This window comes from Mycobacterium haemophilum DSM 44634, assembly GCF_000340435.2.
GTDB classification, from domain to species: Bacteria; Actinomycetota; Actinomycetes; order Mycobacteriales; family Mycobacteriaceae; genus Mycobacterium; species Mycobacterium haemophilum.
Genome location: NZ_CP011883.2, coordinates 2,247,234 through 2,362,576, shown reverse-complemented (window position 1 = coordinate 2,362,576; position 115,343 = coordinate 2,247,234). Strand labels below are relative to the sequence as shown.

The following is a 115,343-nucleotide window of genomic DNA, read 5'->3' as shown; positions in this document are numbered from 1 at the left end:
ATGACCACCATGCGAGGGTCGCAACCCGGAATTTGCGACGAATATCACAGTCGACCAGAGTGCCGACCCGCTCCCAGGTATTTCACAGGTTGCGTACTCCTATCAGACCTTTAGAATTGGCTCGACTAGAATTTGGTTCTATCGCCCAGCGAAGCTGGACTTCAAGTTCTCGGCGGTAAAGGCGCCGCAGTGCAGTGACCGTAGGGTGAGGTGGCGGTTCCAACGCACGTATTGTGACCGCTTACAAGTACACAGGAGCAGTACGCAAATGGAATCCATGTCACACGATCCGGCCGCCGGCGACATTGGCTCGCAACTAGTCGACATTGCTGGGCAGGGCCTGGCCTCCGGTGCGTCGGCGTTACCGTCATTGACCTCGCTAATACCGGCCGGCAGTGAAGAAGTTTCGATGCAGGCGGCGCTAGCTTTCATGCAAGATGCCACACAGATGTTGGCCTCTAACAGCTCGGCGCAACAAGAACTTATGCAGACCGGCACGGCGTTGATGAATATTTCGCGCACGTATTCGCAGGTTGACGACACCGCCGCGGATACTTTGGGGTTCGGTACGGCCGCCCGTGCGGTCTCGAATGAGTTGGCGGGTGGATCGGGCGTAAGCACGAGCGCGGGGGTGATGCGCGCGGAGGCGCTAGGTGCGGCCCGCACGCCGCTGATGAGCCAATTGGTCGATAACCCAGTTGTCGGCGGGACGACAGGAACGACTGCCCCAGCGGCCGCCAACGCTGCATCAGCGGCGCTTGGTACCGGCACTGCTCCACTGAGCTCGATGGGCCAGGGCGCGCAAGCCGGCGCTAGCTCCAAACCAGGGCTAGTGTCGGCGGTCGCCCACGATCAGGACGACTACGACGACGGCGACGGCGAAGAGCCCGACGACGAGGAAGCCGGTTACGGTCACACGGTGTGATCGAGGTTCTGGGCTGCGCCGAGCCCTAGTCGACAGCGGTAGCGGGGCTCCGGCTCACTGACACGTCTCCGCTCAAAGAAATAATGTCGTAGGTCATAGTCCCCGGACCCGAACGCGTCTCCTACGCTTGCGCTGATACTCGAATGGCGAAGGAGGTGTCGTGACCAACCCCGAACTGGCCACCGTGTTGCGAAACATGAAGGTCCCGGAGCGTATGACCGGTAGCCAAGCGCTCCGTGCCTTCTTACTTGAGCACGCAGAGGATGCGCCAAAGAGCCCAGAAGAACTCCAACAGTTGAACGGGTTGATCCTCATTTCTCACCTAGAGGTGGTTAATGCCCTCGGCGCGCTGGAAGAACGCTACGCCTTGATGCGAAACCGGAAGCGCAGAAGGTGGTTCTAGCTGTGGGTGCACAAGCTGACGAGCAATTCGAGCGCCCCTCCCCTATTCGAGACTGTCGGTGGTTTAACGACAGCTGTGTCGAGTTCGCGGAACTGCGCTACGTGCGGAGCGTGGCCAGCGCCGCTTCATAATCGGGCTCCTCGGCGATTTCCGGTACCAGCTGCGCGTGTGCGACCTTGCCGTCGGCGTCAATCACTACGACGGCCCGTGCCAGCAGTCCGGCCATCGGACCATCGGCGATGGTGACGCCGTAGTCCTCACCAAAACTGTCGCGGAATGCCGAAGCCGTTGTGACGTTATCGGTCGCCTCCGCGCCGCAGAATCGTTTCTGCGCGAACGGCAGATCTTTCGAGACGCACACCACGGTCAGACCAGTCGCGGCAGCGCGCTCGTCGAAGGTCCGCACGCTAGTCGCGCATACCGGGGTGTCCACGGACGGAAAGATGTTCAGCAACACGGACTTGCCGCGGAACTGCTCGCTGCTGACCGTGCTCAGGTCAGCGCCGGTCAGTTTGAACTCAGGAGCCTGAGATCCGACGGCGGGCAGCTCGCCGACTGTGTTGATCGGGTTTCCACGCAAGGTTATCTGTGCCATGTGCACAGTCTGCCAAGGCCGCCTGGGCAGCCTTGGGTCAGGTCCGCCCGAGTGGAGTTTTCTGACGGCTAGCTCGACCTCAGCTCTGGTAGGACCTGCCCGTAGCCGACACAGCAGAGCGTCATGAGGTAATGGACAAATGAATGTATTAGACATGTTCGATTTGCGCGGTAAGACCGCGTTGGTGACCGGGGCGTCCAGCGGCATCGGCAAGAAGGTGGCGCTGGCGTATGTCCAGGCCGGGGCCCACGTAGCGGTGGCGGCGCGGCATTCCGAAGCTTTGCGCAAGTTCGCTGCCGAGATCGCCCCGACTGGCGGCAAGGTCGTACCGATTTCCTGCGATGTGACCCATCCGGACCAGGTGACCAACATGGTGGACCAGGTGACCGCAGAGCTAGGTGGGATCGACATCGCGGTTTGCAACGCCGGGATCATCACAGTCGCCCCGATGCTGGACATGCCGCTCGAAGAATTCCAGACTATCCAGAACACCAATGTGACGGGTGTGTTCCTAACGGCCCAGGCAGCTGCCCGGGCTATGGTCCGGCAGGGACGGGGCGGGGTCATCATCAACACCGCTTCGATGTCCGGCCGCATCATCAACATCCCGCAGCAGGTAGGCCACTACTGCGCCTCCAAGGCGGCGGTCATCCACCTGACCAAGGCCATGGCCGTGGAGTTCGCGCCGCATAAGATCCGGGTCAACAGCGTCAGTCCGGGCTATATCCTCACCGAGCTCGTTGAGCCCTATACCGAACTTCACCCGCTGTGGGAACCGAAGATTCCGATGGGCCGATTGGGCCGACCTGAAGAACTCACCGGCCTCTACCTCTATTTGGCCAGCGAGGCTTCCAGCTATATGACCGGCTCCGACATTGTGATTGACGGTGGATACAGCTGCCCGTGAAATCACGGCCTATCGCTCTATCTGACCGGCGATCCCACGCTCGATGCTGGCCTGCGTCGCGGTTGGCAACACGATAAGGCCATCGAGTTCCTTACCTGCTAGGTCGTAAGCATTCTGGCGTTCCTGCGGCGCCGCAGCGGAATCCGACGCTACCCGCAACAGGCTTTGAGCGCGGGCAATCCGCTGCTGCTCGTCTCGTGAGAAATCGTTGCGGCGTCTGCGTATTGCCTCCGCCTCAGCGACATTGAAAGCCGTCACATAGTCCTCAACGGCGGCCTGATACTGCGCCGCGCCTTCGCGGTCATCGAGGAGATCTTCAGCTTTGACCGGATGTAAGAAATCTGCCCGGAGCTTGGCTTTGTGGAAACCGATCGTGAGCGGATCGCGCATATCGGTCATGAGTGGGAAGTCGAGAAGCTTGGCGACGTCGAGTTCATACTCCAGCCAGCGTGCGTCGGTACGGCGGTGTTCGTCTAGCACGCGTCTGAGCGACCGCCACTGCGCGGCTTGATTGTTGCCGGTGCGTCGGGGCGACGCAGTGGCAGTATCTCGCATTTCTGCCGGATCGGAATTTTGGGATTCCTCGGCTCGCCGCTGGTTGGCGGCGAATGCTCTCATCGCAGCGACGACCACACCTGCCAACGGCAGTATCACAATCAGCAACTCCGCTAACCGGAATAGCAAACCCACATGGCCAGGATGCCACCTCGGCGATCGCCGCCGTGGACGGTAGCCGATCGTGCAATGAGCCGGCTTGGAGCGGCCACTACATTGGCCGGTGTGGGTTTGTCACAGCGCTGGGACCGGTTAGCCGTATACGCGATAGCCGTCATGCCGCTGATCGGACTCATGCCAGTTGGGCCGAGCGCGGCAGATCCGGCGTGCGCTAACGGGCAGCCCGACGCCACGCCGGTAGGCAAGGGCCGGCATGTGATCGTTGACTACTTCAAGGCGGTCAACAACCAGGACTACGTCACCGCATGGGGCTATTTGGGGCCGACGATGCGCGCGATGTACGGGGCGACAACACCCGATCAGGACGCGGACGGCCTGTCGAGGTTCTCGTCGATCATGCGTCAACAGATAAAGTGTGTGCGAGTCACTGAGATCGCCAATGCGTTTCGTGTCGACCCGGATGTTTCGGCATCGCTCGGAATTCAGTGGTACCAGGTGACATTCGATGCGGAGTACATCACCCCATTCGGGTCGGGTGCAAACACGCTGCCGCCGTTCTACAAGACGCATGCCGACCCACATGAACCGGAGGCGCCCCCGCCACTCATTGTCGATCAGGCGACAAGGCCCTGAAGAGGGCCTGTCGTGAACGGTAGCTAGCGCACGCCCAATTCGCCGCTGAGGTATTGCGCGCGGCAAGCTCTGCGAGCCAGCTTGCCACTGGTGGTGCGCGGAATAGCGCCGGCCGGCAGCAAGCGTATGTCAGAGACGCACAACCCGTGGCGATGAAACACCGCTGCCACGATAGCCTCGATCGCTGGCTGCGGGTCGGCTCTGCTGGTGCCCGCTGCACGTTCGGCAATGATCACGAGTTGTGGACTCGTGTCGTCGCTAGTTGCTCGGGGAACTTCGTTGGGCGGCACGGAGAACGCCGTCACATATCCGCGCCGCACCAACGGCGATGCGTCCGCAGCGGTAGCCTCTATGTCCTGGGGATAATGGTTGTGACCATCGATGGTGATCAGATCCGCGATTCGGCCGGTGACGTAGAGCTCGCCGTCGAGATACACGCCGAGGTCTCCGGTACGTAGCCATGCGCCTTCGACGGCCGAGCCGTCAGCGTGACTTCCCTCCCTGAGCCGGGACCGCAGTTTGGCGCCGAAGGCCGCCCGAGTTTCGTCCGGCCGCCGCCAGTAGCCGTGGCCAATGTTGTTGCCCTGCAACCAGATTTCTCCGACCTCGCCGTCGGGTAGTTCTGTCTGGGATTCAGGGTCGACGATCACACCCCACTGGCTACGAGCTATCCGACCGCAAGACACCTGTGCCACCGCGTTAGCGGCATCGGCCGCGACGCGTACTGCCTTGCCAGCGCCCAATTGTTCTCGGTCCAAGTAGACAACCGTTGCCTGAGCGTTCGGCTCGATCGTCGCGACGAATAGGGTGGCCTCTGCGATACCGTAGGAGGGTTTGAACGCCGTACGCGGTAATCCGTACGGCCCGAACGCCTTAGTGAACGTCGTAACCGCCTCGATGCTGACTGGTTCGGACCCGATGATCAGCACGACGTTGCTGAGGTCGACATCGTCGCCCTGTGCGGGTAGCCCACGCTGCGCGGCCCACTCGTAGGCGAAGTTCGGTGCTGCGGTCACCACGCGGCCGTGCCGCGACCCGGCAGCTAACGCATCAATCCATCGCTGCGGCCTACGGACAAACGCAGTTGGCGCCATCAGCGTGGAGTGCCCGCCGTATACCGCCGGAAAACCGATCATCGACAGGCCCATGTCATGATAAAGCGGTAACCAACTGACGCCGTGGGTGTTCCGATTCAGCAGGTCGATCGACAGGATCATTTGCACCAGGTTGGTGCCGACCGCCCGATGGGTGATCTCCACTCCGACCGGGGGGCGGGTCGAGCCCGACGTATATTGCAGGTGGGAAATACCGTCAATGTCTACCTCGACAGGGGCGAAGTGTTCCCCCGCGGAATCGGGTATCTGATCGATGACAATGATTCGCGGTCTCCGCAGCTGCGGGAGGCTGATCAGAAAACTCTCAACCGCGTCTTTGGCTGCTGCTGTCGTGAGTACAGCGGTGGGCTCCGAATCGCGAAGCGCGGTATCGAGCCGTTCAGCATGGCCCGGCAGTTCAGGCGCGAACAACGGCACTGCTATGGTGCCCGCCTTAACCGCTGCGTAGAACCCGGCGACGTAATCGATGCCCTGCGGTGCAAGGATGGCAACTCGGTCACCATGACCGGCGAACTGTTGCACGTGTGCACCGATGGCTTGCAGTCGGGTACCGAATTGGGCCCAGGTCACTTCCATGGCCTGTCCCTCAGCGCGGGCGTAGTCCAGGTAACGATACGCTGTCGCGTCACCGACGTTTGCCACGTTGCGTTCGATGAGAGAGATCAGCGTGGTGTCAGGCGGCAATACGATGCTGCCGTCGGCAGCCAGGCAGTCCTCGATCACGAGCAGGCCTTTTGGAGCCACGGAGTCCTGCCGGGAACCGTAATCCATAGGCGCAGTCTATGCACCCGTCGATGAGGTGCTGACTGTGACGCGACGACGTGAAACTTGGCCGAGTTCGAGTCTGTTTTGACGTGAGCCCGGCGGGTCCTGACTCGCTGCTCGCCGCCGCCCAGGCGTGGGAACGCGTAGCTGCGGAGATGTCTTCCGAAGTTTTTGAGCCGTTTCATATTGACCTCCAAGAGCGGCTCGACGTGACCCGTAAAGAGATCAACTCCATCCGCGAGTCCTATTTGACTGCGCGTGCAGAGATGGTGTCCCCGCAGGAGATCGATAAAAACCGCAGTCGGCGGCGGTGGCTGCGGGCGACCAACGCATTCGGGCAAAATACTGCGAAGATCGCGGCCCTTGAGGCGCAATACGCGCAGTGGGTGTCGCCGCCGCCGCTCACCACTGCACCCGGATTGGCCAAGCCGGCTACCAGGGTCTAGCGCGCTGGCCCGGGTACTCGTGACGTGTCCGTGCGGCAATCCTGATCGGCATGCTCATGGCAGCCGCCGCACTCGTGTGGTTGATCGTCGACGAGTTCGTCTAATGTCGCGGGTCTGGTCCAAGCGCGAGAAATGCGGCAAAGGTAGGTCAATGACGACGAGACAGGCCCGACAGGACGCACGACGCGGCCTAATGCCGCACCTCACCAGGCTATGCGTCCGCTACGTCGAACGCTTTATGCCAGATCCGTACCTATTCGCCGTCATCCTTACCGTCATTGTGGTCGCGCTAGCCGCGCTGCTCGTCAAAGGCGCGACGGGCGCCGGCATGCTTAAGGCGTGGTACGGCGGAGTATGGGGATCGCAGAATATCTTCACCTTCGCGTTCCAGATGATGCTGATCCTCGTGACTGGCTACACGCTAGCCGAGGCACCTGTTCTGAAGAGGGCCATTGTCCATATCGCGAGTAAACCGAAGAATCAGGTTCAAGGAGCCCTCCTGTGTTTCGGCCTCAGCGCCGCCCTTTCCCTGCTGAACTGGGGACTCGGTCTCGTAGCGGGTGCGCTGGTCGCTCGCCAGGTCGCGAAGCGACTAGCGGACGCACATTTTGGCTATCTCATTGGGGCGGCTTTTATGGGCTTCATCGTCTGGACGCAGGGGCTGTCGTCGTCGATTGCGCTAGCCAACACCGACGCGAACAGTCCAATCAACGTGATACACAAGATGACTGGCAAGCTCGTGCCGCTAACGCTAACGATTTTCCAGCCCTACAGCTGGGTAGCTGCGATCGCGGTGCTTGTGCTACTTGCCATCGCGATCCGGCGGATGGAGCCGGCGCAGGCCCTCGAACCCGACCACGCGGTCTTCGAGGAAGAAAAGGAGCCGGTAGCGGTTGCGCCCGTTGACAAGCGGACGTTCGCTGAGCGGCTGGAAAACTTGTGGATTCTCAATGTTCTTGTCTTTATCGCGGGAATAACATACTTCTGGCTGAGCAGCTTTGCGCTGAACATCTCGTCGATGATCATGTTGTTCACTATCACGAGTGCGTTGCTGCACCGCACCCCGATTCGCTTCATCCGCGCATTCTCCGGCGCGGCGAAGGTTTCTGGTCCATTGCTGTTGCAATATCCGCTCTACGGCGGCCTGGTTGGTCTATTGGGTTATGTGCCTACCGAATCAGGCAAGCCGCTCCAGACTCTGCTCGCTGAGACACTCGTGACGGGCGCCAACGAGTACACCCTGCCGCTTCTCACCTTCGTCGGCTCGATCATCATCTCGCTGTTTGTGCCGTCCGGAGGCGGGCACTGGGCCGTGCAGGGGCCCATCGCGGTTGACTCTGCACTTGCTCTCGGTCAGCACTCACCGGCCTACCTCGGGCTAATCTCGATGTCGGTTGCGGTCGGTGAGGGCGTCGCTAACATGATTCAGCCGTTTTGGCTGTTGCCCCTGCTTGCAATTGCGAAGCTCAATGTCCGCCAAGTGATGGGCTTTACGATCATTGCTTTCCTGATCGGCTGTATGGTGTCCAGCGCCGCATTCCTTATCGCTCCCTATGCGCTGTGAAGTCATTGCGCCGAGATTTTGATGCCGATTCAGTTGCGCGACAAGCGGGTTTCCCGGGTAACGGGTGCCGCTCGAGTCGTGTACCTGGTAGTGCATCCGCAGCTCGCCTGGCCGTGTATGGGTGCCGCCGCCCACGGCGGTGGGCGTGACCACGATCCGATACTCGTCCACCAGGCCAGCCTGCACGATCGGTGCGGCCAGCGTCGCGCCGGCCACCTCCAGCCTGCCGTCGGTTTCAGCTTTCAGCTTCGTCACCACCTCGACCGGATCGCCGCGTTCCAGGCGGGAGTTCCAGTCGACGGACTTATGCGGACATCAGTTCGTAGAGCCGCCGCCCGTAGAACGACAGGGCGGTCTCCCGCTCGAAGTCGTTCCAGTACTGGTGCAGTTCTTCGCTCGGATCGGTCCAGTCGATGTTGCCTTGTGCGTCGGCGATATACCCGTCCACCGACACGTTGAAGCCATAGATGAGTTTGCCCATGGAGATCAGACTGCACCGGAGGGCAAAACTCATCGCGACGCCACACGAGATATTGTCAAATTCTTGTGGATGGGCGCTGAAGAAATTGCGCGCGCCGAAGCGGCGATGATGGATGTCGACATCACGAATCGACGGACATGAACCGGCAACCGAGAATCAGAAGTTCGCTCGGGTCAAAAATCGTTGCAGCGCAGCGAGGTCACCGTCCACTTGTACCTGATCGGGCGAGCAGCGGCCCCATAGCAGCAGTAGGAGGTCGGATGCCGTGGCGGTCACCGTGGCATCGGCCCGGACACAGGCTCGGGTCAGGTGAGATGAGCCGTCTCCGACGCGGATAGTCCAATTGTCTCCGCTGTCATTAGCGCGCAGGCAGATGGTTTGAACCAGGCCGCCTAAGTCTTGGCATAGACCAGGAAGCACCTCGTCGAGGAATTCATCGACTCCGTCGACTGCGAGCGCCTGTTCGACGGGCTCGTTGCATCCCATCGCGTTGAGGGCATCCCAGCAGTGCACGGCAGTTTCCTGGGCCACTCTGCGTTGAATGAAGTCCACCGTGTTGCGGCGTCCCCAAGTCCATGCTGTCGCATTAGGGGCAAGGCTTTCCAGGACGGTGGCGGTTAGTTCGGCACCCTCACAGAACCAAGGCACTAGGTCATCACCGCGGCGGCGGTGGGGCTCACTCCAAGTGTCGGGCCCAGCAATTGCATTGCTAGCGACCATCCTCCAGAACATGTGAACGATGCTGACATGCCATACCAAGTCAGCGACCTGCCATCCCGGACAGCTAGGCACCGCGCGGTCTAGCCGGTGTTGGACCGCATTAGCGATCCTGGCGGTGTCGCGGCGCAGGGCAGCGATGTGATCAGCCGGTTTCACAGCACGTCATAGTATCGCTGGCTCCGCGGCCTGCGCCTCTGGCAGCCATCGGTGAACTCGGCGATGAGATCGATCCCGCCGGTGCTCGAATCGCTTTCACGGCAACGTTACGGGAGAACCTTTGTGCGCCTTATCGAATGCCGGTTACATCCAGAGTTGCCCGAGGGCGTCAGCTAGGGCTTCCGGGTCCTGTTTGTCGGTATTGCAGCTGATGGCCAGCGATTTGAGCCGGTCCTTGCTGATGCGGAATGTCGTGACGAATCCGGCCCAGGTGCCGTCGTGCTCGAGCGTGCCGTTGGCCATCAAGTAGATCCCGGCGCCATAGCGGTCAGACCCACCCGGTTCGGTTTCCACCGAGCCGGACAGTTGTGCATCGAGTAGCTCTGGGCCGCCCACGATGCCGGTTCGGTAGTTGTCGGCCCAATAGACAAGCTGGCTAGGCGTGGTCTGAATGGCACCATCACCGATTTGCTCCCAGCTTGGTTTGGTCGCCTGGTACTCGTCGTCGCCCTTCTCATAGGAGACGGCCTTGTTGGAAATCTCCCCGACCGGATCCATAACCATGGTCAGACCAAGTGGATGGAAGATCTCTGCATCCAAGAACTGCGGCAGGGGTTCTGTCGATGCCCGATGGACGATCTCGCCAAGCAGCAGATAGTTAGAGTTGGAGTATTCGAATTTGGCGCCGGGCTGAAACTGCAGATTCGGGACCGCGGCCAACGCCTGCATGGCCTGGTCCTCAGTCGTGCGATCGCTATATTGAAATCCATCCGCTTGGAGCAGCCCGACATAGTCAGGGATGCCACTGGTTTGGTGCATCAGCTGTGCGAGAGTGACGGCGGCGGCCCATGGCGGCAGCTCAGGAACGTGTCGGGATAACGGGTCGTCGAGGGTTAGCTTGCCCCGCTCGGCCAACAGCAAGACCGCGGTGGCGGTGAACTGCTTGGACACCGAGGCAATGTCGAACACGGTGTTGGTGGTGATCGGGTCGCCGGTTGACATGTTGGCAATGCCGCGTACCCCAGTCCAAACGACTCTTCCTTTGAATCCGACCGCCGCCGAGCACCCAGGTGCGCCAACCTTGATGGCGTCGTCCAACACACGCTGGCTGCGGGCCCTGGTAACGGCGTCGTTTGTGGTAGTGGTGGCGGCGGGCGTCTTGCCTGAGCTGCCGCAGGAGCTGAGCAACAGTACAGCAGCGAGGAGCAGCAGCGGTCTTCGCATGCGCTTGGCCGCCGCGCTTCGACATTTCATAGTGAACCGTCCGGTATCGACGCAGATGCAGCGGCCGACACGGCCAACCCGTGAATCTGTGTACGGCTGAGGACAGACGGCTTCGCCATACCGTGAATGATTGCATCCGGGGTGCAGCTACCGCACGGCAGTGACGTTTGAGTTGTAGCAGGGTGCGCATACGATTTCCGGGGTAGGGGTACGCGGCAACGCCGTTCAGCTTTGTCACCAGGGAGTAAGGCATGTCGGATCGGAGATTTTCATTCGAGGTCACCCGGACTAGTAGTGCGTCGGCCGCAATCTTGTTCCGGCTTGTGACGGACGGAGCCAACTGGGCGAAGTGGGCCAAGCCGATCGTCCTGCAATCGAGTTGGGCACGCCTTGGTGATCCGGCGCCAGGCGGCATCGGGGCAGTCCGCAAGGTAGGGCTGTGGCCGATGCTAGTACGCGAGGAGACCGTCGAGTACGAGCAGGATCGTCGGCACCGCTACAAGCTGATCGGACCTCCGAGCCCAGCCAAGGACTACTTCGGCGAGGTGCTTCTAGCGCCGAATGCAGCAGGTGGTACCGACATCCGCTGGCGTGGTTGGTTTATCGAGAGAGTGCCTGGAACAGGTCCGGTGATGCGGGCAGCGCTTGAAGGGGCGGTTCGATATTTTTCGGGTCGGTTGGTCAAGGCAGCCGAACGTGAGTCCGGTGGCGGACGGTAACGTTTATCTTCAGGCCCAAGGGTTTTCGTTTCGTTATTAGTGGTGCGGCATTTGAGCAGTTACGTGGAGCCGACCTCGTCCTGGTATTTCTTGGTCATGTGCTCGATTGTCTGTAGCTGCGACTGCGCTAGGTCATCTCGTGCTTGGCTGGCTCGCGCGGCGGCATCGAGTGTCGGTTGCGCCTGGCCCGGAAAATGCGGCATCACTTCAGCGGCGAACAATTTCGGCAGAGCGTTTGGTCGCTGCGGGAATGCGGCTACCTTCTGGAAGTACCCGATGGACAGCAGACCGATGCTGTGCCTGCCCAGCTGGTTGGTTTCGAGAAGTTCACGCGTGTCAGTGAGAGTTATAGCCCGATCATCGCGAAATCGGTGGGCAGTTGGCCAGTCCGCTGCAGAAGACAAGTAACTGGTATGGGCACTTGCAGGTTGAGTCGTCCCCAACATCACCCGCGCCCCAGCACCGCTATCGCGAGTTTCAATACCACGCATTGCGCCTGGCCAGGCCAGGCGGTGGTCGTTTACCCTTCCTTGGTGATCAACCGCCGCAGCACGACGCGATCGGGGGTAAGCAGCTCAGCAATCCGCGGGTGGTTCACCTCGGCGACGATGATCTCGCCCACTTCCTGATAGACCTCGCTGAAGATGCCATGGGACTTCATCTTGGAGGTCTGATAGAGGTTGTCCTCGGTCGGTGTCACGTAAATCACCGCGTCGGCCTTGAAGCGGTGCACCAGCCAGAGGTGGATTAAGGTCATCAGTCGTTTCTGCCGAAGCTTCTCGGCGAAGGTGTTTTGGTCGCGCACCTGAAGGATGCTGCGACCGTGGCGATCTTTGATCGGATCGACGATGACGTTGGCCAGCTGCTCGTCACCGTTGCCGTAGATCCCGAGTTCGAGCACATCCGAGCCGGCGCGGCGAGGCCGCAATTGCACGCGGAGTTTCTCGCCGAGCTGGTAGTGCTCACTCCACAGCGCCAGCCATTCCTCGAGCAGTTTCTTCGGTACCTCGGTCTGCACGAGATGCTGGTGCTGGGTCGAGCCTTTGCCCATGGCCTTGGTTGTCGCCGTGCGTCCGGAGGACGCGGCCAGCGCGGCGTCGCTGCGCGGGCCGCCGACCAGGGTCTGCGGTGTGCGGTAGGGCGATTCGACAAGGCGCATCTTGCGCTGCAACCGAGCCAACGCCAGCATGCCGTCCTGCCGCAGCGCGGTGGCGAACTCCTCGGCGGCGACGCCGTCGATCTGATGCCCGCCGTAGGTAATGAAGTTGAAGACAAAGCCCATCTTGCCTAGCTCTTCGGGGAAGCGCTTCATCTCCTCGTCGGTCATGCCGGTGGTATCCCAGTTGAACGAAGGCGAGAGGTTGTAAGCCAGCATCTGGTCGGGGAACTCGGCGTGGATCGCCTCAGCGAACTGCCGGGCGTCGGCCAAATCCGCGGTCTTGGTCTCCATCCAAAGGATGTCGGCGAACGGCGCTACCGCCAGCGACTTGGCTATCGCATACGGGATGCCGCCGCGGATTTGGTAGTAGCCTTCCGGGGTCTTCGCCAGTTCGCAGTCCCAACCGGGGTCGGCGCCCAACTCCTTGGCTTTTTCGCGTGCGACGTACAGAGACGCCCGCCCGGCGAATCGCCGCCACTCCTCGGGGCTCATGCCGATCGGCTCGCCCTCGCTCTCGCCGAATTCGAGCACTTCTGCCACGGCTTCGCCGTAGGTCATCAGCCCGGCGTCGTCTTCCCAGGCGGCTACGAACTGCGATTCAACTTGGTCGAAGAGATCGTCGATCGATTGCTTTCCGTTCTCCTGCCACGCATTGACGGCGTCGGAGACCTGGCCCAGGATGCCTTGGCGGTCAAGCCATGCGCTCGCGGCAGCGTACTCGCCATCGGCTAGCGCGTAGAGGAGATGGCCATTGAGTTCCTTAACTCCCAGCTCGTAGAAACGCCGCACCAATGCCAGAAAGCACGACTTGTAAGAAGGAACCTTCAGGTTGGTGGCGCCCAGGAGGAACGGCTGGTCGCGTTCGTCGGCGCGGCTGTCAATTAGGTTGGCCGCCTCGGCATCTGTGCGCGCGACGATGATGCCGGGCACCCGCATGACGTCGAGCTGGAAGCGGGCGGCGTTGAGGCGCTTGATTTGTTCGTCCGAAGGCACCAGGACCTTGCCGCCCTGATGGCCACACTTCTTGGTACCTGGGCGCTGGTCCTCGATGTGGTATCCCGGAACGCCGACCTCAACAAATCGGCGGATCAGGTTGCGCACGTGCGGGTCACCGCCGTGTCCTGTGTCGGCGTCGGCGATGATGAATGGGCGGTAGTCAAACGCCGGGGTGGCGGCGCGCTGCTGTTCAGTCATGTGTAGCCGCAGATACTGCTGATTGCGGTCGGCGGCCAGCAGGGCACGCACCAGTACCGCGGCATCGTCTGGCACCTGGCTTAAGGGGTAGCTGGCGAGGTCAGGCCCGGGATCTTCGGTGGTGGAACCCTTAGCTGAAGTGGCCCAGCCGCCGAGGTAGATCGCCTCGATGCCCATCCGCTTGAGGCTGACTGCCTGCCCTGGCGAGTACGGGCCGAACGTCGTGACGCTCTTGCCGGCCGCGAATAGCTCGCGCAAGCGAACGTAGAAAGCCGCCGCGGCGTCTCGTGCCACGGTGTAGTCGGTGGGGATGGTGCCGCGCTGTTCTACGACCTGGCGGGCTGTATAGAGGCGAATGATCCCGGCAAAGCGTGGGTCGTCAAAGTATTGCTGCGCTGCGGCTATGTCTTTTTGAAAATCCTGCGCGAACGGCGTGTGGACTTCGGCGTCCGTTTCCATGATGGCCATGGGATTGCGCTCCTCCTTAGCCCGATTCCCCTAACGGACAGAGTGTATCCCCGGGTTGGTCAGTTACCTCACCGGCCGACCGCGACCGGTGGCGCCGGCCATCGCCGTGAGATGAATGAGAAAATTCCGAGGGCGTAGGGCGAGCGCTACGCTAACTCAGCGCAGTCTTCGTGGTTGATCGCCCGCAGTAGATCATCGCGAGCGCGTGCCACCCGGGAGCGAATGGTGCCGACGGGGCACCCACAGACCCCGGCCGCTTCGGCATAGGACAGCCCCAGCACCTGGGTGAGAATCAGCGCTTCGCGGCGCTCCCGCCCCAGCCCGTCAAGCAGAATGCGGATTTCCGCGGTGTCCTCGATCCGGCCGCCGCGACGACGCTGCCCAAGTGCGTCGTCGAGATCGGTCACGTGCGTGGTACGGGGCCTGCTTGCGTTGCGGCGGATCTGGTCGACGACTACGCGGCGCGCGATCGACAACAGCCACGTCCGAGCCGTCGATCGGCCGGCGAAGCGGGGCAGGGAACTGATTGCCCGCAGAAACGTTTCCTGAGTGAGGTCATCGGCGCTGTCGGAATCGGTGAGATAGGCGATCATCCGCCACACATCGCGCTGTGTGGCGGTGATGAACTGTGTCAATGCGGCCCGATCACCCTGTCCGGCGGATTTGGCGAGCTGAGTAATTTGGTCATCGTCGTCACTTATCGACACGCATAGCGAGCGTAGGCCACGATTCGCGGGAACTTGTGGCCAGGTCGTGACGACCCTCTCTAGGAATATGTTGTAGGAGGTGAAAGAGCCACATGTCGGCGACGTCCGCCGCGACCGAACAGCGTCCGTTGCCTGTGCAGCGGGTACAACTCGACATCACCGGGATGTCCTGTGTTGCGTGTGCCAAACGGGTGGAAAAGGTGCTCAACAAGCTGCCGGGCGTTTCGGCGTCCGTCAATTTCGCCACCCGAGTGGCGACCGTCGACGTCAGCGAGGACACCCAGACCACTGAGCTCTGTGAGGCGGTTCATCGAGCCGGCTATCGCGCCGCGCCGCGCGCAGACAGTGGGGAGGCCTTTCAGCGTGGGCAAGCGGATGCCGATGCCGATGACGCGCGATATCTACTGGTCCGGTTGGGGGTCGCCGCCGCGCTTTTCGTGCCGCTAGCCCACCTGTCGGTGATGTTCGCTGTGCTGCCCAACACCCGCTTCCCCGGCTGGGGATGGGTGCTGACGGCGCTGGCCATTCCGGTCGTGACTTGGGCGGCGTGGCCGTTTCATCGAGTCGCGATACGCAACGTGCGCTACCACGGCGCCTCCATGGAGACGCTCATCTCGATCGGTATCACCGCCGCCACAATCTGGTCGCTCTACACTGTGTTTGGCCATCATCAGTCCGCGGAGCACCGCGGCGTCTGGCAGGCGCTGCTGGGCAGCGACGCCATCTACTTCGAGGTCGCCGCAGGCGTCACGGTATTCGTGCTGGCAGGCAGGTACTTCGAGGCTCGCGCCAAATCACATGCCGGCGGCGCACTGCGGGCCCTGGCCGCGCTGAGCGCCAAGGACGTCGCTGTCGTGGCACCCGACGGTTCGGAAATGGTCATTCCGGCTGACGAACTCAATGAGCAGCAGCGCTTCGTGGTGCGCCCTGGGCAGATGATCGCCGCAGATGGGCTCGTCATCGACGGATCGGCCGTCGTCGACATGAGCCCGATGACCGGCGAAGCCAAGCCGGTCCGGGTGGACCCGGGTGCACAAGTCATCGGTGGCACCGTGGTGCTCAACGGGAGGCTGATCGTGGAGGCCGCCGCGGTGGGTGACGAGACGCAGCTCGCCGGCATGGTCCGTCTGGTCGAGCAGGCGCAGCAGCAGAATGCCAACGCCCAGCGACTGGCTGACCGCATCGCTTCGGTGTTTATCCCCTGCGTGTTCGCCGTCGCGGCCCTGACCGCCGTTGGATGGCTGATCGCCGGGGGCGGACCCGAGCGGGTGTTCTCGGCCGCAATTGCCGTTCTCGTCATCGCCTGCCCATGCGCGCTGGGACTAGCGACCCCTACCGCCATGATGGTGGCCTCCGGCCGCGGCGCCCAACTGGGGATCTTCCTCAAAGGCCATGAGTCGTTGGAGGCCACCCGCGCGGTGGATACTGTCGTCTTCGACAAGACCGGCACGCTGACGACGGGCCAGTTGAAGGTCAGTGCTGTGACGGCCGCGCCGGGCTGGCAGGCTAACGAGGTCCTCCAAATGGCGGCGACGGTGGAAGCGGCGTCCGAGCACGCCGTCGCGCTTGCGATCGCTGCGTCAACGACTCACCGAGAACCGGTCGCCGACTTTCGTGCAGTGCCCGGCCGCGGAGTCAGCGGCACCGTGGCCGAACGGGCGGTGCGGGTTGGCAAACCGTCATGGATCGCTTCCCGGTGCGACTCGGCCACGCTGGTTGCAGCCCGACGCAACGCCGAATCGCGCGGTGAGACAGCGGTCTTCGTCGAGATCGACGGTGAACCGTGTGGCGTCATCGCGGTAGCCGACGCTGTGAAGGCCTCGGCGGCCGATGCGGTCGCCGCACTCCACGATCGTGGTTTACGAACCGCGTTGTTGACCGGTGACAACCCTGCATCGGCGGCCGCTGTGGCGGCCCGTATCGGTATCGACGAGGTGATCGCCGACATCCTGCCCGAAGGCAAGGTCGACGTCATCGAGCAGCTGCGCGACCGCGGGCACGTGGTCGCCATGGTCGGTGACGGCATCAATGACGGGCCCGCACTCGCGCGCGCCGATCTCGGTATGGCGATCGGCCGTGGTACCGATGTCGCGATCGGCGCCGCCGACATCATCCTGGTCCGCGACAACCTCGATGTCGTACCCCTGGCACTCGACCTGGCCGCTGCAACGATGCGCACTATCAAGCTCAACATGGTATGGGCATTCGGGTACAACATCGCCGCCATCCCCATTGCCGCCGCTGGATTGCTCAACCCACTAGTAGCCGGTGCGGCCATGGCCTTCTCGTCATTCTTTGTCGTCTCAAACAGCCTGCGGTTGCGGAACTTCGGGGCCGCCCGCGGCGATACTGGATTGCGGCCGCTCCCCCATTGCGCCGTCGCACACAGGACGGTTAGGCCGCCGACCCATCGGTAGGCCATAGATGACCGCGTCGTCGCCCACGAGAGGCGTTCTGGGGCAACATGATATCGGGATCGGCGCCGACCGCATCATCGAGTGTCGGTCGCGGAGCCGAGCTGTGTCGCCACACCGCGATCGCAAGGACCGCGCCGACCGCCACCGGCAGATGCGTCAGAATTCGCAACGTGGTGGTGGCGCCGGCGAGTACATCCACGACGACATAGACCGTCAACAAACCGACGAACACCGTCAATACGCCCGCAAGCCCGGCAGCGGCGCCCGGCCACAGCGCCGCTGCCACCATGATCACACCGAGCGCAGCCGACCACGCAGTGGACTCGTTGAGCAGGTGGCTCCCGAAACTCAGCGCGCGATCGTGGGTCAGTCCGACGCTTATGCCGAGCCCCTGCACGGTTGCCAGGACGATCTGTGCGACGCCCACGCAAAGCAACGCCCAGCGCTGCCAAGTCATTAATGGACGTCGCCGCGGCCGTGCCGCCACGATCCCGAGGGCATCAACAGGTGTGGTAGCCGGCCGGGAATCGACCAGCTGACGCAGGTCGCGTGCTTGGTCAGCCACCTGATCAAACCAGGCACGGCATGCGGTGCACTCACCAAGGTGCTCATCGACACGTGCCGATGGCACGGCCTCTCGCTCGCCATCGAGTCGGGCCGACAACGCTTCGCGGGCCACCTCGCAATCCATGCCCCTATAGTCGCGCAACGCCGGCGGAATGTCCCGTCGGTGCCCGTGTTGATGCGCACGATTCTGCGACCGCTGAGTGGGTAACGTGGGCAACTATGTTCTTGGCGTCCGTCCAGTGGTCGGCGAGTTTGCCTAATTCTTGGGTTTCATCCAGTAGGTCCCTGGCCGCGGATTGTTGTGCGGCAAAATCGTTGGATGGGCTGCTGCCGGTGATTTTGGCTGACCACGCCGACGCGAGTCGAACCGCTTGTTGAAGCAGCGGTTTGTCGTCGGCGGCGCGGATTGCAGTTTCGTCTTGATGGCCGGCGTAACGGGACAGGATCAGGATGGAGTCGCGAATCTCGATGACGGTGCGATGCAGCAAATATCGGGACCGACTGCTCGCCAGGTTCCCGTGCGCCAGATACACAATCTCCGGACAGGCGGTCGTCAGATCACGCCAGAGCGGCAGCAATCTGCGGCGCTGACGGGAGAATCTATCGAGACGCAGTTGCTCAAGTAGCCGCGTGAACGCCGGTACCGCTATGATTCCCACCCCGGTGATGGAGTAGAACGCCATGCTGCATTGGTTGATAAATTCGACAGTGTCAACAAAAGTGTTGTGTCTTCCGGCTATTACAATCAAAGTAGCAACGGAAGCGGCTACGGTCTGCGTGCTAATTCCAATAGCGGCCATTGCCATGCTGACGATAATGGCAATGCCGCGCCTATTTGGTTTTCTCCGCAATTCCCGAATGCATGCGATGAGAAGCATTGCGGAAAATGAATACCAGATGAGCGAATTATAGACGATTATGGTTGCTGCAGCGGCTTCTGGCGAACTGGAATATGCAATGACGTCCCAGCTTGAATGGATAATGAGCTCAGCATTCTTTGACCACGCATCTATCCTCAACGCCAGATCGATGATCGCGCCCACGATCACAACGGCGTAGACAATGCTCGCCAGATAACGAGGCTCGGACTGGTTGATCCAGGTGTACGCTACGAGGAAAAAAGCGCCTAAAGCCGGAGCTGCCATGAGTTCGCCGAGTTCAAACAGTAATTCCGGTGATAGTCGTGACTGTGAGCAATTGGTGATTACCGTCTGCACTGTTCGGTCGCTAAGAGCGCAGCTTGCCGCCACGGAAGTCAGCGCGATATTGAGTCGCTTGTCCGTGACAGTCGAGTTCAACAGGGTAAGCCGCAGAATTAACGAAAGGAAGATGAACAGAAGTAGTGTCAACGATAGCGGAGCGGGAATCCCTGAATCCATGTTCTACCCGTTAGCCCTGTCTTGTCGTTGCCAGGACTTTTAATCGCGAAGAAATGTGCGCAGGAATTTCGATGCGGTGTAGGCCTTTCGTGATTCCGACATGATCAGAGATGCAAAAAGCTCCGCCTGGCTTTCCTGCTCAGTGTCATACGATGTGCGGTTCAGTACGTGGGTGACGGTCGCCGGATCGAGATCAGGTACCAACTCCTGGATCGAGGCGGTATCGCTGGAGTTCGGACCGCAATGGTGCTCGAGCAACAGGTGCCCAAGCTCGTGCAGAATGATTTGTTCCACGTGGTAGCCCGAGGTGGTGTCGTCATAGACGATGATGTCGTCGGTATGACGGCCGATCCAGACTCCGCAGGGTTGCCCCGGGCCGGATAACCCAGAATGAGGGATTAACCGTATCGGTTTGCCACGCGCCTGCGCGGTAGTGCTGATGAAGACGTCAAGATCCCAGGGCGATGGAACATCCAATGCTCCTACCAGCTGGCATACTCGCTCAGCTCCCGCATCCACTCTATCCCGCAGGCTCATCGCGGACCTGACTGCATCGTCGCATCATACTCACCAAAGTTTGCTCACCGGATTCAAGGCCAGTTCGTCGCCTCGCCGCGCAAGGCGATGCGTTTAACGCTGGCGTCGTGTGGCAGCGACCGGGCGTCATCAGCATCAGCCGCAGCCATGGGTCGATGGTGAGCGTCATCGCCACCTTAGACGACCGAGTGCCGCGCATCACATATCTCATTCCTGGGCGCGGGGGAACTTTCCGCGTGCTCTCGCCGACCAACACCGGAAGTGGCGGCGAAGCATGGAAGGAGGTGGAGCCCTGACAGGTCCGATGTGGATGGCTATACCTCCGGAGGTGCACTCGGTTCTGTTGAGTGCTGGACAGGGTGCGGGATCATTGCTTGCTGCCGCTGCACAGTGGCAGGAGCTTAGCAATCAATACACTTGCGCAGCTGCCGAGTTGACTCGGCTGCTGGCCGAGGTGCTGGCCACCAGCTGGCGGGGAGCCGGCGTTACACGGTATGTGGCGGCGCATGGCCCCTACCTGGTCTGGCTCGAGCAAGCCTCGATCGATAGCGCAGTCACCGCTACGCGGCATGAAACCGCAGCCACGGCCTACAGCAGCGCGCTAGCCGCCATGCCCACGCTGGCAGAACTGACCGCTAACCGCGCAACCCATGATGTCTTGGTTGCCACCAACTTCTTCGGCATCAACACCATTCCCATCGCTCTCAACGAAGCCAACTACGTCCGAATGTGGGTGCAAGCCGCCGAAACTATGGCCGCCTACCAGGCCATCAGTGCGACGGCGACGGCAACAATACTGCCGACCCAACCGGCACCGCCCATCCTTGCTCTGGGCGGTGCAGCCCAAGGTGTCCAGCAGTTCATACCGGGTTGGATTGTTCAACTCCTGACGGACATCCTGGATTTTATCGCCGATCCATACGCGCATTTTCTAGAGTTTTTCCAACGATTCGGATTCAGCCCCGCCGTTGCCGTCGTCCTTGCCGTTATTGCTTTGCAGTTGTATGACTTTCTTTGGTACCCCTACTACGCCTCGTATGGAATGCTCCTGCTTCCCTTTTTCGCGCCGGCGTTGAGTGTCCTGAGCGCCCTGGGTGCGCTGGCCGTGTTGCGGAACAGACAGCCTTCAGCCGGACTGCCTCCCGATCCGGCAGAGTCCGGCCCTAGCGATCACGTGGGCCCACACATCCGCGTTGGGGTCGCGCCACCGGCCTTGGCTACCCCCATCGGAAGCTCATACACGGGCCACTCGCCCAGCACGCCCGCCTCGGCTACGGCTGGCGGCCCTCCACCTTCACCCAGCGTCAGCTACGCCGTGCCCGGCCTGTCACCACCGGGAGTCAGCTCTGGCCCCAAGGCTGGCACAAAGTCGCCTGACACTGCCGCTAACACGATCGGGGCCACCGCCGCGGCCAGAACAAGCTCGCCTTCCGGCCGGGAGCACCGTAAACAACGGAACAAGACCAGAGGCGGCGCACGCGGTTACCGTGATGAATTCATTGAAGCAACCGCCACCATGGCCGGCGCCATCGATGCCCCGACCAATGCTGAACCCGCGTCACACGGAGCAAATAGCCAAGGCGCCGGCCCCCTCGGCTTTGCCGGCACCGCACCGACAACCACCAGCACTCCCGCTGGAATGGTTGCCAGTACCAGCAGCACCGTCCCTCTGCTCCCCACTACCTGGACAACTGGCACCGACGAAACGGCGGTGCACGAGTAGCTAACCTGCCCGAAGATGTGGACCGAAACAGCAAAGAAGTAAATGAGGAGAAAAAAGTCGATGACGCTCAATGTGAAAGGCGAGGGACTTGGTGCGGAGGTCACAGGGATCGACCCCAAAAATTTGGACAATATATCCACCGATGAAATCCGCGAAATAGTCTACGCCAATAAGCTTGTTGTTTTAAAAGATGTCCATCCATCTCCGGAGGAATTTATAAAACTCGGCAGGATAATCGGAGAAATCGTTCCCTATTACGAACCTATTTATCACCATAAAGATTATCCGGAAATTTTTGTGTCTTCCACCGAAGAAGGGCAAGGGGTTCCGAAAACCGGCGCCTTCTGGCATATCGACTATATGTTTATGCCGGAACCTTTTGCGTTTTCTATGGTTTTGCCCATTGCGGTGCCCGGATGCGACCGCGGGACTTATTTCATCGATCTCGGCAAGGTTTGGGAGTCGCTACCACGCGCCAGGAAAAATTCGGTGCGGGGAACGTACAGTACTCATTCTCCTCGGCGCTATGTCAAAATCCGCCCAAGCGATGTTTACCGGCCCATCGGGGAAGTGCTCGAAGAGATCAATCGGGTCACCCCACCGATCAAGTGGCCTACTGTGATTAGGCACCCTAATACTGGAAAAGAGATTCTTTACATTTGTGAGGCGTTCACAATTTCAATCGAGGACAAAGACGGGAATCTGCTTGACAGGACAGTGCTGCAAGAACTTATGGCTGTGGCGGGACAACTCGATCCCGAATATAAATCGCCATTCATACATACTCAACACTACGAAGTAGGTGATATCATTTTGTGGGACAATCGGGCTCTTGTGCACCGGGCAAAGCACGGCACCGCCATGGGCACTCTAGCGACCTTCCGGCTGACCATGCTGGATGGTCTTACTGCACCGGGCTTTGCCGCATGAGCGGCGCAGCTCGCACCCCTTCCGCGCAGACCGGGGTGGAATCCACGGATACGGTTCCAATCGCAGAGAATCTGCTCAGCAGAGTGCTCGAGCCCTACTCGTATAAAGGATGCCGCTATCTCGTCGACGCAGAATACGGAGCAACCGCCGATTCGGTCTCGGGGTATGCGAACTTTCAGATTAATGAGTCCGCCTACATTCGAAGCACGGGACATTTCAATGCTGCGGAATTCATACTGTGCTTCAATCAACTAATTTACAGCCTACTCGCCCAAGGGGTAATCAACAAAGATATTTCTCCACTCCGAAGCTGGTCGATTGCAGATTATTGGAGTAATCAGCTCTCTAACATATTTATCAAAACAGCATCATCGCGATTTATGAGGCCTATCAACCCTCGTAAATTCTCCGCGCGTATGGTGTCTCGCGATTTCGAGATCGTCGAACGAACGTGGCGTTATCTCCTGTTCTCGAACACCATAGAATTCTGGGATGAGAACGGCGGAGCGGCAACCGGAGATTTCGAAATATCGATCCTCAATATCCCATAAGCTATTAGTAGGAGCTGCACTTATAAAAATGTCGCATCTATCATTTACCGTGCTGGAGCGGATCTTCGAACAGGCGCGGCAGCGACCTAAAGAAATCGCCTTGCGTCGCTGTGATGGAACAAGCACGCTGCGGTACGGACAGCTCGTTGCCGAAGTCAATAGGCTTGCCGCGAATCTTCGTGCTCAGTCGATTTCTCAAAGATCCCGGGTGTTCGTTATTTCGGACAACGGACCCGAGACATACCTGTCGGTGTTGGCCTGCGCGAAGCTCGGGGCGATCGCCGTCATGGTGGACGGCAATCTTCCGCCCGCAACCATCGGTCGTTTCTATGAGATCAGCGACCCCGGTGCGATTCTTGTCGCGCCGGAGTCCAAGATCGGCTCTTCCCCACTGCCTGAAGCTCTCCACTCGATACCAGCGATCACGGTCAATATCGACGCTGGCGCAACGTATTCCGCTTGCTCCGTGGATGCGGATTGCCTCGTCGGGAACCTAGACCAGGGCGCTGATGACCCGCTGGCGATGATCTTCACCAGTGGTACGACCGGCGAGCCAAAAGCCGTGCTGCTGCCCAATCGCACCTTCTTTGCTATCCCAGACATTTTGCGGGAAGAGGGTATGACTTGGATCGATTGGGTCGTCGGCGAAACCACCTATTCGCCTCTGCCGGCGACGCATATTGGCGGACTTTGGTGGATACTCACCTGCTTGATGCACGGAGAGTTGTGTATCACTGGCGGTGAGGGCACGTCATCTTTGATCGAGCTTCTCAATGTGAATGCGGTCGCAACGACATTGCTAGTTCCTACTCTGCTGTCGAGACTGGTTTCCGAACTGAAGTCCACTGACACTCCGGTACCGTCGCTGCGACTAGTCGGGTACGGGGGTTCGCGGGCAATAGCAAGTGATGTGAGATTTATTGAGGCTGCCGGGGTGCGCACCGCGCAGGTTTACGGTTTGAGCGAAACGGGCTGCACCGCTTTGTGTTTGCCGACCGCTGATGGCTCAATCTCCAAAATCGAGGCGGGCGCTGTTGGACGTCCGTACCCTGGCGTGGAGGTTTATCTGGCAGATGCAGATGGCGGCGGACCCGCCGTCGCAGACGCTGCCTCTTCCGCCTCGTTCGGCACGCTGTGGATTAAATCACCGGCAAACATGTTGGGGTACTGGAATAATCCGAAGCGCACCCGAGAGGTTCTAGTTGACGGGTGGGTGAACACCGGGGACCTTGTGGAACGACGCGAGGACGGTTTCTTCTACATCAAGGGAAGATCCTCGGAGATGATCATCTCCGGTGGCGTCAACATTGTGCCCGACGAGGTCGATCGCATCGCCGAAAGCGTTTCTGGTGTTCGTGAGGCCGCATGCTACGAAATACCCGATGCGCATTTCGGCGCGCTGGTCGGTCTGGCCGTAGTCCCGGCGGCAAAGCTGGACGAGTCGCAAGCGCTGGAGCTTAAACGAAGGATTGCGGCGTGTTATCGGCGTGAGTCGGAATCGATGGCGCGTCCATCGAAGATTGTGATCGTCGCGGATATTCCACGAACGCAGTCCGGTAAGGTCATGCGCGCAACACTGGCAGCGGTGCTAAATGGAGAACAAGCCGGAATGGTCGTTCGTGACTGAGACGGTACGGGAAAGGGTTCTTGCGGCTGTCTGTGAGGTGTTGTACGTCGCAGAATCGGATCTAGTTGATGGCGACGAAACAGACCTCCGCGATCTCGGGCTGGACTCTGTTCGGTTCGCACTCTTAATGACGCAGCTTGGCCTGACCCCGGAGGTTGAGCTGCAATCCAGATTGGCGGACAACCTGTCGATTGCGGGCTGGGTTCGCCAGCTGGAGAATTCTACGTGACGGCGCCGAAAGAACGTTGCGTCGATCGTGTTCCCTTGAGTCGATCTCAGCAGAACATCTACAACGGGGTATTGCAGGACAACGATCCCGCTTTGTATTTGATCGGCAAAAGCTATCGGTTCCACCAGTTGGAGCTATCGGGATTCCTGGCGGCGCTGGAAGCAACGATCCTCAAAAACCCTGTGCAACTGTGCGTTCTCGAGGCGCCCTCGACAGAGGGTGACTATCCGGATCTCGTGCCGCGGTTGCAGTTCGGCGACATTGTGAGCGTGCGGTCCGACGAACAGTCTCAGACAGACCGTCGTGACTACGACCTGATGCGCACCTGGTCCCCTGACATCCTCGGCAAGCCACTCATGCGGTATACCGTGCGGACCGACCAGAGCGGCTTTGTGTCACACCTCGATGTCTTCACCCATCACATCCTGGTTGATGGCGGCGCGATGGGGATCATCGAGGCCGATCTGGCGCATTACCTTGACGCCAGTAATCGGGCCGAGATCCCTGGTCTCAGTCAAGGTCTGGCCAAGCTGGCGGAGGCGCACCGTCGTGAGGCGACCAGAGTGGAGGAATCGCTACAGCGTCTGGCCGATGTCGTGCAGCGTGAGCTGGCCGCCGAGGCGCGCCACGGCGGGTACGGTCAAATCTCAAACGACGCCCCCGGGAGCGCTGCCCTGGGAGTCCTTCACGAATCAGTGCGGGTCTGCGGCAACGCCTTTGACGCGATCCTCGCTCTGTCAGAGGCCAAGCAGGTCCCACTCAACGTATTGGTGGCCGCGGCGGCAGTAGCGGTGGACGCTAGCCTTAGGCAGAGCACCGAGAGCCTGCTGGTTCACGCTGTGGACAACCGGTTCGGAGATCCCGATCTGAACGTTGCTACATGCCTGGTTAATTCGGTTGCGCACTCGATCCGGTTTCCTCCATTTGCGTCGGTGCATGATGTCGTCCGAACGCTTGACCGGGCCTATGTCAAGGCAGTCAGACGCCGCTGGCTTCGCGAGGAGCAGTACCGCCGAATGTATTTGGCGATCAACCGGACATCTCACATTGAGGCGTTGACGCTTAATTTCATACGCGAGCCATGTGCGCCCGGCCTTCGCCCTTTCTTGTCGGAAGTACCGGTGGTGACGGATATCGGTCCGGTCGAGGGCATGACCGTGGCCTGCGTTCTGGACGAAGACGAGCGCACACTGAACCTGTCGATCTGGAGCAGAACAGATCTGCCCCAAAGAAAGTCGTACCCCCGGGTCGCAGAACGGATCGCGGCGGCGTTGGAATCGATGGCGGCGGCGTGGGATCAGCCGATCGCAATGATTGTCAACGAGTGGTTTGGGCTCAGCTCGGACGGTGCCTGCTGCCTCGGCGATGAGGCCGCCCAGACAGCGCGGCCGCTGGCGCCGGCGTGGTTTCTAGACCCCGCAGGAAGCGTCCACCATGCTGTTGACCGGCGTCGCTACGTCCACCCATGGGTCGCCTGGTTGGTGCGGGACGGCGTCGCGCCAGGTGGCGTCCTGGTGTTCACCGACGACAACACGGACAAGACCATCGATCTCTTGATCGCGTGCCATCTTGCGGGCTGCGGCTACAGTGTCTGCGACACCGTCGACGAGGTTCCCTTGCGGGCGAAGGCAATTGCCGATCATGGTGATGGTGTCTCGGCCTACGTGGTCGACGTGGCTGCTGTCCGGCTCGCGGTGGTTCTGGATGACGAGCAACGCAAGCTTGCTGACAAGCGTATTGAGCAGGCAGCACAAGATATTTCGCTCGCCGCTAAGACCGCGTACATCATGCCGACCTCGGGTTCAACCGGGCAGCCCAAGCTCGTCCGAGTTTCACACGGGTCGCTTGCGCTTTTTTGTGACGCGGTGAGGAACGCCTATGGGTGGGGACCACGCGACACCATCCTGCAGTGCGCGCCATTGACATCGGACATCAGCGTCGAGGAGATCTTTGGTGGCGCGATCTGTGGGTCGGAGCTGGTTCGATCCACCGCCATGAGAACGGGCGATCTAGCCGGGCTCGCACGAGATCTCGTCGCCCAGCGGGCAACAGTCGTCGATCTGCCGACTGCCGTATGGCATTTGTTGTGCGACGATGACGATGCGATTGACGCGATCCGCCGCTCTTGCCTTCGGCAGATCGTCATCGGTGGTGAAGCCGTCCGTCCAAGTGCGGTCGACAAATGGATCGATTCTGATGCTTCACAAGGGATTTCGCTTGTATCGACCTATGGACCGACAGAGGCTACGGTCGTCGCCGCGTATTTGCCAATCGTCTGCGCTCCGATGACCGTCGCGGGTGACGCTCGGCTCAGGCTGGGCCGGCCGATGGTGCCCAACACAGTGTTCATCGCCTTCGGTGAGGTAGTCGTCGTTGGTGATTTGGTCTCTGCTGGCTATCTGGGGATGGATAGCCGCAGCTTCGGCACGGTGACCACCACTGACGGTTCGCGCCGTCGCGCGTTTGCTACTGCTGACCGTGTGATCCTCGATGACGATGGTTTTCCGGTGTTCTCGGGACGCAAAGACGCCATCGTCAAGATCTCCGGCAGGCGTGTCGATACCGCCGAGGTCATTCGGCGCATGTCCGCGGACCCCGCCGTCTCCGATGTCGCCGTCGAGCTTTACCACGGTCGTCTCGGAGTGTGGTTGGAGACGCAGCGGACCCGCGAAGGCGCCGACGATGCTGCGGCAGCGGCACGGAGCAGGCACATTCTCGCGAGCTTGGGGGTGTCCTCGTTTTTCGTTGTCGGCGTGCCGTGTATTCCGCGGAAGCCGAACGGGAAAATTGACCGCGACAACCTGCTGACGATGCCGCAGCTTGTCGACGCCGTACAAAACCATGCCAGGTCAGGTGAGGGAGCGGCCGGTCTTGCGGAAATCTGGAGTCGACACCTAGGCAGGGCCATCCGGCCAGACTCATCGCTGCTCGACGAAGGGATCGGCTCAGTGGATCTCATCAGGATCCTTCCCGACACTCGCAGGCATCTGGGTCGACACCTCTCGCTTCTGGATCTGGTCAGCGCTGATAGCGCCGCCAACCTGACCGCCGCGCAGACAGCCGATGGATGGATGGACGTCGGCAGCAATGCCGAGATAGAACGCGATCTTGCGTCACTGTGCAGGCAACGGCACGCTACGGAGTTCAGCGTCAAACAGCCCCGGAATAGCCGCCAAGAGCAGGCGATCGTCGTGCTGGGCGCGTCGGGAATTTTGGGCACCGGCTTTGCCCAAGCGGTCCTCGACCTGAGACGGTCCGGAGTGTTGTGTCCCGAGGTGGTCTTCGCCACGAGGGCGAGACTCCCCGAAGGTGATCCATGGGCAGCGCTGGGGGGCGTTGACGGGGTACGGATCGAACGTATCTCTCCTGAGTTTGGCCCAGCAGAGCTGGCGGCGCTGATACGCGACACTGACGCCGGGACCCTGGTGAACGGTATCGGCAATACCAACATGCTGGTGCCATACCGTGAATTGCGGTCGGCCAACATCGAGTTGGTTTCCACGATCGTCGAGACATGCGCGAGCCGTAATACCAAGTTGGTGCATTTGTCGTCGTTCGTCGTCAATGCGGATGTCACTATGCCACGGGTCACCGACCCTCGTGACGCGCCTTATCCGTATGCGGCATCCAAGTCACTCGCGGAGCTAGTAGTGGCCGGGTCACCACCTGTACTCGATTTCACCATCGTGCGCCTGCCCCGGGTACTTGGCGAGGACTATCAATTGCGCGACTCCGCTGACATTCTGCTCTCGGTTGTTGATGCCTGTATTGCGTTGCGCGCCTACCCTTCCGTGACAGTGACGGAAGAGGTCACTACCGGCCGAGCCGCGGCGAAGGCGGTCTTGGGCGTGTTGCCAGCATTAGCCGGATCGGCTGAGCTGGGGCGCGGCATTTCCGTGGTACACGGTGCGGCGGTGGTATACGCGGACTTTCTTAGCGAATTCGCTAGCGACGAACTCGATATCGCGGAGTGGAAGTATCGACTGGATCAAAGCGACTGGGCGAAGAGAAATCCGCGAAGATGGTCGGTAATCGATGCATGGGTCACCTTGGGCATGAGGTTCGAGATGCGCTCCTACGCGCAATACCCGACCATGGCCCTCGGCGTCGAGTCCGTCGCCGAGCTTGTCACGCCACCACAGTCGATTCGGGCCTTGCTATCGCAGGGTGTTCACAGCCACTGAAACATGCTGGCATTACAGCAGTACTGCGGTCGTCGGCTATCTCGCCGAACTGGCAGCTTGCGGGGGTGAGTTGGTCGGGTCTTGTCGCGGCTGCGGCATGACACGCACGGCGCGACCGCGTGGACGAACGGGAACTGAATGCCGTCGCGAACCGACCACTGGAAGGGCCGCTCACTGCCGAGTAGCTCGGGAAGGTATTCGTTATGGTTGCTTTGCCCTGGGGTGCCGTGCCGCCAGAGGTCTGGTCAGCGTTACTCAACGATGGCCCGGGGCCGGGCCCTTTGCTGAAGGCTGCCGCGGCGTGGTGGTCGCTCAGCGCTGAATATGTCGCGGCGGCAGATACGCTCACTGCGGAGTTGGGCGCGGTGCAGGCGGGGACATGGGATGGCCCTAGTGCCGGACAGTATGTGGCCGCGCACGGACCCTATCTTGCCTGGCTCCTCGAGAGCGCTGCGAAGAGCAAGACCGCGGCGGCCCTGCACGAGGAGGCGGCCAGCGGCTACACCGCCGCCGAAGCCAGCATGCCCACGCTGGCCGAACTCAGCGCCAATCGCGCTCTTCACAAGGCACTGGTGGCGACAAACTTCTTTGGCATTAACACCCTGCCAATCACCGCGACCGAAGCCCGCTATGTGTCCATGTGGCTTCAGGCCGCCGCGGCGATGACCATGTACCACGCCGTCACCGTGGCTGCTCTCCTGGCCGTGCCCGCGACTCTGCCCGCTCCGCAGATCGTCGCGCCAGGACCACAGGCCAAGCCGGTCGACGTCTCCTCAAGATCAGAATCAGACACCGAGGGAGAAGACGAGGAAGAAGAATTCACATGTCCGCACTGCCGAGCCCGCGCCAATGCGCCTCAGGAAAGCGACCTGGAACGGCCGGCGTCAGAGGTGAATCGCGGCAGGTCCCCATTTGCCAACGCGCTCAGCTCTGCACTGATGCAAATCCTCGGACTGCCCCCTGCCCCAGATTGTCCAGTCTGTGCCGCCGTCGATGGGACGATGATGGTTGGGTCCGCCCTGCAACAGGCGATGCCGTTCGCCGCGTTGGTTGCCCCGGCCTTGGCCGCTGTGCCGGCGCTGGGTGTGGCGGTTGCCGCCGGCATTGCGGTTCCGTTGTCCGTTACGGTGCCGACGTTGACGTCAGCGCCGGCAGGTGCTGCTCCACCACCGGGTACGGCGGAAGTTATCCCCGCGGGAGTGGGTAACGCCGCGCTGCCGGTCGGCCCTGCCGCGCCGAGTGGAGCCACAACGATCGGCGCGGGACCGGTGGGTGGTGGTCCTGGCATTGGCTTCGGTCCGACCGTCAACAATGCGCTGGGAGGCGGTGCTCCGGGCATGGTCGACTCTTGGTACGCGGTGGGACTCACGGAATTGTCGTCGCCTAGCAGCATGAGGGGTCGCACACATCTCAAGACTCCCGAGCCGGTGCCAGACGACGCTGATGCCCCGGATGCCGCCGCAGCGGCGGCCCGCGAGCGTGCGCGGGGCCGTCAGCGCCGGAGGGCGAGGGCCAAAGATCACAGCCATCGGCACGAATTTATGGACCCGGACGCCGGCGAAGGGCCAGACGTTCCCCACGCCGAATCGGTGGGTGCTTCCGACCGTGGTGCGGGACCGCTTGGATTTGTTGGGGCCGCGGCGAAAGCTGGTGTTGCCTCGGCGGCAGGGTTGATCACATTGGGCGCCGATGAGTGGAGCGGCGGCCCTGCCGTGCCGATGTTGCCCAGCAGCTGGGACAGCGACTCGCCGAATGTGGGTCCCTGACAATGTGGTCGGCCACCCTGGGCGCCACGGTGTTTGCGGTGACTCCCTCAAACATCTGGCGGGCATCGCTAAACGTCTTGCCCTGCTTACCCGTCCGCATCGGCAAGAGATCTAAGAGGCGTCGGCGCCCCAGGTGGAGGTCCCGGACATGGTGCTGGACAAGATGATTGCTCACGTCACCGAGCGCGGCGACGTGGGCGACTTGAATTCCTGTCGTTGATTTACAACCAGCGGCGCGATGAAGTCGCCACTTGGTCCACGGTCACGGCTGGCGGGCGGAATGCGCCGAACTGCTGGATCTACTCGTCGCCAACAAGCGGTCGACACCGCCTATGGGTGGGCATGCCTGGTTCATGTTCAGCGCGCTAAGCGTGGGCGCCGCAGCGAAAATATAATCGCTGCTGCGGGAAGCTCTTTGGACTTTCCCCCTGCTCGCGTTGGTCTAGTTGGATACGCGCGGTGAGTCGACGGCTGCTAGACGTGAAACAGCAGGGCGCCGAAGGTAATAGCCATCCCGGTCGACATCACGGCCTGACTTGCGCGATGCAACGAGCGCCGACTGAGGGCTGCGCCGTTTCGCGGCGTCGTGAAAGAGCGGTACGCCCAGAAGACCGCCGCGACCCAGAAAAACGCGAACCAGAACCAGTTGAGGGCGCTGACCCATGCGGGGGGCCCGCTTGCCTGCACCACTTTCGTCGCCATATCAACACCCGGCATCGACGTATGGGGCGATGCGTGATGGTGGCCGCCGCAAGGACTCTGCAGGTGACTATCCATGACAGCGTACATCCACACCATCGCCACCATCATGACGGCCGGATATACATACACCACTCGTTCCCGTCGGGCCGAAATGGTGGCCAGGGTCACAAACCACACTCCAGCTAGCCCGAAGAACACTGCGGGGCCCACCGTCGGTAGCTGGGCACCCCGCGGCCAGGCCATCACTGCCATCGCGATTGCCATCGCAAAATGCAGCCCGTTGCTTAGGACCGACGTCCAAGGTCGGCGGCGGGCCAGACTCGTGAAGCCGCATTCGGCAGCGCTCAGCACGAACAGCCCGGTGACAACCCAACGCAGCAGCAGGGCATCAATCATGCGAGGCGTCGCCGTTCGGGGAAGGCATCCGGCTACTTTAGGTCGGTGCAATCAACCGACGCGTGCCGACCACCTATGCGGTCTGCGCCGCGCGTCCGTAAGCTCAAGCAATGCAGACTGACGGGCCGGCCGGAACGGCGACGTCGGTTGTGCCGGCTCCTCGGCCGATCTCCTTGGGGACCGCACTAATGGTGGCTGGCCTGCTGGGTAGCGCGGTCGCTGTTGCTATCTACGGGCTGTTCTCGCGAGCTGACCGCTACGGCGCTGCCGGCAATCCGGACCCGGGCAGCTTCGTCAGCGTTGCCGAACCCGTCGGGTACTTCGGTGCGTCGCTGTCGAGTGCGCTGTGTCTTGGGGCATTGGTGTACTTCGTGATGATGGTTTGGCCGCGGCCAGATGGCTTGATCGATGCTCAGGCGTTTCGGGTTCACCTTGCTGCAGAGCGTGTTTCCATCGCCTGGCTGGTGTTTGCCCTGGCGATGGTGGTGGTTCAGGCCGCTAACGACTCCGGTGTGACGCCGGCTGAGCTTCGAACTGGCGCAGCACTATTCAATGCCGTTGCCGCCTCGGAGACCTCACGGGCGTGGATCGTTGTGGCGATTTGTGCGTTGCTCGTTGCGTTGACGCTGCGCGTCATCATTCGATGGCCCGGCCACTTTGTGCTGTTGATTCCCGCAGTGATTGGTGTCATCGCGACCGCGGTGACCGGTAACGCGGGGCAGGGACCGGATCATGACTACGCCACCAGCGCTGTGATTGTCTTTGCGCTCGCCGTTGCCACATTGAGCGGGCTCAAGATCACCGCGGCGATGACGGGGGTGACGCCAAGCCGCGCTGTGCTGATAGCGCAGGTTGTGTGCGGAGTGCTCGCGCTAGCGTATGGAGCCGAGCTGGTCTATCTGCTTAGCCCGGGCGCGGCGATGATCAGCTCGGACTTCGGTCGCCTCGGCCTGGTGGCCGGAGTTTTGCTGACGCTGGTGTGCCTGTCGGACGGCTGGGCGTTGGTCATGGGCCGGCCGGAATCCGATCGCCGGACACGCCTTACCGCGCTGGCCATGACGGCCGTCACGGCAGCGACAGCGGCGATGGCCGTTCAGACTGCGCCGCGATTCCTCACCCACAGGTTCACGGCCTGGGACGTTTTTCTGGGTTACGAGCTGCCGCAGCCGCCTAACATTGTCAGGTTTGTCACCGTGTGGCGGTTCGACAGCCTCATCGGCGCTGCTGCCATCGCCCTCGGGATCGGATATCTAGCGGGCTTCGTCTGGGTGCGGCGTGCCGGCAACACCTGGCCGGTGGGCAGACTGGTGGCGTGGTTAACCGGGTGTGTCGCACTGGTATTCACCAGCGGCTCAGGCGTGCGAGCGTACGGTTCGGCGATGTTCAGCGTGCACATGGCCGAACATATGACGTTGAATATGTTCATCCCGGTCCTGCTTGTTCTGGGCGGACCGGTCACCTTGGCGCTTCGTGCTTTGCCCGCGGCCGGTGATGGACAGCGACCCGGACCGCGCGAATGGCTGACCTGGCTGATGCACTCCCCCATGACGGCCTTCCTTTCCCATCCGATCACGGCCTTCATCCTGTTCGTGGGGTCGCCGTACATCGTTTACTTCACACCGCTGTTCGATACCCTGGTGCGTTATCACTGGGGCCACGAGTTCATGGCCATTCACTTCTTGCTGGTCGGATATCTCTTCTACTGGGCAATCATTGGTATCGATCCGGGGCCGCGCCGACTCCCCTATCCGGCGCGGATTGGCCTGTTGTTTGCTGTGATGCCATTCCACGCCTTCTTCGGGATCGCGCTGATGACAATGACATCGGCAGTTGGTGCCGGGTTCTACCGCTCCGTCAATCTGCCGTGGCTGGCGAGCATTGATGCTGACCAGCATATGGGTGGCGCAATCGCCTGGGGCGCAACGGAATTACCTGTCGTCATCGTCATCGTGGCGCTGGTGGCCCAGTGGGCGCGCCAGGACCGCCGAGTCGCTGTCCGTGAGGACCGACATGCCGACAGCGGCTACGCCGATGACGACCTAGATGCATACAACGCGATGCTGCGCGAGCTGTCCCGCATGCGTCGATGACAAGACCGCTTGTCGTCGATGCGCCCCGCGCGCCCAGGTATGCGGTGACTCTGTCATGGGGTGTCGAGGACCTGGCTGTACTCGGTCAGATCCAAGGCAGCGGATTGAAACGTTGCGGGCGTGTTGCCCTCGACGAGGTGGTGGGCAAAGTTCTGCATAGTGGCGGCGTAGACGAGGGTAGCTGCCAGCGGATAGACCAACACTTTGACGCCGAGGTCAGCGAACTGGCGTGGCGTTAGCTCAGGTGTTTTGCTGGCAACTGCGTTAAACATGATGGGCACATCAATAACCTGAACGGCGGTTTCGATCTCTTTCGGTGTTTGGAGCATCTCGATCAAAATCAGGTCGGCACCAGCGTCGGCGTAGCAGCGGGCTCGGCGCAGAGCCTCGTCAAACCCGCTGTTCAGCCGGGAATCGGTGCGGCCAATTATCAAGAACTCCGCACTACTACGCGCAGCGGTCGCGGCCCGAATCTTGGCGGCATGATCCTCAGCAGAGATCAACTCGATACCACCCATTGCGCCGCACCGCTTAGGGAAGACCTGATCTTCCAAATGGATCGCGGCCACGCCACTGGCTTCATACTCCCGCACAGTGCGCGCGACATTGTCGCGGTTGCCGTAGCCGGTGTCAGCATCGGCGATCACTGGCACCTGCACCGCACGTACCATTGCGCGGGCATGCGCGGTCATTTCAGTCATCGTTAACAGCCCGACATCGGGAGCCGCCAGCAATGACGCCGACACACCGTTGCCGGTCATATACACCGCGCGAAAACCGGCCCGCTGAAAAATCCTGGCAGCCAACCCATCGTGGGCACCGGGTGCCACCAGCAGGTCCTCACACGCCAACAGCGACTTCAAACTTGTCACCGCATAACGATATCGGCAGACCCCGGCATTACCGCCTGCGGCGGGGAGGATCTGCGCTGCGGACGCGATCGCGCGGCCCCCTACAGCTACTCTGGCAGAATGCGTTTGTGTTGACGCCGGCTGAAAGATTCATGGGCGCCATGGTGCTGGTGGCGTCATTGGCGGTATCAGGCTGTGAGTCCAGACCGTCGGGAAGTCCAACGTCTGTGGTAGGGCCCCGGACCGGGCAGTGCGGCATTGTTGATCCATCGCTTGCCGAACTGGCTGCGGCTCGTGGGAAAGTGTTCGGTACCGCCTATCGCAGCACCTTCGCAGCGGGAGATCCGTGCTATCGCGAGGTGGCTACCACCGAGTTCGGTTCACTGACAACCGAAATCGGCACCATGATGAACACCATCGAGCCGGCCCCAGGAGTGTTCGACTTCCACGAGGCAGACTCGGTGGCCGCTGTCGCCGCAGACACTCATCGAGATTTCCAGATTCACGCCCTGATATGGGATCCCCTCGATCAGCCCCAGTGGCAGATTGTGCCTCAATCCATCAAAGGGCTGCCATCGGACCAACGCCACCAGCTGATGATCGATACGGTCACCACGATCATGAACCGCTATGCCGGCAAAGCCAGCACCGTCACCGTCGTTAACGAAGCTTTCGATCAGCTGGGCCAACTGCAACCCACCGTGTGGTGGGACACCACCCACAGCGACCAATACATTTTCGACGCGTTCCGTGCCGCGCGTCTGGCGGACCCGAAAGGCCTGCTGTTCTATAACGAACACAGCGCCGAAACGCACAGCGACAAATCCAACGCCGTCTACGACCTCGTCAAACGCCTGCACGACACCAAGATCAGTGTCCTCATCGATGGTGTGGCGGTCACAAAATCTCTCATCGATGGCATTGGATTCCAAGGCCACATGCTCGGTGGCAAAGACCAACAGCCCTCGACCTCCGACATGGCCTCCAACTTGCAACGCTTCGCCGATCTGGGATTACAGATCCGGTTCACCGAATTGGACGTGCGCATTCCGGTGGCTAACGGCGTAGCCGACCCAGCCGACCTGGACCGTCAACGCCAGGTCTACAAGACCATGACGCAACTGTGCCTCAACCAATCTCACTGTACCGGCATCACGCTATGGGGATTCACCGACAAACGGTCCTGGATCACAGACTACCCCGACACCTTCTCCGGATACGGAGCTGCTACCCCCACCACAACCACTTATGCCCGGAAGCCCGCCTGGACAGGGATCACCGACGCTCTCGCTTGACAATTACAGTAGCTATTGCCGTTGTATTTGGGAGGGCCCAAAGTTGCGTAGCCGCAAGCTGTTTGACACCACGAAAAACGACGAAAACGCCATGGCGGCACCGGCGATCAGAGGATTGAGCAGGCCACCGGCGGCGATGGGGATTGCCGCAACGTTGTAGCCGAACGCCCAGATCATGTTGGTCCGAATTGTCCGCATGGTGGCACGCGCCAGATCCAGTGCGCACGGAACGACATCGAGGCTGTCGCGGACCAGGATGATATCGGCGGCGCCGATCGCGACATCGGTGCCGCGCCCCATCGCCAAGCCCAAATCGGCACATGCCAAGGCGGGTCCGTCGTTGATGCCGTCTCCGATCATCGCGACTGTGTGCCCCTGATCACGCAGTCGTTGGATAACGTCGACCTTGGCTTCGGGCAGCACATCGGCGACGACGGTGTCGATATCTACTTGTGCTGCAACCGCACGCGCGGCGGCCTGATTATCACCGGTGAGCAGAATTGTGCGCAGCCCGCGGCTGCGCAGTGCTGCGACAGCGTCGGCAGCTGAATCCTTGACGGTGTCGGAGATCGCGACAGCTCCACAGGCAACACCATCGACCGACACGAAAACCACCGTCTCGCCGCGAGACTCGCCTTCGCGCCGTGCGGAGTCGAGGGTGGCGTCGCACGGCGCATTCCGGGTAACCCAGGACGGCTTGCCGACTTCGACATGGTGCTCAGCGACAACTCCCGATACGCCGCATCCGGCAAACGCGACGAAGTCGGCGACCGGACGCGGATCTGCAGACGCGGCCACGATAGCCGTTGCCACCGCATGCTCAGAGGCCGCTTCAACTGCGGAGGCGAGCGCCAGAACTTCACCGGAATCCCACCCGCCGGTTGACGTTACCGTGCTCACGCTCAGCTGTCCGAGTGTCAACGTGCCGGTCTTGTCGAATACCACGGTGTCGACCGCATGGATCGTCTCCAGCGCTCGGTAACCCTTGATGAAGATCCCCAATTGGGCGCCCCGGCCGGAAGCGACCATCATGGCGGTGGGGGTAGCGAGCCCGAGCGCGCAAGGACATGCGATCACCAAGACCCCGAGCACCACGGAGAAAGCGCGATCTGGGCTGGCTCCAGCCAACAGCCAAGCGGCACCCGCCAATCCGGCGATGACAAATACCGTCGGCACGAACACGGCCGCGATGCGGTCAGCGAGGCGCTGCGCGCGAGCCTTCTGCGCCTGTGCGTCCTCGACGAGACGGACCATCGCAGCAAATTGGGTATCGCCACCGACTGCGGTGGCCTCGATCACCAGGCGGCCGTCGAGCACCGTGGTGCCGCCCACCACGGTGGCCGCCGGCGACGCGCGTACCGGTCTGGCCTCACCAGTCATCGCGCTCATATCGATCGCCGCGGTGCCGTCGATAACCACACCGTCGGCGGCAATGGTCTCGCCGGGCCGTACCACAAAGTGCTGTTGCTGTTTGAGCTCTCCGGCCGGTATCACCAGCTCCGCCCCAGTGGGCAGCAGGACAGCTACATTTTTGGCACCCAAGGTAGCGAGCGCGCGTAGTGCACTGCCAGCCTTGGATTTGGCGCGAGCTTCGAAGAACCGACCCGCAAGAACAAAGACGGTGACTCCCGCGGCAACCTCCAGGTAGATCGAGTCGCTGTGCAGGATCGCCTGCCAAATTCCGTGGGTCTGCCGGGGCCGTGTGGCGACGAAGATCGTCGACAGCGACCAACCGGTGGCCGCCACGATGCCCACCGAAATCAACGTCTCCATGGATGCGGTCCGATGGCGCGCGTTGCGCAGCGCAACACGGTGGAACGGCCACGCGGCCCATGTCACGATCGGGGCTGCTAGCGCGGTAAGCAGGTATCCCCAGCCGGGGAATCTGTTGGTCGGCACGATCGCAAACATGGTCGATAGATCGGCCAGCGGCACGAACAACAGCGCCGCGACAAGGAGCCGTCGCAGCAGGTTGCGGGCATAATCGGCGTCAGGATCGGTTTCTTCGACGGCGGACTCCGCGTGCGCAGCCGCACGATATCCGGCCTGCTCAATTACCTGGCACAACTCATCGACCGCGATGTCGGCGGCATCGATGGTCGCAACTCGGGTAGCGAAGTTGACTGATGCGCGGACACCGGGAACCTTGTTCAGCTTCGTTTCGACCCGGCTCGCGCAGGCCGCGCACGACATGCCAGCAACATCCAGCTGGATACGTCGCACGGACTCACGGTTAGTGTCCTCCACAAGCGGAGCCGTCACGACCCTCCTCACATCGGCGTATTGCACCGTCAGCCTACAAGCGCAACCGCGGGCGCCTTAACAAAGCAGCCGCGGTTAGCTGGGCCCCCGGCCCGCATGCTTTCGCAACCACTCCCGCTGGCGACGGATAAATGCCGCATCGACGACATTCCCATGACCCGGGACGTAGATGGCGTCGGGGCCACCGATTGCGACGAGCCGTTCTAGCGTTGCCGGCCACGCGGCTACATCGGAATCGGCGTCGATGGCGGGGTCGGCTGACTCCTCGACCAGATCGCCGGTGAACACCACAACCACGCCGCCGTCGGTGTCCGTGCCAGGCGCCACCACCACTAGGTCCGAAGTGGTATGTCCACGGCCCAGATGGGCAATGGTCACACTCCGGTCGCCGAGATTGATGACAGCGTCGTAGACCCCGTGGTGTGGCGGGCGCAGCGCTGCGATCGCGCGGTCGATCTCGGTGGCGTCCGCACCGTGGTGCAGCGCATCGCCGCGGAGCTGATCGGTAGCCGACGACAAGTATTCGACAACCTCTGGTGCGCAGTATATTTCGGCTCCGGCGAACACCGAGGAGCCCAGGACATGGTCGAAGTGCTTGTGCGTCAACACAACATGGGTGATCGGGCTGCTGGCAAGCTGCCGAACGTCGGTGTCGATCGCAGCCGCTTCGGCGAGCGTGGTGCCGGTGTCGACGAGCACCGCACCGGCATGGCCCAGCACCAACCCGACTGTGACGTCGCAGAACGGCAACCGACAGCGATACACGCTTTCGGTCAGCTGCTCCCAGGCGAAATGCACAAAGAACAAGGTAGCCGCCGGCCATACAGCGCGACGGGTGTGCAACGATCACCAGGTAATCCTGCTAGCGGTATCCGGGGGAGGAAACGATGCGCGCAGTCGTCATCACCAAGCACGGCGACCCATCGGTCTTGCAGGTGCAGCAGCGGCCCGACCCGCCCCCGCCGGGCCCGGGCCAGCTGCAGGTGGCTGTACGTGCCGCCGGAGTGAACTTTGCTGACCATCTCGCCCGCGTCGGCCTATACCCAGACGCACCGAAACTGCCGGCAGTAGTCGGTTACGAAGTCGCCGGGTCGGTGGAGGCCGTCGGGGATGGCGTCGATGCGAACCGTGTCGGCGAACGAGTCTTGGCCGGTACACGATTCGGCGGATACGCGGAAATCGTCAACGTTGCGGCAGCCGACACGATAGCGCTCCCCGACGGGGTGAGCTTCGAACAGGGCGCCGCAGTCCCGGTCAACTACGCGACTGCATGGGCAGCGCTGCTGGGCTACGGGTCGCTGCGTGCCGGCGAACGGGTATTAATTCACGCAGCGGCGGGTGGCGTGGGCATCGCGGCCATTCAACTCGCAAAGGCGGCCGGCGCCGAAGTACACGGCACCGCATCGCCGGGAAAGCACCAGAAGCTTGCCGAGCTGGGTGTGGACCGCGCCATCGACTACCGCCGCGACGGCTGGTGGAAGGGCCTCGGCCGCTACGATCTTGTGCTCGACGCATTAGGCGGCACTTCGCTGCGACGTTCTTATGATCTGCTGCGCCCCGGCGGAAGGCTTGTCGGCTATGGGATTTCGGCAATGCAACAGGGTGAGAAGCGCTCGCTGCGCAGGGTAGCTCCACACGCGTTGTCGATGCTGCGTGGCTTTAACTTACTCACCCAACTCGAGGAATCGAAAGCCGTGATCGGCCTGAACATGCTGCGATTGTGGGACGATCGCGGCACGCTCGAGCCGTGGATTACGCCGCTGACCAAGGCGTTGCAGGACGGTACGATCTCGCCGGTCGTCCACGCGGCCGTACCTTTCGCGGAAGCGCCCAAGGCGCACCGAATCCTGGCGGCACGGGAGAACATCGGGAAGGTCGTGCTGATGCCGTAAGTGGTGATGCCGTGCGCCACAGGGCTACCTTCTCGAACAACGGTTAGCAACAATATCCAGTATGGAATCCGCTACGGCGAGCACGCTGCACCGAATCATGTCGGCCATCGCGGGCCTGGCACTCCTAGTGGTGGTGTCCGGCTGCGCTGGCGACCATGTCAGCCGAATGACGGCGCCAGCCGTGCCGAAAGTGACAACGGTCGGTCGAACTTTGGCAACCGCGCCGGGCGTTGGCCCATTGACGATCACAAGTCCCGCCTTCTCCGACGGTGCACCGATCCCAGTGCAATACACCTGCAAGGGCGCCAACATCGCGCCGCCGTTGACCTGGGTGGCGCCGTCGGAAGCGGCCCTCGTGGTGGACGACTCGGACGCCCCCGGCGGAACTTACGTCCACTGGATCGTAATCGGAATCGCCCCCGGCCCCGGAAGCACCGCGGATGGTCAGACTCCTGCCGGAGGCAGCGTCTTGCCCAACTCCACCGGACATCCCGCGTACAGCGGGCCGTGCCCGCCGGCGGGCACGGGGACACACCACTACCGGTTTACCCTTTATCAGCTTCCGGCCACCCTCCAACTTCCGTCCGGATTAGCAGGAGTGCAGGCGGTGCAGGCGATAACACGGGCCACAATCGGGCAGGCCCAGCTGACCGCAACATTCGGCGGCTAACGCAGCCCGCGGCAGTCGGCTTTCCCGCTGATCGCGATACTTCAGAGCAACATGTAGCTACCGGGCGCTCGGTGTGCGCCTCATAGTTGTTGGAGTAGTTAATCTTCTGCCACAGCATCGCTTCTCGATGATGAGCGCGGTCCGGGGAGATCGCCGGCCGTGGCGGCGTCGAAGATCGCGCCCGTGTTCATGGCCGCCCAGTACCCCTCAATAACCCCTTAATGCAGAGGTGACCACTCGGAGGTCCGCAGCAGCCGGGTGGTCCACTGATCACGCAGATCCAGGGCGTCGTGCAGCCAGGTTCCAGGGGCGCGGTACTCAGCGGGGATATGGGTCCGAAGCAGATCGAGCAACGCCTCTGGCCTACTAATGCGCTGCATTAGGATCACCTCACGGCGCACATGGCTGCCGAGGGCGGGCTGGAATGCAGCATGCATTGTCAGCATCGACATTGGCTGTTCGAGGCTCCTGGCGTACACGTCGCCGCATCTGACAATGTATTCCTCGAACTTGTCCTCGTAGGGCCACATGGTGTCTTCCATGTAGAGGCTCATCTCATGCTCTCGTCCATCGACTGGCACCTCATCGAACGACATCTCGAGCAGTGGCGACCACGGAAGCGCTACCAGCAGCTTCGCCTCGACCTCATGGCGAAGCGCGTCCAGGTTGCGCATCCACTCCCGCAGATCGCCCTTCTGGACCCGCCGGGTCAAGCGCTCCCATGCCGTTCCATCGCGAACCGCGGTTACCGTGATCACGGTGTAGGCGGGACCGCTGCCGTGCGCCTGGTTGGTGTACCACAGCAACCGGGCCTCGTCGGTCTCGGCGAGCATGGGCATCCAGCCCTCTCGAAATGCGGCCTCGAAGTCATCTTCCGCGCGCCCGCGCACCTTGTGTACCTCGTGCATGAACAGCACGCTGTGACCTCCCACCCCTGGTGCTGGAACCGGAGAACACCCTCGTTCAGACGGACGGTATGCCCCCACCGCGTTTGGCGTCGACGCTGGGTCTACATATGCACAATAGTGCACGGTAGGTGACCTAGACAGCTGTGTTGAGAATCTGGGCAAAGTGCGGCGGACAGCCTAGCCGTCACCGCTGCGCGCCGGTACGCAGCGACATCGTGGTCGGTGAAATTGTCAGACCCTACGTGCAAGGTGGCGTCAACACGATGACCGCCGCACGAAAGGGACAACGATGTGCTGGATATGCGATCGCCCGGGCAGCACCAAAGACGATTACCTCGACCACCTGCGGGCGACGATTCGCAGGCGCGGCTGGGCGGTGCAATACGTCGAAAGCGATCGAGTGCCCTACGCGTATACCCTCGGCCTGACCCGCCACGGGTTGCCCGAGTTCTTGATGACTGGCATCTCACCCCAGCAAGCCGCGCAACTGCTGGTTGGTGTTGCCCGATCAGCTCCAGGTTTGCGCCCGCCGAATCCCGGTGAGCGACTTAGCCTTAGCGCCAGCACCGTGGTGGAAGTCGTCGAGATCGAGCATCCCGATGCGCACATGGACTCCGCGATCGCGATTTACGGCAGCAAGGTGACGGCGCTGCAGCTGGTCTGGGCTGACAGACATGGTCGCTGGCCCTGGGCGCCGGGCTTCAACGATGGTCGAAGCGTTCAACCGGTGCTAGGTGCGCGGGCCTCGCCAAACTCTTGACCGATTCCAGAAAAGAGAGTCATATTGTCAGTGTGTCCCCGATGTCGGACTACGCGGAGCAATTGCGCGTGGCTGATTTACGTGTGACCCGTCCACGGATAGCCGTGCTCGAGGCGGTGGACGCGAACCCGCACGCCGACACCGAAACGATCTTTGGTGTCGTGCGTGCCGGACTGCCCGAAGTTTCCCGGCAGACCGTGTACGACGTACTGCATGCCCTGACCGACGTGGGTCTGGTGCGGCGAATCCAACCTTCGGGTTCGGTCGCTCGCTACGAGTCGCGGGTCGGCGACAACCACCATCACATTGTCTGTCGGTGCTGCGGGGCAATCGCAGACGTCGATTGTGCGGTCGGGGAGGCGCCGTGCCTGACCGCCTCCGACCATAACGGCTTCCTTCTCGAGGAGGCTGAAGTCATCTACTGGGGGCTATGCCCGGACTGCTCGACATCAGACACTCCGCGATCACACCCGTGATCACGGGCCGATACACCCACTCCCGGAAGGAATGCCGTGCCCGAGGAACACCCGCCCATTGCTGAAGCCACCACGGACGCCGCTGAGAGCGGCGGTTGCCCGGTCGTCGGTCACATCAAATACCCCGTCGAGGGCGGCGGGAACCAGGACTGGTGGCCGAACAAGCTCAACCTGAAGATTTTGCATCAAAACCCAGCCGTAGCCGACCCGATGGGTGAGGCGTACGACTACGCCGCGGAGGTCACGACCATCGACGTCGATGCCCTCAAACGAGACATCGACGACGTGATGACCACCTCGCAGCCGTGGTGGCCCGCCGACTACGGCCACTACGGCCCGTTGTTCATCCGGATGGCGTGGCACGCCGCAGGCACCTACCGCATTGAGGACGGCCGCGGCGGCGCCGGAGCCGGTATGCAGCGGTTCGCACCGCTCAATAGCTGGCCCGACAACGTTCTCCTGGACAAGGCCCGCCGGCTGCTGTGGCCGGTCAAGAAGAAGTATGGGAAGAAGCTCTCGTGGGCCGACCTAATCGTCTTCGCTGGCAATCGCGCGCTGGAATCCATGGGCTTCAAGACCTTTGGCTTCGGTTTCGGCCGGCAGGACTGGTGGGAGCCCGATAACGTCTACTGGGGCAAGGAGGCCACCTGGCTCGGCGACGAGCGCTACACCGGCGTCCGGGACCTCGACAAGCCCTTCGGCGCCGTGCAGATGGGTCTGATCTACGTGAACCCCGAAGGCCCCAATGGCAACCCGGACCCGATTGCCGCGGCGGTGGACATCCGCGAGACATTCGGCCGGATGGCGATGAACGACGTCGAGACGGCCGCGCTGATCGTTGGCGGCCACACCTTCGGCAAGACACATGGCGCCGGCAGGGCCGACCTCGTCGGCCCTGAGCCCGAGGCCGCACCGTTGGAGCAGATGGGCCTCGGTTGGAAGAGCTCCTTCGGCACCGGCATGGGCGGCGACGCGATGGGCAGCGGCCTCGAGGTGGTGTGGACGAACACCCCGACGAAGTGGGACAACAGCTTCCTCGAGATCCTGTACGGCTACGAATGGGAGCTGACTAAGAGCCCCGCTGGTGCCTGGCAGTACACCGCGAAGGACGGTGCTGGTGTGGGCACCATTCCCGACCCGTTCGACCCGTCGAAGAAGCGGGCCCCGACCATGCTGACGACCGACCTGTCGATGCGGTTTGACCCGATCTATGAGCAGATCACGCGCCGCTGGCTGGAGCACCCCGAGGAATTGGCCGACGAGTTCGCCAAGGCCTGGTACAAGCTGATCCACCGCGACATGGGGCCCGTCACCCGCTACCTCGGGCCGCTGGTTCCCAAGGAAGTCCTGCTGTGGCAGGACCCCATCCCTGGCGTAACGCATGACCTCATCGGTGCAGCCGACATCGCGGCCCTCAAGAGCCAGATCCTGTCATCGGGTTTGACTGTCTCGCAACTGGTTTCCACCGCATGGGCGGCGGCGTCGTCGTTCCGCGGTAGCGATAAGCGTGGCGGTGCCAACGGTGGTCGTATCCGTCTGCAGCCACAAGCCGGGTGGGAGGTCAATGAGCCCGACGAACTAGCACAGGTGGTACGCACACTGGAAGGGATTCAGGAGTCCTTTAACTCCTCGGCGAACGGTAATACCAAGGTGTCGTTCGCTGATCTGGTCGTGCTCGGCGGGTGCGCCGCGGTGGAGAAGGCGGCCTTAAACGCCGGACACCCCGTTATGGTGCCTTTCCGGCCGGGCCGCGCGGATGCGTCGCAGGAGCAGACCGATGTGGAGTCCTTCGCCGTGCTCGAGCCGAAGGCAGACGGCTTCCGTAACTATCTCGGAAAGGGCAACCCGTTGCCGGCAGAGTACATGCTGATCGACAAGGCGAATCTGTTGACGCTGAGCACTCCGGAGATGACGGTGTTGGTTGGTGGTTTGCGCGTGCTCGGCGCGAACTACAAGCAGTCGCCGTTAGGCGTGTTCACCTCGACACCCGGGTCGCTAACCAACGATTTCTTCGTGAACTTGCTCGACATGAACACGACGTGGTCGCCGTCGACGGCCGACGACGGGACTTACCAGGGTAAGGATGCCAACGGAAACGTGAAATGGACGGGCAGTCGCGTGGACTTGGTCTTCGGGTCGAATTCAGAGTTGCGCGCGGTTGCCGAGGTCTATGGAGCTGATGACGCGCAGCAGAAGTTTGTGCAGGACTTCGTCGCTGCGTGGAACAAGGTGATGAACGCTGACCGGTTCGATCTGGTCTGACGGCCACACGGCACCGCGCGAGCTGAGCCCGGCGCCTTAGCGGTTCGACATCGCTCGCCCACCCGGTACGCTGGTGTTCTATGTGGTCGAAGGCTGCACCGGCTGCCGCGAGATTTGTTCTTGCGGGCGTGATGGCGGCGGGTTGGGCTGCGTCGATGGGTGTTGCCGGCGCCGATCCGGAGCCGGCGCCGCCGCCCGCACTGAAGACGACCATCGACCACGACGGCACATATGCGGTGGGGACCGACATCGCGCCCGGCACGTACAGCTCCGCGGGACCTGTCGGCAACGGGACGTGTTATTGGAAGCGGATCGGCAACCCCGATGGCGCCCTCATCGATAACGCCCTGAGCAAAAAGCCGCAGGTGGTGCAGATTGAGGCGAGTGACAAAGCGTTCAAGACCACCGGCTGCCAGCCCTGGCAGCAGACGAGTGACGCCACCGCACCAACCGATCTCTCCGGGCCGGCAGCAGGGGCTCAACTGCAAAACAATCTCGGGATCCTCAATGGGCTGCTCGCCCCAAACGGACAGCAAGTGCCGCGGCCCTGATCGCCACCCGCCGCACGCAGACGGCTGAACCGGTTTCTCGGTTACGGTGCTGCCGTGGCAAGTAGCGGGCAACAGGTTGTCGTCATTGGTGCCGGCGTGAGTGGCTTAACATCGGCGGTCTGTCTGGCCGAAGCCGGGTGGCCGGTGCGGCTGTGGGCTGCCGCGATGCCGCAGCAGACGACCTCCGCGGTCGCGGGGGCCATCTGGGCGCCGCCACGGCCAGCGGACCGTGCCACTACATCGCTGGCCTGGACCCAACACTCGCTGCGGGTATTTCGTGAACTGGCCAACGACCCCAGCACTGGGGTGCGGATGGCGCCGGCGTTGACCGTCGGCGACTTGCCTGGGGCCGACGCGATGGGGCTGGCCGCCAAGCTGATCCCCGACCTGCGGCCGGCGGACTTGGCCGACCTCCCGGACGGCTTCGATGCCGGGTTTCTCGGCACCATGCCGATGATCGATATGCCCCAATACCTCGACTACCTGACAGCGCGGCTGGCTGCGGCCGGCTGCGAAATCGAAACTCGTTCGGTCCGGTCGCTGGCCGAGGTCGCAGACACTGCACCGATAGTGGTGAACTGCGCCGGTCTCGGCGCGGCAGCCCTCGCGGACGATGACACGATGCGGCCACTGTTTGGTCAACATGTAGTCCTCACCAATCCTGGTCTGCAGCAACTCTTTTTGGAAGTCAATAGCGGCTCGGAATGGACCTGCTACTTCCCCCATCCCCTGCGCGTGGTGTGCGGTGGCATCAGCATCCCCGGCCGCTGGGACACCACCCCAGACCCCGCGGTGACTGACCGGATCCTGCAGCGCTGCCGAAGGATCGAGCCGCGGCTCGGCGAGGCCGCAGTGATCGAGACGATTACCGGGCTGCGGCCCGACCGTTCGTCGCCCCGAGTGGAGGTCGAGCTCAGCGGGCCGGTGCGGTACATCCACAACTACGGCCACAGCAGCAGCGGTGTGACCTTATCGTGGGGGTGCGCACGCGACGTAGTACGCCTTGTCGGCGGTGATCGTCAGCCACCGGACGCAAAATGGCGGATGACGCGATGAGCATCATGACAGGCGACGTTCGCTGGACCCCGTCTGGTGTGCGGTTGCGCCGACGAGCCAGTCGTGGCGGGGATCTGAACTGGCTATTTCTTCCCGGCGGCCCAGGAATCGGCTCGCAGAGCCTGCATGAACTGGTCGACGCCGTCGCTGCGCCCGGCTGCTCGTGGATGGTCGATCTTCCCGGAGATGGCTCCAATATCAATGCTCCAGGCGCGCCCGTCGACCCCTACAGCCTATGGCCCCAGGTCCTCCTGGAAGCCGCACAGGCCGTTGCACATCCGGTGTTTGTCGGGCATTCCACCGGAGGCCACTACCTGCTGTCAGTTCCGGCGTTAGATGCATGTCTAGCAGGGCTGGTGCTTATCAGCTCCGCCCCTGATGCATCCTGGCTACCGGTGTTCGAGCAGATGACGCGTGACAATCCCCTACCGGGTGTCGAGCAAGCCAGCGCCCGTTACGAATCTGATCCCACTAACGAACGCCTACGCATCCTCGCTATCGAGTCTGCGCCGTGGAACTTCACCAGCCACAGCATGGTCCAGGGGGCAGAAATTCTAGCCCGAATGCCATATAACAGTCAGGCGGTGCAATGGTCAGCTGCTCATTTCGATCGCGGCTACCAATTGGCCTGGTGGCCAACGCAATTACCCACACTCATTGTGAGTGGCTCAGCGGACCGGATCGTGACGCAAACGTTGTGGCAGGATAAACGCTTCGGCACCCCGAACACGACCTGGTGCGTCATCGACGAAGCGGGCCACTTCCCCTGGATCGAACAACCAACTGCTGTACACGACGCCTTCGCGGCGTTGGCGGAACGGATCTGCATGCGCTGAGCTACGGAGGTTGGTGGGCTCTCAGCCGCGGGTGCGGCGCCCGGCACCTCGAATCAGCATCGACAACGCCCAGCTCACGATCGACAACACGATCGCAGCCCAGATTGCGGTCCACCAGAAGTGGTCGATTTGCAGTCCCCAGTGGGTGGTGTGCTCCGTGATTCGGGCCGTGATCCACAGCATCAACGCGTTGACGACGACGTGAAACAGGCCAAGGGTCAAGATATACAGCGGGATCGACAAAATCTGCACGATTGGCTTGATGATCGCGTTGACCAAACCGAAGATCACCGCCACCACGAAGATGATCCCTACTCTCTGCAAGGTCGTGTTGCCGCCGACAAAGCTCAGGCCGTGGACGAACTGGGTGACAACCCATAACGCCAAACCGGTCAACGCGGCGCGAACAAGAAAAGGGCCCATGCCGAGAGATCTTGCCATCGAGCGCCCTAATTGAGGGCATAGAAACGCTGCGCGTTCAACCCGCCAATTTGACGCGCGCCTCGTTGCTGATGTCGGTGCGGGTCCGCAGCGGCTTGGTGCTTTGCGGCCATTCGCCGTCCCAATGTGGGTAGTCGCTGGCGAACATGATGAAGTCGGTGCCGAGCACGTCGCGCCAGCCGCGCTCGACCCAGTTTCCCCGCTTCCGGTAATGCTCGTGCAGGCGATCGATGAAGAATGGGACCCAGCCGGCGCCGGCTTCCAGGAAGACGACCCGCAATTGCGGATGGCGGTCGAACACTCCGCCCGAGACGAATGCCGAGCGCCGGCGGGACCAGAGTCGCGACTAACCCCAGGCTGGGATACAACACCATCGTGTCGATGTGATCGCGGTCGGCGTCTCCCAGCACGCCCCGGGCTGACCTGCAATTGATATCGGGTGCCGTGGTAATCCCATGCTCGGGTGGGCAACCAGCGCCGGGACCTTGGTCTTCGGGGTAGTTGCGGCCTTCGAGGGTCAACCGCAGCCGCCTGTCGGTACTGGGTTTCACGCGATCAGGCCGGCGTTTGAGGTCTTCGATCGCCAGCGAAGAATTCTCGGCGACGTGTCCGTCGGCATCGATGATTCTCAGGTATTCGGAACTTACTCGGGCGGGTCGCGCGTGCGCCATCGCTTCGGGTACGCCACGATGCTTCCGTGACAACTCAACGGATCACCGGTGATCAACGGAACTCGTTCATTGCGGCAATGTTGGGCTGGACGATGGATGCCTTCGATTACTTCATCGTGGTGTTCGTCTATGCCGACATCGCAAAGGCTTTCCACCATAGCAAGGCTGAGGTCGCGTTCATTACCACGGCCACCCTGGTCATGCGCCCGGTGGGCGCATTGTTGTTTGGGCTATGGGCCGACCGGGTCGGTCGGCGACTCCCGCTGATGGTGGACGTCATGTTCTATTCGGTGGTGGGATTCTTATGCGCGTTCGCGCCGAACTTCACCGTGCTGGTGATCCTGCGGTTGCTCTATGGCATTGGTATGGGCGGCGAATGGGGGCTGGGTGCCGCGCTTGCGATGGAGAAGGTGCCCGTCGAACGTCGCGGCTTTTTCTCCGGGCTGCTGCAGGAGGGCTACGCGTTTGGCTATTTGCTGGCGAGTGTGGCATCGCTGGTGGTGATGGACTGGTTGCACTTGTCCTGGCGGTGGTTGTTCGGCCTGAGCATCATCCCGGCCCTGATCAGCCTGATCATCCGCTACCGGGTGCAGGAATCTGAGGTCTGGGAAGCCGCCCAAGACCGGATGAAGCTGACTAACACCAGAATCCGCGACGTGCTGCGTGACGGGGCGATCATCCGCCGCTTCGTCTATCTGGTGCTACTGATGACCGCCTTTAACTGGATGAGCCACGGCACCCAGGACGTCTACCCGACATTCTTGGGGGCCACTTCCAACCACGGTGCCGGGCTGGCCAGCTCGACCGTCAAGTGGATCGTGGTGGTCTACAACGTCGGAGCCATCATCGGCGGGCTGTACTTCGGCACGCTGTCACAGCGGTTCAGCCGACGCAACACCGTCGTGTTCTGCGCGCTGCTAGGGCTGCCGATCGTGCCGCTGTTCGCCTACTCACACGCCGCGGCGATGTTGTGCCTCGGCTCGTTCCTGATGCAGGTCTGCGTGCAGGGTGCGTGGGGTGTCATCCCCGCGCACCTGACCGAGATGTCGCCGGACGCCATCCGTGGCCTCTACCCCGGCGTCACCTACCAGCTCGGCAATTTGCTTGCGGCGTTCAATCTGCCCATCCAGGAGCACCTGGCCGAGTCCCACGGCTACCCCTTCGCGTTGACCGCCACGATAGTGCCGGTGTTACTCGCCGTCGCGATACTGACGCTGATCGGCAAGGACGCGACTGGAGTCCGCTTTGGTACTGCCGAAACCGCTTTTCTCCCAACAGAAGTGACGTGATCTAACCGGTATTGCTGAGCGCACGGCGCAGCAGGTGCATCGCCACAGTCGTCGAGCGCTCACGGATGTCGGATCGGTTCCCGGGCAGCCGCAGTGTCCGGGTGAGCGCCGGGCCTCTGTCGGCAAGCATCACGGTGAAGCAGACAGTTCCGACTGGTTTTTCCGCGGTCCCCCCGCCCGGACCAGCGATTCCGGTGATCGCGGCGGCCGTATCGGCGCCGAAGCGCTGCAGCGCGCCCGCCGCCATCGCTTCGGCCACCGGTTCGGAAACCGCCCCATGCGCCGCGATCAGCGTCGGGTCGACGCCCAGTAGCGCAGCTTTGGCCTCGTTGGAGTAGGTGACCAGACCACCCGCCACGTAGTCGGATGAGCCGGGCCGTTCGGTCAGCCGTGCCGCCAGCAGACCTGCGGTACAGGATTCGGCCGTCGCGATCCGCCGGCCGGCCAGCAGGTGGGCGATTAGGTCATCCACGCGTGAGCCATCGTCGGAATAGAGCTGATGTCTGTGCCGGTCGCGCAGTAGCCGCGTTAACTCCGCATAGACGCTCGCGGCGTCCGGCTCGTAGCGCGTCACCATTTCGATCTCCCCGCGCCGCAAGCAGGTGGTGATCTCGAGCGAGTCAAACCCGGTGATCACAGCCTGCGCGTCACGCAGCGTCTCGGCGAGCCCCGACTCGGGCAGCCCGAACATCCGCAGGGTCTGCTGCCGGTAGATCGTTCGGCCGGCGATCGCTGCCCGCATGGCTGCGGTCTCGACGGCATTGCGCCACATCGGTTGCAGCTCACGCGGCGGTCCGGGAAGCACAACCACCGTCGGCTTGCCAGGCACCACCAGACCCGGCGCAGTGCCGACCGGGTCAAGCACCTGCGAACCGGCGGGAATCATCGCCTGCTTGTGGTTGGCGGCGCGCACCGCATCGAAGTCACCGGGATTGAAGTGCGCCATCAGTGACTTGAGGATGGCGGCAATCTTGTTTTCGAGCTCGACATCCAACACCATCTGGCGGCCACAGAAGCGTGCCACGGCCTCGACGGTCATGTCGTCGGCGGTGGGGCCCAGACCACCGCTAGTAACGATCAGGTCTACGCCCGCCTCTGCCATGAAGCGCAGCTGCGCGTCGATGTCGGCAGGGCGATCACCGCAGATCGTGATGTGTGCTAGCTCGACGCCGAGCTCGAGCAGCCGATCGGCGATCCAGGGGCCGTTCCTGTCTTGAACCCGGCCGGTGAGGACTTCCGTTCCGGTGACCACGATGCCCGCGCGTGCGCTCACCGCCATCAGCCTACGCATGAACTAGCCTGGGGCCGTGGCGAATGCGCCCCGAAAACACAGAACTCGCTACGCCAAGTGCGGCGATATGGACATCGCCTACCAAGTGCTTGGTGACGGTGCGACTGATCTGCTCGTGTTGCCGGGGCCGTTCGTTCCGATCGACTCGATCGACGATGAGCCGTCGCTGCACCGCTTCCACCAGCGCCTGGCATCGTTTTGCCGGGTGATCCGGTTTGACCATCGCGGAGTCGGTCTCTCATCGCGAACCTCCGCGATGAACCGGTTAGGACCGAAGTTTTGGGCCGAGGACGCGATCGCCGTGATGGACGCGGTTGGATGCCAGCAGGTAACGGTCTTCGCGCCGAGCTTCCATGCGATGAATGGACTTGTGCTTGCTGCTGACTATCCCGAGCGGGTGCGCAGCTTGGTGGTCGTCAACGGTGCTGCGCGCACCCTATGGGCGCCCGACTACCCGGTCGGTGCTCAGGCGCATCGCGCCGCGCCGTTCACGACGGTCGCACTCGAACCCGATGCTGTGGAGCAGGGTTTCGACGTACTGGGGGTCGTGGCGCCCAGTGTTGCCCACGACGACGCGTTTCGCTCCTGGTGGGATCTGGCCGGCAACCGTGCGGGGCCGCCCAGCATGGCCCGCGCCGTCTCCAAGGTGGTGATCGAAGGCGACGTGCGAGAAGCCCTGGGGCGCATTGGAGTCCCGACCTTGATCCTGCATCGTGTCGGTTCGACGTTCATTCCCGTTGGGCACGGTCATTACCTGGCCGAGCATATTGCTAGATCCCGCTTCGTCGAGTTGCCGGGCGCCGATGCCCTGTACTGGGTTGGCGACACCGCGCCGATGCTCGACGAGATCGAAGAGTTCATCACAGGTGTGCGGGGCGGGTTCGAGGCCGAGCGCGTACTGACCACCATCGTGTTCACCGACATCGTTGGCTCCACTGAACGCGCCGCGCTGCTGGGCGACAACCGGTGGCGCGACTTGCTGGACAACCACGACACCATCGTGCGCCACGAACTGCAGCGGTTCGGCGGTCGCGAAGTCAACACCGCCGGCGACGGATTCGTTGCGACGTTCGCCAGCCCCAGCGCCGCGATCGCCTGCGCGGACGAAATCGTGAATGCGGTCGGCGTGCTGGGTATCGAGGTGCGGGTGGGTATTCACGCGGGTGAGGTCGAGGTGCGCGGCGCCTTGAAAAATGACGTCGTTGGCATGGCCGTGCATATCGGTGCGCGCGTGGCAGCACTGGCTGGTCCCAGCGAAGTGCTGGTGTCCTCGACGGTGCGCGACATCGTCACCGGATCGCGGCGTGCGTTCGCCGAGCGAGGTGACCACGAACTCAGAGGTGTGCCAGGACGCTGGCGGCTGTATGCGTTGGTGCGTGATCGCGGCCGCGGCGGCTGATCCTGGGCGCCAATCTGCGAGACAATGTCGTGATGATCGAGTTAGAGGTGCTGCAGGCTGACGTGACCAAGCTCGAGCTCGATGCGATCGCCAACGCAGCCAATACCCAGCTGCGCCATGGTGGCGGCGTTGCCGCGGCAATCGCCCGCGCCGGCGGGCCGCAGGTGCAGCGGGAGTCGAAGCAGAAGGCCCCGATCGGACTTGGGGAGGCAGTGGAGACCACAGCCGGCGAGATGCCGGCGCGCTACGTGATTCACGCGGCGACGATGGAGCCGGGCGGTCCGACCTCAGCCGAGACCATCACCCGGGCCACCGGCTCGACTTTGCGTAAGGCCGATGAGCTCGGTTGCCGCTCGCTGGCGCTGGTGGCGTTCGGCACTGGCGTCGGCGGCTTTTCGCTCGACGACGCGGCGCGGCTGATGGTCGACGCTGTTCGGCAACACCAGGCCAGCTCGCTGCAGCGGGTGGTGTTCGCTGTGCACGGCGACGAGGCTGAGCGGGCATTCCGGGCCGTTGTGGGGGTATAGCGTCGATCGGGTGCTACGGGTCGATCGCCGGCTTAGCCAGATAACGCTCGATGGAATCCACCTTCTGCGTCATGGCGTCGGTGACCCCGGGCCGCCAGTCGACCTTGATTACTACGCTGGCCCGCGGTGCACGAGCAGCGACGGCCTCCACCGCGCGCTGCACCACCGCCATGACTTGTTCCCAGGTATCGCCTTCGATCACGGTGAACATTGAATCCGTCTTATTGGGCAAGCCGGAATCGCGGACCACTCGAACTGCGTCGGCAACGATTTCGCCGACGCCCTCGCCGACTCCTAACGGAGTGACCGAAAACGCGACCAGCACAGACACCTGATCAGCCTACCCAGTAACTCCGCGTTCAACGCCGCCCTGGCAGCATCGAGCCCCATGCGTGTTCTGGTGCAACGGGTCTCGTCAGCAGCGGTGTCGGTCGACGGCCAGGTGGTCGGCGCTATCCAGCCGGAGCGCCAGGGCCTGCTGGTGTTCGTCGGTGTTACCCACAGCGACAACCTTGACACGGCGCGACGGATGGCGGACAAGCTTTGGAATCTACGGGTCCTCGCTGACGAACAGTCCCCGGCCGACGTTAACGCGCCGATCCTGGTGGTCAGTCAGTTCACCCTCTATGCCGATACCGCAAGGGGCCGTCGGCCGTCCTGGAACGCGGCCGCTTCGGGTGTGGCCGCTGAGCCTCTGGTTTCGGCCGTCGCCGAAGCGTTGCGGGCGCTGGGTGCCTGCGTGGAAACCGGCGTATTCGGTGCCGACATGCGGGTCGAATTGGTCAACGACGGTCCAGTGACCCTGATGCTGGAGCTGTGACCGTGCCGTACAGTCGGCGGCGGTGGCGAATTTGGGCGGGAGGACCGATTTTGCTAGGCATTAAACTAACCCCAGCGGCCGCTAATTCCTTGCTCACATACTGCCACCCGGTGCAGCACCCCTCCAGCGCGAACCCTGCGTCCCCATCGGGACAATTCCCGGTCACCCGACTCCGCAACGTCTTTCGCGTCGCCGGACGGATCTGACCCGACGCACCAAACAGTCGTCGTCCACTTCGCCGATGGCTATGGGAGCGAGTTCGTACCGTTCCTAGGCGCACTATCCGTGCCCGCGGACATTTCCCGACCGAACAAAGCTGCCCTGAAGCTCTATACCTGATCACCCGGTCACTGGATCCAATCGGGCGGGGTAAGGCACGATGGGCGAAAAGGTGGAAGCCCGCACTCAACGCGTTCGCGATCACCTTCAACGGTCGGATCACCCCAACCGGCAGTTAACCAACATCAAGGTCGGATCCACCCACCGCTAATCGGACAGCTCCGAAGGTGTCATAGGATGACGTCCTGTAACTAAGTGATCGACAAATGGGGGTACTAATGACTTCTCCTGAAAAACTAGACTTAGTTGAGTCGGTAGCAGGCAGCTCATCGGCAGCAAGCCCAGAGGAGGGGGGAAGCCTAGCGAAAGCAGCAGACCCAGAGGAGCTGCGGCTAAATCCACTTGACCTGACTCAGGCATGTCGCGGTATGGCGGGGATTGCTGACCGAATTTCAACAACAAATCTGAGGTCGTCGGCAATGACCGAAATTCGACCGCCGGGAGGTGATAGCGTGTCAGCTCGGTTAGCGAGATCTTTTAATATTCGCGGGCAGCTATACCAGGAGCATACCGATCGGGGCGCGAACATCGCCAAGCTGTTCTCCCAGCGCCTGGAGGCTGGCGCATCTGCTTGTATAGAAACTGATTGTCATAACGGTAGGCAAATGTTGAGTCTCATGTAGCAAGGCTCCTTCATGCTCGCAGGCAGCCGCATCAGGTACATGCCGATGAACCATGATTCAGAACCCGTGGATAGCCCTCGGTGGAGTGACGCGATATCGGTGGCACCTTCCTGGTGAAGGATCATGGAGTCCTGTTGTCTGATCAAGAGTCAGCGTTGGCACGCTGGTTCGGGAAGATACGCCTTACATGCAAGTTATTCATGACGGCAGCGATTCCAACGCGGATGGTGCCGCGTTGCTGTCGATGTGGTGCTGCAGGCCCGAGGTCGGCTATTGCTCTATGCCGATCGGTGCACGGGCATCGTCAAGCAGTTTTCCCGGGCGTCTGGGGGACTGCCGCATACGCCAGTGGGGACAACAAGCGAGGACTGTGCCATAACTTTGCCACTCGCGGGTGGCTACCGGCGAGTAGGTCTACCAGTGATATGTGACGTAGAGTTTAAGGAAGGCAACTGAGATGATGGACTTCCATGCATTGGCGCCCGAGATCAACGCTAGCAATATTCGTGGTCCGGGTCCTGAGTCGATACTCCTCGCTAAAAGAACATGGGAAACCATGGCGGCCGAGTTGACTTCTGCGGCGATAGATTGGTCACGCAATGTTTCAGAGGCAAGTGTGGCGTTTCAAAGCCCGGCATTGGAATTTTTTTTAAAAGCGGCAAGTATATATGCTGAATGGTTGAATAAACACGTTGCCGCGGCCCAAGAAACCGCCACTGATCTCAATATCGCTGTGCACGCCTACGAAACTGCGGCCAGAGAGATGGTGCCGCAAGCGACGATAACGGCGAACCGTGCAGCGGCTTTAACTTTGAAAACAACCAACATTCTTGGACAATTCGCCACCAAAATCGCGGAGTTGGACCACCAATACCATGAATACTGGGATACTAATGCGAAAGTGATGGATAATTATCTGTGTGCGATCCTCTATGCCACGGGGGGGCCTTATAAAAATCAAATTGTACCAGCGCCGATGACATTCGTTCGCACTCTTAGGCAAGGTGTCGCTGCTGGTGCAGGATCAGCAGATATTAGCTACCGCTGACGAATACATATCCCTCAGCGTCGAGGACGTCTGATTGAGTATCTTTGCGCTAACCCTGGTCAGATACCTGCTGGTACATGCATCGATGGTAGCGCCGGGTCGGTGGAGGGGCAGTTGCTCTACTTGACCGACGCCGCGCAAAACGCCCTGTTCACTCGGATCGGCGAGTTGTGTGCACCGGGCAGCCGAATTGCCGTGGGCGCGCCCTGGGGTCACGTTTGGACCGCGAGCAACTCGCCGCGCTGGAAACGACCCATCCGGGGGTGAGTATGTCTGGTGACGTGGACTTCTCCGCTCTCACCTATGAACCAAAGACTGATCCGGCGCACCGGCTGGCTGCGCATGGATGGGCCGTGGAACCCGTTCGCAGCACACTGGAGTTGCAGGCGAGTTATGGAATGACTCCGGCGGATGTGGATGTGCAGATGGACAGTTTCATGCGCTCCCAGTACATCGCGGCAACTCGGTGACGGTGGAGTCGGTATCGGAGCAGTTGTGGGTGGCGCATACCCCCGGTGATCTGGCGCGGCCGCGATGACAGGCCGTAGTTTCGACGTGCTGAACCAGGCCCCCTGGCCACGTCAGGCGGCTCCGTACTAAACTAGAACACGTTTCAGTTCAGTTAGCATCGGTCAGCGCCCAGGAGCAGGTATGCATACTGCCATTTGCGACGAACTCGGTATCGAGTTTCCGATTTTCGCCTTCACCCACTGCCGCGATGTCGTCGTCGCTGTCAGCAAGGCCGGCGGTTTTGGGGTACTCGGGGCGGTCGGCTTCACGCCCGAGCAGCTGGAGGTCGAGCTCAACTGGATTGATGAGCATGTCGGTAACCGTCCCTACGGGGTCGATATTGTCATCCCGAACAAGTATGAGGGCATGGATTCCCACCTTTCGCCGGAGGAGCTGGCCAAGACGCTGCGCTCGATGGTGCCGCAGGAGCATTTGAATTTTGCGCGCAAGATTCTCGCCGATCATGGTGTCCCGGTCGAGGACAGTGATAAGGACAGCTTGCAACTGCTCGGGTGGACCGAGGCGACCGCCACTCCCCAGGTAGAAGTGGCGTTGCGGCACCCGAAGATGACGATGGTCGCCAACGCGCTCGGCACCCCACCCGCGGACATGATCAAGCACATTCACGACTCCGGTCGCAAGGTGGCCGCATTATGTGGCTCCCCCACGCAGGCTCGGAAGCACGCTGACGCGGGCGTCGACATCATCATCGCCCAGGGCGGCGAGGCCGGTGGACACTGCGGTGAGGTGGGCTCAATTGTGCTGTGGCCACAAGTCGTCAAGGAGGTCGCTCCGATACCGGTGCTGGCGGCGGGCGGTATCGGCAGCGGCCAGCAGATCGCTGCGGCCCTGGCCCTGGGTGCCCAAGGCGCGTGGACGGGCTCACAGTGGCTGATGGTTGAGGAAGCCGCGAACACCCCCGTTCAGCAAGCGGCATACATCAAGGCCACCAGTCGCGACACCGTCCGCAGCCGTTCTTTCACCGGCAAACCGGCTCGGATGCTACGCAACGACTGGACCGAGGCCTGGGAGCAACCGGACACCCCGAAGCCGCTGGGTATGCCGCTGCAGTACATGGTTTCCGGTATGGCCGTTAAGGCCACACACAACTATCCCAACGAGACCGTCGACGTCGCGTTCAATCCAGTCGGGCAGGTTGTCGGGCAATTCACCAAGGTAGAGAAGACGGCCACGGTCATCGCGCGGTGGGTTCAGGAGTACCTGGAGGCTACGACTAGGTTGGACGAACTCAACGCCGCCGCTGCCGGCGTCTAGCGGCGACTACTCGTCGTCGTCTTCGCCCTTGCCGGTGAAGACCTCTTTTACCTTGTCGACCGCGTGAGTGGCGATGTCAATGGAATTCTGGACGATGCCGCTGGCGCCGCCGGCGATGTCGCCCCTGATGATGTCGCTAGCGTTTTCGACAATGTCCGAAGCCTTCTCGACGGCATTAGTCGCGATGTCCCTGGCCGCGTTGACTGCGTCTTTAGGGTCGAAGCCCATCTGAATCTCCTTTGGTTGCAGGATCATTGGTACGACTGTAGACCTGGCAAAGCACTGGGGTTTCGGCGCGGTCCGGTCCCGCAGCTGACGTCAGTAGTTGACCAGGCTGCGCCAGTACTCTTCGGGTATTTCGGCACCGGACCGCAATACTTGTGTCAGTCCAACGGCCATGGCGATTCCGAGTAAGCCCAGCCATAACCCTGCCAGCCCGATGGCCCCCCACAGCACGGCGGTGACCGTCGGCCAAGGGGACAGCACGGCAAGCACTGGCGCGAAGAAGAAGCCGGTACCGACATACCACGCCGAGCCAGCTCGATCAGATGCCAGTACGAAGCGCAGCCATCTCGGGATCGGGGAACCGTTGCGCATATCTCCAAGATATGCCGTTGTCAGCCGCCAGGCGGGAAAAATCCTGCGCCGGTGAACCATCCCGGTTGCCACCCTTGAGCGCCCAGGCAGAGCATGGGCAGACCGTCAGCCGACTGCGCCGCTGCTTGGGCCTTGGGACACGGCGCACCGGCTTGCTGGACTCCATATAGCGGGTAGGAGATCACCCAATATCCGGTGTTTGCTGGTGGGAACTGGTTGGGAGGAGGGAAATGACACGCTTCGGCCTGGCCGCTGGGGCCTCGTCCAAAGATGTATCGCTCCCAGCTGGAGCACGGCGCGCCCAGCGAAGCGTCATAGCTCATGCCCGGTACATCGCCGTCGTAATGTGGATTAGCCGCCGCGCCCGGCGCCGCACCGATCGCGCCACCCCCGATCGCAGCGACGGCGAATAGTTCGCGAACCATGCTCCACCCTTCGCGTTAGTGTCACCTGACCCCACCGAGCCGGCGGTGGCGTGCACCAAAGCATATCGAGCGCGCCGGGCGTCACAAGATCGACTTGTTGAGCGGCTTTGGCGATCTTGCGCTGATGCTTCCCAACCAGGTGTAGCAATGGTTTATTGGCACAAGAACCTTTGTATCGAGGAGTGGGCTGTGTTAACAACCGAGCAATCCACCCAGCCGATCCCTAACTTGCCTCCAGGGTTCGATTTCACCGACCCGGATATCTACGCCGAACGGTTGCCGGTGGAAGAACTCGCCGAGATGCGTCGAGCCGCACCGATTTGGTGGAACGAGCAGCCAATCGGGCGGGGCGGGTTCTATGACGGCGGCTATTGGGTGGTGTCCAAGCACAAGGATGTCAAGGAAGTCTCGTTGCGCAGCGACGTCTTCTCCAGCCTGGAGAAGACCGCCCTGCCACGCTACCGGGACGGCACGGACGACGAGCAAATCGGCAGGGGCAAATTCGTCCTGCTCAACATGGACGCCCCGCAGCACACCCGGCTACGCAAGATCATCTCGCGCGGCTTCACTCCTCGGGCCGTTGAGCAGCTGCGTGATGACCTGACCGAGCGGGCCCGCCGCATCGTTGAGGCCGCGGCATCCGAGGGTTCCGGCGACTTCGTCGAACAGGTGTCCTGCGAATTGCCACTGCAAGCCATCGCCGGCCTGCTGGGTGTACCCCAGGAAGACCGCAAGAAACTGTTCCATTGGTCGAACCAGATGGTTGGGGACCAGGATCCCGAGTTCGCCACGAATGACCCCCTGGCCGCATCGGTGGAATTGATCATGTACGCCATGCAGATGGCCGCCGATAGGGCCGAGCATCCCGGTCAGGACATCGTCACCAAGCTGGTCGAGGCAGATATCGAGGGCCACAAGCTGACCGAAGACGAGTTTGGCTTCTTCGTCATTCTGCTGGCAGTCGCCGGTAACGAGACCACCCGCAACTCCATCACACAGGGCATGATGGCCTTTACCGACTTCCCTGATCAGTGGGAGCTGTACAAGCGGGAGCGTCCCAGCACCACGGCCGACGAGATCGTCCGGTGGGCCACCCCGGTCACGTCGTTCCAGCGGACCGCGCTACAGGACTACGAATTGTCCGGCGTGTCGATCAAGAAGGGCCAGCGGGTGGTGATGATCTACCGCTCAGCCAACTTCGATGAGGATGTGTTCGACGACCCCTTCGCCTTCAACATTCTGCGTAATCCCAACCCCCACGTGGGATTTGGTGGCACCGGCGCGCATTACTGCATCGGGGCCAACCTGGCACGGATGACGATCGACCTGATGTTTCATGCGATCGCCGAGTCCATGCCGGATCTGGAATCGATCGGCAAACCCGAGCGGCTACGGTCGGGCTGGCTCAATGGGATCAAGCACTGGCAGGTCGACTACCATAGCCATGATGAAACCAAATGCCCTGTGGCGCACTAGGACACGAACTTAAACGGGCGAGCTGATGGCCACGCATAAGGCTGTCCAGATGCAGTCCGCTGGCGCACCCTTGCGGCTGGTCGATGTTGAAACGCTGTCACCGGGTCGCGACGAGGTTCGGCTAGCGGTCTCGGCGTGCGGCATCTGCGGCACCGACCGTGCTTTCGTGAGCGGCGGCTTCCCGGACATGCTGTGGCCGTTGACCCTCGGGCCCGAAATCGGGCGAATCATAGCCGAACTCGGCGAGGGTATCGACGATTTCGCGGTTGGCGAACGGGTCGCGGTCGGCTGGTTCGGTGGACACTGTAACCACTGCGACCACTGCCGCAAAGGCATTTTCATCCATTGCGCGAACATGAAGGTGCCTAGCTGGCACTATCCCGGCGGGTACCTGCGCCTCGGCCATTTTGGGGTGCAGTTTGCCCGGGCGATGGGCTTCGAGACCATGCATTTTGCCGTCGTGTCGGGCGTGCGAGCGTGGATCGAGGAGCTGCCGCTATCGCAAGCCGCTGACGGTTATGCGGCGATGGAGCAGGGGCGGGCACGCTACCGCACCGTCCTCACTATGTAATGCGGGCCAGATACAGTCCGGTCTGTGACCCAAGGTAACAGCGTGGTGTGGACCCTGGATGCAGCCGACGGTGAGTTGTTACTTCGGACCGGCGTCACGGGCAGGGCCGCGCAACTGGGTCATCGCCTCACCATCGTGATGACGCGCTGGCGGGCCACGGTGGGCTGGAACGGTGCCGAACCGGTTACCGCGGAGCTTACGGTCGAGACGAATTCGTTCGAGGTGGTGCGCGGCGAGGGTGGGTTCAAAGGGCTGTCCGGGCCGGAAAAGGCTCTGGTTCGGTCAAACGCGCTGAGGTCACTGGGCGCCGGCCGCTTTCCCGAGATCCGCTTTGTCGCTGACACCAGCGACCAGATTGCCAAGACCGGCAGCGGCTACCGCATCACCGGGATGCTGCATATTCGGGGGAAATCGCGGGAGCACGTAATTGACTTGCGCACAGAGGATCTTGGTGACTCATGGCGAATGTCCGCCCAGTCCGCGGTTCGCCAATCCGACTATGGCATCAAGCCCTATTCGTTGTTGATGGGTTCGGTACAGGTCGCCGACGATGTGACGGTGTGCTTTTCCGCTGTCCGGGTCGGTGCTCGGGGTTAAGGCTCCGTCGGGTCGTCTGGCGCTTGGTCGCGGTAAGTGCCGGGAATGTGCTCAAGAACTCTCGTAATGTACGGCGGCTGACCATTTGGATCCGGTTTGGGATCAGCGGTTGCGCTTTGTTGTTCCAGCGGCGCGGTGGGTTCTGTTTCCGGTTCAGCGAAGGTGAGGTTGATCGGCGGCTGCGCCTGTGACACGGGTTTGGGTGCTTCCCCGCCGGCCGACGCCGCCGCCTTGACGGGCGCTGGTGCGGCAGGCGCGGCAGCTTCTGCGATCTGTGGCAGCGTCTTACGCATCGCATGCTTAGGCGCAGCAGAATTGGCGTCCGGAGCCAGCTGCAGGCCCACCGCGAGTGACAGCGAAGTGACGAAGGTCACTGCGGCGGCGGCCAAGGCGGTTGCGGCCCCGACGTAGGGCAACCGCCGAGGCCGTGCCGCCGTGGTGGGTTTGCTGGTGGATGGCACCAGCCGCGCGTCGGTGAACTCGGTGCTCTGCGCCGCCGCCAGGGCGGCGCCCCGTGCGATTGTCACTTGTGCCATGGTCTGCGCGAAAACCGGTACCGGCAAAGCTTTTTCGAGTTGCCATGACAATCCATCAATGTCAGTGTGTGAGCCGACGACAACTACGCCGGCCGGGCGCCAGCTGTTGCGGTCGAACATTCCAGTCAGCCACGCAGTCAACCCGTCGAAGCCGCCGCGCACATGCTTGACTGCCGTTCGGGTCTCGCCATCATGGGTGTCGACCATGACGACGGTCGCCCACTCATGCTCAAGCAGGCAGACCGCGGTCTGCTCGTAGCCGATGACGGGTGCCACGGCCCGAGCTAGAGTCTCAACCGCCTCGAGAAAGCGGACCGGCACAACATTGTCGAAACCCGCATCTGTCAATGACTCCAACAGCAGGGCGGCTTGTGCGGAGGCTTCGTCGTTCCAGGTCACTCCGATGACCCGCAGACGTTGATTGTCCGCGGCCGCCATCGCGTTTACCCGCCAAACCTCGTCTGCAACCTGCTCTGCGGTACTCACCGCGCGCACGCCGCGGCCCCCGCGCAGCTCAAACTCGTGATGGTCCAGGATGGTGCCGTCTGCGCCGTGTCCTTCCGCGAGGACCCACCCGACGGTGGTCGGCGTCACTGATAGCCCTAGTACCGTATCCAAAATTTGCACCTCAATCGTGCCCGGCTTCCAGCGCCCTTGGCCGCACCGCCGCGCGCCATGCAGCGTTGCTGGTGCGGTGGTTCGGGAGAGCCGGAGCGGACCGGGATTAGCATGATGTCCATCGGCTTGCTCCGTGAGAGCCTACGCGTTCGACGCAAGTTCGGCCGCATCAGATAAGAACCCCCAGGTCGGCGCGGGTGCCGTGCACCGCCGAAAACGGTTGCGGTCTCCACGGCCGGCAACCGATACAGAACTGAGATCGCATCGCGTCTTGATCGACATCTGAGCTATTTGCGCGGTAAGTTCTGCCGAGAACACCGACGACATACGACAAGGGGTGTAGGTATGACTGACGTGAACGGGAAGATCCGGACCTGGGGGCGCCGGTTTTTGGTCGGTGCGGCGGCGGCCGCGACCCTGCCGGGCCTGATCGGCCTTGCCGGCGGAGCGGCGACCGCCGGAGCGTTCTCACGACCAGGTTTGCCCGTCGAGTACCTACAGGTGCCCTCGGGGGCGATGGGTCGCAGTATCAAGGTCCAGTTCCAAAGCGGCGGAGACGGTTCTCCGGCGGTGTATCTGCTGGACGGTCTGCGTGCGCAGGACGACTACAACGGCTGGGACATCAATACCCCCGCATTCGAGTGGTACTACCAATCGGGGCTGTCGGTCGTCATGCCGGTCGGTGGCCAGTCCAGCTTCTACAGTGACTGGTACAGCCCGGCGTGCGGCAAGGCCGGCTGTACGACCTACAAGTGGGAAACGTTTTTGACCAGTGAACTGCCGCAATGGCTATCCGCCAATAGGAGTGTCAAGCCCACCGGCGGCGCCGTGGTCGGCCTCTCGATGGCCGGCTCGTCGGCCCTGATCCTGGCCGTCTACCATCCCGGCCAGTTCATCTTTGCCGGCTCGTTGTCGGCGCTAATGGACCCCTCCCAGGGGATGGGACCCCAGCTGATCGGCTTGGCGATGGGCGACGCCGGTGGTTACAAGGCTGCGGACATGTGGGGACCGCCGAGTGACCCGGCCTGGCAGCGGAACGACCCCACGCTCCAGGTTGGCAAGCTGGTCGCCAACAACACCCGCCTGTGGGTTTACTGCGGTAACGGCACACCGTCGGAGTTAGGTGGGGCCAACATTCCTGCTGAGTTCCTAGAGAACTTCGTGCGCAGCAGCAACTTAAAGTTCCAGGACGCCTACAACGCTGCCGGCGGCCACAACGCCGTGTTCAACTTCAACGGCAACGGAACGCACAGCTGGGAGTACTGGGGAGCCCAACTCAACGCCATGAAGCCCGATCTGCAGGGCACTTTGGGGGCTGGCCCCAGCGGCGGATAGCCTGTCCGCCCTCCTTGGAAAGGATTTTGCCGAACGCACGGCAGTTGGGCGAGGTGAGCGCGACCACTCTCCGCGTTTGCGGTCCCCGGGGTGCGCTTAGGCAAAGTTCGGCCATCCGGGCCAGGACCGGCACAGAATCAGGAGCAGATCATGCTGGTGAACAGCACTCGCAATCACGTTTGCCGAGGCCGGCGCGGCGCCGTTCGGGCCACTTCGCCTGGGGTGTTGGGCGCGTTGGCCGTGCTGGTTGCGGCACTGATTGCCGGCCCACCGCCGGCGAGAGCCGATGGCAGTAATCCGCTGATCGAATTGATCGACGCCGCCGCACAGCGGTTGGTCGTCGCCGAGCCGGTCGCCGCGTTCAAATGGATCGGGCACGGAGACATTGAGGATCCAGGCCGCGTCCAGCAAGTACTCGCCAAAATGCGTGCCGAGGCCAGCGCGAAAGGCGTCGACCCGGATTACGTCGCACGGGTCTTCGGTGACCAGATCAACGCTACCGAGGCCATTGAGTACAGCCGGTTCGCGGATTGGAAGTTCAATCCGTCCGGTGCGCCAACCGCGTCACCGGAGCTCTCGGCGTCGCGGTCGTCGATCGATGCCTTCAACGAAACGATGCTGACCCAGATGACGCTCAACTGGGACTTGCTGCATTCGCCAGCGTGCGCCGTCCAACTTGATGCCGCTCGCAGCGACGTCGTTCGGGATCGCCAACTCGACGGCCTCTATCAGCAGGCGCTCTCGTTGGCGACTCAGTCGTATTGCTAGGGCTTACCGCCCACTTGATGCACGGCGGCGTCGCGTTGAGCTGCTGACGGTGCCGATCTCGGCGCGATATAGGCGCGGTATATGAGCTATCTCACAAGCTTTGCGAACAGGTAACGCTTTGGACATGCCGGGCGAAATGCTTGACGTGAGAAAACTTTGTAAGCCGTTCGTGAAGTCCGCCGTGGTTGGCGGGATGGTTGCGGCGTCGATGGCGCTGTCCGGTGGTGTGGCGAACGCCGCTCCTGGGGGCCCTAACTGGGATGCAGTCGCGCAATGCGAGTCCGGCGGTAACTGGCGAGCCAACACCGGAAACGGCTTTTACGGTGGACTGCAATTTAAGCCAAGCACCTGGGCCCGATACGGCGGTGTCGGTAATCCGGCCGCCGCATCTAGGGAGCAGCAAATCGCGGTGGCCAACCGGGTTTTGGCCGACCAGGGGCTGGACGCATGGCCGAAGTGCGGCCCCGCCTCTGGCCTTCCGATCGCGCTGTGGTCGCATCCCGCCCAAGGCGTGAAGCAGATCATCAACGAGATCATTCAGATGGCGATACCGCACTAGCGGCGATCGCCGCCCGTGGTCTATGAAGGCCCAGGACTCCCGAAACTGGCCCAGGCGGGTCGGCCCGGTAGCTAGCCGCTGTTAGGGCGACTCCTCGTGCATGGGTGGGTGCGCTCGCGGGCGAAGGTACGGGCGGTACGCAAGGAGTGGCAAATGGCTAGCACCGGTCAACACCGCACACGAATGAAGGCGCTCGTAGCGTTCACCGCATCATCCTTCGACACTCACTTCCCCTCGCCCTTCGGCTCCGCAATTTACGACGAACAAAGCGCGGCCCTGGTGGCGCAGGCCTATGACACCGTCATGCAAATGTGCGACCCGACCAATCATGCGGAAATCAACGCCATCCGCGACGCGGCGCGAGGACTTCAACGGCTCTCCCTGCGTGGCTGTACGTTGTACAGCACCTGCGAGCCCTGCCCAATGTGCATTTCAGCTTGCATATGGGCCGAAATTGACACGGTGGTATTCGGAGCGTCGACCTTCGAGGACGCGAACTTGTATTGGCCGCAAGCGTCCGACGTGCCGCCGCAGGAGCTCGTGGCTCACATGCGGCTCGAGCCAAAGTGTCGATTGATACCTCATGTCGGGCGCTCGCTTTGCCAGAGCCTTTTCACGCGATGCGATGAAGTGCGCAACGAGAGAGGCTTGCAATTACCGCCACATCGGGAGAGGTTGCGCCCTAAGGGCTAAGCTCAGCGTGGACCTGGTGGATGTGACGGTCGATGGTTTTGTACGGTGCGGTCCGCAATCTGAGGGATAGCGGGATCGCGTTCGGCTGTCGATTTCTCGAAGTAACGTCTCAAGCCCGACCTGTCCTGGGTCGGCCGTCAACTCCGCAAGTAGCTGCCGCGATGCCAGCTGTGTTTGGATCAGGCCATGGAAGGTTCGGCGACTGTTCATATGGCGGCACCGGCGGAGAAGGTCTGGGAGCTGATCGCGGACGTCCGCAACACCGGACGGTTCTCCCCGGAGGTTTTTGAGGCCGAGTGGCTGGGCGATGCGACTGGCCCAGCCCTCGGCGCCAAATTCCGTGGTCATGTCCGGCGAAATGAAATCGGACCCGTGTATTGGACGACGTGCAAGGTGACCGCGTGTGAACCTGGCCGTGAGTTCGGCTTCGCGGTCCTGCTGAGCGACAAGCCGGTAAACAATTGGCACTATCGATTGGCGCCGTCCGGCGACGGCACGGACGTGACCGAGTCATTTCGGCTCAACCCTTCGCCACTGCTCACTGTGTATTGGTTGTTTGGCGGTTTTCTGCGTAAACGTCGCAACATCCGTGATATGACCAAGACGCTGCGGCGCATCAAAGATCTGGTCGAGGCGGGCTGACGGCGGAAGCGAGATGGACTGGTGCAAAACCGGTTGGTCAGGGCAACCGGGGTTGCCGTGGTTATCGGCGTCTCGGCCTGCGCGCAAGTCGAGACGATCCCCCGACGAGCCGTACATCTGACCATCGACGGCAACACTCATTCGACGCGCTCCGCTGCGTGCAGCCAAGACCAGTCTTATCGGACGATCAATATCCGCGAAAGCGGCGGTCAAGTCGAGGCCGTGGTGCTGTTCAGTGGCGGCAGGGCCATTGCTCAGTGGGTCATGATCCGCAACGTCGACGGGTTCACCGGCAGCTTCTGGGCAGGCGGGGTCGGAGACGCACGCGCCGAGGTTGCCAACAACACGTACACCATCACCGGTAGTGCCTCCGGCATCAGCAGCAGCGATCCCAACAAAGTCGTGACCGCAGAGTTCAAGATCACCGCTGAGTGCTAAGCCCGCCGCGTCTACGCTGGTCATTTGTAGTCCGGCCGACTGATGGAGGATCTGTGCGGCAGCGCTTGCACTGGTTCGCGCAATATGGATTTGTCCGCGGTGTCGCGCGGTTCGCCGCCCGGCGAGGTGACCCGCTGGCCCGCTTGGTCGTCGATCCGGCCATCAAGGCCAACCCAGTGGCCTTCTACCACGAACTGCGTGCCCGGGGGCCGTTAGTGCGGAGCCGCATCAGCTATTTGGCCGTCGATCATGCGATCGCACACGAGCTGCTGCGATCGGACGACTTCCATGTGATCTCGCTCGACGCAACTTTGCCAGCGCCGTTGCGCTGGCTGGAGAGCCGCAGCCGAGACAGTTTGTTGCATCCGTTGCGAGCGCCCTCGTTGCTGGCCGTTGAACCACCCGATCACACCCGCTACCGCAAGACGGTGTCGTCGGTGTTCACGCCCAGGGCGGTCGCCGCATTACGGGATCGGGTCGAGCAGACCGCATCGACCCTACTGGATCAACTCTCCCACCAGCACGGTGTCGTTGACGCCGTCGACCAGTATTGTTCGCAGCTTCCGGTCGCGGTGATCAGCGACATCTTGGGGGTACCCGATCGCGACCGAAACCACGTTCTTGAGTTCGGCGAGCTGGCCGCGCCCAGCTTGGACGTTGGGCTGACGTGGCAGCAGTACCGGCAGGTGCAACGAGGGGTCGCGGGTTTCAACGTCTGGCTTGCCGAACACTTACAGCAGCTGCGGCGTACCCCAGGCGATGATCTGATGAGTCAACTGATCCACGAAGCCGAAAACGGACCTGCCGAAACACAGCTCAACAGAAGCGAACTTCAGGCAATCGCTGGGCTGGTGTTGGCTGCCGGGTTTGAAACGACGGTGAACCTGCTGGGCAACGGTATTCGTATGCTGCTGGATACGCCTGAGTCTCTGCAGACGCTACGTACGCGTCCCGAGTTGTGGCCCAACGCGGTTGAAGAGATCCTGCGGCTAGATTCGCCGGTTCAGATGACCGCGCGGATAGCGCGCAAGGACGTCGACTTGGCGGGTAGCACGATCAAGCGCGACCAGGTGGTAGTCCTTTATTTGGCTGCGGCCAACCGGGACCCGTCCGTCTTTCCCGATCCAGATCGGTTCGACATCGAACGTCCCAATGCCGGAAGACATCTCGCATTCTCCGGTGGCAGGCACTTTTGTTTGGGAGCTGCTCTTGCTCGTGCCGAGGGTGAAGTCGGGCTGCGAACCTTCTTCGACCGCTTCCCGGAGGCGCGGGCAGCGGGTGCCGGAAGTAGGCGGGACACGCGGGTGCTGCGGGGTTGGTCGACACTGCCGGTGGTGCTAAGCGGGCCAGCGGCGCCTGTTGACACCGGCGCGCCGACCGAGTGTTATTGGCCGCTATGAGGTCGGTCCCACGTTGGCGGCTCGGGGCCCTGACGACATCGTGAAGCGGCTCAAGGTCGGGCTCGAGCCCCTGGCTCGCTACCAGAACCACGACGGCCTGCTGGTGTGCAACGGCGTCAACGCCATATACGGGCACTCCGAGACATGGCACTGGAACACCGGTGAAACCGCTGTGCTGCAGTTTGTCTCGGTCCACCGGGTGTGGTCGAAAGCAGCGGTTCGAAGGTCGCGCTCTGGAAGGACTATTGGGATATGGCCAGCATGACCGCTCAGGCGCCGTCGACCTGGTTGGCGGACCTCGCCGCCGCTGACACGTCCCGGTCAGTAGGTCTTCTCGGCTAGGCGGTAGACGCGGACGGCGTTGTCGTGGGCAACAAGGTCGACTACTCGTATGGCGTCGGCCTCGCTCCAGTCGCCGTCTTCGACAAATCCGCGCAGTACGCGATGAAGGCCGTTGCGCCACAACGTCGCACCGAGAAAGTGCAGCTCCGCGGGACCGAATCCGTCCGACGAGTACAAGATTTTGCGAAACGGTGCCAGCTCAAGCAACCGGGCGATGAATGCCGGTGTTCGAGCCCCTAGGTAGTTCACACTCAGCCCGCCGTCGAGATAGACATTGTTGAACGCCTGCGCCAGATAACCGGCTTCACGTTCGTAGGGATAGCAGTGCAGCAAAACGATCGGGGTGTCCCCAGAACGTCGCAGAAAGTCCAGCAGATACAGCGGATTGCCCTTGTGTAAATCGCAGTCCCGGTCGCCGAAGCCGACATGGAATTGCAGCGGCTTGCCAAGTCGCAGTGCTTGATGCAGCCCAAAACGCAGCAGCACCCGATCACATAGCCGGACACCGCCGGTATCGCGCCACCGGCTTGCGGCCTCGGCGACTTGCGATGCCGATGGCTCGGTCAGATCGCCGTCAAACCCAGCCCGGTAGGCCAGGATCGACTTGGTGGCGACCGCGGCAGCCCCGCGCCGGTGCAGGATCTCCTTGAAGGCCGACGCGTAGTCGCCGGGCGCCTGCGCGGCCTGCTCGGCTACCTGCTCGAGACGAATCACCTCGTGCGTACAGCCTCCTGACAGTGCGCTCAGCTCCAAGGCATCGGCTATGCCCTCGTCGATTCCGGTGTCGATCAGCCAGTCACTCACTCCGGCGGCCGGCAGAAATAGCCGGGCCAACTCGGCTTCGCTGAACTGGCGGCGACGGTCCCAATACGACTGTGGATCAATGTGTTTGGGTAGACCCAGGATGGGGCCGCAGTGGGTGCGCACGGCGAAGCCGAGCTGTGAATCAAACCCAGAGTCGAACTCCGCAAGCGGTTCAGTGTTCGCCTCGTTGAGAGCGTTTTCGAATCGTCGCCGGTCCCCTGCGGTCAACCAGCAGCCGTGGACATGCTGATCGATCAAGGCCACTTCGCCGACGTGCTGGGCCAGGGCTGATAAGTCGGACGCCATGACAGGCTCCGTCACAGGCTCCAGGCCATCCGGAACTTATCCGCCAGCTGCTCGGGGCTCAGGGTCGTGTAGCGCTCCTGCTCGAGACGGCGAACTGCGACCACCATGTCGACTGCAGGATCGCCGAGAATACCTCGCAGGAGCTGCGAATTATCAAGTGCAGCAATAGCTTCAGCCTGCACTGTGGGAAGCCTCAGGATATCGGCGCGGCGGCGGTCCGAATCGGAAAGTTTTGCGGGGTCGATGGTAATTTGCGGCGGCAATGCCGCTTTGTGTGTGATTCCGTCGAGTGCCAGCCCGAGGATCGCCGCCGACGCAAAATACGGGTTCGCCGAGGGATCGACAATTTTCACCTCGACATTGCCACCGCGCGGATTACTAGTGCCGCCCTTGACGAATCGCACCGCTGCCTCCCGGTTCTCGGTTCCCCAGCACGCATAGACACCGGCCCAATTGCCAGGGCGCATCCGCAATCCAGACACGATCGATCCGCACAAAACACCCTGGGCCTCCGCCAATCCGCGCAGCACGCCGGCCATCGCGCTCTCGCCCGCCGGCGTCATCCCCTCCACACCCGTCCCGTCGGAAAACAGCGGACCTTCCGAGGTGGCTAGCGAGAAGTGTTGGTGGGCACCGGATCCGACGCCGCCGGCGAAGGGAGCCGGCGACAGGCTAACGCGCAGTCCGTGGCGGCGGGCCGCCCGGCCGATGATGAGCCGGGTCAATGCCAATTGGTCGGCGGCGGCTACCGGCGCTAGCGGCGCCAACGAGATCTCGAATTGATTGGCACCGTACTCCGGATGAAATTGTTCGATCCCGACGCCGGAGGCTGCGGCCGCGCTGGTGACATCACGGACAAACGCCTCGTGTTCGAGCACACCGGCAAGACCGTACTGCGCCCACCCCGCCGACGGCAGCTGGCCACCGTCAGGATCGACCAGCAGGAATTCGATTTCGTGGCCGATCACCGCGTCGATGCCGGCTGCGGCGAGCGCAGCCTCCACCCGGCTCAGTGTCCCGCGGCTGCATCCGGAAACGGGTGCGCCGTCCTGCTCGAAGAACGCGGCGGGTGCCCAGGCCAACCCGTCTCCGATAATGCGCAGTGCGGATAGATCGATGCGCAGGCGCTGATCGCCGACCACGCCGACGTTTTCGGTGAACGCTATGCCGGTCTGGTCGATGGCAAACGCATGCCACGACGGACTGGCGCCTAAGCCGGGATCGGCGAATGCATTGGTCCGCCGGATCGGCACGGTTTTGGCTTGGGTGAGCCCGGCCGGGTTCACCGCGGTGCCGATGACGGTGTCGACGCCCTCTGCCTCCAGCTGGTCGATGGCTGCAGCGGCAAGCGGGGTAGCTGTCATGGCAGCCATTCTGCAGCGCCGACTAGCCACTCCATGTCGTGACGGGCGTGCGCGCTGTCGGACGCGGGATCCGCGGCTGGGCTCGGTCGGTTTGCTGCACTCGGGCTGGTCATGCCTGCCAGTGGATTAGCTAGTTAGCCACGAGGCGTTAACTCGGCGGCCGGGAGACGCATTGCGCCGAGTACAACTCCTCCCCGAGCTTGTCCATCAGCGCCAGCTGCGTTTCCAGGTAGTCGATGTGCTCTTCCTCGTCGGCCACGATTTTCTCCAGCAGCACGGCGCTGGTGCTGTCCTGCTTTTCCCGGCACATGATGATTCCGGGCTTGAGCCGGTTCACCACCTCGTACTCGATAGCCAGGTCGGCCTCGAACTGCTCACGTAGCGTCTGGCCAACGCGCAACGACCCGATCCGCTGGTAGTTCGGCAAGCCGTCCAGCAGCAAAATGCGATCGGTAACCGCCTCGGCGTGCCGCATTTCGTCGAAGGACTCCGCGCGGGTGTGCGCTGCTAACTCGGTAAAGCCCCAGTTGTCTTGCATCTTCGAATGCAGAAAATACTGGTTGATAGCGGTGAGCTCACTGGTCAGTTGCTCGTTGAGCAAGCGCAAGACATCCGGATCACCTTGCATGAACACTCCTAGGCATGGGTAAGGGACCACGTCGAACCGCTGCCGGTGGGCTGGGCTGAAGCACACCTAGCTTTGGCTCATCCTGGCAAATAGCAGCACACTGTGCCGTGCCAGGTTCGAATCTAGTGCAGCAGGTACGGGTCAGTGCAGCGTTAGGTGCATCGTCGGCGCGTCACGCGCAGGCGATCAATTCAATCGCAGGTTGTTACTTAGGTTAGACTCCACTAACCTACTTAGGTTAGACTCCACTAACATGCGGCTTGTTCGCCCGACGGCATCGCCCGGGACTCTGATCACGCGGGATGCGATGCGCGCGTATCTGGTGCGGGATGTCACCTGCGGTCGGGGGATTTGCTGATGTACGTGTGTCTGTGTGTCGGCGCCACCAACCAAACCGTGTGCGACGTCGTCGCGCGTGGTGCGTCGACCTCCAAAGAGGTCGCGGCCGCCTGCGGGGCGGGCGGCGACTGCGGGCGCTGCCGGCGCACGCTGCGGGCGATCATCGCCGCCTCAGCCCGAGGTGACGCCCAACTCGACCCGGCCAGCTAAACAATCAGGCTTGACCTCGCCGAGATGCCGGCCCGCAGTGAATGGCGTCGGCGTTTGCAGCGCAAGCGCGATGTATCGCATGCGATATCAACTTTCAGGGTCCAGCATGGCTGACCGGACGCTTAACCTGTGATCAATGGGCGAGCCGTCAGGTGAGCGGCGCAATCGGAGTTCAGCCGTTGCTGTACACCCGCGTCGGCACGATCAACACCACGGCGCGCCGCTCCTTGGCCATCACCTGGTCGTATTCCTGCCAGTTGTCGTGGGTGCCGCCCGCGGCGGTGAAGACCTCGCGTAGCAATACCCGCAATTGGTCGGCGTCGGCGAGCCAGGGCTGTGCGTCATCGGGTCCGGCCAGCTCCGCACGGCCCTCGACGGTCGCCCACTGCCAGCCGTTGCGGAAGGTGACGGCTAGCTGCGGCCGGGCCCGAAGATTGGCGAGTTTGACCTTGCCGTAGGTGGTAAAGCCTAGGGAGGGTTCTCCGCTGGCGGGGTGCGGCAACAGGCCGACATTGACTAGCGAAGCCTGCACCGTTCCGTCGGAGCGAACGGTGGACACCACGGCTAGACCGCTTTCTGCGGCGGCCAACGCCACAGCGTCGCGCAATGTTGTCATGCGGGTTCCTTAATCCTTGAACGGTGTCTTGAACACGTAGCGGCTAGTTGGGACGGTGTCGATGTTTTCGTTGGCGCCGAATGTAGTTGTGCTAGCAACCATCCGGCTTAGCCGGTGCTGCAGGTCGTTGTCGTCGGCGGCCCCGAAGAAAGCCTTCAGGTCGGTGATTGCCTCCGCCGGGAACAACTCTTCGACGATGCCCACGATTCCCGGTGCGTGTGGGGTGAGGGTACGCACGACCCAATTCTGGGTGTACCCAAATGTCGACTGTGTCTCGATGGCCACCTGCGTGTGGTGGCGTTGCCAACGATCCAGCCACGTCTCCTGGTCCAGGGCAGTGGGCTGGCGTAGCAGCGCAATGTTGGCTAAACCCGTTGTACGAGCACCTGATTCGGTAGCAGGTGGGGCCAGTGGGATCGACTCGGTCACCAGATACGCACCGAGTTGATCGCACTCCCGAGCCAGCAGCTTGAGCGCTGCCGCCGTCTGATCGCCATAGCATTGCTGGGTCCACAGACTCACCACCGCTGCCACCGGCGGCGCCAACGTTGTCAACGTCATGAGTGAGTGGTGCACCGCGCTGTCACGGACGTTGATCGAGAGCCCGGGAAGGCCCAGCCCCAACAGTGCATCGGCGACCGGACCCCGCTGGCGGGCGCACCAATCGTCATCGGGATCAGCACGCATGAGCCGCGCCGGCGACGATGCAGAGCGAAGTGATGTGGAGGAGTGGCGCATGAGCACAGCGATTACCTTCTCCATAGGCCGAACTTACCGTCGCTTAGCCGACTAGCCGCACCTGATGTTCGCTGCTAATCAACTCACCGATGATCCCGGCAATCTGCTGATAGGACGCACCGCGGCCGCTAGCGGAGCGGAACGCCAGACCGATCCGTCGTCCGGGGCGGGGGGCAGCGAACTGCGCAAGTCCGAGGCGGCTGCGCGCGGACTCGACGGGCGCAGCGCTCTGTGGGATCAGCGTCACCCCCAATCCGCCGGTCACGCATTGCACAGCGGTCGCCAACGACGCCGCGCGGGTGTTGGCCAGCTCGGCCTGCACTCCCGCTTTCCGGCAGATGTCGAGGGCCTGGTCGCGCAAGCAGTGACCCTCATCCAGCAGCAGCAGCGGCAGCTGCGCCAGTGCCGTTGTTGGCACCCGGCGTTTGCCGGACAGCGGATGCCCCGGAGGTAGCGCAAGGACGAAATCCTCGTCATAGATCGGTATCTCGGTAATCCCGGCGGCTTCGACCGGTAAGGCGATCATTGCCGCATCTAATGCCCCCTCGCGCAGGGCGGTCAGCAGGCGTTCGGTCTGGTCCTCGACCACCCGCAAGGTCAGCGTCGGCAGCCGACGGGTGAGTCCAGCCAGTACCGTCGGCAGCACATACGGCGCCACGGTGGGAATCAGTCCAAGGCGCATGCCGCCTCGCAGCGGATCCGATTCGCCGGCGGCCGCTGCGGTGAACGCGTCCATCGCCTCGATCGCGGCCTGGGCGCGTGGTAGCAACTGCCTGCCCTGCGCCGTCACGAAGACCCTCCGGGTGGACCGCTCGACTAGCTGCACGCCGAGTCCGGTCTCCAGCGCCGCTAATGCCTGCGACAACGTCGACTGACTCACGCCGAGAAAGCTTGCGGCGGCGGTGAAGTGACGCTTCTCCACCACCGCAACAAAAGCGCGAAGCCCAGCGATGGTGGGCTGATAACTCTTATCGGTCATGCCGATTAGTATAGTGTGATATATCACCTTTACTTCAGGCCGGGCTCAAGGCAACATGGGTGGGCGGAAATCTAATCTTGAATTAATCCAGACAAGGATCGGACATGTCATTGCTCTCAATTGGCCAACAGTTCCCCGCCTACCAGCTCACCGCGCTGATCGGCGGCGACCTGTCGAAGGTTGACGCGCAGCAACCTGGTGACTACTTCACCACCGTCTCCAGTGACGACCACTCGGGCAAGTGGCGCGTAGTGTTCTTCTGGCCGAAGGACTTCACTTTCATCTGCCCGACCGAGATCGCGGCGTTCGGCAAGCTGAACGAGGAGTTCGAGGACCGTGACGCGCAGATCCTCGGGGTTTCGATCGACAGCGAATTCGTGCACTTCCAGTGGCGTGCACAGCACGAGGACCTCAAGCGGCTCCCCTTCCCGATGCTCTCGGACATCAAGCGGGAGCTTTCCGAGGCCACTGGAGCACTCAACGCCGATGGTGTCGCTGACCGCGTGACCTTCATCGTCGATCCCAACAACGAGATCCAGTTCGTCTCGGTGACCGCCGGTTCCGTGGGACGCAACGTCGATGAGGTGCTGCGGGTGCTCGATGCCCTGCAATCCGACGAGCTGTGTGCGTGCAACTGGCGCAAGGGTGACCCGACGCTGAACGTCACTGAACTGCTCAAGGCGTCTGCCTAACCCAAGGCCTGACCGAAAGCCTGATTTCCAACCTGATGGGGAGGCGCGATGAGCATCGAGGACCTCAAGGCCGCGCTGCCTGAGTACGCTAAGGACCTCAAGCTCAACCTGGGCTCGATCGCCCGCAGCACCGTGCTAAACGACGAGCAGCTGTGGGGCACGCTGCTAGCCAGCGCCGCGGCGACGCGTAACGCGCAAGTGCTTGCCCAGATTGGTGCCGAGGCAGCCAATTATCTCTCGGGCGAGGCATACAACGCGGCGCTGGGAGCTGCGGCCATTATGGGCATGAACAACGTGTTCTACCGCGGCCGCGGCTTCCTCGACGGTCAGTATGACGATCTGCGTCCTGGGTTGCGGATGAACATCATCGGCAACCCAGGTGTCGATAAGGCTCATTTTGAGCTGTGGTCCTTTGCGGTGTCGTCAATCAACGGATGCTCGCACTGCGTTGTCGCTCATGAGCACACGCTGCGTGAGGCGGGTGTGGATCGAGAGGTGGTGTTGGAAGCGTTGAAGGTCGCCGCTATCGTTTCCGGTGTGGCACAGGCGATTACCGCCGCTGAGACACTGGCGACGATCGGCTGATTATCGCGCGGTGAAGGTGCCTTCGTGGGTTCGGCATGTGATCTGGTGGCAGGTCTACCCCCTGGGCTTCGTAGGCGCCTTCCCCGCGCCCTCGTCGCTGGGCTTACCCGGCCCGGACGAACACCGACTGCGGCGGCTGGTCAGCTGGTTTGACCACGCCATCGCATTGGGGGCATCTGGGATTGCGTTGGGACCGATCTTTGCTTCGGTCACGCACGGCTACGACACTACTGACCACTACCGTATCGATCCCAGGCTCGGTGATGACGCCGACTTCGACTACTTGGTCACCGAGGCGCACCGCCGTGGCCTGCGCGTTCTGCTCGACGGCGTGTTTAGTCACGTCGGCGTGGACTTCGGGCACTATCGCAACGCACCGCACAACGATGCATCGGCGCGCTGGTTTCGGGGGCGCCCGGGTCGTTTCCGTACGTTCGAGGGGCACTCCGGCCTCGTTACCCTCAACCACGACAACCCCGAGGTTGCTGACTACGTCATCGACGTCATGGCACACTGGTTGCGACGTGGCGCTGACGGTTGGCGACTCGATGCGGCTTACGCTGTGCCGCAAGCATTCTGGATTACAACACTGACAAGGGTCCGCGAGCTGCATCCGGATGCGTGGTTCGTCGGCGAGTTCATTCACGGCGACTACGCAGCGGTGGTCAGCTCCGCCGGATTCAACTCCGTCACCCAATACGAGCTGTGGAAGGCGATCTGGAGCAGCCTCAACGATGGCAACTTCTTCGAGCTGGACTGGGCGCTACAGCGACACAATAAGTTTTTGGCGAACTTTGCGCCGCTGACCTTCATCGGCAACCACGACGTGACCCGTATTGCCAGCCGGCTCGAACGTCCTGAACATCTGGCCCATGCGCTAGTCATCCTGCTGACCGTCGGGGGCATACCCAGCGTGTACGCCGGCGACGAGTTCGGGTTTCGCGGTGTCAAGGAAGAGCGCTACGGCGGTGACGACGCGGTGCGTCCGGAGTTCGCCTCTCCCCCAGCGCAATTAGATGTATTCGGTGCCCAGGCGTGTGCACTGCACCAGTATCTGATCGGGCTACGTCGGCGCCACCCGTGGTTGCACTCAGCATCAACTGAAGCCCTGCGGCTGGACAATCAGCACTACGTCTATCGGGTCCACAGCACCGCGAATATGCGGGACGCGCTGTTGGTCGCGCTCAACGTCGCCGACGAGCCGCTGCACCTAGTGCTTGCTGAGCTGGGCGCCGCGCAAGCACACGTTGTCGCCGGATCGGCGGCCCCGCCTCAGGAGGTCGTCGGCTCGGTGGTAGTCGAGGCCCATGGCTGGCGGATCTTGCGGCCAGTGTAGGGTGCCTCGATGGCAGCCAAACGGCGGGTGCCCAGAGTCCACGACCTGGCTCCGCTGATCCAGTTCAAACGGCCCGAGTTCGGAGCGACCAAGCGCCGCCTCGATGCCGCACTGACCATTCCGGATCTGCGACGCATCGCTAAACGGCGCACCCCAAAGGCCGCTTTCGACTACACCGATGGCGCCGCCGACGACGAGCTGTCCATTGAACGCGCCCGACAAGCCTTCCGCGACATTGAGTTTCACCCGGCTATCTTGCGTGACGTCACGAACGTATGCACCGGATGGGATGTGCTCGGACATCCGGTCGTGTTGCCGTTCGGGATCGCGCCAACCGGATTCACCCGGTTGATGCACACCGAGGGTGAGATCGCCGGCGCGCGGGCGGCGGCCGCGGCCGGGATCCCATTTTCGCTATCCACCCTCGCCACCTCTGCGATCGAAGACGTAGTGACCGCTGTTCCGCAGGGCCGCAAATGGTTTCAGTTATACATGTGGCGTGACCGCGACCGCTCGATGGCGTTGGTCAAGCGCGCTGCTGACGCGGGATACGACACCCTGCTAGTCACAGTCGACGTTCCGGTCGCCGGCGCACGGTTGCGTGACACCCGCAATGGCATGTCGATCCCGCCGGCGTTGACACTGCGAACCGTGCTCGACACGCTGCCGCACCCGCGCTGGTGGTTTGATCTGTTGACTACCGAGCCGCTGGCATTCGCGTCATTGGATCGCTGGTCGGGCACCGTCGGCGAGTACTTAAACACCATGTTCGACCCCAGCGTCACTTTTGACGATCTGGCGTGGATCAAAGCCCACTGGCCCGGCAAGTTCGTGGTGAAAGGAATCCAGACGCTCGACGACGCTCGCGCCGTCGTCGAGCGCGGTGTCGACGGTGTCGTGTTGTCCAACCACGGTGGGCGCCAACTTGACCGGGCGCCGGTGCCTTTCCATCTGTTGCCTACGGTGGCGCGTGAATTCGGCAAGGACACCGAGATACTGTTGGATACCGGCATCATGTCCGGCGCCGACATCGTGGCAGCGATTGCTCTGGGAGCCCGGTGCACACTGGTCGGGCGAGCCTACCTCTACGGGTTGATGGCCGGCGGCGAAGCGGGCGTCAGGCGGGCGATCGAAATCCTGGAAAGCGGGGTGATCCGCACGATGCGACTACTGGGTGTGACCTGCCTCGAGGAGCTCACACCCAAGCATGTGACGCAGCTGCAGCGACTGGGCCCCATAGAACCACCGGCATGACGCATTAGCCGCAGCGGTGGAATGACTCTAGTGCCGCCGGTGCGGGTTTGCCGGCGCGTCGGCGTCGGATGTTGGACAATCACAGTCATGACCGATTTGCGGGATTTGAAACGGCAGGTAGTTCACGGCATTCAGCGGCTGGTGGTCAATCCAGTAGGTCGCCAGCTGCCGGTGACAATGCTGGAAACTATTGGCCGTAAATCTGGTCAGCCGCGGCGCACCGCGGTTGGTGGGCGTCTGGTGGACAGCCAGTTCTGGATGGTCTCCGAACATGGCGAGCATTCCGACTACGTTTACAACATCAAGGCAAATCCCGCTGTGCGGGTCCGCATTGGCGGGCAGTGGCGCAGCGGGACCGCCCACCTGCTACCTGACGACGACGCGAGGCTACGGCTACGGAACCTACCTCGGCTCAACAGCGCCGGTGTGCTTGCGATGGGCACCGCCCTGCTGACCGTCCGGGTGGACCTCGACTGACACAGCTCCGGCGTTACGGTCTGCGGATGGCATACGACGAAGAACTAGCCAACCGGATCCGCGAACAGCTTGGTCCAGAGCGCGGCGTCGAGGAGAAACGGATGTTCGGTGGGCTGGCATTCTTGATCAACGGCAATATGGCGGTGGCTGTCAGTGGTCAGGGTGGGGTGCTGGTGCGGGTGCCGCCAGCAGAAACTGAAGAGCTGCTCGGCCGGGCCCACGTCAGCCCGATGGTTATGGCGGGCCGGGAAGCCCGCGGCTGGTTGCGCGTTGACGCTGCGGGCGTGAAGACCAAACGTCAACTGCAGCCCTGGGTCAGCCGCGGCGTTGACTATGCGAGATCGCTCAAGCCGAAGTAATGCCTTCGGCAAACGTTTGTAAACACGGGCATCGGGTACGCGGTGCCTTATGAGCTCTGACCAGCAACGGGTACGACGACTGCTGAAGGTTGCTGGCACTACATACGCGGCCGAGGCGGGAATCCGGATCAGCGACCAGCCGATGCCGCTGTTCCAGTTGCTGGTGCTGTGCATGCTGGCCAGCAAGCCGATCAACGCGACGACCGCGGTGCGCGCCGCGCGGGAACTGTTCGAGGCCGGCCTGCGTACGCCGCAGGCCGTGCTGGCATCCGACCGGAGCACCATAATCAGCGCGTTTGGTCGGGCCCACTACGTGCGTTATGACGAAAGCTCGGCCACTCGGCTTAGCGACATCGCGCAGCATGTCCACGACGAGTACGCGAATGATCTTCGTGAAATCGCCCGGCGTAGCCGAAACGATGTTCCTACGGCTAAGCGACTCCTCAAGCAGTTCAAAGGGATTGGAGACACTGGTGCTGACATTTACCTACGCGAAGTCCAAGATGTATGGACTTGGGTGCGGCCGTACTTCGACGAACGCGCCATCGCAGCGGCCAAAGTATTAGGACTGCCCACCGAACCGGCAGAACTGGGCGCCTTGGCGCCGCGCATCAATGCTCGTCTGGCTGCCGCGCTCGTCAGGTCGGCGCTCGACCACGACGTGCGCCAGCAAGTGGCCAGATAGTCCTTGGCTGCGACCCGAGTAGGCTAGGCGACTTGGACAACAGAATGGAGCAGCAACCATGGCCAACTCGACCACATTCGTCATTGTTGGCGGCGGACTTGCTGGGGCCAAAGCGTTAGAAGCGTTGTGCGACAGCGACTTCGACGGCAAGGCTATTGTATTCGCCGAGGAGCAGCACCTGCCCTACGAGCGACCTCCACTGTCTAAAGAGTATTTGGCCGGCAAGAAGGCGCTCAGCGATTTCACCGTGCAGGCCGCCGACTGGTACCGCGAACACGGTGTCGACTTGAGAATCGGCACGCGGGTGTTGTCGTTGGACCCCGCCGCGCACACCGTCGGGCTGCCCGACGGCACCACGGTGCAGTACGACAAGCTGCTGTTGGCGACCGGATCGTCGTCGCGGCACCTATCGATACCTGGATCCGACGCAGCCGGAGTCCACTATCTACGTACCTACGACGACGCGTCAGCGCTGAATTCTGTTCTGGTCGAGGGGTCTTCGCTCGCTGTGCTGGGCGCCGGGTGGATTGGCTTGGAGGTGGCTGCCGCCGCTCGTCAGCGCGGGGTCAAGGTCACTGTTGTCGAGACAGCCAAACAACCACTGATGGCGGCGCTCGGCGAAACTGTCGGTGAAGTGTTTGCCACCCTGCATCGCGATCACGGGGTGGACCTCCGGCTACAAACCCAGGTCGAGGAGATCACCAGGGCCGACGGAGCGGATGGCAAAGCCACCGGGCTCAAGATGCGCGACGGGTCCACGGTTGCTTCAGATGCGGTGTTGGTGGCCGTCGGTGCCAAACCCAACGTCGAACTCGCCGAACAGGCCGGGCTGTCCATGGGTAACGGTGGCGTGCTCGTCGATGCGTCGCTACGTACCAGCGACCCTGACATCTACGCGATCGGTGATATCGCTGCTGCCGAACACCCGCTGTTTACCACCCGGATCCGCACCGAGCACTGGGCCAATGCGCTCAAACAACCCGCGGTGGCGGTGGCCGGAATGCTCGGTGAGCCTGGCGCATACACCGAGTTGCCCTACTTTTTCACCGATCAGTACGACCTCGGAATGGAGTATGTCGGGTACGCCCCGAGCTTTGCGCGGGTGGTGTTCCGCGGCGACGTCGTTGGCCGTGAATTCGTTGCTTTCTGGCTCGACGGCGACAACCGGGTGTTGGCTGGAATGAACGTCAATATCTGGGACGTGCTCGACGACGTCAAAGCCTTGATCCGCTCGAGGACACCGGTTGACGCTGACAAGCTGGCCGATCCACAATCGCCGCTGGCCGAGCTGGTGAGTTGACCGCTAGTCAGCGGGTGGCGATCCCGGATCGGCGAGGCTTGTGTCGACAGGAATCCAACTCTGGTGGATGACATCGGGTGGTCGTTGCGCTTGCAAGCGGTCCCGCTCTGCGCGCCGCCGCTTGATCCGCAGCCTGGCATCGGCCGGCATGGAAACTAGTTCGTCACAGGTCAGGTAATACACATCCTCGACGACGTCGATCAAGTCCGCTGCGACCCGTCGAGATCCCAGCTCGCGCAATGTCATTCGAAGCTCATGGGTGAACATGATGGTGGTGTCGTGGGCCAGCTCGCGCGACTTGCGGGCGCTGGTGGCCAACCGGTGGGCCACCGTGACCGGCGCTGCGGGCTCGGTTTGTGCGCCAGCCGCGACAGCGGCGTCGGCGGCGACGAACAACAACAGCGCCGGATCGTCACTAAACGTCCGATTGGCCAGTTCGGCTTCTCCCGGACCACGGTGCCCGATTCGAGCGACAGCCGCATCGACGGCCGCAGCGGCCGTCGGAGACAATGCGCGCACGCTGCCGAGTTTGCCGTCGAACGCCAGCGCGCGCAATGGCGCGTCGTCGTGTAGAACCCTCGCCAGCGCAGCGGTTTCCGCCGCAATCCGGCTGCTTTCCATGATCACGCCCACCCCGGACACGCTGGCATCCGCGTGGGCGTGTTCCAATGTCGCCGCTGTGACGCCGGTGTCGATCAACCATAGCGCCGTGAGGATCCAGCCTTGGTGAATCCGATCCCGCAACAGTGGAATCCGAACTTCAACGCTGGCGTCCGGCAGCGAGGCCAGCTGCTCGGCGTCCAGGTGCTCCGCCGCGGCGGCGGCGCGGTAGGCCCGGGTGTCCGTCCGGAGATGACGCAACAGCGCTAGCGACCGCGCGGCGACGACCGCTTTGGCGACCGAGCCGAGCGGTCCGCCCGCCAATTGTGGTCGACCGAATGGCAAGAGCTCGGTGACCGGCGGCTGCTCGCCCAGCGCCCGTTGGGCGACGGCCTGCTGGTCCCAGCCGGGCAGCTGGGCGGCAGCAACGATATTGGCAGAAACCCCGACGTAGGGGCGGTGACCGAACACCGCGATGGCCCTGCTCCCCCATTCATCGCCAACTACTCCGCCAAGTGCCAGCGCCTGGCCCATCACGCGACTGGCCAAGTGCAGTCCGCTCAACTGGACGTCCAACGTAATCGGGGTTAATGGCCCCGGCAACGCCTCGGCGAGGCTACTGGCGCTGAAGACCGGGAACCGCGGATCGATCCGGTCGTCGAACTCGCCCTCTAGCCCATCTGGCGCCGCGGACGGCAACTCCTCGGATGCCCCCAACCGCGGCGGGGTCTCCACCGGGAGCGCCAGTTGACCCGACGGCTGGTTGATCGCGCCTGCCCCGTCGAGTCTGCGCCCCACCAGTCCACGCCTGGTATCGGCAACCGCGTCGATCGCCTGCCAACCGAACGTGAACATCCAATCCTCTTGTACTGCAGTAATATCCACTTCAGGAATCAACTGATCCCAGCTGCGTACTCGGTGCAATCGTGGATGCGAGTCAATGGATCGCAACAGCCGCCATGCGGTCACCACGTTGGTGGTATCTGGGGTGGCGAGGTCCACCACGCCGCCGCGGTCACAGTTCAGTGCCATCAGCAGAAAGCGGACGAGGTCGTCGAGGTGCAGCACCCGCATCGGCTGCGCGGTGACCTTGGCGTGCAGCACCGTGGCGACGGTGCGGCACACCATCCAATCGAGCTGTCGGCCAACTGGCGGCGCGATCCGGATGACCAAACTCGGCCCCCAACTCGTCGACACCAACGTCTCAGCCGGTCGGTACAGCTCGGGCCGCCCCGCGGCCTGCGACACAAACAGCAATCGGGCACCGGCGCGAGCGGCCGCATGGGTCACCAGCGCAACGCCGTTGATGCCAACGCCACCGGGCGCGGTGGTGTCGACGGGAGCGAGATGGATCACCGCGTCGGCTTCGTCGGCCAGCTCTTGCAGGACAGGGTCATCCAACGAAGCACAGACCAGATCGACGCCTACGTCCAGGTAGGGGTGCGGGTGCTCAGCAATGCCGCTGACCGTGTGGCCGGCCGCGATCAGCTGCCGTGCGACGAACCGCCCGACCGTACCGGTGGCGTCGGTAACCAGGATCTGCACCAGGGGGCACCTCCCATGACCTCCCACGACCTTCCCCCAACGTCCACCTTTGACAATAGGCACGTCGGTGGGTGTACGCGACCATTCCTCGATTACTGGGCCATGGCGTGCGGTGATGCTTTGGGCGGCTACTTCAGCGTCGCGCTTCCGTCGGCGGCGACGGTAACCTTGGCGCCGCCGATGTCTTCACACACCGTTATCTCAGCCGCGACGGGATCGGCGATCACGGCTAAAGCACGCGAGCCGTCGGGCGTGCGCACCGCGAGGAAGGCTTTCTCCGGTTGTCCATCACGGTTGAACGGCGTCGTCCACGCTTCGACAGTACCGACACCTTCCCACTTGAGCGGCCCGTCTCGGGTGGGCTCTCGATCCACTGCCGACTGCACATCTTCCCAACGGAACTCGGCCGGCGGTTCGGTGCTGTAGACCCCGAAGCTGTGCTTGGTCAGGTATCCCCCGTTGGCGGTGATCAGACCGCGCCGTCCGGGATTGTCCACCAGAAGTTCAGCCATGGTGGCGATGGAATGCATGACGTAGTTGCTCCACGGGCCGCCCGCAAACGTCAGCCCGCCAGTGACTGTGAGCGGGCGGCCGGGATCGTCGAGGCTCAAACCAAGTTCGGCCGCCGCGACCTGAACGGCGGAGGGAAAACACGAGTACAGGTCGACATAGTCAATGTCGCCGATATCGTCAATTCCGGCCAGCTCTAGTACCCGAGCGCCGGCGATCCGGATGGCCGCAGACCGATTCAACTCGGCGCGCTCGGCGATAGCGGCGGTGTCGTGCGCAGCGGTGCCGGCGTGCGGGTACACCCAGCGTTCGGCGGGGATCTGCAGACGTGTCGCCAACTCAACCGAGGTGAGGATCAGCGCGGCGCCTTGATCGACCATGTTGTTGGAGTTCATCAACTTGGTGTAGGGCCAGCTGATCATCCGATTCTGCGGGCCAGAACGTGTGATCTGCTCGGCGGTTACTGGTTGACGGATCCACGCGTAGGGATTGTCGACCGCGACGGCGTTGAAACGTGCCCATAGTTCCCCCACGCGGCGGCCGTGCTCCTCGATTGACGCGCCGTTAGCGATTCGAAGCGCCTGCTCGAACAGCGGGTACACGTACGCCGGCCGATCCAGCTGGATCCTGATCTCGGCGTCACCGAACATCGCCACGTCATCGCCGGTCACCTCGGCCATCGGCACAGATTCGTCCTGAACTGTCCAGGCGAGTTTGCCGCCCTGGGCTCGCAACGCCATCCTGGTACGCCAGGTTTCCGCACCGGCAAGCAGCACCACGCCGGCCCGGCCCTGCTGGATGTCCAGGCACGCCTGGTTGACCAGCGACTGCGGCACATTGCCGCCGATCGGGCTATAAAGCGTTGCGAAGTCAGCGGCACCGATCCGCATCCCGAGCAGCAGCCCGGGATCTCGGTAGCGTGCCGACAACACGTTGACCACGCGAATGGAGTCCACGGCTTCCAGCACTCGGGAATTCGCTGCTTGCCGGGCCGCGGCAGCCATCAGGTCGACCGGTTCGACGGACCGTGTGTTCGGGTTGATTTCGTCGCGGTGGTTGATCTGGCCATAGCCGACCAGCACCGGTGTTCTGGGGTCGGCGGGCATAGGTCTAAGTGCGCCTCTCGAACGGCTTGGGCTGCAGGATCAGGCTGGACAGCAACGCTACCGCGCCGATGGCAACGCACAGCCACAGCGCGAGCAAATAGCTCGCCTCGGTGCCGGAACCGACGACCGCTCCGGCCCAGGCGAATCCGACCGCGGCACCGATCCCGAAGCAGGAATTGGTGATGCCGGGCAGCGCCCCAGGTTCTTCATCGCAGGACTGCGCGACGCCCATGGCGCTCAGCGAGGTCAACAGTGCGCCGTTGTAGGTCAAGCCGAATGCGGCCATCAACCCGAACAGAATGTTGTCGTTCATGGCGAACACCGCGACGGCGACGGTGACCAGTAGGGTGGCGAGGATTCCCAGCCGCGCGGTGGTAACGAAACCGATGCGGATGGCCAGCCGGCCGAACACCGGCGCCGACACCACTCCCACCAATGCTGCCGGCGTCAAAAACAGCAGCGCAGTCGTCGTCCCGTTCGCGCCGAAGCCAACGTCGGCGTTGACCGCCAGGTGCGGAACGATGAAGTTGAGCACCACGAAGAAGGACGCCAACGCAAGGATGGTGGTGGTGACGACCGGCCACTCCTGGCGCGACCGCAGGTGTTCGATGGCGATCAGTGGGCTCCTGATACGGGTGTCGACGACGATCAGACCCACGAGTGACAACACGCCGACAAAGATCCAGGCCACCGTCGACGTCGAAAGCCACCCGGAGGTGCCACCGGCAATCAGGAACATGTTTACGCCGCCGACCGTCGATGCCAGCAGTGCGGCACCCCACCAGTCCATCCGGCCTGCGGTGGTCCCTCGGGGCGGGTCGGCGGGGACAGCCTTCCACGCGAACCCGATGGCGGCTACGCCGATCGCGAGGATCAGCACGAAGATCGAGCGGTAACCGAGGTGGTCGACCATCACACCGCCGAGCAGGGCGTCTACACCCGCGACGCCACCATTGATCGACGAAACCACGCCAACACAGGCGCCAAAGGCCATGGGGCTCAGGTGTTCACGCTGGATGAGGTAGGACAACGGGAAAGAGATGACACAGCCGCCCTGCAATATCCGACCCAACACCACGACCGGCAGGGAGGTGCTGACAATGCACAACACCGTACCGATGCACATCAGCACCATGATGCTAATCAGGACTCGTTTGCGGCCGACGTAGTCGCTCCAACGGACTAGGACCACACAGGCGACCGCACCGGCAAGGAAAAAGAAATTCGACATCGCCACATACGCGTTAGGACCCATCGCACCATTGATCGCGCCGATCGCCGGCGCCAACATGCTCGCGTTGAGCTGAAACGCGATCACCGAGGTCACCAGCGCGGCCACCATGAAGACGATCTGCCCCCGCGACAACGGGCCGGCATCGTTTATGTCAATTGTTGTGCTGAGGTCACACACGACGATCGCACCTCTCTGGCCGGGCCATTCAGTGGTGAGCCGTCTTGGTGATGTTTCCGATAGCCACCGGAACTGTATGCACGATGGTTATAGCAGAGCGCGGCGCGCGGCGCGGCAATGCTAGGCGCCGTCGGCGGGCGCGAACAGTATGCGGTCGGCGATCAGCCGCTCGGTCTCCTGGCTCCCCATCCCGAGCAGCTTGCGGCAGATCTCGCGGGTGTCTTGACCGGGCAGGGGCGCCGGGCGTTGCGGTGCCGGTGGGATGTGACGAAACGGAGCCGGACCCGTCTCGGTCGGCAGCGCACCGTCGATGAGGGGATGCACCATGTCAGCGAACAGTTCTCGCTCGATCAGTTGCGGGTCCTTGAGGATGTCTGGTGGACGACTCATCGGGCCGGCTGGCACTCCGGCCGACTGCAAGTCTTGGGCGGCCTGCACCGGGGTGCGGGTGCGGGTCCAGGCCGACAACACCGCCACCAACTCCGCGCGGTTGGTCACACGCGACTCGCCGGTAGCAAAGCGCGGGTCGCCAGCCAGCTCAGGCTGCTCTAAAACAGATGCAACGCAATGCCATTCGTTGTCCGAGCGGATTGAGACGACGCACCATTCGTCGTCGCCCGTACACGGGTAGACCCCGTGTACGGCGGTGTCATCGCGGACTTCGGCGATACCGGCCCCCAACGCGGCCTGGGTGACGAACAGCGTGTCCAGCTGATTGACGACGACTTCGGCCTGCGAGATGTGGACATGGGCGCCGCCGCCGGTGCGATCGCGGTGGATCAGCGCGGCCAATGCCCCAATCGCGGTAATCCGCCCGACCACGTGATCGGGGAAGATGGTGGTCGCGTCGTAAAAGGCATGCCGCGGGGCGTCGGCGTCGGTGTCCGCACCGGCTTCGTCGGATGTCCAGAGTCGGGTGACGCCGGTGGCGGCGCGGACCAGCGGGCCGTAACCCATCCGGGTACGCCACGGCCCGCTGTCGCCGTAGGCGCTGCTCCCGGCGAGCACGATATGCGGATTGAGGGCCCGCAGCCTGTCGTAGGAGAACCCAAGCGAGGTAAGGGTTCCCGGTTTGAAGTTGGCAAACACTGCGTCGGCCTGCGCTACCAGGCGGCCGAAGATCTCCTTACCCTGCGCACTGCGCAGGTCCACACCAAGTCCGAGGTGGTTGCGATGGGTCCGGGCGAAGGATTCACTCATGGCGTCGCCGACGCGAGCCTGTCTCAGTCCGTCCGGGTAGTCTGCACTTTCGACTTTGATGACCTCGGCGCCGAGGTCGCCGAACAGCCGGCCCACCTCGCCGCCCGCGACGATGATGCCCAGATCCAGGATTTGCAGGCCCTCGAACGGATAGGCACCGACGCTGCCGGACGGTGATGTGATGACCTTTGCGGCATCCCTCCAGCACGGTTTGTGCTGCCCTGGAGCGGGCGCTGGCCTCCGGAAACCGGAGCGCTGGCCGTCGACGACAAAATATCCAGTGGGCACGCTCGTGTGCACGCCGGGCATGAGTTCGGCATCGGTGATGGCGCCGACCGCCTGGAAATGCTCGGAGGCCAGGATCCGCGACGGCGTCAACACCGCGGCGATCGGCACTCCGTGCCGCTGTCCCGCGGTGACCAACGCCTTCATGGTCTGGTCGGCGAACAACGCCTGGGCCAGCTCGCTGATCCGCGGCCACGCGGCCAGACGCGCACCGATCAAGTCATACTCGGGATCTTGAAATTCCTTCGGCTCGCCCAACCAGCGGCGCAGGCCGCGCCACTGCCGCGGTGCCATGACGCACAACCGGATATAGCCGTCCCGGCACGGATAGATCGGGTAGGTGTCCTGGTTTTTCGGGCGACCCCGCCACCGCCCGGTGCTGTGCCGGCCGGCAGCAACCTGCCCGTGCGACCCGAATGCTGGGTCGAGCGCCATGACAACAGCGTCAAACCGAGAAAAGTCGATGTAATCACCTGCACCGCAACGCAATCGGTTGTAGTACGCGACGAGTGCGGACCACGCGGCCTGCGCGGCAGCGGTTGCCGAAGCGATACCGTCTGGTGGCAACACCGGGGTTCCGGTAGTGGGACCCGACCGCGACAGCGAGCCCGACATAGCGAACAGGACGGGATCGGTCGCGCACCACGCCGACCGCGGACCCGTGGTACCGAAGTCGGTGACCGACAATGCAACCAGGTGGTGGTAGCGATTGGCGAGCTCGGCGCACGACGTCCCGAACGCGGCGGCCTGCCCGGGAAGGCCGCTGTCGACAACGATATCGGCACCCTCGACGAGGCTAAAGAAGCGCCGTCGGTCGTCCTCATCGAGCGGGTTCAGCACCGTGCTGCGCTTGTTGGCGTTGTGCACGGCGAACGGCAGGCTCACACCGGCCAGGGTCGGCAACGCGCGCCGGCCGGGGTCTCCGCCCGGCGGTTCCACCTTGAGAACATCCGCACCCAAGTCCGCGAACAGGCGGGTCACCGCGTGGGCCCCGGCACCGCAAAACCCGCAGGACAGGTCGAGGACGCGCAGCGCATCGAGCAACCTGTCGGACATCTGCACACCGTACCTGGCTGGTCGGTCGTCTCGGGTATTCCATCCATCCGTGTCACATCGCGGCGCCCACAGCCAAAAGCCGAGCCGCGCAAGCTGGTTCGACGCAAACGGGAGGCACTCAGCCGGACTGCGAATGCTGTGCTTGGCAAAATGGCTCGGGTAGAGCCCCGACGCATGGTGTGTGCCAGGTCGGCAGCACCGGAAAGGACGAAAATGGCAGATATGGGGTCCACTGGCGATAAGGTCCGCGGCAAGGTCATTGTCATCACCGGCGGGGCTCGGGGCATCGGGTTGGCCGCCGCGACCGCACTGCATAAGCTGGGCGCCACGGTCGCGATCGGTGATATCGACGAGGCCAAGGTGAAGGAGTCTGGCACCGCGCTCGGCCTCGATATCTACGGCAAACTCGATGTCACCGACTCGGATTCGTTTTCGGAGTTCCTCGACGCCGTCGAGCGCCAGCTCGGCCCGATCGACGTGCTCATCAATAACGCCGGCATCATGCCGCTTGGCCGGATTGTCGATGAGCCCGACGCGGTCACCCGGCGTGTTCTGGACATCAACGTTTACGGCGTGATGTTGGGCACCAAGCTTGCGGCGCGGCGCATGATTCCGCGCGGACGGGGGCATATCATCAATATCGCTTCGCTCGCTGGAGAGACTTATCTCCCCGGGGCGGTGACGTACTGTGCCAGCAAGCATGCGGTGGTTGGCTTCACCGACGCGGCCAGGATTGAATACCGTCGGACCGGCGTGAAACTTTCGATAATGCTGCCGACGTTCGTCAATACCGAACTTATCGCTGGCACGCACGGGGCCAAGGGAGTTAAGACCGCCGAGCCGGCCGAGATTGCGGACGCGATCGTGAAGCTGGTGGCCAAACCGAAACCGCGGGTGCGCGTAACGAAAGTGGCTGGCGTGCTGGTTGCTTCGCAGAAGTTCATGCCACGCCGGTTCGGCGAGAGCATTAACCGACTGCTCGGCGGCGAGCACGTCTTCACCGATGACGTCGACGTCGAGCAGCGCAGGGCCTACGAGGCGCGCGCTCGCGGCCAGCAGTGAGCACCGCGTCCGGTGGTGTTCATCGTCGGCGCGGACAATGGGCATGATGAGCACAGAAAGCGCGATCTCCGCAACAACCGAGACTCCGGTCCTTTCTGAAGTCCTTTCTGACGACGAGCTGGCCCTCATCGACGCGTATTGGCGTGCCGCCAATTACCTGTCAGTCGGGCAGATCTACCTGCTGGACAACCCGCTGCTGACCGAACCGCTGTCGGCCCAGCACGTCAAATCCCGGCTGCTGGGACACTGGGGCACCACGCCAGGCCTCAATCTCATCTATGCGCACTTGAACCGGATAATCCGCAGCCGCGACGCCAACGTCATCTATGTCACTGGCCCCGGTCACGGCGGCCCGGGACTGGTCGCCAACGCCTATCTGGAAGGCACCTACAGCGAGGTTTACTCCGGCATCACAGAAAACGCCGAAGGACTGCGGAGGCTATGCCGTCAGTTCTCGTTCCCCGGCGGCATCCCCAGTCATGTGGCTGCCGAGACTCCGGGGTCCATTCACGAAGGCGGCGAACTCGGTTACGCGCTGGTGCATGCCTATGGCGCGGCTTTCGATAACCCCGATCTGGTGGTCGCCTGCGTGATCGGTGACGGCGAAGCCGAGACAGGACCGATGGCCGCCAGCTGGCACTCGAACAAATTCCTCAACCCGGCCATCGACGGGGTGGTGCTGCCGATCTTGCACCTCAACGGATACAAGATCGCCAACCCGACTGTATTGGCCCGCATTCCGCACTCCGAGCTCGAATCATTGTTGCGGGGCTACGGGTACCGGCCGATCACCGTGGCCGCAGACGAGCCGGCGGAAGTACACCGAAAGTTAGCTGCCGCTCTCGATGATGCCTTTGACGCTATTGAGGCAATTCAGCGGGCCGCACGCCGTGGTGAGAAAACGGGCCGGCCGGTGTGGCCGATGATCGTGCTGCGCACCCCCAAGGGGTGGACCGGGCCCAAGATGGTTGACGACAAGCCAGTGGAGGGCACCTGGCGATCACACCAGGTCCCGCTCGCCGAGACGCACAACAATCCCGCGCATCGCGCGCAGCTTGAAGAGTGGTTGCGCAGTTACCGGCCAGCGGAATTGTTCGACGACCACGGTGCATTGCGCCCAGAGCTGCGGGCGCTGGCGCCCACCGGGGACCGGCGGATGAGCGCTAATCCGCACGCCAACGGCGGACTATTGCTGCGTGACCTGGACCTCCCGGACTTCCGCGGCTACGCGGTAGAAGTCCCACAACCCGCCGCGACAACGCATGAGGCCACCCGCGTGTTGGGAGCCTGGCTGCGGGATGTGATCGCCCGCAATCCCGACCGGTTTCGTCTCATGGGTCCCGACGAGACCACCTCCAATCGGCTCGGCGCCGTTTTTGAGGCGACAGATACGGTCTGGCTCTCGCCGACCGAGCCGCAGGACGAGAACCTCGCCCCCGACGGCCGCGTGATGGAGGTGTTATCCGAGCATCTGTGCCAAGGGTGGTTGGAGGGCTACCTGCTGACCGGTCGACACGGGCTGTTCAACTGCTACGAGGCGTTCGTGCACATTGTTGACTCGATGTTCAACCAGCACGCCAAATGGCTGTCCACCAGTCGCGAACTGTCCTGGCGGCAGCCGATCGCGTCGCTGAACTACCTGCTGAGCTCCCATGTGTGGCGCCAGGACCACAACGGTGCATCGCATCAGGACCCGGGCTTCATCGACCTGGTCGCCAACAAGCGTGCCGAAGTGGTCCGGGTCTACTTGCCGCCGGACGCCAACACGTTGCTGTCGGTGGCAGACCACTGCCTGCGCAGCCGCGACTATGTCAATGTCATCGTCGCCGGCAAGCAGCCCGCGCTTGCCTACCTCTCGATGCCGGAGGCGATCCTGCACTGCACCCGGGGGCTGGGGATCTGGGAATGGGCGAGCACCGCTGGAGCTTGTGACGGGGAGCCCGACGTGGTGCTGGCCTGCGCTGGGGACATCCCGACGCTGGAGACGCTGGCGGCCGCTGACATTTTGCGACGCGAGCTGCCGGACCTGCAGGTGCGAGTGGTCAACGTCGTCGACCTGATGCGGCTGCAGCCGGACTCCGAGCATCCGCATGGCCTGCCGGACAAGGAATTCGACGCGTTGTTCACCCGTGACAAGCCGATCATCTTCGCCTACCACGGTTATCCGTGGCTGATCCACCGGCTTGCCTACCGGCGCACCAATCACCATCACATCCACGTGCGCGGGTTCAAGGAGCGCGGCACTACGACGACGCCGTTCGACATGGTGATGCTCAATGATTTGGACCGCTTTCATTTGGTCATCGACGTCATCGACCGGGTGGACGGGCTGGCCAGTCGGGCCGCGCTGCTTCGCCAGCGGATGGTCGACGCCCGGCTGGCCGCACGACGCTATACCCGCGAGCACGGCGAGGACGACCCGCGGATCGTCAACTGGACCTGGGAGTGCGCTACCACTTTTTCGAATCGCGTCGGGCCCTGAGCTGGCGCTACTCTGGGCCGGGTGGCGAATGTTTTGTCGGTCAACCTGGCTCGTGTCCAAACGAATCCGGACCCCCGCGCCCAGTCGACGTTGACGGGCATCGACAAAGTGCCGACAGCCGAGGCGGTCATGGTGCGTGCGCCCGGACCTATGCATGGTGGTCTCGGCAGCGGACTGGTCGGTGACACCATCGGCAACCAGAAAGTCCACGGCGGTGACGACCAAGCCGTCTACGCGTATGCGCGCGAAGACCTCGACGCGTGGGAAATTCCACTCGGGCGGAAACTCACCCCGGGAATGTTCGGCGAGAATCTGACCACTACGGGCGTCGATGTGACTAATGCGCGGATCGGGGAGCGTTGGCGCATCGGTACCGACGGCTTGGTGCTGGAGGTCTCAGCGCCGCGGATACCGTGTCGCACGTTTCAGGCATTCCTGAATGTGAGTCAGTGGATCAAGACCTTCACCCAGGCGAGGAAACCTGGTGCCTACTTGCGAGTGATATCGCCCGCAACAGTGCGCGTCGGCGACATGATCACGATCGATTACCGCCCCAATCACGACGTAACCGTCGAACTCGTCTTTCGCGCCGTTACGACTGAACCGGAGCTGCTTCCTCGGCTGCTGGTGGCGGACGGGCTTGCCACCGACCTCGAGGACCACGCCCGCCGCAGGGTTACATCAACCGGGCGTTAGCGTCAAAGGACCTGGGCACCGGCGGCCCGCAGGTAAACTTGCCGAATGCTTGACGCGACGGTTGCCGTTGACACCCACCCACTGGTGTCGCAACTGTCCGCGCTGCACCAGTTCCGGATCCAGGTCGACGTCGCCGTCGTCGTCGTGCTGCTGGTGCTGACGAACCTGATCGCGCACTTCACCACAGCATGGGCAAGCATCGCTACCGTCCCGATCGCCGCGGTCGGGCTGGTGACCTTGGTGCGCTGCAATGGTTTGGGCTGGGCTGAATTGGGTCTTGCCCGGGAACACTGGAAGTCCGGCCTGGGTTATGCGCTGGCCGCCGTGATCGTGGTGGCGTTAGTGATTTCCGTCGGTGTCCTGCTCCCGATGACTCGGCCGATGTTCATGAACAATCACTACGCTCGGATCTCTGGGATCTCCGGCGCGCTAATCGCCTCGGTGGTCATCATTCCACTGCAAACCGTGATCCCCGAGGAGCTGGCCTTTCGCGGTGTGCTGCACGGCGCGCTGAATCGGGCCTGGGGGTTCCGTGGCGTTGCGGTCGCGGGCTCGCTGCTATTTGGTCTTTGGCATGTCGCGACGTCGTTGGGGTTGACGAGCAGCAATATCGGCTTCACTCGGCTACTCGGCGGCGGGATCGTCGGAATGCTCGCCGGGGTAACGCTGGCGGTGCTGGCCACCGGCGTCGCGGGGTTCGTCTTCAGCTGGCTGCGCCGACGTAGCGGCAGCCTGCTGGCGCCGATAGCGCTGCACTGGTCGCTGAACGGATTGGGTGCGCTAGCGGCTGCGCTGGTCTGGCATCTATCCACCTGAAGTCGACCTCACTGCGGTTACACCAGCAACACAGCGGCGCCTGCGATGCGGCCGGCGCTGAGGTCGGTCAGCGCCTGATCGGCTTGCCCGAGCGGGTATTCCGGTGTGGTAACTGCGATGTGATGCTGGGCCGCGAAGTCGAGGAACGCACGCGCATCAGCCCGGGTGTTCGATGTCACCGACCGGATCTGGCGCTCCTGAAACAAGTGTCGCTGGTAGTTCAGCTGCGGGATATCGGAAAGATGAATCCCTGCGATCGCCAGGGTGCCGCCGCGGTCCAGCGCCTCGCATGCGGGCAGCACTAGTTCACCGACCGGCGCGAACAGGATCGCGGCATCCAGCGGTACCGGCGGCGGATCGGCGGCGTCTTGCGCCGACGCGGCGCCGAGTTCTAACGCCAGCTCCTGCGCCCGGGCTCCGCGGGTCATAACATGCACCTCCGCGCCTTGCGCCACAGCAACCTGTGCCGTGATGTGAGCGCTGCCGCCAAAGCCGTAGATCCCTAACTGGCCGCCCGGCGGTAGCTCGGCGCGCAGCAACGACCGGTACCCGATGATGCCGGCGCACAACAACGGCGCGAGCTCGCAGTCGCTATAGCCGCTCGGTAGGTGATGCGCGAAAGCCGCAGGGACAGTGGCGAATTCGGCGTATCCGCCGTCGGCGTCCCAGCCGGTGTAGCGGGACTTCGGACACAGATTCTCGGTGCCGCGACGGCAGTACTTGCACACCCCGCAGGTGTGGCGCAGCCAGGCGATGCCTACCCGGTCGCCCACATCAAACCCGGCGGCCGTATCCACCTCCGAGCCCAGCTCAAGGACCTCCCCCACCACCTCGTGGCCGGGGGTCACCTGCTCGCGGTGCACGGGGAGGTCGCCCTCGGCGACGTGCAGGTCGGTACGACATACCCCACACGCGTGTACCGCGACCAGCAGCTCGGACGGTTCGGGACGCGGCACCTCGGTGGTAACTTGCTCAAGCGGGCCGGTGTGCATCGGGCCGGGCCGACGCACCCGCCACGCGCGCATCATCGTGGTCGCTTTCGGGGCCATCACGCCATCATGCCGCGATCCGTCAGCGATCGGTCGACATCATCACGGCCAGGTGAGACCAATCAGGTCTTTCGCACCCTGCCGACAGCCCAGAGCAGGATCACCGAGCCCAGGATCGCGGTGAACAAAGTGAACCACCAACCGCCGGCGGCGGTGTTGACGAAGAAGCTCAGTAGAAAACCGCCGATCAACGCGCCCACGACACCGATCACGATGTTCATCAAGATGCCCGACCCGCCGCCTTTGACGATTTTGCTGGCGATCCAGCCCGCGATACCGCCGATGATGATGTAACCGATCCAGCCGACGCTGGTCAGCGTCGTTGAGCGGGCGAGGTATTCGGTAGCTGCCATGACGTCCATGCGGATCTCCTTGCACTCGATGGCATAGCCCAGCCCAGATGCGGGGCCGTGATTTCGGTATACCCCGATGAATGCCTATTGGCGACGGCTGTTTGCTCCGTGCGCGACGGTCAGGCGGGCACGGTCTGCAGTGGCAGCGCAGTGGACGGCGGACTGACTTGTCCGGCAGGCGCCTGGACGGGTGCCGGAGCGGGGGCAGGCGCAGGTTCTCCCGGCGCCGGTGGAGGCGCCGGGATCGGGGCTGTCCCCGGCCGGATCGACTCGGCCAGCGCTTTGGCTGCACCTTTGTCCACCGGGGCATTCGAGGTCCCGAGCCACACCACAAACCACCGTTGTGGGGGCCCCGCGTCAGGAGTGGTCGCCGCAGGCGCGCCGACTACACCCGTCCAGATTTGGCCAATTGGCTTGTTTGGGTCGCTGAATTTGACCTCGTAGTAGGACGCGCTTCCAGTTATCCCATTGGCGTTAAGCGGAATGGTTTCTTGGTTGATCCGCGTACCGGGGTATGGCAGGTAGAACTCACCCATATCCGAGCCGAGTCGGACTGCGGCCTTAACGTTGTCGGCTTCGGCACTCGCGTAGAGCTTTTGGTCCAGCCGGCCGAGCACGATACGGGTGTCGTTAGCAACCGGCGGCGGCTGACCAGCCATGGCCGGCTGTCCGATGGTTTTGCTGAGCAGCGCCGAGCCGTAGTCGAGGTGCGAGGCGTCTGACTCGACCCAGCCGGCGGGAAGGACGAAGCTAAATCCACCGACGGCGTTGGTGAGTCGGCCAGCGTTGGGGTCGACTGCAGGTGGGGGTGGCGCGTTCGGATCGACCGGCGGCGGCGCCGCATTGGGATCGCCCAGTTGGGCTTCAGGCGAGGTGGGGGTGCCTGGAGGGGGCGTGATGGTCTCCGGTGCAGGCGCGGGTGCCGCGGCAGCCGTCGGTGGCGGCGGGGGTGCGGGCTCGGGATCGGCGTTGGCGGCAGCGGGCAACGCAAGCGTGACGACACTGGCGCTGGCCGCTGCGGCAATCGCCAGCGTCGCCCACAATCCTTTGCGACGTGTCGAGTTCAGGTCCACCTGAGTCATGGCGACGAACCTACCGTGTTACGGCGGTGGCGCAAGGACGGCTTGCTGAGATGTGGTGGGGTTTTTCCGGTTTACCGGTTCGAGACGTGCCGGTTCACGATTGGGGGTGTCGCTGCAGCGCCGGGTACAGCGCCACTTCATGAGCTTTGATGCTGAACCAGACGCGATCTCCGGGCATCAGCCGTAGCTCCGTGGCGGCGTCGACGGTGATTTCCGCGGCCAGGCCAGGAGCGCCATCAGGTTGTTCCGGGCCGCGTACTAGGACGGCGGCTCCCCGGGCATCGAGTTCCGCCACGGTCAGTTCGACGGTGTTGCGTGGGCTGCCATGCGGCGGGTCGCGATAGACGGCGACCGCGGTGGGCGCGAACACGGCGATTGCGTCTTGCCCGGTGGCGAGCTCATTGCCGAGGTCTTGGGCCGGCGTCCCGTGCCAGCCCGCGCCGGATCGGGTTAGCAGGGAACCGTCGGTGCTGATGGTCCCGTTGACCAGGTTGACACCGGCAATCCGGGCGCCGAAGTGACTGCGCGGCGCACCAAGCACATCGGAGACCTTGCCGACCTCGGAAATCCTGCCGGACTCAAGTACTAGCACTCGATCGGCCACGGTGAACACATCCAGCAGCTGGTGGGTTATCAGGATGGCGGCGCAGCCGCTCCGGGTGACCAGGCTGCGCAGCACCGCGCGGATAGCAGCGGCGGCGGCCACATCAAGCCCGGTCAGCGGCTCGTCGAGGAGCAGCACCTCCGGTTGGGCCGCCAACGCGCGTGCGATCGCGACCCGCTGCGCTTGACCGCCCGACAGCTGCCGTGGTTTGCGGTCGGCAAACTGCTCAGCGTCCACCTGGCGCAGCCAACCCAGCGCCTTATCGCGGGCACGGGCCCGGTGCCGGCTGCGCGGTCCGAAGGCCACGTTGGCCGCGATAGTCATATGCGGGAACAACAACGGGTCCTGCAAGAGCAACCCGACCCGACGATCGTGGGTTGCCACGTTCACCCCAGCCGCAGTGTCGGTCAACACGCGGTCCCCCAAACGCACCAGACCCTCGTCGGGGCGAACCAGGCCGGCGATGACGTGAAGGACGGTGGACTTGCCCGCGCCGTTGGGTCCGAGTACGGCGAGCACCTCGCCCGGAGCTACCGAGAACTCGACATTCAGATGGCGGTCTGTCACGACCGCGCGAAGCTGTAACTCGCTCACGGTGGCTACCTCGTATCGGCCCCGGTCATTCCGCGAGCACCCAAGACCAGCACCACCAGCGCTGCCACCACCACGAGCAGGATCGACAGTGCCACAGCCGCGTCCGCGTCGGTGACCCGCTGGAGGTAGATCTCCAGCGGCAGCGTGCGGGTGACTCCTTGCCGGGAGCCAGCAAACGTCAGTGTCGCGCCGAACTCCCCCAGCGAACGGGCGAATGCCAGTACCGCCCCCGACACCATCCCGGGCAGCAGCAGCGGCAGCGTGATCCGCCACCAGACGATGCCGGGCCGCGCCCCGAGCGTCGCCGCCACCACTTCGTAGTCGGCTCCCGCGATGCGGGCGGCGCCTTCGAGGGAGATCACCAGAAACGGCAACGAGACGAAGGCCTGCGCCATCACCACCGCGGTCGTGCTGAACGCGATGCTGATGCCGGCGGCGTCCAGATACCGCCCGATCAATCCGAGTCGGCCGAACGCATAGAGCAACGCGATGCCACCAACCACGGGTGGCAACACCAGCGGCAGCAGGATCAGCGGCCGCAGTAACCGCACCAGCCGTGTCGTGCAGCGGGCCAGTACCAGCGCCATGGGTACCCCGAGCAGCACACACAGCAGAGTGCTCGCGGCGGCGGTCTTCAGGCTCAGCAACAGTGCCGTCGTCGAGGAGGCGCTGGTGATCAATGACCAGAAATTCGGCCAGTCCACCTTGATCGCGATCGCCAACAGGGGCAAGGCCACGAAGACGGTCCCCGCCGCGGCGGGGACATACACCCAGCGGGGCAGATCGGTGGGCCGCGCGCTAATACGTATACCCCTATCGGGACATAGCCGCAGTTGAACGGCTTGCGGGAGAAACGTAGCACGGCGCATGTTTACCCAGACAGAATAACACACCAGCAAACGAAAAATATGCCACAGTAGTAGCATATATGCAGTTGAAGTATAAAGTTTGCTGATTCTCAGCTACAAATTGGTGTGGCCCTATGAGGGCAACTCTGAGCGGCACCCATACGACGACGCGGATGGACAGTATGTTCGCCAAGTTGGGCCGAGCACGAGAAGACCTCGCCGAGCTGCAAGCCGCCGTTGAGGCGTACCGCCAAGATTCCGGTCGGTGTCGCCGAACTCGCCGTTACCGGGACGGAACTCGACATGAGAAAGCTTGTCAAAGTCGTGGGCGACCATCTCGACGAGCCGAAAGTAGGGGCAGCACCTCAAACGACGGACCCCGTTGGCGTCGGCTGGTCATCCGGCGCACATCAGTGGTTCGGGGCTTCTGGAGTACTCAGGGATGCGGTCCGATAGTCACGATGGTGAGCATATCTGTGTTAGGGCCATATACCCACCAGATACGCCATGCCGACGGAGTATGGTTCTCGACGTAGGACTCCCACACGTCCTCCCGGTTTGGGCCCTGCAGTGACTGATATTTATGGGAGTGCAATCCAGGGTGAGCCGGCCCGATGTCGCGGAGAAGCCGGAGAGCCTTGACAACCTTCTTACGTTTATCCGCGTACATTTTGCCATCCAGGGCGTCTATAACGCCCTGCGCTTCATCGGTGTAGCGAAGCTCGAACGGCGGTGCACTCACGAATCGAGTAGGTCGTCACGCGCTGAGATGCGTCCGTGAGCGACATCAGCCAGCCCGCGCAGCAGCGACTCGCGTACCTGCTTGTTCTCCCATACCAGAAGTTCGCGCTGAGGGATGGACGCCATAGGGGTGAGCAGTAGCTCCCCGGTGGGGCGACGTGAAACAAGGAAACGATCAGCGCCGCGCACGCCGAGTCGCCCAAGGGTGATTCGGGCACGGTTATCGGCCGTCACCTCGGTGACTGGCTCGAATGACGGGTCGGCGGTCACGCCCATTAGCATCCGCTTGAATGGGTAAATGGGCAAGTGGGTAGATGGGCCTGCATACGGAAAATCATGCAACCAAACCCGTCGCCTGCGAGCGGACCACCACCGTCATCAACATCGAAAATGAAACCATGCCACCCTCCCGCAGAACCTCTACCGCCAGCGAAATCACGCACCCAGACGAATACAGCCCCGGCAACCTCTGGAAGCTGAACGCCAGATCACTCAAATGGCTACTAGCAGCCATCGCCGCGCGGGTAGCCTAGCCTTACCGCTGGTTGTGTCGTCGTTGAAGACGAAGGTGGGAACCATGTCGTCTGCTGAACCGCCCCCACCTAAACCAGCGCCTGGCTGGTACCTCGACCCATCAGGTACCGGGGCCCAACGATATTTCGACGGCACCACCTGGATCAGCCAATTCGCCCGCCACCAAGCCCACCGAAGAAGAGCAACTCTGGAAAGACGGTCCTGGCGGTAGCCGGGGCGATCCTCGTCCTGTACGTCATCGGTAAAAGCTGCGGCTCCCACGACAACAACAACAGCTCTCCGTCGAGCACCTGGGCCGGTGCACGATGTGCTCGTCAGGGCTTGACGAAGCCCGACTGGGCCAAAATCTGCTGACCTGCTTCACCCGTAACCATCGTTTGGAACTTCTGGGCCAGCGTCGGTACGGACGCCTTCTTGAGCACCGCAATGGGGTAGACATTCACCGCCCCGGCGGCCTCAGGAAAGTTGATGGTGGTCACCTTGCCCGCGGCGCTGCGCGCGTCGGTGACATAGACCAGCGCGGCGTCGGCCTGGCCGGTGGTGACCTTGTTAAGGACATCGGTCACGTTGAGTTCTTCACTGACCGGGTTGATGTGCACCCTGGTGGCGTCTTCGATGCGTTGGGTCGCTGACCCGCATGGCACCGGACGCTGGCACACCACCACGTTGACCCCCGGCTTGGCGAGGTCGGCGAAGGATCCGATCATCTTCGGATTGCCCACCGCGGTCACGATGACCAGCGTGTTCGAGGCGAAGCTTGTCGGTGTGCTAGCCAGTAATCCGGCCTTGGCGACAGTGTCCATCTGCGCGATATCCGCCGATGCGAAAACGTCGGCGTTCGCACCTTGGGTCAACTGGGTCGCAAGCTCCGAGGAACCCGCGAACTCGACGTCGACGCTGACGCCCGGGTTGTCCGCTTTGAACTGGCTGCTGATCTGAGTAAACGCAGACTTGAGCGAGGCCGCGGCGAACACCACCAGCGATCCGGAGGTTTGGGATGGCTGCGACAATGACGACGAATGCGAGTTCGAACTACACGCCGCTGTTCCAGCCAGCAGGCCGCCCACCAGCGTCGTCGATATCAAACCGGCGAGCACCCCGATGCGACGCATGGGTGAACTTTAGCCCGCTGACGATGCGCGCCGTGTAGCGGCGTGAGGAGGAAGCGGGCATTAGACTTTAGCCCGCTGACGATGCGCGCCGTGTAGCGGCGAGGGAGCGAAGCGGCTGAATCGTTATCCAACTCGTGTGCGGCTCGCGGCGATTCGGAATTTCGCCCAGTAGCTACTGTCCAGTAACATCTAGGCGAGATCGACGCCATAACACGCGGAGATCCCAGGCAACGGTCCGATGGCGGTCACTATAGGCGCCACGTTCGCCGCGCCGAGCGCAAAGCATAAGTGCTGGTGAACTGCCAGGGTCTGCGTTTAACGGTGAACACGAGGAGGTCATGGCAGTGGAGGTGCTGGTCACTGGGGGCGACACCGATCTGGGGCGCACAATCGCCGAGGGTTTTCGCGACGACGGTCACAAGGTGACTCTGGTGGGTGCGCGCCGTAACGACCTCGAGGTCGTTGCTAAAGAGCTAGATGTGGACGCGATTGTCTGCGACACCACCGACCCAGTCAGCCTCAGCGAAGCCCGCGGATTGTTCCCCCATCACCTCGACACCATCGTCCACGTGCCGGCGCCGGGTTTTGACGCCGGTGATCCACGCACCTTCTCGCTATCCGATACCGCCAATGCCTGGCGCACTGCACTGGACGCGACGGTGCTTTCGGCGGTGCTGACGGTGCAGTCCGTTGGTGATCATCTGCGTTCCGGCGGCTCGATCATCGGTGTGCTGGCGGAAAACCCGCCAGCGGGCAGCGTCGACGCCGCCATCAAAGCCGCACTGTCGAATTGGGTGGCAGGTCAGGCGGCCGTTTTCGGTACTCGCGGCATCACGGTCAATGCCATCGCCTGCGGGCGTAGCGTCCAAGCCGGATATGAAGGTCTTTCACGCACTCCGCCGCCCGTCGCAGCGGAAATCACCCGGTTGGCGTTGTTCCTTAACACCCCGGCATCTCGCCATATCACCGGCCAGACTCTGCACGTCAGCCAGGGCGCGCTAGCTCATTTTGGCTGAAAAGCTCTGGGGCCCTAGTTGAAGCGGTGAGCCCGTCGCTACCGTAGACACTGTGGCTATTCGGCTTGGTCTGCAGATCCCCAACTTCTCCTACGGCACCGGGGTAGAGAAGCTTTTTCCGACGGTCATCGCCCAGGCCCGCGAGGCCGAGTCGGCTGGATTCGACTCGGTTTTCGTCATGGACCACTTCTACCAACTACCCATGTTGGGCTCACCCGACCAGCCCATGCTCGAGGCCTATACCGCCCTCGGCGCGCTGGCTACCGCTACCGAACGTGTGCAGCTGGGCACCTTGGTAACCGGTAACACCTACCGCAATCCAACCCTGCTGGCCAAGATCATCACCACGCTCGATGTGATCAGCCAGGGCCGGGCGATTTTAGGCATCGGCACCGGCTGGTTCGAGCTTGAGCATGATCAACTCGGTTTCGAGTTCGGCACCTTCACCGATAGGTTCAACCGGCTCGACGAGGCGTTACAGATCATCCTGCCGATGATCAAGGGCGAGCGCCCCAGCTTCTCGGGTGACTGGTACCACACCAACGAGGCGCTGGCCAATCCCCGCCTCCGCGACCACATTCCGCTGATGATCGGCGGCAGCGGTGAGAAGAAGACGATCCCGCTCGCCGCACGACACTTCGACCACCTCAACGTGATCGCCGGGTTCGACGAGCTACCAGGCAAGGTGCAAGTGGTGCGGCGGCGGTGCGAGGAGATCGGCCGCGATCCGGCGACGTTGGAAACCAGCACGCTGATCACGGCCGTTATTGATGAAAACATGAAAGCCGACCAGATCCCCGCCGAAATGACTCAGCACATGGTAGTCGGAAGCGCTGAGTCTATCGCCGACCAGATCCAGGCCAAAGTGCTCAACGCGGGAATCGACAGCCTCATTATCAACATGCCCATCTACACACCAGGTGCCATCAACGAAGCTGGCGAGGCGCTGCGTCCGCTGGTCGGCCGGTAGCGGGGGCCCCGTCGGCGCGGGCGTGAAGCCGTCACGATCGGCTGCTACTCCGCGGGTGTGGCTAATTGCACACGCTCTCACCTGGGATTCTGGGGGGCGGCTTGACTACCGTGGTGGCTAACTGCAGTCGCCATCACGGAGCCCCGTCAGGAGCAGCGGAACATGAGTGCCCAGCCAGCAGCCACAGCTGCTCAGGACCGTCGGCATCAAGTCGTCATCATCGGGTCAGGGTTTGGTGGTCTGAACGCGGCGAAGAAACTTAAGCGGGCCAATGTTGACATCAAGTTGATCGCCCGCACCACCCATCACCTGTTCCAGCCATTGCTGTACCAGGTGGCCACCGGAATCATCTCCGAAGGGGAAATCGCGCCGCCGACCCGGGTCGTCTTGCGCAAGCAGCGCAACGTCCAAGTGCTGCTCGGCAACGTCACCCACATAGACCTGGCTAACCAGTGCGTCGTGTCGGAGCTACTCGGTCATACCTATGAAACGCCCTATGACAGCCTGATCGTCGCCGCGGGCGCTGGCCAGTCGTACTTCGGGAATGACCAATTCGCTGAATTCGCACCCGGTATGAAGTCGATCGATGACGCGCTGGAACTGCGTGGGCGGATTTTAGGCGCCTTCGAGCAGGCCGAGCGGTCAAACGATCCGGAACGGCGCGAGAAGCTGCTGACATTCACCGTGGTCGGAGCCGGCCCCACCGGTGTCGAGATGGCCGGACAAATTGCCGAATTGGCCGACCACACGTTGAAAGGCGCATTCCGTCACATCGACTCGACCAAGGCGCGGGTAGTCCTGCTCGACGCTGCCCCTGCGGTGTTGCCGCCGATGGGCGAAAAGCTGGGCCGTCGCGCGGCCGCGCGGTTGCAGAAGATGGGCGTGGAGATCCAGTTGGGTGCGATGGTCACAGATGTGGACCGCAATGGCATCACGGTCAAAGACTCCGACGGCACGGTCCGGCGCATCGAATCGGCCTGCAAGGTGTGGTCCGCGGGGGTCTCGGCAAGCCGGCTGGGCAGAGACCTTGCCGAACAGTCCTTGGTCGAACTCGACCGGGCCGGTCGGGTAAAAGTGCTGCCCGATCTGTCCATCCCCGGGTATCCGAACGTGTTTGTGGTTGGTGACTTGGCCGCCGTCGACGGCGTGCCGGGGGTCGCGCAGGGTGCTATCCAGGGCGCCAAGTACGTAGCAAACAACATCAAGGCCGAACTCGGCGGTGCCGACCCCGCAGAGCGTGAGCCGTTCCAGTACTTCGACAAGGGCTCCATGGCCACGGTGTCGCGGTTTTCCGCGGTAGCCAAGATCGGTCCGCTGGAGTTCAGCGGCTTTATTGCCTGGCTGATGTGGTTGGTGCTGCACCTGGTGTACCTGATCGGCTTCAAGACCAAGATCACCACGTTGCTGTCGTGGACGGTGACCTTTTTGAGCACTCGGCGGGGCCAGCTGACCATTACCGACCAGCAAGCCTTCGCGCGAACACGGCTCGAACAGCTCGCGGAGCTGGCCGCCGAAGCGCAGGGTGCAGCGGTGGCTGACAAGGCTGCCGTGCAGGCGAGCTAGCTGTCGCTGGCCAGATTCTGCAACCGCACCTGACCCCGGGCCACCTCGCGTTCGGTGTCGTCGGTGAGCGTGACTAGCCATAGCTGCTGACGCCGGCCGCGGTGGATCGGTGCGGCGGTGCCGTACACCATCCCAGAGCTGATGGAGCGAAGGAAATCGGTGTTGTTGTTGACGCCCACGACATTTCCGCCGCTGCCGCGACTATTGAGCCAGGTGTAGGCGGCCATGCTGGCCATGCTTTCGATGATCGAGCAGTAGACACCGCCGTGCACGAGGCCCATCGGCTGCAATAGCTTGGGCTTCACCTCGAGCTGGGCGCGGGCGCCATCGGGGCTAAGTTCGGTGAACTGCAGCCCCAACTCGCTGTCAAACGGTGCGGTAGTGCTCGGGCTTTTCGGGGTATTGACCGTGTCTTGCGGTTGCACGTTCTCGTGTCTACACCATCGCTGGATCCGCCGATGCTCGTCAGGGCGCCACGGGGGTCGCTGCAGCCCTCAGGACACCGGCGCGGTCGTTCCTGCTCGACCAGACCAAGGATAGGCAAGGCTGCCCTAACATCGCAAGGGTTGGATGCGGGTCCGTGGCGATGGATCTCCATAGCGACTGCTGTTAGCAGGGTCACACAAAGTCCGAGGCAGCTGATCTAGCAGCTCACGTCGGTCGGCCGCCGGCTCGGCGGCGGCCGGGCACGGCCGGACGTCAACTTTGGATACGACGATCGGTAGTAATCCGGAGTACCCTTGGTTTCAACGCTCAGGAGATGAACGAACTATGGCCAAGCTGACGCGACTGGGGGATCTAGAACGCGCCGTGATGGATCATTTATGGTCCACGCAGGAACCCCAAACAGTTCGTCAGGTCCACGAAGCGTTGTCGGCGCGACGCGACCTCGCCTACACGACCGTGATGACCGTGCTGCAGCGGTTGGCCAAGAAGAACCTGGTCTCGCAGATCCGCGACGACCGGGCCCACCGGTACGCGCCTGTGCATGGCCGTGACGAACTGGTGGCTGGCTTAATGGTCGACGCGCTGGCCCAGGCCGAAGACTCCGGCGGCAGGCAAGCCGCGCTGGTGCATTTCGTCGAGCGGGTCGGGGCCGACGAGGCGGACGCACTGCGACGCGCACTTGCAGAACTGGAAGCGAATCCACGCACTGCGTCATCTGCTGGCGCTCTAGCGGAGGACTGAGGGAGACTAGCAGCGTGTCCGCGCTGGCCTTCACCATCCTCGCGGTGCTGCTGGTTGGCCCCACACCGGCCCTAGTAGCACGTTCGACGTGGCCGTTGCGCGCCCCGCGCGCCGCGATGGTGTTGTGGCAGGCTATTGCGCTGGCCGCGGTGCTTTCGGCGTTCAGCGCCGGCATCGCGATCGCCAGTCGGGTGCTTATGCCCGGCCCTGACGGGCGGCCCACTGCCAGCATTGTCGGCGCCGCCGGTCGGCTCGGTTGGCCACTGTGGGCGGCATACGTCGCCGCCTTCGCGCTGACAGTGCTAGTCGGGGTGCGGCTCATCGTTGCGATAGTGCGAGTGGCCATCGCCACTCGGCGACGGCGGGCCCACCACCGCATGGTGGTCGACCTGGTCGGGGTCGGACATGATGTGGCCCTCGCGCAGCCGTGCGCCCGCGCCCGCGACCTTCGGGTCTTGGAGGTGGCGCAACCGCTGGCCTACTGTCTACCGGGCGTGCGCAGCCGGGTGGTGGTCAGCGAAGGGACGCTGACCACGCTCAACGACGCAGAAGTTACGGCCATCCTCACCCACGAGCGAGCTCATCTGCGTGCCCGCCACGACTTGGTGCTGGAGGCATTCACCGCGGTACATGCAGCCTTTCCGCGGCTCGTCCGTAGCTCCGCCGCGCTGGGTGCGGTGCGACTGCTCGTCGAACTGCTGGCCGATGATGTCGCGGTGCGTGCTGCGGGGCGCACTCCCCTGGCCCGGGCATTGGTTGCTTGCGCGTCCGGCCGGGCGCCGTCGGGCGCGTTGGCCGCGGGCGGTCCCACCACCGTGCTGCGCGTGCGCCGACTATCGGGGCGGGGCAACAGCGCGGTGCTGTCCGCGGCCGCATATTTGGCCGCGGCAGCCGTGTTGGTGGTGCCCACTGTCGCGCTAGCCGTGCCGTGGCTGACCGAGCTGCAACGGTTATTCAGTGTCTAATCCGGTCTAGCGTACGCGGAGCGAAGCACCTTGGATTACCGCGAGTCCGCTGTGCCACAGTGTGGTCGGAAATGCTGGCAAGAGGATTGAGTTCTCCAACCTGAGAGTCCCCAAGGAGATGCAGGACATGAGTTCGTCGGAATCGAAGACGGCCAGTGCGCAGATCGGCGTCACCGGGCTAGCCGTGATGGGTTCGAACATCGCCCGGAATTTCGCCCGACATGGCTACACCGTGGCGTTGCACAATCGGTCCATCACCAAGACCGACGCACTGCTCAAAGAGCACGGGGCTGAAGGAAAGTTCGTGCGCAGTGAGACGATTCCCGAGTTCCTTGCCGCGCTGCAGACCCCGCGACGTGTACTGATCATGGTCAAAGCCGGTGCCCCCACCGACGCCGTTATCAACGAACTCGCCGATGCCATGGAGCCCGGCGACATCATCATCGACGGCGGCAATTCGCTGTTCACCGACACCATCCGCCGCGAGAAAGCAATGCGCGAGCGTGGCCTGCACTTCGTCGGCGCCGGGATCTCCGGCGGCGAAGAGGGCGCGCTGAATGGGCCCTCGATTATGCCGGGCGGGCCCGCCGAGTCGTACACCTCGCTGGGCCCGCTGCTGGAGGAAATCTCCGCGCACGTCGACGGCGTGCCGTGCTGCACTCACATCGGGCCGGACGGGTCGGGGCACTTCGTCAAGATGGTTCACAACGGCATCGAGTACTCCGACATGCAGCTCATCGGCGAGGCCTACCAGCTGCTGCGCGACGGGCTGGGCATGGGTGCGCTGCAGATCGCCGACGTGTTCACCGAGTGGAATAAGGGCGATCTGAACAGCTACCTGGTCGAGATCACCGCCGAGGTGCTGCGCCAGACCGACGCCAAGACCGGCAAACCCCTCGTCGACGTCATCCGCGATGAAGCCGAGCAAAAAGGCACCGGCCGCTGGACCGTCCAGTCTGCTCTGGACTTGGGCGTGCCGATAACCGGAATAGCCGAGGCGGTTTTCGCGCGGGCATTGTCGGGTTCAGTGCCGCAACGCAAGGCCGCCATCGGGCTGGCCTCCGGCAAGTTGGGCGACAAGCCCGCCGACAGCGAGACATTCACCGAAGACGTCCGCCAGGCCCTGTATGCCTCCAAGATCGTGGCCTACGCGCAGGGTTTCAACCACATCCAGGCAGGTAGCGCCGAGTTCGGCTGGAACATCACACCGGGTGACCTGGCGACCATCTGGCGCGGCGGCTGCATCATCCGGGCGAAGTTCCTCAACCGCATCAAAGAAGCCTTCGATGGCGACCCCGACCTGGCCAGCCTGATCGTTGCGCCGTATTTCCGCAGTGCCGTCGAATCGGCGATTGACAGTTGGCGACGTGTGGTGTCCACAGCGGCGCAGCTGGGTATCCCAAATCCCGGATTCTCGTCCGCGTTGTCGTACTACGACGCGCTGCGCACCGAACGACTGCCGGCCGCCCTCACCCAGGCGCAACGCGACTTTTTCGGCGCGCACACCTACGGACGCATCGACGCCACGGGCAAATTCCACACACTATGGAGTCAAGACCGCAGCGAAGTTCCGGTCTAGTTGGCCGCAAAACACTGAGGGTGGAACGAGAGCGATGAGGTTTCTGGACGGGCATCGGCCCGGGTTCGATCTGACCTATAACGACGTCTTTATCGTGCCGAACCGGTCGGAAGTCGCGTCGCGGTTCGACGTCGATTTGTCGACCAACGATGGCTCGGGCACCACTATTCCGGTGGTGGTCGCCAACATGACGGCGGTGGCCGGGCGGCGGATGGCGGAGACGGTGGCGCGCCGGGGCGGCCTGGTGATCCTGCCGCAGGATCTACCGATTGCGGTGGTGCAGCAGACAGTGGAGTTCGTCAAGAGCCGTGACCTGGTTCTGGACACCCCGGTGTTGCTGACACCCGACGATTCGGTGTCCGACGCCACCGCACTGATCCATAAGCGCGCGCACGGTGTTGCGGTGGTGGCCTCCGAGGGCCGCCCCATTGGTCTGGTGAGCGAATCGTCCTGCCTGGGTGTGGACCGCTTCACCCGGGTGCGAGATGTCGCGGCGACCGACTTCGTGACCGCCCCGGTGGGCACCGATCCGCGCAAGGTCTTCGACCTGCTCGAGCATGCCCCGATCGACGTCGCGGTGCTGACCAACGCCGACGGCACGCTGGCTGGAGTACTGACCCGCACCGGGGCGATCCGCACCGGCATCTACACTCCGGCCACCGATGCCCGCGGACGGCTCCGTGTCGGCGCTGCCGTCGGCATCAACGGCGATGTCGCCGGCAAGGCCCAGTCTCTCGCCGAGGCCGGCGTCGACGTGCTGGTTGTCGACACCGCGCACGGATACCAAGTCAAGACGCTGGAGGCGATCAGCCGCGTGGCATCACTGACCTTGGGTGTGCCGTTGGTCGCGGGCAACGTGGTGTCGGCGGAAGGTACCCGCGAGCTACTCGGCGCCGGGGCGACCATCGTCAAGGTCGGGGTTGGCCCGGGGGCGATGTGCACGACTCGAATGATGACCGGTGTGGGCCGACCCCAATTCTCGGCTGTGCTCGAATGCGCTTCTGCGGCAAGGCAGCTCGATGGGCACGTGTGGGCTGATGGCGGGGTCCGGCATCCGCGTGATGTGGCGCTGGCGTTGGCCGCAGGGGCATCGAACGTGATGATCGGGTCGTGGTTCGCCGGCACTTACGAGTCGCCCGGGGACCTTATGCGGGACCACGACGACCAGCCGTACAAGGAAAGCTACGGCATGGCGTCCAAGCGGGCGGTGGTCGCCCGCGCCGCCGCCGACAGCCCATTCGATCGCGCTCGCAAGGCGTTGTTCGAGGAAGGCATCTCGACCTCGCGAATGGGGCTGGATCCTGACCGCGGCGGTGTCGAGGACCTGATCGACCACATCACCTCCGGCGTGCGCAGCACCTGCACCTATGTCGGCGCGTCGACCCTGGCGGAGCTGCATGAAAGGGCTGTCGTCGGGGTGCAGTCGGCGGCCGGTTTTGCCGAGGGCCATCCGCTGCCCTCGGGCTGGTGACACCTGACCTCGGCGAAGGCCGCTACGATGTGAACTTCTGGATTTCAGGCCGCGTAGCAGTGCGCAGCCGCGTGGCCCCCACCGTGGAAGCGCGAGAAGAGCGAAAGGGACGACGTGCCGCAGGCACCCGTTAAGGCCCCAGCGATGCGGGCCTTCCGGGGGGAGCGGTTGCCCGCACCGTCGCCGGCTCCTGCGGTGTCGCGAAGACCGAGCCCGTCATGAACGTCGCCGTCACCCTGGGCAGCTTGGTGGCCATCGGGTTACTCATCTTCGGCAACGCGGTGTTCGTCGCAGCCGAATTCTCGTTGACTGCCCTGGACCGCAGCACGGTCGAGGCTAATGCTCGCGGCGGTACCCGCCGCGAGGATCGCTGCATTCGGCGCGCCCACCATAAGTTGTCGTTCCAGCTTTCGGGGGCTCAGTTGGGTATCTCGATCGCCACGTTGGCAACGGGTTACCTGACCGAGCCGATGATGACCGACTTGCCGCATCCGGCGTTGGACGCGATCGGGATACCTGACCGGGCGACCGATTGGATCACCGCCTTCCTGGCGCTGGTGATCGTCACGTCGGTGTCGATGGTGTTCGGCGAACTGGTACCGAAGTATCTCGCCGTGGCGCGCCCGCTGCGCACCGCCCGCGCCGTCGTCGGCGTGCAGCTGCTGTTCTCGCTGCTGCTCACCCCCGCCATTCGATTGACCAACTGGGCGGCGAACTGCATTGTGCGCAACCTGGGCATCGAGCCTGCCGAGGAGCTGCGGTCGGCCCGCTCACCACAGGAGCTGCTATCACTGGTGCGGACCTCGGCGCGCAGCGGCGCTCTGGACGCCGCCACGGCGTCGCTGGTGAGACGGTCGCTGCAGTTCGGCGCCCTGACTGCCGCGGAATTGATGACGCCCCGATCCAAGATCGTGGCGCTGCAAACCGACCAAACCGTCACCGACCTGGTTGCGGTTGCCGCCGAGTCGGGGTTCTCCCGTTTCCCGATTGTCGACGGTGACCTCGACGCGACCGTCGGCATTGTGCACGTCAAGCAGGTCTTTGAAGTTCCACCCGCCGATCGCGCGGGCACGCTGTTGACCACGGTCGCAAAGCCGGTCACGGTGGTGCCGTCAACACTGGACGGCGATGCGGTGATGGCGCAGATCCGCGCGGATGGTCTGCAGACCGCGCTGGTTGTCGACGAGTACGGCGGCACTGCCGGCATGGTGACCGTTGAGGATTTGATCGAAGAGATCGTGGGCGACGTTCGCGACGAACATGACGACGCCACGCCAGACGTGGTGGCAGCCGGTAACGGCTGGCAGGTATCGGGTTTGCTGCGCATCGACGAGGTGGCCGCCGCCACCGGATATCGAGCCCCCGAGGGGCCGTACGAGACGATTGGCGGGTTAGTACTCCGGGAGCTCGGCCACATTCCGGCAGTTGGGGAAACGGTGGAACTGACCGCCTTGGACACAGATGGCTTGTCGGATGCCTCGGCACGCTGGCAAGCGACCGTGGTCGGAATGGACGGTCGTCGGATCGACCTGCTTGCGCTTACCGAGCTGGGCAGTCAACCGGGTGATCATCACAAATCCAGCCCCGGGCGGGGCTGATGCAGGACATGTTGGGGCTGCTGGTGGCGATCGTGCTGATCGGCGCCAACGCGTTCTTCGTCGGCGCGGAATTCTCGCTGATCTCGGCCCGTCGCGACCGCCTTGAAGCGTTAGCCGAGCAGGGCAGAGCGAGCGCGGTCACCGTGATTCGGGCCGGCGAGCAGCTCTCGTCGATGCTGGCAGGCGCTCAACTAGGTGTCACCGTGGCCTCGATCCTGCTCGGCCGGATTGGCGAGGCAGCGGTGGCCAATCTGTTGCGGACGTCGTTTCAGCTGACCGATATGCCGCCGCCGCTACTGCACACGCTGTCGCTGGTGATCGCGTTGGCGCTGGTGGTGACCCTGCATGTGCTGCTCGGCGAGATGGTGCCCAAGAACATCGCCCTCGCCGGTCCGGAACGGACCGCAATGTTGTTGGTCCCGCCCTACCTGATCTACGTGCGTGCCGCCCGACCGTTCATCGTGCTCTACAACAAATGCGCCAACGCGGTGCTACGCGCGCTGGGCGTGGAGCCGAAAGACGAACTCAACATCACGGTTTCCACGGCCGAGCTGTCCGAGATGATCGCCGAATCGGTATCGGAGGGTCTGCTGGATCACGAAGAGCACAAGCGGCTGACGCGAGCGCTGCAGATTCGCACCAGGGTCGTCGCCGATGTTGCACGGCCACTTGCCGATATCCGGGCGGTGCCGGTGGCCGCGGCCGGCTGTGGCCCAACTGTTGGCGCGGTCGAACAGGCCCTAGCCCAGACCGGCTATTCCCGATTCCCGGTTGCCGGTCTCGACGGTGAGTTCGTGGGGTATCTGCACATCAAGGACGTGTTGACACTCGGCGACGAGCCGCAGACCGTGATCGATCTGGCGTTGGTGCGTCCGCTGCCCGAGGTGCCCGAATCATTGCCGGTGGCCGACGCCTTGTCGCGGATGCGTCGCAGCAACAGCCATCTAGCGCTGGTGACTGCCGATGGTGGCGAGGTGGTTGCGTTGGTGGCGATGGAGGATCTGGTGGACGATCTGGTCGGCACCATGCGTGACGGGACACACTGAAACCAAGCACCAAGTAGAGCCGCCGGCAGCCCGTATGATCTTCAGCGGCTCAGCCTGCTGACGCCTACTGGTCGGGAGATGCGTTGCCAGCGCACGTTTCGCAAAACCGGCGCGGTGCGACCGATGAAGCTGTTGACCTGCTGTTGCGGGTCTGCGGAATACGCTCGTCAGGCTGTTGGCCGGTAGGCTGATGCGCGTAGCCAGTGAGAGCCAAATCGGGGACCAGGGGGGCCAGTAAGCCCAATATGGAGGAAAACCATGACTGATCGCGTGTCGGCGGGGAACTTGCGCGTCGCCCGTGTGCTCTACGACTTCGTCAACAACGAAGCCCTGCCTGGCACCGACATCGACCCGGACAGCTTCTGGTCGGGTGTCGATAAGGTCGTCGCCGACCTCACCCCGCAAAACCAGAGTTTGCTGAACTCCCGCGATCAGCTGCAGGCCCAGATCGACAAATGGCATCGCCATCGGGTGATCGAGCCACTCGACCTGGACGCTTATCGGCAGTTCCTCATCGATATCGGCTATCTGCTGCCTGAACCCGATGACTTCACCATCACCACCTCAGGGGTGGACGACGAGATCACCACCACCGCCGGCCCGCAGCTGGTGGTGCCGGTACTTAACGCGCGGTTCGCGCTCAACGCCGCCAACGCCCGCTGGGGCTCCCTCTACGACGCCCTGTATGGCACCGACGTCATACCGGAAACCGACGGAGCCGAAAAGGGCTCTGGCTACAACAAAGTTCGCGGCGACAAGGTGATCGCCTATGCACGCAAGTTTATGGATCAGGCCGTCCCGCTGGCGTCTGACTCATGGACCCACGCGACGGGGGTGAGCATCGTCGACGGCCAGCTTCGGATCGCCATCGGTGCGGATTCCACCGGGTTGGCCAATCCCGAGAAGTTTGTCGGCTATAGCGGCGAGTTGGGTTCCCCCAACTGGTCGGTGCTGCTGGCCAATCACGGCTTGCACATCGAGATCCTGATCGACCCGGAGTCGCCGATCGGCAAGACCGACCCGGCCGGCATCAAGGATGTGATCCTGGAATCGGCCATCACCACGATCATGGACTTCGAGGACTCGGTCACCGCCGTCGACGCCGACGACAAGGTACTCGGCTACCGCAACTGGCTCGGCCTGAACAAGGGTGACTTGGCCGAGGAGGTCAACAAGGACGGCAAGACCTTCACCCGTGTGCTCAACGCCGACCGCACCTACACCACGCCCTCGGCTTCCGGAGGCGGCGAGCAATTTACCCTGCCCGGGCGTAGCCTGTTGTTCGTCCGCAACGTGGGCCATCTGATGACCAACGACGCGATCCTCGTGGACGGCGGCGACGGCCAGGAAAAAGAGGTGTTCGAGGGCATCATGGATGCCTTGTTCACCAGTCTGGTCGCAATCCACGGGCTCAAAACCGGCGAAATCAATGGGCCGTTGACCAATAGCCGCACCGGTTCCATCTACATCGTCAAGCCGAAAATGCACGGCCCCGCGGAGGTCGCGTTCACTTGCGAGCTGTTCAGCCGCGTGGAGGACGTGTTGGGGTTGCCGCAGGGCACCCTGAAGGTCGGCATCATGGACGAAGAGCGGCGTACGACGCTCAATTTGAAGGCCTGCATCAAGGCCGCCGCCGACCGGGTGGTGTTCATCAACACCGGGTTCTTGGACCGCACCGGCGACGAGATCCACACCTCGATGGAGGCTGGCCCGATGATCCGTAAGGGGGCAATGAAGAACAGCACCTGGATCAAGGCCTACGAGGATGCCAACGTCGACATCGGGCTAGCCGCGGGCTTTACGGGCAAGGCGCAGATCGGCAAGGGCATGTGGGCGATGACCGAGCTGATGGCCGATATGGTCGAGCAGAAGATCGGCCAGCCGAAGGCGGGCGCCACCACCGCGTGGGTGCCCTCGCCGACGGCGGCCACGCTGCATGCGATGCACTATCACCAGGTGGATGTGGCTGCCGTGCAACAAGAACTGGCCGGCAAGAGACGTGCCACCGTAGACCAGCTGCTGACGATTCCGTTGGCCAAGGAACTGGCGTGGGCGCCCGAGGAGATCCGCGAGGAGGTTGACAATAACTGTCAGTCCATCCTCGGCTATGTGGTGCGCTGGGTGAACCAGGGTATCGGTTGCTCGAAGGTGCCCGACATCCACAATGTGGCACTCATGGAGGACCGCGCCACCCTGCGGATCTCGAGCCAGTTACTGGCCAACTGGCTGCGCCACGGCGTAATCACCAGCGAGGACGTGCGGGCCAGCCTGGAACGAATGGCGCCGTTGGTAGATCAGCAAAACGCCGGCGACGCGGCATATCGCCCGATGGCACCCAACTTCGACGACAGCGTCGCGTTCCTGGCCGCGCAGGAGCTGATCCTGTCCGGCGCACAGCAGCCCAACGGCTATACCGAGCCGATCTTGCATCGCCGTCGTCGCGAATTCAAGGCACAGAACCGGTGACGATGCGGGCTGCTTGCGCCCGGCTGCGGGGGCACCCCCAGCCGGGCAGCGGTGAGGGACAGCGGCGGGTCTATCTGATGGAAAAAGGCGGCGGATACCGGTATGGGTAGGCACAGTATG

The 115,343-nt window shown here is 62.8% G+C and carries 108 protein-coding genes and 6 pseudogenes (1 of these 114 only partly in view); 71 read left to right on the top strand and 43 right to left on the bottom strand.

Translation table 11 applies throughout. The annotated features are described in order from the left end of the window. Window positions 1-268 precede the first annotated feature (268 nt). Both B586_RS11100 and B586_RS11095 read left to right on the top strand, forming a co-directional pair. Window positions 269-925, top strand: coding sequence for a PE family protein (locus B586_RS11100; RefSeq protein WP_054879937.1), 657 nt, complete (start codon window positions 269-271; stop codon window positions 923-925). Window positions 926-1,085: 160 nt separating this feature from the next. Further along, a complete protein-coding gene (locus B586_RS11095; RefSeq protein ID WP_054879938.1) occupies window positions 1,086-1,328 on the top strand; it encodes a hypothetical protein in 243 nt (80 codons plus the stop codon). Window positions 1,329-1,425: 97 nt separating this feature from the next. Here B586_RS11095 and tpx read toward each other — a convergent pair whose 3' ends face one another. Beyond that, complete coding sequence (gene tpx / locus B586_RS11090; RefSeq protein WP_047314093.1) at window positions 1,426-1,923, bottom strand: thiol peroxidase; 498 nt, start codon at window positions 1,921-1,923, stop codon at window positions 1,426-1,428. A gap of 139 nt (window positions 1,924-2,062) precedes the next feature. Here tpx and B586_RS11085 point away from each other — a divergent pair, with 139 nt between their 5' ends. Then, on the top strand, window positions 2,063-2,830 hold the full coding sequence (locus B586_RS11085) for an SDR family oxidoreductase (protein WP_047314094.1): 768 nt from the start codon (window positions 2,063-2,065) through the stop codon (window positions 2,828-2,830). A 9-nt stretch (window positions 2,831-2,839) separates the two neighbouring features. On the opposite strand, the gene B586_RS11080 is transcribed toward B586_RS11085, so the two are convergent. Beyond that, on the bottom strand, window positions 2,840-3,520 hold the full coding sequence (locus B586_RS11080; protein WP_047314095.1) for a hypothetical protein: 681 nt from the start codon (window positions 3,518-3,520) through the stop codon (window positions 2,840-2,842). Between the two features lie 90 nt (window positions 3,521-3,610). On the opposite strand from B586_RS11080, the gene B586_RS11075 reads away from it, so the two are divergent. Continuing rightward, window positions 3,611-4,138, top strand: coding sequence for a hypothetical protein (locus B586_RS11075; RefSeq protein ID WP_236971266.1), 528 nt, complete (start codon window positions 3,611-3,613; stop codon window positions 4,136-4,138). 23 nt (window positions 4,139-4,161) lie between these two features. Here B586_RS11075 and B586_RS11070 read toward each other — a convergent pair whose 3' ends face one another. After that, window positions 4,162-6,024 carry a fatty acyl-AMP ligase gene (locus B586_RS11070; protein WP_054879939.1) on the bottom strand — a complete coding sequence of 621 codons (1,863 nt, stop codon included), beginning with the start codon at window positions 6,022-6,024 and terminating at the stop codon, window positions 4,162-4,164. Window positions 6,025-6,107: 83 nt separating this feature from the next. Here B586_RS11070 and B586_RS11065 point away from each other — a divergent pair, with 83 nt between their 5' ends. Continuing rightward, window positions 6,108-6,464 (top strand): PPE domain-containing protein, encoded by a 357-nt coding sequence (locus B586_RS11065; protein WP_054879940.1) that lies wholly within the window; start codon window positions 6,108-6,110, stop codon window positions 6,462-6,464. Window positions 6,465-6,615: 151 nt separating this feature from the next. After that, the gene (locus B586_RS11060; protein ID WP_054880960.1) at window positions 6,616-8,028 is read left to right on the top strand and encodes a TIGR00366 family protein; all 1,413 of its coding nucleotides are present in this window, start codon (window positions 6,616-6,618) and stop codon (window positions 8,026-8,028) included. A 120-nt stretch (window positions 8,029-8,148) separates the two neighbouring features. Here the strand turns inward: B586_RS11060 and B586_RS11055 are convergent. The 3 genes and pseudogenes from B586_RS11055 to B586_RS11045 form a co-directional block, all read right to left on the bottom strand. Next, window positions 8,149-8,509: pseudogene (locus tag B586_RS11055) on the bottom strand (dihydrofolate reductase family protein); the annotation flags it as partial. A 156-nt stretch (window positions 8,510-8,665) separates the two neighbouring features. Further along, window positions 8,666-9,385 carry a maleylpyruvate isomerase family mycothiol-dependent enzyme gene (locus tag B586_RS11050; protein WP_054879941.1) on the bottom strand — a complete coding sequence of 240 codons (720 nt, stop codon included), beginning with the start codon at window positions 9,383-9,385 and terminating at the stop codon, window positions 8,666-8,668. A gap of 144 nt (window positions 9,386-9,529) precedes the next feature. Further along, window positions 9,530-10,639: a serine hydrolase domain-containing protein gene (locus tag B586_RS11045; RefSeq protein ID WP_082607586.1), complete on the bottom strand. Its 1,110-nt coding sequence runs from the start codon at window positions 10,637-10,639 to the stop codon at window positions 9,530-9,532. A 221-nt stretch (window positions 10,640-10,860) separates the two neighbouring features. Here B586_RS11045 and B586_RS11040 point away from each other — a divergent pair, with 221 nt between their 5' ends. Continuing rightward, on the top strand, window positions 10,861-11,328 hold the full coding sequence (locus B586_RS11040) for an SRPBCC family protein (protein ID WP_054879942.1): 468 nt from the start codon (window positions 10,861-10,863) through the stop codon (window positions 11,326-11,328). A 59-nt stretch (window positions 11,329-11,387) separates the two neighbouring features. Here the strand turns inward: B586_RS11040 and B586_RS20900 are convergent. The 3 genes and pseudogenes from B586_RS20900 to sigC form a co-directional block, all read right to left on the bottom strand. Continuing rightward, a pseudogene (locus B586_RS20900) lies at window positions 11,388-11,577 on the bottom strand (LLM class flavin-dependent oxidoreductase); the annotation flags it as partial. A 271-nt stretch (window positions 11,578-11,848) separates the two neighbouring features. Beyond that, window positions 11,849-14,149 (bottom strand): isocitrate lyase ICL2, encoded by a 2,301-nt coding sequence (gene aceA / locus B586_RS11030; RefSeq protein WP_047314101.1) that lies wholly within the window; start codon window positions 14,147-14,149, stop codon window positions 11,849-11,851. A 146-nt stretch (window positions 14,150-14,295) separates the two neighbouring features. Further along, a complete protein-coding gene (sigC, locus tag B586_RS11025; RefSeq protein WP_082607585.1) occupies window positions 14,296-14,856 on the bottom strand; it encodes an RNA polymerase sigma factor SigC in 561 nt (186 codons plus the stop codon). Between the two features lie 92 nt (window positions 14,857-14,948). On the opposite strand from sigC, the gene B586_RS11020 reads away from it, so the two are divergent. After that, window positions 14,949-17,273 carry a heavy metal translocating P-type ATPase gene (locus tag B586_RS11020; protein WP_156406754.1) on the top strand — a complete coding sequence of 775 codons (2,325 nt, stop codon included), beginning with the start codon at window positions 14,949-14,951 and terminating at the stop codon, window positions 17,271-17,273. On the opposite strand, the gene B586_RS11015 is transcribed toward B586_RS11020, so the two are convergent. The 3 genes from B586_RS11015 to B586_RS11005 are packed head-to-tail and all read right to left on the bottom strand — an operon-like array spanning window position 17,251 to window position 19,756. Further along, window positions 17,251-17,964, bottom strand: a complete 714-nt coding sequence (locus B586_RS11015) for a zf-HC2 domain-containing protein (protein ID WP_047314102.1) — start codon at window positions 17,962-17,964, stop codon at window positions 17,251-17,253. The genes B586_RS11020 and B586_RS11015 overlap by 23 nt on opposite strands. Window positions 17,965-17,968: 4 nt before the next feature. Beyond that, the gene (locus B586_RS11010; protein ID WP_054879944.1) at window positions 17,969-19,219 is read right to left on the bottom strand and encodes an MAB_1171c family putative transporter; all 1,251 of its coding nucleotides are present in this window, start codon (window positions 19,217-19,219) and stop codon (window positions 17,969-17,971) included. Window positions 19,220-19,258: 39 nt separating this feature from the next. Beyond that, window positions 19,259-19,756 carry a hypothetical protein gene (locus tag B586_RS11005; protein ID WP_047314103.1) on the bottom strand — a complete coding sequence of 166 codons (498 nt, stop codon included), beginning with the start codon at window positions 19,754-19,756 and terminating at the stop codon, window positions 19,259-19,261. A gap of 310 nt (window positions 19,757-20,066) precedes the next feature. Here B586_RS11005 and B586_RS11000 point away from each other — a divergent pair, with 310 nt between their 5' ends. The 7 genes from B586_RS11000 to B586_RS10970 all read left to right on the top strand — a co-directional run bounded on the left by B586_RS11000 (window position 20,067) and on the right by B586_RS10970 (window position 30,766). Beyond that, entirely contained in the window at window positions 20,067-21,479 is a 1,413-nt protein-coding gene (locus B586_RS11000; RefSeq protein ID WP_054880963.1) for a PPE family protein, read from the top strand. A 60-nt stretch (window positions 21,480-21,539) separates the two neighbouring features. After that, entirely contained in the window at window positions 21,540-22,409 is an 870-nt protein-coding gene (gene scoE / locus B586_RS10995; RefSeq protein ID WP_054879946.1) for a (3R)-3-[(carboxymethyl)amino]fatty acid oxygenase/decarboxylase, read from the top strand. After that, window positions 22,406-22,960, top strand: a complete 555-nt coding sequence (locus B586_RS10990) for an FcoT family thioesterase (protein WP_054879947.1) — start codon at window positions 22,406-22,408, stop codon at window positions 22,958-22,960. The genes scoE and B586_RS10990 overlap by 4 nt, the downstream gene beginning before the upstream one ends. A gap of 28 nt (window positions 22,961-22,988) precedes the next feature. Continuing rightward, window positions 22,989-24,587, top strand: coding sequence for a fatty acid--CoA ligase FadD10 (gene fadD10 / locus B586_RS10985; protein ID WP_054879948.1), 1,599 nt, complete (start codon window positions 22,989-22,991; stop codon window positions 24,585-24,587). Beyond that, complete coding sequence (locus B586_RS10980; protein ID WP_236971265.1) at window positions 24,553-24,816, top strand: acyl carrier protein; 264 nt, start codon at window positions 24,553-24,555, stop codon at window positions 24,814-24,816. Before fadD10 ends, B586_RS10980 begins: the two co-directional genes overlap by 35 nt. After that, on the top strand, window positions 24,813-29,000 hold the full coding sequence (locus tag B586_RS10975) for an AMP-binding protein (protein ID WP_054879950.1): 4,188 nt from the start codon (window positions 24,813-24,815) through the stop codon (window positions 28,998-29,000). The genes B586_RS10980 and B586_RS10975 overlap by 4 nt, the downstream gene beginning before the upstream one ends. Window positions 29,001-29,203: 203 nt before the next feature. Next, on the top strand, window positions 29,204-30,766 hold the full coding sequence (locus tag B586_RS10970) for a PPE family protein (RefSeq protein ID WP_054879951.1): 1,563 nt from the start codon (window positions 29,204-29,206) through the stop codon (window positions 30,764-30,766). Window positions 30,767-31,240: 474 nt separating this feature from the next. Here the strand turns inward: B586_RS10970 and B586_RS10965 are convergent, their stop codons facing one another. Next, a complete protein-coding gene (locus tag B586_RS10965; protein ID WP_054879952.1) occupies window positions 31,241-31,864 on the bottom strand; it encodes a DUF5134 domain-containing protein in 624 nt (207 codons plus the stop codon). 110 nt (window positions 31,865-31,974) lie between these two features. Here B586_RS10965 and B586_RS10960 point away from each other — a divergent pair, with 110 nt between their 5' ends. Next, window positions 31,975-33,954: a cytochrome c oxidase assembly protein gene (locus B586_RS10960; RefSeq protein ID WP_054879953.1), complete on the top strand. Its 1,980-nt coding sequence runs from the start codon at window positions 31,975-31,977 to the stop codon at window positions 33,952-33,954. Between the two features lie 53 nt (window positions 33,955-34,007). Here the strand turns inward: B586_RS10960 and B586_RS10955 are convergent, their stop codons facing one another. Continuing rightward, a complete protein-coding gene (locus B586_RS10955) occupies window positions 34,008-34,826 on the bottom strand; it encodes an isocitrate lyase/PEP mutase family protein (RefSeq protein WP_054879954.1) in 819 nt (272 codons plus the stop codon). Window positions 34,827-34,933: 107 nt separating this feature from the next. On the opposite strand from B586_RS10955, the gene B586_RS10950 reads away from it, so the two are divergent. Next, window positions 34,934-36,100: an endo-1,4-beta-xylanase gene (locus B586_RS10950; RefSeq protein ID WP_236971263.1), complete on the top strand. Its 1,167-nt coding sequence runs from the start codon at window positions 34,934-34,936 to the stop codon at window positions 36,098-36,100. 12 nt (window positions 36,101-36,112) lie between these two features. On the opposite strand, the gene B586_RS10945 is transcribed toward B586_RS10950, so the two are convergent. Together B586_RS10945 and B586_RS10940 are read right to left on the bottom strand one after the other, a co-directional pair. Continuing rightward, window positions 36,113-38,362 (bottom strand): heavy metal translocating P-type ATPase, encoded by a 2,250-nt coding sequence (locus B586_RS10945; RefSeq protein WP_054879956.1) that lies wholly within the window; start codon window positions 38,360-38,362, stop codon window positions 36,113-36,115. Window positions 38,363-38,437: 75 nt separating this feature from the next. Then, entirely contained in the window at window positions 38,438-39,160 is a 723-nt protein-coding gene (locus B586_RS10940) for an MBL fold metallo-hydrolase (protein WP_054880964.1), read from the bottom strand. Window positions 39,161-39,249: 89 nt separating this feature from the next. Here B586_RS10940 and B586_RS10935 point away from each other — a divergent pair, with 89 nt between their 5' ends. Beyond that, a complete protein-coding gene (locus B586_RS10935; RefSeq protein WP_054879957.1) occupies window positions 39,250-40,254 on the top strand; it encodes a zinc-binding dehydrogenase in 1,005 nt (334 codons plus the stop codon). A 61-nt stretch (window positions 40,255-40,315) separates the two neighbouring features. Further along, window positions 40,316-40,924, top strand: coding sequence for a YbhB/YbcL family Raf kinase inhibitor-like protein (locus tag B586_RS10930; protein WP_047314116.1), 609 nt, complete (start codon window positions 40,316-40,318; stop codon window positions 40,922-40,924). A 218-nt stretch (window positions 40,925-41,142) separates the two neighbouring features. On the opposite strand, the gene B586_RS10925 is transcribed toward B586_RS10930, so the two are convergent. After that, window positions 41,143-41,832, bottom strand: a complete 690-nt coding sequence (locus B586_RS10925; protein ID WP_231584588.1) for a hypothetical protein — start codon at window positions 41,830-41,832, stop codon at window positions 41,143-41,145. Window positions 41,833-42,121: 289 nt separating this feature from the next. Between B586_RS10925 and B586_RS10920 the strand changes: the two genes are divergently transcribed. From B586_RS10920 to B586_RS10895, 6 genes are all read left to right on the top strand, one after another. Continuing rightward, window positions 42,122-42,592 (top strand): DUF4262 domain-containing protein, encoded by a 471-nt coding sequence (locus B586_RS10920; RefSeq protein WP_054879958.1) that lies wholly within the window; start codon window positions 42,122-42,124, stop codon window positions 42,590-42,592. Between the two features lie 32 nt (window positions 42,593-42,624). Then, window positions 42,625-43,068, top strand: coding sequence for a Fur family transcriptional regulator (locus tag B586_RS10915; RefSeq protein WP_156166384.1), 444 nt, complete (start codon window positions 42,625-42,627; stop codon window positions 43,066-43,068). Window positions 43,069-43,104: 36 nt separating this feature from the next. Next, entirely contained in the window at window positions 43,105-45,330 is a 2,226-nt protein-coding gene (gene katG, locus B586_RS10910) for a catalase/peroxidase HPI (RefSeq protein ID WP_047314120.1), read from the top strand. Window positions 45,331-45,410: 80 nt separating this feature from the next. Continuing rightward, window positions 45,411-45,881 carry a hypothetical protein gene (locus tag B586_RS10905; protein WP_054879959.1) on the top strand — a complete coding sequence of 157 codons (471 nt, stop codon included), beginning with the start codon at window positions 45,411-45,413 and terminating at the stop codon, window positions 45,879-45,881. A gap of 54 nt (window positions 45,882-45,935) precedes the next feature. After that, window positions 45,936-46,937 (top strand): FAD-dependent oxidoreductase, encoded by a 1,002-nt coding sequence (locus tag B586_RS10900; protein ID WP_047314122.1) that lies wholly within the window; start codon window positions 45,936-45,938, stop codon window positions 46,935-46,937. Continuing rightward, entirely contained in the window at window positions 46,934-47,773 is an 840-nt protein-coding gene (locus B586_RS10895; RefSeq protein ID WP_236971261.1) for an alpha/beta fold hydrolase, read from the top strand. The genes B586_RS10900 and B586_RS10895 overlap by 4 nt, the downstream gene beginning before the upstream one ends. A gap of 21 nt (window positions 47,774-47,794) precedes the next feature. Here B586_RS10895 and B586_RS10890 read toward each other — a convergent pair whose 3' ends face one another. Together B586_RS10890 and B586_RS20115 are read right to left on the bottom strand one after the other, a co-directional pair. Further along, the gene (locus B586_RS10890; protein WP_047314123.1) at window positions 47,795-48,196 is read right to left on the bottom strand and encodes a phage holin family protein; all 402 of its coding nucleotides are present in this window, start codon (window positions 48,194-48,196) and stop codon (window positions 47,795-47,797) included. Window positions 48,197-48,222: 26 nt separating this feature from the next. Next, a pseudogene (locus B586_RS20115) lies at window positions 48,223-48,846 on the bottom strand (amidohydrolase family protein). A gap of 116 nt (window positions 48,847-48,962) precedes the next feature. Between B586_RS20115 and B586_RS10875 the strand changes: the two are divergent. Then, window positions 48,963-50,174 carry an MFS transporter gene (locus tag B586_RS10875; protein ID WP_276011756.1) on the top strand — a complete coding sequence of 404 codons (1,212 nt, stop codon included), beginning with the start codon at window positions 48,963-48,965 and terminating at the stop codon, window positions 50,172-50,174. A gap of 1 nt (window position 50,175) precedes the next feature. Here the strand turns inward: B586_RS10875 and B586_RS10870 are convergent, their stop codons facing one another. Next, the gene (locus B586_RS10870; RefSeq protein ID WP_454560972.1) at window positions 50,176-51,447 is read right to left on the bottom strand and encodes a competence/damage-inducible protein A; all 1,272 of its coding nucleotides are present in this window, start codon (window positions 51,445-51,447) and stop codon (window positions 50,176-50,178) included. A gap of 34 nt (window positions 51,448-51,481) precedes the next feature. Here B586_RS10870 and B586_RS10865 point away from each other — a divergent pair, with 34 nt between their 5' ends. Next, window positions 51,482-52,864, top strand: coding sequence for an adenylate/guanylate cyclase domain-containing protein (locus B586_RS10865; protein ID WP_156166385.1), 1,383 nt, complete (start codon window positions 51,482-51,484; stop codon window positions 52,862-52,864). A gap of 32 nt (window positions 52,865-52,896) precedes the next feature. Beyond that, a complete protein-coding gene (locus tag B586_RS10860; protein WP_054879962.1) occupies window positions 52,897-53,391 on the top strand; it encodes a macro domain-containing protein in 495 nt (164 codons plus the stop codon). A gap of 13 nt (window positions 53,392-53,404) precedes the next feature. On the opposite strand, the gene B586_RS10855 is transcribed toward B586_RS10860, so the two are convergent. Then, window positions 53,405-53,722 (bottom strand): MTH1187 family thiamine-binding protein, encoded by a 318-nt coding sequence (locus B586_RS10855; protein ID WP_047314127.1) that lies wholly within the window; start codon window positions 53,720-53,722, stop codon window positions 53,405-53,407. A gap of 57 nt (window positions 53,723-53,779) precedes the next feature. On the opposite strand from B586_RS10855, the gene dtd reads away from it, so the two are divergent. The 6 genes and pseudogenes from dtd to B586_RS10840 all read left to right on the top strand — a co-directional run bounded on the left by dtd (window position 53,780) and on the right by B586_RS10840 (window position 58,006). Continuing rightward, complete coding sequence (dtd, locus tag B586_RS10850; protein WP_047314128.1) at window positions 53,780-54,211, top strand: D-aminoacyl-tRNA deacylase; 432 nt, start codon at window positions 53,780-53,782, stop codon at window positions 54,209-54,211. A 272-nt stretch (window positions 54,212-54,483) separates the two neighbouring features. Continuing rightward, window positions 54,484-54,669 (top strand): annotated as a pseudogene (locus B586_RS20110) (IS256 family transposase); the annotation flags it as partial. A gap of 87 nt (window positions 54,670-54,756) precedes the next feature. Continuing rightward, complete coding sequence (locus tag B586_RS22760) at window positions 54,757-55,173, top strand: PE family protein (RefSeq protein WP_082607584.1); 417 nt, start codon at window positions 54,757-54,759, stop codon at window positions 55,171-55,173. A 457-nt stretch (window positions 55,174-55,630) separates the two neighbouring features. Next, the gene (locus tag B586_RS20100; protein ID WP_082129490.1) at window positions 55,631-56,221 is read left to right on the top strand and encodes a PPE family protein; all 591 of its coding nucleotides are present in this window, start codon (window positions 55,631-55,633) and stop codon (window positions 56,219-56,221) included. A gap of 90 nt (window positions 56,222-56,311) precedes the next feature. Then, window positions 56,312-56,691 (top strand): annotated as a pseudogene (locus B586_RS10845) (class I SAM-dependent methyltransferase); the annotation flags it as partial. Between the two features lie 181 nt (window positions 56,692-56,872). Further along, entirely contained in the window at window positions 56,873-58,006 is a 1,134-nt protein-coding gene (locus B586_RS10840) for a nitronate monooxygenase (RefSeq protein WP_047314129.1), read from the top strand. A gap of 6 nt (window positions 58,007-58,012) precedes the next feature. On the opposite strand, the gene B586_RS10835 is transcribed toward B586_RS10840, so the two are convergent. The 3 genes from B586_RS10835 to B586_RS10825 all read right to left on the bottom strand — a co-directional run bounded on the left by B586_RS10835 (window position 58,013) and on the right by B586_RS10825 (window position 59,028). Next, entirely contained in the window at window positions 58,013-58,234 is a 222-nt protein-coding gene (locus B586_RS10835) for an Rv1893 family protein (protein ID WP_047314234.1), read from the bottom strand. Window positions 58,235-58,324: 90 nt separating this feature from the next. Then, a complete protein-coding gene (locus B586_RS10830) occupies window positions 58,325-58,603 on the bottom strand; it encodes a hypothetical protein (protein ID WP_047314130.1) in 279 nt (92 codons plus the stop codon). Between the two features lie 20 nt (window positions 58,604-58,623). Next, entirely contained in the window at window positions 58,624-59,028 is a 405-nt protein-coding gene (locus tag B586_RS10825) for a hypothetical protein (RefSeq protein ID WP_047314131.1), read from the bottom strand. Between the two features lie 147 nt (window positions 59,029-59,175). On the opposite strand from B586_RS10825, the gene B586_RS10820 reads away from it, so the two are divergent. The 3 genes from B586_RS10820 to B586_RS10810 are packed head-to-tail and all read left to right on the top strand — an operon-like array spanning window position 59,176 to window position 61,672. Continuing rightward, complete coding sequence (locus tag B586_RS10820) at window positions 59,176-60,504, top strand: cytochrome P450 (protein WP_082129491.1); 1,329 nt, start codon at window positions 59,176-59,178, stop codon at window positions 60,502-60,504. A 25-nt stretch (window positions 60,505-60,529) separates the two neighbouring features. Next, window positions 60,530-61,075, top strand: a complete 546-nt coding sequence (locus B586_RS10815) for an alcohol dehydrogenase catalytic domain-containing protein (protein WP_054879963.1) — start codon at window positions 60,530-60,532, stop codon at window positions 61,073-61,075. A gap of 24 nt (window positions 61,076-61,099) precedes the next feature. Then, complete coding sequence (locus B586_RS10810; protein WP_231584590.1) at window positions 61,100-61,672, top strand: YceI family protein; 573 nt, start codon at window positions 61,100-61,102, stop codon at window positions 61,670-61,672. Here B586_RS10810 and B586_RS10805 read toward each other — a convergent pair. Then, on the bottom strand, window positions 61,669-62,826 hold the full coding sequence (locus B586_RS10805; RefSeq protein WP_047314237.1) for a DUF7159 family protein: 1,158 nt from the start codon (window positions 62,824-62,826) through the stop codon (window positions 61,669-61,671). The two genes, B586_RS10810 and B586_RS10805, sit on opposite strands and share 4 nt — an antisense overlap. Window positions 62,827-63,171: 345 nt before the next feature. On the opposite strand from B586_RS10805, the gene ag85B reads away from it, so the two are divergent. From ag85B to B586_RS22025, 8 genes and pseudogenes are all read left to right on the top strand, one after another. Continuing rightward, the gene (gene ag85B / locus B586_RS10800) at window positions 63,172-64,161 is read left to right on the top strand and encodes a diacylglycerol acyltransferase/mycolyltransferase Ag85B (RefSeq protein WP_047314133.1); all 990 of its coding nucleotides are present in this window, start codon (window positions 63,172-63,174) and stop codon (window positions 64,159-64,161) included. A gap of 150 nt (window positions 64,162-64,311) precedes the next feature. Then, the gene (locus B586_RS10795; RefSeq protein WP_082607583.1) at window positions 64,312-64,929 is read left to right on the top strand and encodes a chorismate mutase; all 618 of its coding nucleotides are present in this window, start codon (window positions 64,312-64,314) and stop codon (window positions 64,927-64,929) included. A 124-nt stretch (window positions 64,930-65,053) separates the two neighbouring features. Beyond that, a complete protein-coding gene (rpfC, locus tag B586_RS10790; protein ID WP_047314135.1) occupies window positions 65,054-65,488 on the top strand; it encodes a resuscitation-promoting factor RpfC in 435 nt (144 codons plus the stop codon). Window positions 65,489-65,641: 153 nt separating this feature from the next. After that, on the top strand, window positions 65,642-66,181 hold the full coding sequence (locus B586_RS10785) for a nucleoside deaminase (protein WP_082607739.1): 540 nt from the start codon (window positions 65,642-65,644) through the stop codon (window positions 66,179-66,181). Between the two features lie 168 nt (window positions 66,182-66,349). Then, the gene (locus B586_RS10780) at window positions 66,350-66,823 is read left to right on the top strand and encodes an SRPBCC family protein (protein ID WP_168162588.1); all 474 of its coding nucleotides are present in this window, start codon (window positions 66,350-66,352) and stop codon (window positions 66,821-66,823) included. Window positions 66,824-66,844: 21 nt separating this feature from the next. Next, window positions 66,845-67,261 (top strand): lipoprotein LpqH, encoded by a 417-nt coding sequence (locus tag B586_RS10775; RefSeq protein ID WP_054879965.1) that lies wholly within the window; start codon window positions 66,845-66,847, stop codon window positions 67,259-67,261. 53 nt (window positions 67,262-67,314) lie between these two features. Then, the gene (locus tag B586_RS10770; RefSeq protein WP_054879966.1) at window positions 67,315-68,661 is read left to right on the top strand and encodes a cytochrome P450; all 1,347 of its coding nucleotides are present in this window, start codon (window positions 67,315-67,317) and stop codon (window positions 68,659-68,661) included. Between the two features lies 1 nt (window position 68,662). Beyond that, window positions 68,663-69,003: pseudogene (locus B586_RS22025) on the top strand (nuclear transport factor 2 family protein); the annotation flags it as partial. Here B586_RS22025 and B586_RS10760 read toward each other — a convergent pair. The 3 genes from B586_RS10760 to bfrA form a co-directional block, all read right to left on the bottom strand. After that, window positions 68,983-70,113: an amidohydrolase family protein gene (locus B586_RS10760; protein ID WP_054879967.1), complete on the bottom strand. Its 1,131-nt coding sequence runs from the start codon at window positions 70,111-70,113 to the stop codon at window positions 68,983-68,985. The pseudogene B586_RS22025 and the gene B586_RS10760 sit on opposite strands and share 21 nt — an antisense overlap. Before the next feature lie 11 nt (window positions 70,114-70,124). After that, the gene (locus B586_RS10755; RefSeq protein WP_054880967.1) at window positions 70,125-71,477 is read right to left on the bottom strand and encodes a type I glutamate--ammonia ligase; all 1,353 of its coding nucleotides are present in this window, start codon (window positions 71,475-71,477) and stop codon (window positions 70,125-70,127) included. A gap of 148 nt (window positions 71,478-71,625) precedes the next feature. Further along, entirely contained in the window at window positions 71,626-72,105 is a 480-nt protein-coding gene (gene bfrA / locus B586_RS10750) for a bacterioferritin BfrA (protein ID WP_047314239.1), read from the bottom strand. A gap of 357 nt (window positions 72,106-72,462) precedes the next feature. Between bfrA and B586_RS10745 the strand changes: the two genes are divergently transcribed. Next, window positions 72,463-72,654 carry a (2Fe-2S)-binding protein gene (locus B586_RS10745; protein WP_054879968.1) on the top strand — a complete coding sequence of 64 codons (192 nt, stop codon included), beginning with the start codon at window positions 72,463-72,465 and terminating at the stop codon, window positions 72,652-72,654. Between the two features lie 172 nt (window positions 72,655-72,826). On the opposite strand, the gene B586_RS10740 is transcribed toward B586_RS10745, so the two are convergent. The 3 genes from B586_RS10740 to B586_RS10730 are packed head-to-tail and all read right to left on the bottom strand — an operon-like array spanning window position 72,827 to window position 74,987. Beyond that, entirely contained in the window at window positions 72,827-73,270 is a 444-nt protein-coding gene (locus tag B586_RS10740; protein WP_054879969.1) for a PPOX class F420-dependent oxidoreductase, read from the bottom strand. 9 nt (window positions 73,271-73,279) lie between these two features. After that, the gene (locus B586_RS10735) at window positions 73,280-74,032 is read right to left on the bottom strand and encodes a hypothetical protein (protein ID WP_418001102.1); all 753 of its coding nucleotides are present in this window, start codon (window positions 74,030-74,032) and stop codon (window positions 73,280-73,282) included. A 19-nt stretch (window positions 74,033-74,051) separates the two neighbouring features. Beyond that, window positions 74,052-74,987, bottom strand: coding sequence for a hydrogen peroxide-inducible genes activator (locus B586_RS10730; RefSeq protein ID WP_054879970.1), 936 nt, complete (start codon window positions 74,985-74,987; stop codon window positions 74,052-74,054). Between the two features lie 104 nt (window positions 74,988-75,091). Here B586_RS10730 and B586_RS10725 point away from each other — a divergent pair, with 104 nt between their 5' ends. The 8 genes from B586_RS10725 (at window position 75,092) to B586_RS10690 (ending at window position 81,675) form a co-directional block, all read left to right on the top strand. Continuing rightward, a complete protein-coding gene (locus B586_RS10725) occupies window positions 75,092-75,679 on the top strand; it encodes a peroxiredoxin (RefSeq protein WP_047314145.1) in 588 nt (195 codons plus the stop codon). Window positions 75,680-75,727: 48 nt separating this feature from the next. Beyond that, the gene (locus B586_RS10720; protein WP_054879971.1) at window positions 75,728-76,264 is read left to right on the top strand and encodes an alkyl hydroperoxide reductase; all 537 of its coding nucleotides are present in this window, start codon (window positions 75,728-75,730) and stop codon (window positions 76,262-76,264) included. A 10-nt stretch (window positions 76,265-76,274) separates the two neighbouring features. Beyond that, a complete protein-coding gene (locus tag B586_RS10715) occupies window positions 76,275-77,600 on the top strand; it encodes an alpha-amylase family glycosyl hydrolase (protein WP_054879972.1) in 1,326 nt (441 codons plus the stop codon). A 9-nt stretch (window positions 77,601-77,609) separates the two neighbouring features. After that, a complete protein-coding gene (locus tag B586_RS10710) occupies window positions 77,610-78,854 on the top strand; it encodes an alpha-hydroxy acid oxidase (protein WP_054879973.1) in 1,245 nt (414 codons plus the stop codon). An 87-nt stretch (window positions 78,855-78,941) separates the two neighbouring features. Continuing rightward, window positions 78,942-79,331: a nitroreductase family deazaflavin-dependent oxidoreductase gene (locus B586_RS10705; protein ID WP_054879974.1), complete on the top strand. Its 390-nt coding sequence runs from the start codon at window positions 78,942-78,944 to the stop codon at window positions 79,329-79,331. A 26-nt stretch (window positions 79,332-79,357) separates the two neighbouring features. Beyond that, window positions 79,358-79,690 (top strand): TfoX/Sxy family protein, encoded by a 333-nt coding sequence (locus tag B586_RS10700; RefSeq protein ID WP_054879975.1) that lies wholly within the window; start codon window positions 79,358-79,360, stop codon window positions 79,688-79,690. A gap of 49 nt (window positions 79,691-79,739) precedes the next feature. After that, entirely contained in the window at window positions 79,740-80,375 is a 636-nt protein-coding gene (locus B586_RS10695) for an HhH-GDP family DNA glycosylase (RefSeq protein WP_054879976.1), read from the top strand. A 58-nt stretch (window positions 80,376-80,433) separates the two neighbouring features. After that, a complete protein-coding gene (locus B586_RS10690; RefSeq protein WP_054879977.1) occupies window positions 80,434-81,675 on the top strand; it encodes an NAD(P)/FAD-dependent oxidoreductase in 1,242 nt (413 codons plus the stop codon). Between the two features lie 3 nt (window positions 81,676-81,678). Here the strand turns inward: B586_RS10690 and B586_RS10685 are convergent, their stop codons facing one another. The 4 genes from B586_RS10685 to B586_RS10670 all read right to left on the bottom strand — a co-directional run bounded on the left by B586_RS10685 (window position 81,679) and on the right by B586_RS10670 (window position 89,394). After that, window positions 81,679-83,820: an NAD-dependent epimerase/dehydratase family protein gene (locus B586_RS10685; protein ID WP_047314152.1), complete on the bottom strand. Its 2,142-nt coding sequence runs from the start codon at window positions 83,818-83,820 to the stop codon at window positions 81,679-81,681. A gap of 128 nt (window positions 83,821-83,948) precedes the next feature. After that, a complete protein-coding gene (locus B586_RS10680) occupies window positions 83,949-85,436 on the bottom strand; it encodes an acetyl-CoA acetyltransferase (RefSeq protein WP_054879978.1) in 1,488 nt (495 codons plus the stop codon). Between the two features lie 4 nt (window positions 85,437-85,440). After that, complete coding sequence (locus B586_RS10675) at window positions 85,441-86,847, bottom strand: MFS transporter (RefSeq protein ID WP_236971259.1); 1,407 nt, start codon at window positions 86,845-86,847, stop codon at window positions 85,441-85,443. A gap of 120 nt (window positions 86,848-86,967) precedes the next feature. Then, the gene (locus tag B586_RS10670) at window positions 86,968-89,394 is read right to left on the bottom strand and encodes a CoA transferase (RefSeq protein ID WP_054879980.1); all 2,427 of its coding nucleotides are present in this window, start codon (window positions 89,392-89,394) and stop codon (window positions 86,968-86,970) included. 207 nt (window positions 89,395-89,601) lie between these two features. Here B586_RS10670 and B586_RS10665 point away from each other — a divergent pair, with 207 nt between their 5' ends. Genes B586_RS10665 through B586_RS10650 form a run of 4 tightly spaced genes read left to right on the top strand, consistent with a single transcriptional unit; the run spans window position 89,602 to window position 94,444 of the window. Next, window positions 89,602-90,450, top strand: coding sequence for an SDR family oxidoreductase (locus B586_RS10665; protein WP_054879981.1), 849 nt, complete (start codon window positions 89,602-89,604; stop codon window positions 90,448-90,450). 46 nt (window positions 90,451-90,496) lie between these two features. Beyond that, entirely contained in the window at window positions 90,497-92,932 is a 2,436-nt protein-coding gene (locus B586_RS10660; RefSeq protein ID WP_054880969.1) for a phosphoketolase family protein, read from the top strand. A 21-nt stretch (window positions 92,933-92,953) separates the two neighbouring features. Then, window positions 92,954-93,628: an MOSC domain-containing protein gene (locus tag B586_RS10655; protein WP_082607582.1), complete on the top strand. Its 675-nt coding sequence runs from the start codon at window positions 92,954-92,956 to the stop codon at window positions 93,626-93,628. A gap of 45 nt (window positions 93,629-93,673) precedes the next feature. Continuing rightward, window positions 93,674-94,444: a CPBP family intramembrane glutamic endopeptidase gene (locus B586_RS10650; RefSeq protein WP_054879983.1), complete on the top strand. Its 771-nt coding sequence runs from the start codon at window positions 93,674-93,676 to the stop codon at window positions 94,442-94,444. A gap of 17 nt (window positions 94,445-94,461) precedes the next feature. Here the strand turns inward: B586_RS10650 and B586_RS10645 are convergent, their stop codons facing one another. The 6 genes from B586_RS10645 to B586_RS10615 all read right to left on the bottom strand — a co-directional run bounded on the left by B586_RS10645 (window position 94,462) and on the right by B586_RS10615 (window position 99,985). Further along, entirely contained in the window at window positions 94,462-95,493 is a 1,032-nt protein-coding gene (locus tag B586_RS10645) for a zinc-binding alcohol dehydrogenase family protein (protein WP_276011697.1), read from the bottom strand. Between the two features lie 62 nt (window positions 95,494-95,555). Continuing rightward, on the bottom strand, window positions 95,556-95,855 hold the full coding sequence (locus tag B586_RS10640; protein ID WP_047314160.1) for a GlsB/YeaQ/YmgE family stress response membrane protein: 300 nt from the start codon (window positions 95,853-95,855) through the stop codon (window positions 95,556-95,558). Window positions 95,856-95,965: 110 nt separating this feature from the next. Continuing rightward, window positions 95,966-96,928: an alanine and proline-rich secreted protein Apa gene (locus B586_RS10635; protein WP_054879984.1), complete on the bottom strand. Its 963-nt coding sequence runs from the start codon at window positions 96,926-96,928 to the stop codon at window positions 95,966-95,968. Between the two features lie 94 nt (window positions 96,929-97,022). After that, on the bottom strand, window positions 97,023-98,126 hold the full coding sequence (locus tag B586_RS10630) for a sulfate/molybdate ABC transporter ATP-binding protein (protein ID WP_054879985.1): 1,104 nt from the start codon (window positions 98,124-98,126) through the stop codon (window positions 97,023-97,025). Window positions 98,127-98,131: 5 nt separating this feature from the next. Continuing rightward, window positions 98,132-98,908 (bottom strand): ABC transporter permease, encoded by a 777-nt coding sequence (locus B586_RS10625; RefSeq protein WP_236971399.1) that lies wholly within the window; start codon window positions 98,906-98,908, stop codon window positions 98,132-98,134. A gap of 804 nt (window positions 98,909-99,712) precedes the next feature. Continuing rightward, a complete protein-coding gene (locus B586_RS10615; protein ID WP_231584592.1) occupies window positions 99,713-99,985 on the bottom strand; it encodes a hypothetical protein in 273 nt (90 codons plus the stop codon). 44 nt (window positions 99,986-100,029) lie between these two features. Between B586_RS10615 and B586_RS21400 the strand changes: the two genes are divergently transcribed. Then, window positions 100,030-100,248 carry a hypothetical protein gene (locus tag B586_RS21400; protein WP_047314166.1) on the top strand — a complete coding sequence of 73 codons (219 nt, stop codon included), beginning with the start codon at window positions 100,030-100,032 and terminating at the stop codon, window positions 100,246-100,248. Then, window positions 100,212-100,460 carry a DUF2510 domain-containing protein gene (locus B586_RS22755; protein ID WP_082607581.1) on the top strand — a complete coding sequence of 83 codons (249 nt, stop codon included), beginning with the start codon at window positions 100,212-100,214 and terminating at the stop codon, window positions 100,458-100,460. Before B586_RS21400 ends, B586_RS22755 begins: the two co-directional genes overlap by 37 nt. Before the next feature lie 103 nt (window positions 100,461-100,563). Here the strand turns inward: B586_RS22755 and modA are convergent, their stop codons facing one another. Next, window positions 100,564-101,361, bottom strand: a complete 798-nt coding sequence (gene modA / locus B586_RS10605) for a molybdate ABC transporter substrate-binding protein (RefSeq protein WP_054879988.1) — start codon at window positions 101,359-101,361, stop codon at window positions 100,564-100,566. 338 nt (window positions 101,362-101,699) lie between these two features. Here modA and B586_RS10600 point away from each other — a divergent pair, with 338 nt between their 5' ends. From B586_RS10600 to B586_RS10590, 3 genes are all read left to right on the top strand, one after another. Next, window positions 101,700-102,377, top strand: a complete 678-nt coding sequence (locus tag B586_RS10600) for an SDR family oxidoreductase (protein ID WP_047314169.1) — start codon at window positions 101,700-101,702, stop codon at window positions 102,375-102,377. Window positions 102,378-102,429: 52 nt separating this feature from the next. Then, the gene (locus tag B586_RS10595) at window positions 102,430-103,347 is read left to right on the top strand and encodes an LLM class F420-dependent oxidoreductase (RefSeq protein ID WP_047314170.1); all 918 of its coding nucleotides are present in this window, start codon (window positions 102,430-102,432) and stop codon (window positions 103,345-103,347) included. A 162-nt stretch (window positions 103,348-103,509) separates the two neighbouring features. Continuing rightward, window positions 103,510-104,910 carry an NAD(P)/FAD-dependent oxidoreductase gene (locus B586_RS10590; protein WP_047314171.1) on the top strand — a complete coding sequence of 467 codons (1,401 nt, stop codon included), beginning with the start codon at window positions 103,510-103,512 and terminating at the stop codon, window positions 104,908-104,910. Here the strand turns inward: B586_RS10590 and B586_RS10585 are convergent. Then, the gene (locus B586_RS10585) at window positions 104,907-105,335 is read right to left on the bottom strand and encodes a PaaI family thioesterase (RefSeq protein WP_047314172.1); all 429 of its coding nucleotides are present in this window, start codon (window positions 105,333-105,335) and stop codon (window positions 104,907-104,909) included. The genes B586_RS10590 and B586_RS10585 overlap by 4 nt on opposite strands. A 346-nt stretch (window positions 105,336-105,681) precedes the next feature. Here B586_RS10585 and B586_RS10580 point away from each other — a divergent pair, with 346 nt between their 5' ends. The 8 genes from B586_RS10580 to B586_RS10545 all read left to right on the top strand — a co-directional run. Next, window positions 105,682-106,098: a BlaI/MecI/CopY family transcriptional regulator gene (locus B586_RS10580; protein WP_054879989.1), complete on the top strand. Its 417-nt coding sequence runs from the start codon at window positions 105,682-105,684 to the stop codon at window positions 106,096-106,098. 14 nt (window positions 106,099-106,112) lie between these two features. Beyond that, window positions 106,113-107,063, top strand: coding sequence for a M56 family metallopeptidase (locus B586_RS10575; protein WP_054879990.1), 951 nt, complete (start codon window positions 106,113-106,115; stop codon window positions 107,061-107,063). A gap of 127 nt (window positions 107,064-107,190) precedes the next feature. After that, on the top strand, window positions 107,191-108,642 hold the full coding sequence (gene gndA / locus B586_RS10570; protein ID WP_054880970.1) for an NADP-dependent phosphogluconate dehydrogenase: 1,452 nt from the start codon (window positions 107,191-107,193) through the stop codon (window positions 108,640-108,642). A gap of 34 nt (window positions 108,643-108,676) precedes the next feature. Continuing rightward, entirely contained in the window at window positions 108,677-110,113 is a 1,437-nt protein-coding gene (locus B586_RS10565) for a GuaB1 family IMP dehydrogenase-related protein (protein WP_054879991.1), read from the top strand. 218 nt (window positions 110,114-110,331) lie between these two features. After that, window positions 110,332-111,711, top strand: a complete 1,380-nt coding sequence (locus B586_RS10560; RefSeq protein ID WP_047314176.1) for a hemolysin family protein — start codon at window positions 110,332-110,334, stop codon at window positions 111,709-111,711. Beyond that, the gene (locus B586_RS10555; RefSeq protein ID WP_047314177.1) at window positions 111,711-112,757 is read left to right on the top strand and encodes a hemolysin family protein; all 1,047 of its coding nucleotides are present in this window, start codon (window positions 111,711-111,713) and stop codon (window positions 112,755-112,757) included. The genes B586_RS10560 and B586_RS10555 overlap by 1 nt, the downstream gene beginning before the upstream one ends. Before the next feature lie 258 nt (window positions 112,758-113,015). Then, window positions 113,016-115,223, top strand: a complete 2,208-nt coding sequence (locus tag B586_RS10550; RefSeq protein WP_047314178.1) for a malate synthase G — start codon at window positions 113,016-113,018, stop codon at window positions 115,221-115,223. 102 nt (window positions 115,224-115,325) lie between these two features. Next, window positions 115,326-115,343: the 5' end (the start) of a substrate-binding domain-containing protein gene (locus B586_RS10545; protein WP_054879992.1), read on the top strand. It continues 2,127 nt past the right edge of the window; 18 of the gene's 2,145 nt are visible here — the first part of the coding sequence; the start codon lies at window positions 115,326-115,328; its stop codon lies beyond the right edge, outside the window.

Coding starts and splice junctions, on each gene's coding strand:
- B586_RS11100 (WP_054879937.1), top strand. CDS start 269: ATGGAATCCATGTCACACGATCCGGCCGCCGGCGACATTGGCTCGCAA.
- tpx (WP_047314093.1), bottom strand. CDS start 1,923: ATGGCACAGATAACCTTGCGTGGAAACCCGATCAACACAGTCGGCGAG.
- B586_RS11085 (WP_047314094.1), top strand. CDS start 2,063: ATGAATGTATTAGACATGTTCGATTTGCGCGGTAAGACCGCGTTGGTG.
- B586_RS11070 (WP_054879939.1), bottom strand. CDS start 6,024: ATGGATTACGGTTCCCGGCAGGACTCCGTGGCTCCAAAAGGCCTGCTC.
- B586_RS11060 (WP_054880960.1), top strand. CDS start 6,616: ATGACGACGAGACAGGCCCGACAGGACGCACGACGCGGCCTAATGCCG.
- B586_RS11045 (WP_082607586.1), bottom strand. CDS start 10,639: ATGAAATGTCGAAGCGCGGCGGCCAAGCGCATGCGAAGACCGCTGCTG.
- B586_RS11040 (WP_054879942.1), top strand. CDS start 10,861: ATGTCGGATCGGAGATTTTCATTCGAGGTCACCCGGACTAGTAGTGCG.
- aceA (WP_047314101.1), bottom strand. CDS start 14,149: ATGGCCATCATGGAAACGGACGCCGAAGTCCACACGCCGTTCGCGCAG.
- B586_RS11020 (WP_156406754.1), top strand. CDS start 14,949: ATGTCGGCGACGTCCGCCGCGACCGAACAGCGTCCGTTGCCTGTGCAG.
- B586_RS11015 (WP_047314102.1), bottom strand. CDS start 17,964: ATGGATTGCGAGGTGGCCCGCGAAGCGTTGTCGGCCCGACTCGATGGC.
- B586_RS11010 (WP_054879944.1), bottom strand. CDS start 19,219: ATGGATTCAGGGATTCCCGCTCCGCTATCGTTGACACTACTTCTGTTC.
- B586_RS11005 (WP_047314103.1), bottom strand. CDS start 19,756: ATGAGCCTGCGGGATAGAGTGGATGCGGGAGCTGAGCGAGTATGCCAG.
- B586_RS11000 (WP_054880963.1), top strand. CDS start 20,067: ATGGCTATACCTCCGGAGGTGCACTCGGTTCTGTTGAGTGCTGGACAG.
- scoE (WP_054879946.1), top strand. CDS start 21,540: ATGACGCTCAATGTGAAAGGCGAGGGACTTGGTGCGGAGGTCACAGGG.
- B586_RS10990 (WP_054879947.1), top strand. CDS start 22,406: ATGAGCGGCGCAGCTCGCACCCCTTCCGCGCAGACCGGGGTGGAATCC.
- fadD10 (WP_054879948.1), top strand. CDS start 22,989: ATGTCGCATCTATCATTTACCGTGCTGGAGCGGATCTTCGAACAGGCG.
- B586_RS10980 (WP_236971265.1), top strand. CDS start 24,553: ATGGAGAACAAGCCGGAATGGTCGTTCGTGACTGAGACGGTACGGGAA.
- B586_RS10970 (WP_054879951.1), top strand. CDS start 29,204: ATGGTTGCTTTGCCCTGGGGTGCCGTGCCGCCAGAGGTCTGGTCAGCG.
- B586_RS10965 (WP_054879952.1), bottom strand. CDS start 31,864: ATGATTGATGCCCTGCTGCTGCGTTGGGTTGTCACCGGGCTGTTCGTG.
- B586_RS10960 (WP_054879953.1), top strand. CDS start 31,975: ATGCAGACTGACGGGCCGGCCGGAACGGCGACGTCGGTTGTGCCGGCT.
- B586_RS10935 (WP_054879957.1), top strand. CDS start 39,250: ATGCGCGCAGTCGTCATCACCAAGCACGGCGACCCATCGGTCTTGCAG.
- B586_RS10930 (WP_047314116.1), top strand. CDS start 40,316: ATGGAATCCGCTACGGCGAGCACGCTGCACCGAATCATGTCGGCCATC.
- B586_RS10925 (WP_231584588.1), bottom strand. CDS start 41,832: ATGCACGAGGTACACAAGGTGCGCGGGCGCGCGGAAGATGACTTCGAG.
- B586_RS10920 (WP_054879958.1), top strand. CDS start 42,122: ATGTGCTGGATATGCGATCGCCCGGGCAGCACCAAAGACGATTACCTC.
- B586_RS10905 (WP_054879959.1), top strand. CDS start 45,411: ATGTGGTCGAAGGCTGCACCGGCTGCCGCGAGATTTGTTCTTGCGGGC.
- B586_RS10895 (WP_236971261.1), top strand. CDS start 46,934: ATGAGCATCATGACAGGCGACGTTCGCTGGACCCCGTCTGGTGTGCGG.
- B586_RS10890 (WP_047314123.1), bottom strand. CDS start 48,196: ATGGGCCCTTTTCTTGTTCGCGCCGCGTTGACCGGTTTGGCGTTATGG.
- B586_RS10875 (WP_276011756.1), top strand. CDS start 48,963: ATGTTGGGCTGGACGATGGATGCCTTCGATTACTTCATCGTGGTGTTC.
- B586_RS10860 (WP_054879962.1), top strand. CDS start 52,897: ATGATCGAGTTAGAGGTGCTGCAGGCTGACGTGACCAAGCTCGAGCTC.
- dtd (WP_047314128.1), top strand. CDS start 53,780: ATGCGTGTTCTGGTGCAACGGGTCTCGTCAGCAGCGGTGTCGGTCGAC.
- B586_RS22760 (WP_082607584.1), top strand. CDS start 54,757: ATGGGGGTACTAATGACTTCTCCTGAAAAACTAGACTTAGTTGAGTCG.
- B586_RS20100 (WP_082129490.1), top strand. CDS start 55,631: ATGATGGACTTCCATGCATTGGCGCCCGAGATCAACGCTAGCAATATT.
- B586_RS10840 (WP_047314129.1), top strand. CDS start 56,873: ATGCATACTGCCATTTGCGACGAACTCGGTATCGAGTTTCCGATTTTC.
- B586_RS10835 (WP_047314234.1), bottom strand. CDS start 58,234: ATGGGCTTCGACCCTAAAGACGCAGTCAACGCGGCCAGGGACATCGCG.
- B586_RS10830 (WP_047314130.1), bottom strand. CDS start 58,603: ATGCGCAACGGTTCCCCGATCCCGAGATGGCTGCGCTTCGTACTGGCA.
- B586_RS10825 (WP_047314131.1), bottom strand. CDS start 59,028: ATGGTTCGCGAACTATTCGCCGTCGCTGCGATCGGGGGTGGCGCGATC.
- B586_RS10820 (WP_082129491.1), top strand. CDS start 59,176: ATGGTTTATTGGCACAAGAACCTTTGTATCGAGGAGTGGGCTGTGTTA.
- B586_RS10815 (WP_054879963.1), top strand. CDS start 60,530: ATGGCCACGCATAAGGCTGTCCAGATGCAGTCCGCTGGCGCACCCTTG.
- ag85B (WP_047314133.1), top strand. CDS start 63,172: ATGACTGACGTGAACGGGAAGATCCGGACCTGGGGGCGCCGGTTTTTG.
- B586_RS10795 (WP_082607583.1), top strand. CDS start 64,312: ATGCTGGTGAACAGCACTCGCAATCACGTTTGCCGAGGCCGGCGCGGC.
- rpfC (WP_047314135.1), top strand. CDS start 65,054: ATGCCGGGCGAAATGCTTGACGTGAGAAAACTTTGTAAGCCGTTCGTG.
- B586_RS10785 (WP_082607739.1), top strand. CDS start 65,642: ATGGCTAGCACCGGTCAACACCGCACACGAATGAAGGCGCTCGTAGCG.
- B586_RS10760 (WP_054879967.1), bottom strand. CDS start 70,113: ATGGCGTCCGACTTATCAGCCCTGGCCCAGCACGTCGGCGAAGTGGCC.
- B586_RS10755 (WP_054880967.1), bottom strand. CDS start 71,477: ATGACAGCTACCCCGCTTGCCGCTGCAGCCATCGACCAGCTGGAGGCA.
- bfrA (WP_047314239.1), bottom strand. CDS start 72,105: ATGCAAGGTGATCCGGATGTCTTGCGCTTGCTCAACGAGCAACTGACC.
- B586_RS10745 (WP_054879968.1), top strand. CDS start 72,463: ATGTACGTGTGTCTGTGTGTCGGCGCCACCAACCAAACCGTGTGCGAC.
- B586_RS10740 (WP_054879969.1), bottom strand. CDS start 73,270: ATGACAACATTGCGCGACGCTGTGGCGTTGGCCGCCGCAGAAAGCGGT.
- B586_RS10735 (WP_418001102.1), bottom strand. CDS start 74,032: ATGGAGAAGGTAATCGCTGTGCTCATGCGCCACTCCTCCACATCACTT.
- B586_RS10730 (WP_054879970.1), bottom strand. CDS start 74,987: ATGACCGATAAGAGTTATCAGCCCACCATCGCTGGGCTTCGCGCTTTT.
- B586_RS10725 (WP_047314145.1), top strand. CDS start 75,092: ATGTCATTGCTCTCAATTGGCCAACAGTTCCCCGCCTACCAGCTCACC.
- B586_RS10720 (WP_054879971.1), top strand. CDS start 75,728: ATGAGCATCGAGGACCTCAAGGCCGCGCTGCCTGAGTACGCTAAGGAC.
- B586_RS10710 (WP_054879973.1), top strand. CDS start 77,610: ATGGCAGCCAAACGGCGGGTGCCCAGAGTCCACGACCTGGCTCCGCTG.
- B586_RS10705 (WP_054879974.1), top strand. CDS start 78,942: ATGACCGATTTGCGGGATTTGAAACGGCAGGTAGTTCACGGCATTCAG.
- B586_RS10700 (WP_054879975.1), top strand. CDS start 79,358: ATGGCATACGACGAAGAACTAGCCAACCGGATCCGCGAACAGCTTGGT.
- B586_RS10695 (WP_054879976.1), top strand. CDS start 79,740: ATGAGCTCTGACCAGCAACGGGTACGACGACTGCTGAAGGTTGCTGGC.
- B586_RS10690 (WP_054879977.1), top strand. CDS start 80,434: ATGGCCAACTCGACCACATTCGTCATTGTTGGCGGCGGACTTGCTGGG.
- B586_RS10680 (WP_054879978.1), bottom strand. CDS start 85,436: ATGCCCGCCGACCCCAGAACACCGGTGCTGGTCGGCTATGGCCAGATC.
- B586_RS10665 (WP_054879981.1), top strand. CDS start 89,602: ATGGCAGATATGGGGTCCACTGGCGATAAGGTCCGCGGCAAGGTCATT.
- B586_RS10660 (WP_054880969.1), top strand. CDS start 90,497: ATGAGCACAGAAAGCGCGATCTCCGCAACAACCGAGACTCCGGTCCTT.
- B586_RS10650 (WP_054879983.1), top strand. CDS start 93,674: ATGCTTGACGCGACGGTTGCCGTTGACACCCACCCACTGGTGTCGCAA.
- B586_RS10645 (WP_276011697.1), bottom strand. CDS start 95,493: ATGGCCCCGAAAGCGACCACGATGATGCGCGCGTGGCGGGTGCGTCGG.
- B586_RS10640 (WP_047314160.1), bottom strand. CDS start 95,855: ATGGACGTCATGGCAGCTACCGAATACCTCGCCCGCTCAACGACGCTG.
- B586_RS10635 (WP_054879984.1), bottom strand. CDS start 96,928: ATGACTCAGGTGGACCTGAACTCGACACGTCGCAAAGGATTGTGGGCG.
- B586_RS21400 (WP_047314166.1), top strand. CDS start 100,030: ATGGGCCTGCATACGGAAAATCATGCAACCAAACCCGTCGCCTGCGAG.
- B586_RS22755 (WP_082607581.1), top strand. CDS start 100,212: ATGGCTACTAGCAGCCATCGCCGCGCGGGTAGCCTAGCCTTACCGCTG.
- modA (WP_054879988.1), bottom strand. CDS start 101,361: ATGCGTCGCATCGGGGTGCTCGCCGGTTTGATATCGACGACGCTGGTG.
- B586_RS10600 (WP_047314169.1), top strand. CDS start 101,700: ATGGCAGTGGAGGTGCTGGTCACTGGGGGCGACACCGATCTGGGGCGC.
- B586_RS10590 (WP_047314171.1), top strand. CDS start 103,510: ATGAGTGCCCAGCCAGCAGCCACAGCTGCTCAGGACCGTCGGCATCAA.
- B586_RS10580 (WP_054879989.1), top strand. CDS start 105,682: ATGGCCAAGCTGACGCGACTGGGGGATCTAGAACGCGCCGTGATGGAT.
- gndA (WP_054880970.1), top strand. CDS start 107,191: ATGAGTTCGTCGGAATCGAAGACGGCCAGTGCGCAGATCGGCGTCACC.
- B586_RS10565 (WP_054879991.1), top strand. CDS start 108,677: ATGAGGTTTCTGGACGGGCATCGGCCCGGGTTCGATCTGACCTATAAC.
- B586_RS10560 (WP_047314176.1), top strand. CDS start 110,332: ATGAACGTCGCCGTCACCCTGGGCAGCTTGGTGGCCATCGGGTTACTC.
- B586_RS10555 (WP_047314177.1), top strand. CDS start 111,711: ATGCAGGACATGTTGGGGCTGCTGGTGGCGATCGTGCTGATCGGCGCC.
- B586_RS10550 (WP_047314178.1), top strand. CDS start 113,016: ATGACTGATCGCGTGTCGGCGGGGAACTTGCGCGTCGCCCGTGTGCTC.